This is a genomic window from Streptomyces thermocarboxydus, from assembly GCF_024760485.1.
In the GTDB taxonomy this organism is placed as follows: Bacteria; Actinomycetota; Actinomycetes; order Streptomycetales; family Streptomycetaceae; genus Streptomyces; species Streptomyces cellulosae.
Map to the genome: position 1 here is coordinate 564,699 of NZ_CP058273.1, position 85,679 is coordinate 650,377.

At 72.0% G+C, this 85,679-nt stretch carries 76 protein-coding genes and 3 pseudogenes (1 of these 79 only partly in view); 46 read left to right on the forward strand and 33 right to left on the reverse strand.

What is annotated here, in order from left to right; translation table 11 throughout:
* Positions 1–971 carry the 5' portion of an aromatic ring-hydroxylating dioxygenase subunit alpha gene (locus AY578_RS02595; protein WP_019526840.1) on the reverse strand. The gene continues 310 nt to the left of window position 1, outside the view, so 971 of the gene's 1,281 nt are visible here — the first part of the coding sequence; its start codon is at positions 969–971; its stop codon lies off the left edge, out of view.
* A gap of 40 nt (positions 972–1,011) precedes the next feature.
* Positions 1,012–1,335, reverse strand: a complete 324-nt coding sequence (locus AY578_RS02600; protein ID WP_258901925.1) for a 2Fe-2S iron-sulfur cluster-binding protein — start codon at positions 1,333–1,335, stop codon at positions 1,012–1,014.
* Between the two features lie 259 nt (positions 1,336–1,594).
* Between AY578_RS02600 and AY578_RS02605 the strand changes: the two genes are divergently transcribed.
* The 3 genes from AY578_RS02605 to AY578_RS02615 are packed head-to-tail and all read left to right on the forward strand — an operon-like array spanning position 1,595 to position 4,442.
* Positions 1,595–2,743, forward strand: coding sequence for a zinc-dependent alcohol dehydrogenase (locus AY578_RS02605; RefSeq protein ID WP_019526842.1), 1,149 nt, complete (start codon positions 1,595–1,597; stop codon positions 2,741–2,743).
* Entirely contained in the window at positions 2,743–3,450 is a 708-nt protein-coding gene (locus AY578_RS02610) for a 4-carboxy-4-hydroxy-2-oxoadipate aldolase/oxaloacetate decarboxylase (RefSeq protein WP_019526843.1), read from the forward strand. The genes AY578_RS02605 and AY578_RS02610 overlap by 1 nt, the downstream gene beginning before the upstream one ends.
* Positions 3,447–4,442: an amidohydrolase family protein gene (locus tag AY578_RS02615; RefSeq protein WP_161108552.1), complete on the forward strand. Its 996-nt coding sequence runs from the start codon at positions 3,447–3,449 to the stop codon at positions 4,440–4,442. The genes AY578_RS02610 and AY578_RS02615 overlap by 4 nt, the downstream gene beginning before the upstream one ends.
* Before the next feature lie 66 nt (positions 4,443–4,508).
* Here the strand turns inward: AY578_RS02615 and AY578_RS02620 are convergent, their stop codons facing one another.
* Positions 4,509–5,243 carry an FCD domain-containing protein gene (locus AY578_RS02620; protein ID WP_019526845.1) on the reverse strand — a complete coding sequence of 245 codons (735 nt, stop codon included), beginning with the start codon at positions 5,241–5,243 and terminating at the stop codon, positions 4,509–4,511.
* A 262-nt stretch (positions 5,244–5,505) separates the two neighbouring features.
* Between AY578_RS02620 and AY578_RS02625 the strand changes: the two genes are divergently transcribed.
* Both AY578_RS02625 and AY578_RS02630 read left to right on the forward strand, forming a co-directional pair.
* Positions 5,506–6,126, forward strand: coding sequence for a cupin domain-containing protein (locus tag AY578_RS02625; protein ID WP_019526846.1), 621 nt, complete (start codon positions 5,506–5,508; stop codon positions 6,124–6,126).
* Between the two features lies 1 nt (position 6,127).
* Complete coding sequence (locus AY578_RS02630) at positions 6,128–6,736, forward strand: cupin domain-containing protein (protein WP_019526847.1); 609 nt, start codon at positions 6,128–6,130, stop codon at positions 6,734–6,736.
* A 171-nt stretch (positions 6,737–6,907) separates the two neighbouring features.
* Here the strand turns inward: AY578_RS02630 and AY578_RS02635 are convergent, their stop codons facing one another.
* On the reverse strand, positions 6,908–8,176 hold the full coding sequence (locus AY578_RS02635) for an NAD(P)/FAD-dependent oxidoreductase (protein WP_258901932.1): 1,269 nt from the start codon (positions 8,174–8,176) through the stop codon (positions 6,908–6,910).
* A 142-nt stretch (positions 8,177–8,318) separates the two neighbouring features.
* Here AY578_RS02635 and AY578_RS02640 point away from each other — a divergent pair, with 142 nt between their 5' ends.
* From AY578_RS02640 to AY578_RS02660, 5 genes are all read left to right on the forward strand, one after another.
* Positions 8,319–9,242 (forward strand): substrate-binding domain-containing protein, encoded by a 924-nt coding sequence (locus tag AY578_RS02640; RefSeq protein ID WP_258901933.1) that lies wholly within the window; start codon positions 8,319–8,321, stop codon positions 9,240–9,242.
* Between the two features lie 32 nt (positions 9,243–9,274).
* On the forward strand, positions 9,275–9,727 hold the full coding sequence (locus tag AY578_RS02645) for an RpiB/LacA/LacB family sugar-phosphate isomerase (protein ID WP_258901934.1): 453 nt from the start codon (positions 9,275–9,277) through the stop codon (positions 9,725–9,727).
* A 900-nt stretch (positions 9,728–10,627) separates the two neighbouring features.
* Positions 10,628–11,743, forward strand: coding sequence for an ABC transporter substrate-binding protein (locus tag AY578_RS02650; protein WP_019526851.1), 1,116 nt, complete (start codon positions 10,628–10,630; stop codon positions 11,741–11,743).
* A 6-nt stretch (positions 11,744–11,749) separates the two neighbouring features.
* The gene (locus AY578_RS02655; RefSeq protein ID WP_258901936.1) at positions 11,750–13,555 is read left to right on the forward strand and encodes an ABC transporter permease; all 1,806 of its coding nucleotides are present in this window, start codon (positions 11,750–11,752) and stop codon (positions 13,553–13,555) included.
* Positions 13,556–13,573: 18 nt separating this feature from the next.
* Positions 13,574–14,710 carry an ABC transporter ATP-binding protein gene (locus tag AY578_RS02660; RefSeq protein ID WP_019526853.1) on the forward strand — a complete coding sequence of 379 codons (1,137 nt, stop codon included), beginning with the start codon at positions 13,574–13,576 and terminating at the stop codon, positions 14,708–14,710.
* Positions 14,711–14,885: 175 nt separating this feature from the next.
* Here AY578_RS02660 and AY578_RS02665 read toward each other — a convergent pair whose 3' ends face one another.
* On the reverse strand, positions 14,886–15,659 hold the full coding sequence (locus AY578_RS02665; protein WP_026244131.1) for a FadR/GntR family transcriptional regulator: 774 nt from the start codon (positions 15,657–15,659) through the stop codon (positions 14,886–14,888).
* 441 nt (positions 15,660–16,100) lie between these two features.
* On the opposite strand from AY578_RS02665, the gene dhaK reads away from it, so the two are divergent.
* From dhaK to AY578_RS02680, 3 genes are all read left to right on the forward strand, one after another.
* On the forward strand, positions 16,101–17,093 hold the full coding sequence (gene dhaK, locus AY578_RS02670) for a dihydroxyacetone kinase subunit DhaK (protein ID WP_028960324.1): 993 nt from the start codon (positions 16,101–16,103) through the stop codon (positions 17,091–17,093).
* Positions 17,094–17,157: 64 nt separating this feature from the next.
* Positions 17,158–17,781 carry a dihydroxyacetone kinase subunit DhaL gene (dhaL, locus tag AY578_RS02675; RefSeq protein ID WP_019526856.1) on the forward strand — a complete coding sequence of 208 codons (624 nt, stop codon included), beginning with the start codon at positions 17,158–17,160 and terminating at the stop codon, positions 17,779–17,781.
* Position 17,782: 1 nt separating this feature from the next.
* A complete protein-coding gene (locus AY578_RS02680; RefSeq protein WP_161230994.1) occupies positions 17,783–18,193 on the forward strand; it encodes a PTS-dependent dihydroxyacetone kinase phosphotransferase subunit DhaM in 411 nt (136 codons plus the stop codon).
* Positions 18,194–18,220: 27 nt separating this feature from the next.
* On the opposite strand, the gene AY578_RS02685 is transcribed toward AY578_RS02680, so the two are convergent.
* Positions 18,221–18,886, reverse strand: coding sequence for a glycoside hydrolase family 75 protein (locus tag AY578_RS02685; protein WP_205526754.1), 666 nt, complete (start codon positions 18,884–18,886; stop codon positions 18,221–18,223).
* 739 nt (positions 18,887–19,625) lie between these two features.
* Between AY578_RS02685 and AY578_RS02690 the strand changes: the two genes are divergently transcribed.
* Positions 19,626–20,633: a fibronectin type III domain-containing protein gene (locus tag AY578_RS02690; protein WP_026244133.1), complete on the forward strand. Its 1,008-nt coding sequence runs from the start codon at positions 19,626–19,628 to the stop codon at positions 20,631–20,633.
* Positions 20,634–20,805: 172 nt separating this feature from the next.
* Positions 20,806–21,342: a hypothetical protein gene (locus AY578_RS02695; RefSeq protein ID WP_215049388.1), complete on the forward strand. Its 537-nt coding sequence runs from the start codon at positions 20,806–20,808 to the stop codon at positions 21,340–21,342.
* Between the two features lie 281 nt (positions 21,343–21,623).
* Here AY578_RS02695 and AY578_RS02700 read toward each other — a convergent pair whose 3' ends face one another.
* The 3 genes from AY578_RS02700 to AY578_RS02710 all read right to left on the reverse strand — a co-directional run bounded on the left by AY578_RS02700 (position 21,624) and on the right by AY578_RS02710 (position 24,846).
* Positions 21,624–22,184 carry a PadR family transcriptional regulator gene (locus tag AY578_RS02700; protein ID WP_136237274.1) on the reverse strand — a complete coding sequence of 187 codons (561 nt, stop codon included), beginning with the start codon at positions 22,182–22,184 and terminating at the stop codon, positions 21,624–21,626.
* A gap of 132 nt (positions 22,185–22,316) precedes the next feature.
* Positions 22,317–24,332, reverse strand: coding sequence for an FAD-dependent oxidoreductase (locus tag AY578_RS02705; RefSeq protein ID WP_028960329.1), 2,016 nt, complete (start codon positions 24,330–24,332; stop codon positions 22,317–22,319).
* A gap of 142 nt (positions 24,333–24,474) precedes the next feature.
* Positions 24,475–24,846: a hypothetical protein gene (locus AY578_RS02710; protein WP_028960330.1), complete on the reverse strand. Its 372-nt coding sequence runs from the start codon at positions 24,844–24,846 to the stop codon at positions 24,475–24,477.
* Between the two features lie 263 nt (positions 24,847–25,109).
* On the opposite strand from AY578_RS02710, the gene AY578_RS02715 reads away from it, so the two are divergent.
* Positions 25,110–27,179 carry a SpoIIE family protein phosphatase gene (locus AY578_RS02715; protein ID WP_019526864.1) on the forward strand — a complete coding sequence of 690 codons (2,070 nt, stop codon included), beginning with the start codon at positions 25,110–25,112 and terminating at the stop codon, positions 27,177–27,179.
* 13 nt (positions 27,180–27,192) lie between these two features.
* Here the strand turns inward: AY578_RS02715 and AY578_RS02720 are convergent, their stop codons facing one another.
* A complete protein-coding gene (locus AY578_RS02720; RefSeq protein ID WP_019526865.1) occupies positions 27,193–27,990 on the reverse strand; it encodes a putative protein N(5)-glutamine methyltransferase in 798 nt (265 codons plus the stop codon).
* A 615-nt stretch (positions 27,991–28,605) separates the two neighbouring features.
* Between AY578_RS02720 and AY578_RS02725 the strand changes: the two genes are divergently transcribed.
* The 5 genes and pseudogenes from AY578_RS02725 to AY578_RS02745 all read left to right on the forward strand — a co-directional run bounded on the left by AY578_RS02725 (position 28,606) and on the right by AY578_RS02745 (position 32,786).
* Positions 28,606–29,211 carry a sulfite oxidase-like oxidoreductase gene (locus AY578_RS02725; protein WP_019526866.1) on the forward strand — a complete coding sequence of 202 codons (606 nt, stop codon included), beginning with the start codon at positions 28,606–28,608 and terminating at the stop codon, positions 29,209–29,211.
* Positions 29,212–29,227: 16 nt separating this feature from the next.
* The gene (locus AY578_RS02730) at positions 29,228–29,983 is read left to right on the forward strand and encodes a ferredoxin reductase (RefSeq protein ID WP_258901941.1); all 756 of its coding nucleotides are present in this window, start codon (positions 29,228–29,230) and stop codon (positions 29,981–29,983) included.
* Positions 29,984–30,159: 176 nt separating this feature from the next.
* Positions 30,160–30,741 (forward strand): Rv1733c family protein, encoded by a 582-nt coding sequence (locus AY578_RS02735; RefSeq protein WP_210637896.1) that lies wholly within the window; start codon positions 30,160–30,162, stop codon positions 30,739–30,741.
* A 138-nt stretch (positions 30,742–30,879) separates the two neighbouring features.
* Positions 30,880–31,848 (forward strand): acetylxylan esterase, encoded by a 969-nt coding sequence (locus AY578_RS02740; protein WP_258901942.1) that lies wholly within the window; start codon positions 30,880–30,882, stop codon positions 31,846–31,848.
* Between the two features lie 169 nt (positions 31,849–32,017).
* Positions 32,018–32,786, forward strand: a pseudogene (locus AY578_RS02745) (GntR family transcriptional regulator).
* On the opposite strand, the gene AY578_RS02750 reads toward AY578_RS02745, so the two are convergent.
* Positions 32,756–33,553, reverse strand: a complete 798-nt coding sequence (locus AY578_RS02750; protein WP_258901943.1) for an acyl-CoA thioesterase — start codon at positions 33,551–33,553, stop codon at positions 32,756–32,758. The pseudogene AY578_RS02745 and the gene AY578_RS02750 overlap by 31 nt on opposite strands.
* Positions 33,554–33,620: 67 nt before the next feature.
* Positions 33,621–34,367 (reverse strand): class I SAM-dependent methyltransferase, encoded by a 747-nt coding sequence (locus AY578_RS02755; RefSeq protein WP_258901944.1) that lies wholly within the window; start codon positions 34,365–34,367, stop codon positions 33,621–33,623.
* Positions 34,368–34,536: 169 nt separating this feature from the next.
* On the opposite strand from AY578_RS02755, the gene AY578_RS02760 reads away from it, so the two are divergent.
* The gene (locus AY578_RS02760) at positions 34,537–35,700 is read left to right on the forward strand and encodes a D-alanyl-D-alanine carboxypeptidase family protein (protein ID WP_106432541.1); all 1,164 of its coding nucleotides are present in this window, start codon (positions 34,537–34,539) and stop codon (positions 35,698–35,700) included.
* Between the two features lie 585 nt (positions 35,701–36,285).
* Here AY578_RS02760 and AY578_RS02765 read toward each other — a convergent pair.
* A complete protein-coding gene (locus AY578_RS02765) occupies positions 36,286–37,290 on the reverse strand; it encodes an asparaginase (RefSeq protein ID WP_136237280.1) in 1,005 nt (334 codons plus the stop codon).
* The gene (locus AY578_RS02770; RefSeq protein WP_051101716.1) at positions 37,290–38,045 is read right to left on the reverse strand and encodes a FadR/GntR family transcriptional regulator; all 756 of its coding nucleotides are present in this window, start codon (positions 38,043–38,045) and stop codon (positions 37,290–37,292) included. The genes AY578_RS02765 and AY578_RS02770 overlap by 1 nt, the downstream gene beginning before the upstream one ends.
* A 175-nt stretch (positions 38,046–38,220) precedes the next feature.
* Between AY578_RS02770 and AY578_RS02775 the strand changes: the two genes are divergently transcribed.
* A complete protein-coding gene (locus AY578_RS02775) occupies positions 38,221–39,327 on the forward strand; it encodes a fatty acid desaturase family protein (protein ID WP_258901945.1) in 1,107 nt (368 codons plus the stop codon).
* Positions 39,328–39,329: 2 nt separating this feature from the next.
* On the opposite strand, the gene crcB (AY578_RS02780) is transcribed toward AY578_RS02775, so the two are convergent.
* The 6 genes from crcB (AY578_RS02780) to AY578_RS02805 form a co-directional block, all read right to left on the reverse strand.
* Entirely contained in the window at positions 39,330–39,704 is a 375-nt protein-coding gene (gene crcB, locus AY578_RS02780; RefSeq protein ID WP_019526877.1) for a fluoride efflux transporter CrcB, read from the reverse strand.
* The gene (locus tag AY578_RS02785) at positions 39,701–40,063 is read right to left on the reverse strand and encodes a putative PII-like signaling protein (protein WP_019526878.1); all 363 of its coding nucleotides are present in this window, start codon (positions 40,061–40,063) and stop codon (positions 39,701–39,703) included. The genes crcB (AY578_RS02780) and AY578_RS02785 overlap by 4 nt, the downstream gene beginning before the upstream one ends.
* Complete coding sequence (gene crcB, locus AY578_RS02790) at positions 40,060–40,503, reverse strand: fluoride efflux transporter CrcB (protein ID WP_028960337.1); 444 nt, start codon at positions 40,501–40,503, stop codon at positions 40,060–40,062. The genes AY578_RS02785 and crcB (AY578_RS02790) overlap by 4 nt, the downstream gene beginning before the upstream one ends.
* Before the next feature lie 87 nt (positions 40,504–40,590).
* Positions 40,591–40,848 (reverse strand): helix-turn-helix domain-containing protein, encoded by a 258-nt coding sequence (locus AY578_RS02795; protein ID WP_202415592.1) that lies wholly within the window; start codon positions 40,846–40,848, stop codon positions 40,591–40,593.
* Positions 40,849–41,023: 175 nt separating this feature from the next.
* Positions 41,024–42,583: a glycosyl hydrolase 53 family protein gene (locus AY578_RS02800; RefSeq protein ID WP_258901946.1), complete on the reverse strand. Its 1,560-nt coding sequence runs from the start codon at positions 42,581–42,583 to the stop codon at positions 41,024–41,026.
* Between the two features lie 108 nt (positions 42,584–42,691).
* Positions 42,692–44,713 carry a beta-galactosidase gene (locus AY578_RS02805; RefSeq protein ID WP_258901947.1) on the reverse strand — a complete coding sequence of 674 codons (2,022 nt, stop codon included), beginning with the start codon at positions 44,711–44,713 and terminating at the stop codon, positions 42,692–42,694.
* A 207-nt stretch (positions 44,714–44,920) separates the two neighbouring features.
* Between AY578_RS02805 and AY578_RS02810 the strand changes: the two genes are divergently transcribed.
* The 5 genes from AY578_RS02810 (at position 44,921) to AY578_RS02830 (ending at position 49,600) form a co-directional block, all read left to right on the forward strand.
* The gene (locus tag AY578_RS02810) at positions 44,921–46,240 is read left to right on the forward strand and encodes an ABC transporter substrate-binding protein (RefSeq protein WP_215048633.1); all 1,320 of its coding nucleotides are present in this window, start codon (positions 44,921–44,923) and stop codon (positions 46,238–46,240) included.
* A complete protein-coding gene (locus tag AY578_RS02815) occupies positions 46,237–47,199 on the forward strand; it encodes a carbohydrate ABC transporter permease (protein ID WP_028960341.1) in 963 nt (320 codons plus the stop codon). Before AY578_RS02810 ends, AY578_RS02815 begins: the two co-directional genes overlap by 4 nt.
* The gene (locus tag AY578_RS02820) at positions 47,196–48,089 is read left to right on the forward strand and encodes a carbohydrate ABC transporter permease (RefSeq protein WP_258901948.1); all 894 of its coding nucleotides are present in this window, start codon (positions 47,196–47,198) and stop codon (positions 48,087–48,089) included. Before AY578_RS02815 ends, AY578_RS02820 begins: the two co-directional genes overlap by 4 nt.
* Positions 48,086–49,117 (forward strand): LacI family DNA-binding transcriptional regulator, encoded by a 1,032-nt coding sequence (locus AY578_RS02825; RefSeq protein ID WP_028960343.1) that lies wholly within the window; start codon positions 48,086–48,088, stop codon positions 49,115–49,117. Before AY578_RS02820 ends, AY578_RS02825 begins: the two co-directional genes overlap by 4 nt.
* A gap of 93 nt (positions 49,118–49,210) precedes the next feature.
* The gene (locus tag AY578_RS02830; RefSeq protein ID WP_136237288.1) at positions 49,211–49,600 is read left to right on the forward strand and encodes a MarR family winged helix-turn-helix transcriptional regulator; all 390 of its coding nucleotides are present in this window, start codon (positions 49,211–49,213) and stop codon (positions 49,598–49,600) included.
* A 57-nt stretch (positions 49,601–49,657) separates the two neighbouring features.
* Here AY578_RS02830 and AY578_RS02835 read toward each other — a convergent pair whose 3' ends face one another.
* Positions 49,658–50,062, reverse strand: coding sequence for an SseB family protein (locus tag AY578_RS02835; RefSeq protein WP_006134511.1), 405 nt, complete (start codon positions 50,060–50,062; stop codon positions 49,658–49,660).
* Positions 50,063–50,285: 223 nt separating this feature from the next.
* Between AY578_RS02835 and AY578_RS02840 the strand changes: the two genes are divergently transcribed.
* Both AY578_RS02840 and AY578_RS02845 read left to right on the forward strand, forming a co-directional pair.
* The gene (locus AY578_RS02840) at positions 50,286–51,731 is read left to right on the forward strand and encodes a glyceraldehyde-3-phosphate dehydrogenase (RefSeq protein WP_019526888.1); all 1,446 of its coding nucleotides are present in this window, start codon (positions 50,286–50,288) and stop codon (positions 51,729–51,731) included.
* Between the two features lie 144 nt (positions 51,732–51,875).
* Positions 51,876–52,841 carry a hypothetical protein gene (locus AY578_RS02845; RefSeq protein WP_136237290.1) on the forward strand — a complete coding sequence of 322 codons (966 nt, stop codon included), beginning with the start codon at positions 51,876–51,878 and terminating at the stop codon, positions 52,839–52,841.
* Positions 52,842–52,871: 30 nt separating this feature from the next.
* Here the strand turns inward: AY578_RS02845 and AY578_RS02850 are convergent, their stop codons facing one another.
* Positions 52,872–54,518: an FAD-dependent oxidoreductase gene (locus tag AY578_RS02850; RefSeq protein WP_019526890.1), complete on the reverse strand. Its 1,647-nt coding sequence runs from the start codon at positions 54,516–54,518 to the stop codon at positions 52,872–52,874.
* A 275-nt stretch (positions 54,519–54,793) separates the two neighbouring features.
* Here AY578_RS02850 and AY578_RS02855 point away from each other — a divergent pair, with 275 nt between their 5' ends.
* The 7 genes from AY578_RS02855 to AY578_RS02885 all read left to right on the forward strand — a co-directional run bounded on the left by AY578_RS02855 (position 54,794) and on the right by AY578_RS02885 (position 60,100).
* Positions 54,794–55,915, forward strand: coding sequence for a SchA/CurD-like domain-containing protein (locus AY578_RS02855; protein ID WP_136237291.1), 1,122 nt, complete (start codon positions 54,794–54,796; stop codon positions 55,913–55,915).
* Positions 55,916–55,984: 69 nt separating this feature from the next.
* Complete coding sequence (locus tag AY578_RS02860; protein WP_028960347.1) at positions 55,985–56,452, forward strand: cupin domain-containing protein; 468 nt, start codon at positions 55,985–55,987, stop codon at positions 56,450–56,452.
* Positions 56,449–57,717, forward strand: a complete 1,269-nt coding sequence (locus AY578_RS02865; RefSeq protein ID WP_019526893.1) for a beta-ketoacyl-[acyl-carrier-protein] synthase family protein — start codon at positions 56,449–56,451, stop codon at positions 57,715–57,717. The genes AY578_RS02860 and AY578_RS02865 overlap by 4 nt, the downstream gene beginning before the upstream one ends.
* Positions 57,714–58,958: a ketosynthase chain-length factor gene (locus tag AY578_RS02870; RefSeq protein WP_136237292.1), complete on the forward strand. Its 1,245-nt coding sequence runs from the start codon at positions 57,714–57,716 to the stop codon at positions 58,956–58,958. The genes AY578_RS02865 and AY578_RS02870 overlap by 4 nt, the downstream gene beginning before the upstream one ends.
* A 26-nt stretch (positions 58,959–58,984) precedes the next feature.
* Positions 58,985–59,245 carry an acyl carrier protein gene (locus tag AY578_RS02875; protein WP_019526895.1) on the forward strand — a complete coding sequence of 87 codons (261 nt, stop codon included), beginning with the start codon at positions 58,985–58,987 and terminating at the stop codon, positions 59,243–59,245.
* 2 nt (positions 59,246–59,247) lie between these two features.
* Positions 59,248–59,730, forward strand: coding sequence for an SRPBCC family protein (locus AY578_RS02880; RefSeq protein ID WP_019526896.1), 483 nt, complete (start codon positions 59,248–59,250; stop codon positions 59,728–59,730).
* 34 nt (positions 59,731–59,764) lie between these two features.
* Complete coding sequence (locus tag AY578_RS02885; protein WP_019526897.1) at positions 59,765–60,100, forward strand: TcmI family type II polyketide cyclase; 336 nt, start codon at positions 59,765–59,767, stop codon at positions 60,098–60,100.
* A 76-nt stretch (positions 60,101–60,176) separates the two neighbouring features.
* On the opposite strand, the gene AY578_RS02890 is transcribed toward AY578_RS02885, so the two are convergent.
* Both AY578_RS02890 and AY578_RS02895 read right to left on the reverse strand, forming a co-directional pair.
* On the reverse strand, positions 60,177–61,211 hold the full coding sequence (locus AY578_RS02890; protein WP_026244137.1) for a methyltransferase: 1,035 nt from the start codon (positions 61,209–61,211) through the stop codon (positions 60,177–60,179).
* Positions 61,212–61,262: 51 nt separating this feature from the next.
* Positions 61,263–62,330, reverse strand: coding sequence for a right-handed parallel beta-helix repeat-containing protein (locus AY578_RS02895; RefSeq protein ID WP_028960349.1), 1,068 nt, complete (start codon positions 62,328–62,330; stop codon positions 61,263–61,265).
* A gap of 223 nt (positions 62,331–62,553) precedes the next feature.
* Here AY578_RS02895 and AY578_RS02900 point away from each other — a divergent pair, with 223 nt between their 5' ends.
* Both AY578_RS02900 and AY578_RS02905 read left to right on the forward strand, forming a co-directional pair.
* Positions 62,554–63,300, forward strand: coding sequence for an SDR family oxidoreductase (locus tag AY578_RS02900; RefSeq protein WP_019526900.1), 747 nt, complete (start codon positions 62,554–62,556; stop codon positions 63,298–63,300).
* Positions 63,301–63,419: 119 nt separating this feature from the next.
* Complete coding sequence (locus AY578_RS02905) at positions 63,420–64,874, forward strand: dihydrolipoyl dehydrogenase family protein (RefSeq protein ID WP_019526901.1); 1,455 nt, start codon at positions 63,420–63,422, stop codon at positions 64,872–64,874.
* A gap of 23 nt (positions 64,875–64,897) precedes the next feature.
* On the opposite strand, the gene AY578_RS02910 is transcribed toward AY578_RS02905, so the two are convergent.
* The gene (locus AY578_RS02910; protein ID WP_210637873.1) at positions 64,898–65,920 is read right to left on the reverse strand and encodes an alcohol dehydrogenase; all 1,023 of its coding nucleotides are present in this window, start codon (positions 65,918–65,920) and stop codon (positions 64,898–64,900) included.
* Between the two features lie 182 nt (positions 65,921–66,102).
* Complete coding sequence (locus AY578_RS02915; protein WP_258901959.1) at positions 66,103–66,288, reverse strand: hypothetical protein; 186 nt, start codon at positions 66,286–66,288, stop codon at positions 66,103–66,105.
* A gap of 642 nt (positions 66,289–66,930) precedes the next feature.
* On the opposite strand from AY578_RS02915, the gene AY578_RS02920 reads away from it, so the two are divergent.
* Together AY578_RS02920 and poxB are read left to right on the forward strand one after the other, a co-directional pair.
* Positions 66,931–67,719 (forward strand): acetoacetate decarboxylase family protein, encoded by a 789-nt coding sequence (locus AY578_RS02920; protein ID WP_161108535.1) that lies wholly within the window; start codon positions 66,931–66,933, stop codon positions 67,717–67,719.
* A 55-nt stretch (positions 67,720–67,774) separates the two neighbouring features.
* On the forward strand, positions 67,775–69,523 hold the full coding sequence (poxB, locus tag AY578_RS02925) for a ubiquinone-dependent pyruvate dehydrogenase (RefSeq protein ID WP_215048808.1): 1,749 nt from the start codon (positions 67,775–67,777) through the stop codon (positions 69,521–69,523).
* Between the two features lie 39 nt (positions 69,524–69,562).
* Here poxB and AY578_RS02930 read toward each other — a convergent pair whose 3' ends face one another.
* Positions 69,563–69,808 (reverse strand): DUF5133 domain-containing protein, encoded by a 246-nt coding sequence (locus tag AY578_RS02930; RefSeq protein WP_028960355.1) that lies wholly within the window; start codon positions 69,806–69,808, stop codon positions 69,563–69,565.
* A gap of 137 nt (positions 69,809–69,945) precedes the next feature.
* Here AY578_RS02930 and AY578_RS02935 point away from each other — a divergent pair, with 137 nt between their 5' ends.
* Positions 69,946–71,868 carry an SMI1/KNR4 family protein gene (locus tag AY578_RS02935; RefSeq protein ID WP_019526907.1) on the forward strand — a complete coding sequence of 641 codons (1,923 nt, stop codon included), beginning with the start codon at positions 69,946–69,948 and terminating at the stop codon, positions 71,866–71,868.
* Positions 71,869–72,275: 407 nt separating this feature from the next.
* Positions 72,276–73,046, forward strand: coding sequence for a glycosyltransferase (locus AY578_RS02940; protein WP_258901965.1), 771 nt, complete (start codon positions 72,276–72,278; stop codon positions 73,044–73,046).
* Positions 73,047–73,260: 214 nt separating this feature from the next.
* On the opposite strand, the gene AY578_RS02945 is transcribed toward AY578_RS02940, so the two are convergent.
* Positions 73,261–75,993: an NB-ARC domain-containing protein gene (locus AY578_RS02945; protein WP_161232745.1), complete on the reverse strand. Its 2,733-nt coding sequence runs from the start codon at positions 75,991–75,993 to the stop codon at positions 73,261–73,263.
* A gap of 241 nt (positions 75,994–76,234) precedes the next feature.
* On the opposite strand from AY578_RS02945, the gene AY578_RS02950 reads away from it, so the two are divergent.
* Positions 76,235–76,852: a L,D-transpeptidase gene (locus AY578_RS02950; protein WP_019526910.1), complete on the forward strand. Its 618-nt coding sequence runs from the start codon at positions 76,235–76,237 to the stop codon at positions 76,850–76,852.
* A 128-nt stretch (positions 76,853–76,980) separates the two neighbouring features.
* Here AY578_RS02950 and AY578_RS02955 read toward each other — a convergent pair.
* Positions 76,981–78,344: pseudogene (locus tag AY578_RS02955) on the reverse strand (APC family permease).
* 236 nt (positions 78,345–78,580) lie between these two features.
* Between AY578_RS02955 and AY578_RS02960 the strand changes: the two are divergent.
* On the forward strand, positions 78,581–79,975 hold the full coding sequence (locus AY578_RS02960; protein WP_028960358.1) for an MFS transporter: 1,395 nt from the start codon (positions 78,581–78,583) through the stop codon (positions 79,973–79,975).
* A gap of 48 nt (positions 79,976–80,023) precedes the next feature.
* Here the strand turns inward: AY578_RS02960 and AY578_RS02965 are convergent, their stop codons facing one another.
* The 4 genes from AY578_RS02965 to lnt form a co-directional block, all read right to left on the reverse strand.
* Positions 80,024–82,015, reverse strand: coding sequence for a helix-turn-helix domain-containing protein (locus AY578_RS02965; protein WP_258901975.1), 1,992 nt, complete (start codon positions 82,013–82,015; stop codon positions 80,024–80,026).
* Positions 82,016–82,128: 113 nt separating this feature from the next.
* Complete coding sequence (locus AY578_RS02970; protein ID WP_258901977.1) at positions 82,129–82,938, reverse strand: 3-hydroxybutyrate dehydrogenase; 810 nt, start codon at positions 82,936–82,938, stop codon at positions 82,129–82,131.
* Between the two features lie 55 nt (positions 82,939–82,993).
* Positions 82,994–83,494, reverse strand: coding sequence for an NUDIX hydrolase (locus AY578_RS02975; protein ID WP_137211034.1), 501 nt, complete (start codon positions 83,492–83,494; stop codon positions 82,994–82,996).
* A gap of 82 nt (positions 83,495–83,576) precedes the next feature.
* Positions 83,577–85,187: an apolipoprotein N-acyltransferase gene (lnt, locus tag AY578_RS02980; RefSeq protein WP_136237301.1), complete on the reverse strand. Its 1,611-nt coding sequence runs from the start codon at positions 85,185–85,187 to the stop codon at positions 83,577–83,579.
* A gap of 238 nt (positions 85,188–85,425) precedes the next feature.
* On the opposite strand from lnt, the pseudogene AY578_RS33960 reads away from it, so the two are divergent.
* Positions 85,426–85,679 (forward strand): annotated as a pseudogene (locus AY578_RS33960) (O-antigen ligase family protein); the annotation flags it as partial.

The window sequence follows — 85,679 nt, forward strand, 5'->3', positions numbered from 1 at the left end:
CGTTGTGCCTCGCGGTCCATGAGGTAGTCGTTGTCCTTGTTGGCGAGCGGGCGGTACGCCTCGTCGTTCGCGCTGTGGACGCCGAAGCCGGCACGCATCGCGGCGATCTCGTCCTCGGTGAGCTTCCGGGTCGGGTGGTAGTCGAACGTCCAGGCCCAGCAGTTCTCGTCGTCGATCGGCACCCAGAAATGGCCGTGCACCGGGTGGTCGCCGCGCGGCGGGACCATGGTGAAGTTGGGAAGCACCCACGGGGTGACACGCCAGTAGTAGTACCCCTCCTCCGCGTTGCGGCGGGCGCCGATCAGCAGACCGCCTTCGTAGTCGACGACCTCGAAGTACGGCTTGAGATCACGCTTGTTGTACAGGTTGCCCTTCGACCCCTTGAAGAGCGGATCGGTGTCGATGTTGCCGCCGTGCAGGAAGGTGACGTGGCTGGAGTCGATGCCGCCCTCCAGGGCCTGGAGCCAGTTGCACTCCTGAAGCCGCTTGGAGGTGAAGACCTGTCCCTCGGGGACCGTGTAGGCCTCCCACTCCGGTTCCGGGGGCTGGGCCGCCGGGTCGCCGAGGTAGGCGAAGAGGACGTCACCACGTTTGACCACCGGGTACGACTTCAGCTTCACGTTGGCACAGAAGTTGCTGTTCTCGGGCTCGCTCGGGACCTCGACGGCCTGGCCCGTGACGTCGTACTTCCAACCGTGGTACGGGCAGCGAAGGCCGCCCTGCTCGTTGCGGCCGAACCACATCGAGACACCGCGGTGCGCGCAGAACTCGTCGACGAGGCCGTAACGGCCCTCGGTGTCACGGAAGGCGATGAGCCGCTCGGAGAGAACCTTCACGCGCACCGGCGGGCAGTCGTTCTCGGGCAACTCCTCCGCCAGCAGGACCGGTTGCCAGTAGCGGCGGAAGAGGTCACCCATGGGAGTGCCGGGGCCGGTCCGGCAGAGGAGGTCGTTGATCTCGGGGCGCAGCATGATGTTCCTTCCGGGCGAGCGCGGTGAACGTGCGGACGGATCAGGGCTGGGTGGGTGGCACGTCGACGACGAGGCCGTCGAGCTTGTCGCTGAGCGTGATCTGGCAGGCGAGGCGCGAGCAGTCACGTGGCTCGGAGACGCCCATGTCGATGAGGTCGGCCTCGAGATCGCCCGGCTTCCCGACAGCGTCGCGGTACTCGCCGCGGACCCAGACATGGCAGGTGGCGCACGAATTGTTTCCGCCGCACTCGCCGACGATGCCGGGGACCCCGTTCCGGAGCGCAGTGTTCATGACGTTCTCTCCGACAGCGGCGTCCACGGCGCGCTCGACGCCGTCGCTGCCCACATACACGACCTTCGGCACGGGAACCTCCTGAGGACCAATGGCATAACCATTATGCCTATAGAGCATCCGCCCCCGTCAACCGGCCACTTCGGCGGCCGCGGCCGACGGTCGCGAGCTCGCCGTGACCCGGAGTCACGGGCGAACTCCCGCGGGCGGTCTGGACGTCGGACGCGTCGGCGTGAACGGCCGCCCCACCGGGAGTGCACCCCTGACGCACCTCGCGGCGATGGTATACGTTTGGTCAGTCCATTGTGCCAAAGTGCCATCGGGAGACCCCATGACAGAGACCGTGCTGGCGGCCGTGCGGACGGCGCCGGCGACGACCGAGCTGCGCCAGTTCGTGATGCCGCAGCTCGACGCCGATTCGGCCCTCCTCAAGGTCGAGGTGGCGGGCATCTGCGGCACCGACGTGAAGCTCTACAAGAACCCGCCCACGACCAGGGCGACGCAGGGGCCCGTGATCATGGGCCACGAGAACGTGGGCGTGATCGCCGAGGCGGGGAAGAGGTTCAAGGCGCGCCACGCGCTGCAGGAGGGCGACCGGGTCTTCGTCGAGCACTATGTCGCGTGCTTCACGTGCGAGTGGTGCAGAATCGGCGAGTACCGCCACTGCGAGGCCACCGACTGGCGCACGAACGACGACGCCCGCCGCTTCGGCTACACCTCGGCCGACAACCCCGGCACTCTGTGGGGCGGTTTCTCCGAGTACATGTTCCTGCCGTGGAATGCCGTACTCCATAAGATCCCCGACACCCTCACCGCCGAAGAGGCCGGCCTCGTGATGCCGCTCTCCAACGGCATCGAGTGGGCACTCCTCACCGCGGGTGTCGGGTACAACGACACGGTCCTGATCCAGGGCCCGGGCCAGCAGGGCCTCGCGCAGCTGGTCGCGGCCAAGCAGGCCGGCGCGTCGCAGATCATCGTCTCCGGCACGACCCGCGACCGGGCGCGCTTCGAGCTCGCCAGGGAGCTCGGCGCGGACGACGTCGTCGACGTCCTCACCGAGAACCCCCGGGAGAAGATCATGGACCTGACCGGCGGACGCGGTGTCGACCACGTGCTCGACTGCACCTCGCGCGCCGGCACGGCGCCGGTCCTGCTCGGCGTCGACGTCCTGAAGCGCCGCGAGGGCTCGCTGCTCATCCAGGGGGAGCTGGCGGCATTCCCCGACTTTCCCGTCAAGCTGATCACCGAGAAGGCGATCACCATCAGGTCGGCGCGCGGCCATTCGTTCAACGCCTGCGAGCTCGCCGTCGCCCAGCTCGCCTCACATCGGTACCCGCTGGAGAAGCTGGCGACGCACCGTTACGGCATCGACCAGGTCGACCACGCGCTCCGCGTGCTGGCCGGCGAGACCGACGAGGACGCGATCCACGTCTCGATGATGCCCGAGCTGGTCGGCCGGCCCGGCGGGAGGGTCCGCTGATGGCCGGCCTTGTCGTCACCGGTACGCCCCGGGCCGACCTGGCCGTGGCCGACGCCCTCTCGGCGTGCGGAGTGGCCACGGTCCACGAGGCCCAGGGCCGCACGGGCCTGCTCGGCTCGCACCTCGGCCCGGTCTGGCCCGGCGCCCGCACCGCCGGTACCGCGGTCACCGTGACCGTCGCCCCCGGGGACAACACGACGATCGCCGTGGCGATGGAGCAGTGCCGGCCGGGCGACGTCCTCGTCGTCGTGCCGACCGCGCCGTGCGACATGGGCTACTTCGGCGACCTGCTGGCCACCTCGGCAATGGCGCGCGGCGTGCGGGGCCTCGTCATCGAGGCCGGGGTGCGTGATGTCGCCGACCTGAGGGAACTGGGCTTCCCCGTCTGGTCCAAGGCCGTCTCGGCGGAGGGCACCGTCAAGGGCACCCTCGGGGACGTCAATGTTCCGATCGCCATCGCCGGACAGATCGTCGAACCGGGTGACGTGATCGTCGCCGACGACGACGGCGTGGTCCGGGTCGGGCGGCTGAAGGCGGCCGAGGTGCTGGCAGCGTCGAAGGCCCGTGAGCAGAAGGAGGCCGGTTCGCGTGCCCGGTACGCGGCCGGCGAGATCGCCCTCGATGTCAACGACATGCGCCCGCTGTTGCGGAAGGCAGGCATCCGCTACGTCGACCACGCGACGTATCTGAAGGAGCAGCAGCGATGATCATCGACGTCCACGGCCACTACACGACGGCTCCGCACGAGCTGCGGGACTTCCGTGACGCCCAGTTGGCGGGTGAGCCGGCATCCATGGCCCCGATCAGCGACGACCGGCTTCGCCAGTCGGTCGAGGACAACCAACTCCGCGTCATGCGCGAGCGCGGCGGCGACCTGATGCTCTTCTCCCCGAAGGCCTCGGGCATGGAACACCACGTTCCCGACCCCTCCGTGGCCAATGCGTGGGCGCGGGTCTCCAACGACATGGTCCACCGGGTCGCGAAGCTCTTCCCGGGGCACTTCGCGCCGGTCGCCCAGCTTCCCCAGACACCGGACGGCAACCTCTCCGGCGTACTCGCGGAAGTGCGGCGTACCGTCGAGGATCTCGGTTTCGTCGGCGTGAACCTCAACCCCGACCCGTCCGGCACATGGGCCGGCAGGCCGATGACCGACGCCTCGTGGTTCCCGGTGTACGAGCTGCTCGAGGAGCTGGACGTCCCGGCCATGGTTCACGTCTCGACGGCGTGCAACCCCAACTTCCACACCCTCGGCGCGCATTACCTGAATGCCGACACCAGCGTGTTCACGCAACTGCTCCAGGGTGACGTCTTCCGGCGGTTCCCGGGGCTGCGGCTGGTGATCCCGCACGGGGGAGGTGCGGTGCCGTACCACTGGGGGCGCTACCGCGGTCTGGCCATGCGCAACGGCTGGCAGGATCCGTCGGCGCTGCTGTCGAACGTCTTCTTCGACACCTGTGTCTATCACCAGCCGGGCATCGACCTCCTGCTCGGCGTCCTGCCCCCCGGGAATGTGCTCTTCGCCTCGGAGATGCTCGGCGCTGTCCGTGGGGCCGACCCCTCCACGGGCGTGGCCTGGGACGACACGCTCGTCTACGTGAAGGACGCCGGCCTCGCCGACGAGGCGTTGACAGACGTCCTCACCGACAACGCCCTGCGTGTCTACCCTCGCCTGGCCTCCTGGGTTTCTCCGGCCGGGTGAGCCCCCGCGACGGGTGACGGGCGCACCCTCACCGCGCGCGGGCGCGGTGAGGGTGCGCCCGTTCAGTCAGCCGTCGACCCGCGAGGCGGTACGCCGCAGGTGGGCCTTCATGATCGCCTCGGCCGTGGCCAGGTCGCGGCTCTGGATGGCGAGCACGAGTTCGCGGTGTTCGTCGCTTCCTTGCCGCCCCATCAGCGGCGCGCTCACCTTCGCTTCGCGCAGCGACATCAGCATCGGCCCGTGAAAGCTGTGGATCAGCATGGTCAGGGCCGGGTTGTGCGCGCATTCGGCCAGCCGGACATGGAAGGCGGCGGACATACCCACGTCGTACGTGCCGGCGTCGAGGGCGGCCTGACCTTCGTCGGTGAGCCGCAGGAGGTCGGCGATGTCCTCGGCGGTGGCCCGTTCGATGATCAGGGGCAGGGCGCTCGTCTCCACGACCATCCGCGCCTCGGTGACATTGGCGGCGGTCAGGGCGGAGAGGCTCAGCAGGTCGGCGAGCCCCTCCCCGAGGCGCTCGGTGGACGGCGCGGTCACGAAGGCGCCGCCGCGGGCGCCGACCCGGACGGCGACGAGCCCGCTCGCCTCGAGGACTCGAAGGGCTTCACGGATCGTCACCCGGCTCACCCCGAACTGCTCGCAGAGATCACGCTCGCTCGGCAGACGGTCCCCCGGGGTGAGTTCGCCGTCACGAATGAGCAGTTTGACCCGATCGACGATCACCTGCGAAACGCGCGACATGCTGACGGGGCTGAACAGGCCGGTCTTCGGGCTGCGGTTCCCGTCGTCGGCAGTCGTCATGCGAAGTCCCTTTGTCGAAGTCATGCATCGAGCGTTGTCAAGTGTCATGCGAATCTACCACCCTAATGGTCTGACCTGCAGGCCTCCGACGCGGTGTGCGCGACCGCGAGAAGACCCCTCCCCGGTGGACCGCCGGCGAGGGCGTCACCGGGTCACGGGGCACGACCCCTTCACCTCCGGCCGAGACCCTCAGCACCGTTGACCGGCCGAAACCTCAAGACTACCCTCGCAATGATTAGACCATTAAGCCAAGGAGCGACGAGTGACTGACGACGCGTTGACCCATGAGCACGCTGAGGAGGGTGAGGCCGCGGAGGACGCACGCCTCGCCGGCCTCTACCACAGCAAGAAGGACCGCGTTTTCGTGCGCGGAATCCAGGGCGAGTACAACCTCGACGCGGAGCTCGCCCGACTGCGGTCGATGCCCCGGGTCCGCAAGGCCTCCGAGATCAAGTTCGTGGACGGGCCGCAGGCCTACAGCCGGCACTACGTCGAGCCGAAGGACGGCATCAGCCAGCTCTTCCACCTGCACCTGGAGGAGTACGGACCGGGAGGCAGGTCGCAGAAGCACGGACACGTGAACGAAGCCGCGTTCTACATTCTCGACGGCGTCGGTTACGAGATCCACGACGGAATCCGCTACGACTGGAAGGCCGGAGACGTCGCGATCGTGCACAACAACTGTGTGCACCAGCATTTCAACGCCTCGGCCGAGAAGCCCGCGCGCGCACTCGTCCTCAAGACCAAGCCCATGTACCTCTTCATGAACATGCTCTTCCAGAAGCAGGTCGAGCCGCGGCAGCTCGAGCCCACCCCTGAGGGCGTCGGCTTCGAGGTTCGCGAGGAAGAGGACGACTTCAACCACCCGGAAGGGGGCTACTGACATGGCGTGGGACGAGGCCGGGGCCTGGATCGCCGGCGCCGAGGGGGCGCCGCTCTACCAGAAGCTGCTCGACGACGCGACGGCGGCACCCGAACGGAACGCGGGGCGGCGCAAGATCCTTCACCCGGAGGACATGCCGTGGGAGATGTCTCGCCAGGGCCTGCTCAAGCACCTCCTGAACGACGACATGAACACCCGGATGGAGACCGTCGACGCCTACATGCAGATCATCCCGCCCGGGAGCCGGTCGGGCAGGCACCGCCACCTGGCCGAGGAGTGTCTGTACGTCGTGGAAGGGCGGGGGTACGACCTCCACCAGGACTGCGACGTCGAGATCACCGACACGTATCACTGGAAGCCGCAGGACGAGGTGCAGCGCTTCGAATGGGAAGCGGGCGACGTCATCTATGTGCCGCCGAACACGATCCACCAGCACTTCAACGCGGACCCGGAGCGTCCCGCGCGTCTCATCTCGGCGATCAACAGGATCTTCAAGCACTCGGGACTGAACGACCTGGAGCAGCTCGAGGACGCGCCCGAGTACGACCCGGACGTCGTGCTCGACGCCGACACCATCCGTGACTACCTCCGCCCCCGCGCACGGCCCTGAGGCGGGTCCGGCAGGCCGGCCGCCGAACGCCGGCGTTCGGCGACGTCGAGGGAAGGGCGCTCGGCCGGGGTTCTCCGGCCGAGCGCCCTTCGTGGGTCCGGCGTCCGTTCCACGGCTGGTCGCTCCACCGCCGCCCGGACCGGCTGCGGTGGAGCCGACCGCTTGCCCGCATCAAGCCACGCGGACCACAAGGTCCTTCAACGGGGTGTCCACGTCGCCGGCCCGGTCCATCGGGAGTGAGCCGCCGGTGTCGAGGATTCTCTTCACGAGCATGTAGTCGCGGGGGGCGTTGACGGCGTTCACCGCGACGACCTCGCCTTCGCGGAAGTAGAGGACGGAGAAACTCTCCGAGGCCGGCTCTCCACGGACCACCACGCTGTCATGGCCGGCGCTCAGGCCCGCGATCTGGAGCTTGACGTCGGCCTGGTCCGACCAGAACCACGGCACGGCCCCGAGCGGCGTGGGCGAGCCGGCGAGAGTGGCTGCCGCGGCACGTGCCTGGGCGATCGCGTTGGCCACCGACTCGATCCGGACCAGCCGGCCGTCGCCGGCGTCGAGGTCGGTGCAGTCACCCGCGGCCACGACGTCGGGGTTGCTGGTGCGGCCGTACGCGTCGATCACGATGCCGGCTTCGCAGCGGAGGCCGATCCGCTCGGCGATCTCGGTGCGGGGGACCAGCCCGATGCCGACGAGGACGAGGTCGGCGGGAACGCTCGTGCCGTCGGAAAGGGCCACGGAGGTGACCGAAGTCCCTTTGCCCTCGAAGCTGATGACGCCGCGTTCGAGAAGGATCCTGCTTCCACGGCGTTGGTGAGCGGCGAGACAGAAGTCCGACATCACGGGTGCGACGGCACGCGCGAGGAGCCTGTCGAGCGCCTCGACGACGACGACCTCCTTGCCCGACGCCCGCGCGACCGCTGCGGCCTCGAGGCCGATGAAGCCTCCGCCGACCACCACGACGTTGCGTGCGGCCTTGAGGGCGCCCCGGAGACGCACCGCGTCGTCGAGGTCACGCAGGTAGAGGACACCGTCGAGGTCGGCACCGGGGATCGACAGCCGTCGCGGTGTGCCGCCCGTGGTGAGCGCGAGCCGGCCGAAGTCGAAGGTGCGGCCCGAGCGCGTGACCGCGGTGCCCGAGCCGTCCCGGTCGAGGACGACGTCCGCGACCCACTCGTCGGTGACCACATCGATGTCGTTGCTGCGGTAGTACTCCGCGGAGCGGAGCAACAGGCTGTCCTCGGTCGCCTTGTCCGCGAGGAAAGCCTTCGACAGGGGCGGCCGCTGGTAGGGAAGGTGCGGCTCCGCGCCGACAAGCGTCACCGGGGCGGTGCTCCCCCTCTCGCGCAACGAGGTGGCGACCTGAGCGCCCGCCTGGCTGGCGCCGACGATGAGAATCCCGGGATGCGGCATGGGCCAACTCCTAGTCACGGTTTTGGTCATACCATTGAACCATGGCGAGTCGTGACGGAGAAGCACCTGTGCCGCCGTCCGGTCGCACCCAAGGCCTGCCCTTGCGACCCCTATGGACTTATGGACTGACCATGCTACCTTTCCGCGCATGGTCCTACCTCAGCTCACGACAATGACCCGCACTCAGGGCAACAACGAGGCGCTCAAGACGGGGGCGGTCACCCCCCGCGGCTTCCGCTTCGAGTTCGAGGAAGTTCCCGTACTCGTCCAGGCGTTCCGGCGCATGGTGCGGGGGCTGGAGTTCGACGTCAGCGAGATGGCGCTGACCACCTACCTGGTCGCCAAGGCGCACGGAGCGCGGTTCACCGCCGTCCCCGTCTTCCTGGTGCGCGGCTTCCACCACGGCGCGATCCACCACGACCCGGCATCGGACATCCGCACCCCCAAGGCACTGGAGGGCCGCAGGGTCGGAGTCAGCCGGGGCTACACGGTGACCACGGGGGTCTGGGCGCGAGCCGTGCTCCAGGAGGAGTACGGCGTCGACCTCGACAAGGTCACATGGGTGCTGTCGGGTGACGAACACGTGGCGTCCTACCGTCCCCCGGCCAACGTGGTCTCCATGAAGCCCGGCGGTTGCCTGGAGGACATGGTGCTCGCCGGCGAACTGGCCGCCGTCATCGGCCCCAAACCTGCCTCCCCCGCTCTGGCACCCCTGATCCCGGATGCCGAGGAGGCAGGCTTCACCGCCCTTCGGGAGCGTTCGCTGTACCCCGTCAACCACCTGATCGTCATCCGCGACGCGCTGTTGGAGGAACAGCCCGAGCTGGGGGCGCTGGTCTTCGACGCCTTCGCCCGCGCCAAGCAGCTCTACGTGGACCGGCTGCGCTACGGAGCCATCGATGCGCCGACCGCGACCGACCGCATGTACCGGCGGGTCCTGGAGACGACCGGCGCGGACCCGCTGCCGTACGGCGCGGAGCCGAACCGGGCCGTGCTGGAGCAGCTCATGCGGCATGCGGTGGACCAGCGCATCATCGACCGGCCGGTGCCGCTGGAGAGGCTGTTCGCGGAGAGCACGCTCGGCATGGTCGCCTGACCCCGCTCCTGTCCTCCGCCGAAGGGAACCGTATGCGTATCGCCATCGCCGCCGACCACAACGGACTCGCCCTCAAGGCCCGGCTCGTCGAACGGCTGTCGGCACAGGGACACACCGTCGACGACCACGGCAGTCACGCCGGGAAACCGGTCGACTATCCCCCGCTGTGCGCGGAGGTGTGCCGGCAGGTCACGGGGGGACACGCCGACCGGGGGATGGTTCTCGGCGGAAGCGGCCTCGGGGAGACCATCGCCTGCAACAAGGTCCACGGGATACGGGCGGGGCTCTGCCACGACCTGTGGAGCACCCGCGTCTCCCGCGGCAACAACGACTCCAACGTGCTCGTCCTCGCCGCGAAGCTCCTCTCGCTCCGGGAGGCGGTGGACATCGTGGAGACCTGGCTGACGACTCCCTTCAAGGGCGGTGTGCACGCCCGGCGGCTCGCGCAGATCGCCGCGCTCGAACGAGAGTCCGTGCGGCACTGAACGCCGGGCGCGGCCGCGACTCCCCGCCCGCGCGAGGGCCCGTTACCGGTTCCCCCGTGCGCCCTGGCCGTCGCCCACCCGGACCGGCTCGGCGCGAGGACGTGCCGGCCGTGAACATCCCGACTGTCATGCCGCTGCGGAACGACCTCACGAGGGCCGGTCCCGCACGTTCGCGGCGGCTGCCACCTGGCCCGAAGGCAGACTCGATGACCGTTGCGGACAGGGCCCCTGAGGGATTTCGATCTCCGCGTACGACTCGTTGACGCCCCCTCATGGTGGACTTATGGTTCTACCAATACCGTCGGCGCACGTCACGTCGCGCCGGCCGATCAGGAAGGGCCGGCACATGGCCGAGGACGCGCTCGCACGTGACTCCGCGACAGCGGAGTCCGCCACGGCGAGAGACGTTCTCCTGATCCGCGCAGGGTCGGCATGCGGCCGCGGCACGACCGTTCCACTCCGCGCCGCAACGACAGGGTAACGTTTTTGTCAGATGGTTAGACCATTATATCTAACCGCTGTTTCATACAGGGACCGGCCCCGGACGGACACGCACAAGCCACCGTCCCGCGCCGGGATCCCCCACCTCACCGTCAGCGCGACGGCAGCCCTTCCCCACCGTCCGAGTCCGCAGTCCCCCCCTCGGTCAACCACCTCGTCCAAGGAGCGTGCGATGCGTCAAGGTGCCCTCGTCGGCGGCGTCTTCGTCACGGTCCCGCCGACGGTGGGGCCATGGACAAGGCGTACAGCGGGGTGCGGGCCCCAGCGGGCGCCACCCACAGCCTCCCGAAGACCGTGAGCGACACCGTGAACGGAACACCGCCTACGACGCGCTGCCGCGCGGCGTCCCTACGGCGGGTTGACCGCAGTCCCCTACCCGCCCCTCTTCAGGAGCACTGCATGAGGACCACCCGTACCACCACGCTCGCCCTGGCAGGCCTGCTGATCGCCGCCACCGCCACCGGGTGCGGCAGCGCTGTCACCACCTCGTCCGCCGGGACGAAGGCCAACGACTTCTACGCGCAGATCGCCGGCCTCCCCAAGGACCAGCAGGTCGCCAAGGCCGAGGAAGTCGCCCGGCAGGAAGGCAACACCCTCTCGCTGTACACCTCGATGACCTCGGACGTCGCAACGCCGGTGACGCAGGCCTTCGAGAAGAAGTACGGCATCAAGGTCAACGTCTTCCGGGGCACCTCCGAGACGGTCCTGCAGCGGACCCTTCAGGAGGTCCAGGCAGGCAAGGCCGGCGCCGACGCTCTGGAAACCAACTTCGCGGAGCTGATGGCCCTGGCCGACAACAAGTTCCTCGCGGACTTCAACGGCGCGGCCCTCGACAAGGTGGACTCCACGGCCAAGTTCCCGCAGTGGACGGCGACCCGTCTCAACGTCTTCCAGCCCGCCTGGAACACCGACCTGATCAAGCCTGCCGACGAGCCCCACAGCTGGGAGGACCTGGCGCTGCCCAAGTACAAGGGCAAACTGACCCTGGAGATCAGCGACAGCGACTGGTACGCGAACGTCACCAAGTACTGGCTGGATCAAGGCAAGTCGCAGGCCGAAGTGGACTCGCTGTGGCAAGGCATCGCCGCCAACTCCAAGGTGGCCAAGGGTCACGTCACGATGATGCAGTTCCTCTCCGCCGGCCAGTCGGCGATGCAGGCGATGAACTACACCTACATCACCGACCATGCCATCGCGGCCGGCGCCCCCGTCACGCACCTGCCCAGGAGCCGCGTGTCGAAGATCCCCGCATTCCCCCGGCCCAACGGCGTCGCCATGGTGAAGAACGCACAGCGTCCGGCCTCCGCCTGGCTCTTCTATCACTTCATGCTCACCGACGGGCAGAAGGAGCTGGTCAAGCTCAAGCTCACCCCGTCGACGAAGGTGCCCGGCGACAAGAGCCTGCAGGGCATCACCCTCGTGCCCTTCGACGTAGAAGGTCTCATCAAAGATGCCGCCTACTGGGACAACAAGTACGACGCGCTGCTGCGCAGCGCGGGCAAGTCGGGGAAGTGACCGCCGATGAGCCTCACCTCCACGACCACGCCCACGCGGGACGACGGTCCCGCATCCAGCCCCGGACCTGAGCCTCGGTCCCGAAGGAAGGGACCGGCCCACCGGCTTCTGCGCCGGATCCGGCGTCCGCTGTCCCTCCAGGGCCTGCTGGTCGGCGCCACGGTGATCGTGGTCGGCTACCTCGCCCTGGTGCCGCTGGGCTACCTGATCCACGACACCTTCCTGAGCGCCGACGGCAGCGGCGTCTCCCTCGACGCCTTCGCGCGGGCCTACGGGGGCGACGCCCACGCCGGCGAGATGATGCTCAACTCTCTCTGGTTCGCCATAGGTTCAGCCGCTCTGGCGCTCCTCCTGGGCACCGTCCTGGCGTATGTACAGGTGCGGACGGACACCCCGTTCAAGGGGCTTTTCTTCGCCGCGTCGCTCGTACCGCTCATCGTGCCCGGCATTCTTTACACCACGTCGTGGATCTTCCTCGCGGATCCCACGACCGGACTGCTCAACTCGCTGCTCTTCACGCCCCTGTCCGGTTCCTCCCCCCTCAACATCTACAGCATCTGGGGCATGATCTGGGTGCAGGGACTGCACCTCGCCCCGGTGGCGTTCCTGCTGATGGTGGCCGCCTTCCGGGCGATGGACCCCTCCCTGGAGGAATCCGCCGCCATGTCGGGGGCCGGCCGGCTCACGGTCCTCCGGCGCATCACCGTGCCCCTGCTGCGGCCGGCGATGGTCTCCTCGGCCCTGCTGATGTTCATCCAGTCCCTGGAGAGTTTCGAGGTGCCGGGTCTGCTCGGGCTCCAGAACGGCATCTATGTCTTCACCAGCCGTATCTACTTCGTCCTGCGGTCCTACCCGATCGACTACGGGGCCGCCGGCGCCTACGCCATCGGCCTGCTGGTGATCGCGGTGATCGGGGTCCTGCTCTCCAGCTGGCTCCAGCGCTCCTCGCGCAACTACCAGACCGTCGGCGGCAAGGCGTTCCGCCCCCGTCCGGTCGAGCTGGGCCGGGCACGGGCGTTCGTGGGCGCCGGGGTGATCCTCTACTTCCTGGTCACCGTGGTCCTGCCGGTCGGCGTCCTCGTCTACGCGTCGCTGCTGAAGTACTACGCCGCGCCGACCGGCGAGACGCTGAGCCAGCTCACGCTGGACAACTACCGTGCCGTCCTCACCCAGCCCTTCGCGCTGACCGCGTTGAAGAACTCGCTCGTCCTGGGCGTCGGCGCGGCAACGGTCGTGATGCTCCTCGCCGCGATCGTCGCCTGGGTCGTGCTGCGCACCAAGGCCCCGGGCCGGCGGATCCTCGACCTCCTCGCCTTCACACCCATCGTGATCCCGGGTCTCGTCCTCGGTCTGGCGCTGGCCTTCGTCTACCTGCGCACGCCGCTGCCGATCTACGGCACGCTGCTGATCCTGCTGATCTCCTACTGCACGCGATACCTGCCGTACGGGATGCGGTACGCGTCGTCCGCCATGGCGCAGATGTCGCCCGAGCTGGAGGAGTCGGCGGCGGTGTCCGGCGCGTCCTGGTTCCAGACCTTCCGCCGGGTGCTGCTCCCGCTGATGAGCGGCGGCATCCTCGCGGGCTGGGTCTACATCCTGATCGTCTCGTTCCGTGAACTGTCCAGCACCATCCTGCTCTACAGCCCCGGCAAGGAGGTGCTGTCGGTGCTGATCTGGGAGCAGTTCGAGAACGGCCAGTTCACCACCCTTGCCGCCCTGGGCGTCTGCATGGTCACCCTGCTCGTCCTCCTCGTCGCCATTGCCTACCGCCTGGGCGCCCGCTTCGGGCTGCAGAGCGACTCCGCGAACTGATCGAAGGGACCTTCAGCGATGTTGACGGTCGAATCTCTCAAGAAGAGCTACGACGACACGACCAGGCGCTCCTCCAGGCGCTCGTCCGGCCAGGGCACACGCGTGTACGCCGTCGGCGGGGTCGACTTCGAGGTGCACGCGGGCGAGCTGTTCACCCTGCTCGGTCCCTCCGGCTGCGGAAAGACCACCACTCTGCGGGCCGTGGCAGGCCTGGAGCGCCCGACGGAGGGCCGGGTGACGCTCGGCGGTACCGTGCTCTTCGACTCCGCACACGGCATCAACGTCCATGCCAACCGGCGCGGGCTCGGCATGGTCTTCCAGTCGTACGCCATCTGGCCGCACCTGTCGGTCTTCAAGAACGTGTCGTTCCCGCTGGAAGTGATGCCCCGTGCCAAGCGCCCCGGCCGCAAGGAGATCCAGGAGCGGGTCGAGCACGCCCTGGACGTCACCGAGCTGGGCGCCTACACCTCCCGGCCGGCCACCAAGCTCTCCGGCGGCCAGCAGCAGCGGCTGGCGCTGGCCCGCGCCCTGGTGACCCGGCCCGAGCTGATGCTGCTGGACGAACCGCTGTCCAACCTGGACGCCAAGCTGCGCGAGACGATGCGGTTCGAGCTCAAGCGGCTCCAGCGTGAGCTGAACCTCACCGCGATCTACGTGACACACGACCAGGCCGAGGCTCTGGTGATGTCCAGCCGGATCGCGGTGATGAACAAGGGCCGTGTCGAGCAGATCGGCAAGCCCCGCGAGATCTACACCAAGCCCGCCACGCGTTTCGTCGCCGAGTTCATCGGCACGTCCAACTTCATGGAGGCCAAGGTCGTCTCGGTGTCGGGCAGTGAGGTGCGGGTCGACACGGCCCAGGGACGGCTCGTCGCCCGCGGTGTGGAGGTGGCTCCCGCGGTCGGCGCCACCGTGCTCATCTCCATCCGGCCCGAGTGCGTCGACCTGTCCCGCGAGCGACGGGGCAACGTCCCCAACGAGTGGGCGGGCACCGTCCTCACCCGCGCCTTCATGGGCGATGTCGTCGACCACATCGTGGGCGTCGGCGACCTGGAGATCCACAACCGCTCCAACCCCAATCTGTCGATAGCACCGGGCACCGAGGTGCACTTCTCGGTCGCCCCGGACAAGGTGATCCTCGTCCCGCTCGACTGACCGACGGCGAGGCCCAAGGCACGGCGCCGCCGGGACCGGAACCGCACCGACCTGCTGGGCCGGCGCCGCCGTGGTGCGACGCGAACGGCTTGCGCGAGACGTTCGCGCTGCTCACCCCCTCGCGCGAGCCGGCGTTCCTGGGCCTCGTCGCCGACGCCGCGGGGCCCGGTCCTCGCTACTTCCGGCCGCGCCGCACCCGGGACTGGGTCCGCTTCAGGTGGGTGCGCATGATCTCCGTCGCGGCTTCCGCGTCGCGGGCCGCGATGGCCTCGACGAAGCTGCGGTGCTCCTTCACCCCTTGCCGCCCCATCTTCGGTTCGACGCTCTGCGCCTCGCGCAGGCTCATGAGCAGCGGTCCGTGGAAGGACTGCACGAGCATCTCGATCCCGCCGTTGTGCGTGCAGGCGGCGACCCGGGTGTGGAAGTCCGCGGACATCTCCATGCTGTAGGTGCCCTTCTTGATCGCCTCGGCGTGCTGGTCACACAGCGCGCGGAGCTCGTCGAGGTCCTCCTCGGTGGCGCGTTCGACGATGAGCGGCACGATGCCGAGCTCGAACACGAGGCGGGCCTCGGTGACCTCCGCGGCGGTCACCGGCGACAGCGACAGCAGGTCGGCGAGCCCCTCTCCGACCTGGCGGGAGGACGGCGACGTCACGAACGCGCCGCCGCGGGCACCGAGCCGGATCTCGACCAGCCCGGCGGCCTCCAGGCTGCGCAGCGCCTCCCGTACGGTCACCCTGCTCACCCCGAACTGTGTGCACAGATCGCGCTCACTGGGCAGGCGGTCACCGGGCTGGAGTCGCTCCTCCCTCAGGAGCGTGCGGATCTGGTCGACGATCATCTGGGAAACACGGCTCGAGGTGACCGTCTTGAAAAGCCCCCCGGGGGCGGTCGGCCTGCCGCCGTTCTCTGCTTCCGTCTCAGCGCGCTGAGCCTGGCTGGATGGCATGCATGCATTCTTCCACGCGCTGCGGCCCGCGCGGCGCCCGCCGGCACCGCTGCCCGACGTCGGACCAACAGACCCGCGGATCGGTGCGTCGTCCGGCCGTCGCGCCCGCAGGGCACGGGGGAAGGCCTCCGGCCCCCCGAGACACCGGTACCCCCCGTCGCACGGTTCCTGACGGACCGAGGCGCGCCCGTGACGCCCTCGCGCGTGCCCTTCGCTGCCGCAAGGCCGATACTGCCCACAAGGGCACTTCGGCCGAGATCCGTCCGGCCGTCCGCTCTACCGGATGCCCGTCACGGAAGTCAGTATGAAGTCAGCATCAGTACCGCAGGAACCCGCTTCGGACCGCCGCAGGACGCCACCGTCATTGATCTCCCGAAACGAGCCGTGACCAGCGAAGACGCTGGCCCAGGAATCGACTGACGCCTTTCCCAGGAGGTACCCATGAAGATGCTGATCAACGTTCCGGAGACCGTGGTGACGGACGCGCTGCGCGGTATGGCGGCGGCCCATCCCGAGCTGACGGTGGACGTGGAGAACCGGGTGGTGGTCCGCAAGGACGCCCCGGTGGCGGGCAAGGTGGGCCTGGTGTCGGGCGGCGGTTCGGGGCACGAGCCGCTGCACGGCGGGTTCGTGGGCCCCGGCATGCTGTCGGCGGCCTGTCCCGGCGAGGTGTTCACCTCCCCCGTCCCCGACCAGATGGTGCGGGCCGCGGCGGCCGTGGACAGCGGGGCCGGGGTGCTGTTCATCGTGAAGAACTACACCGGCGACGTGCTCAACTTCGACATGGCGGCCGAGCTCGCCGAGGACGAGGGCGTGCAGGTCGCGAAGGTGCTGGTCAACGATGACGTGGCGGTGACCGACAGCCTGTACACGGCGGGCCGCCGCGGCACCGGTGCGACGCTGTTCGTGGAGAAGATCGCGGGCGCGGCGGCCGAGGAGGGGCAGCCGCTGGAGCGGGTGGCGGCGCTCGCGAAGCAGGTGAACGAGAACTCCCGCAGCTTCGGCGTGGCGCTCAGCGCGGTCACCACGCCCGCCAAGGGCACGCCGACCTTCGACCTGCCGGCCGGCGAGCTGGAGCTGGGCATCGGCATCCACGGCGAGCCGGGCCGCGAGCGGCGTCCGATGATGACGTCCGGCGAGATCGCCGACTTCGCCGTCGGCGCGGTCCTCGACGACCTCACCCCGCGCAACCCGGTGCTGGTACTGGTCAACGGCATGGGCGCCACGCCGTTGCTGGAGCTGTACGGCTTCAACGCCGAGGTGCAGCGGGTGCTCTCCGAGCGCGGCGTCCCGGTCGCGCGGGTCCTCGTCGGCAACTACGTCACGTCCCTGGACATGGCGGGCGCCTCGGTCACCCTCTGCCAGGTCGACGAGGAGCTGCTGCGCCTGTACGACGCGCCGGTGAGTACGCCCGGGCTGCGCTGGGGTATGTGATCCACACCGGGACAGATCAACACCGGGGCCGGCGCCCCGGACACCTACCACGCGAGGAGTTCCCGTGCTGGACGCCGACTTCTTCCGCCGTTGGATGACGGTCACCACCGCATCCGTGGACCGCGAGGCGGAGCGGCTCACCGCCCTCGACTCGGAGATCGGCGACGCCGATCACGGCAGCAATCTGCAGCGCGGATTCCGGGCGGTGAAGGACGCACTGGACAAGGAGCCGCCCGCCACGCCCGGCGCGGTGCTCACCCAGGCCGGACGCCTGCTGGTGTCCACGGTGGGCGGCGCGTCAGGGCCCCTGTACGGGACGCTGCTGCGCCGCACCGGCAAGACGCTGGGCGAGGCCGCCGAGGTGGACCGGCAGCAGCTGGCCGAGGCGCTGCGGGCCGGGGTGGACGCCGTGATGAAGCTGGGCGGGGCGGCGCCGGGCGACAAGACGATGATCGACGCGCTGCTCCCCGCGGTGGAGGCGCTCGGCGAGTCGTTCACGGCGGCGCGGGACGCCGCGCGGGACGGCGCGGTCGCGACGACGCCGATGCTGGCCCGCAAGGGCCGGGCGAGCTATCTGGGCGAGCGCAGCATCGGGCACCAGGACCCCGGGGCCACCTCCTCGGCGCTGCTGATCGCCGCGCTGCTGGACGCCGGGCCCGGCGACGCGGACGCGGGCGGCGGTGAGTGAGGTGAGCGACGAGAAGCTGGTCGGGATCGTCCTGGTGTCGCACAGCGCGGCGGTCGCGGCCTCCGTGGCGGAGCTGGCACAGGGGCTCTCCGGCGGGGGCGCGTCGGTGCCGGTGGCCCCCGCGGGCGGCACGGAGAGCGGCGAGCTGGGCACCAGCGCGGAGCTGATCGCCGCGGCGGCGGCGTCCGTGGACCGGGGCGTGGGCGTCGCGGTGCTGACCGACCTGGGCAGCGCGGTGCTCACCGTGAAGGCCCTGCTGGCCGAGGGCGACGAACTCCCGGAGAACACGCAACTGGTGGACGCGCCTTTCCTGGAAGGCGCCGTGGCCGCTGTGGTCACCGCCTCCACGGGCGCGGACCTCGCCGCGGTGGCGGCGGCGGCCTCGGAGGCGTACGGCTACCGGAAGGTGTGAGGGCGGCGGAGCACTCGGGTACGGGAGTCAGTCCTTGGAATCGACGAACTCCCGTGCCAGCCGCTCCCCCTGGGTCTGCGCGGCCTCCTTGTCCTCCAGCGGGGTGACCCGGCTGTCCTTGAACACGATGTACGTCACCCCGGAAGGTGCGCCGCCGGAGCGCGGGTCCGGGTCGACGCCCAGGGACTTGGCGGCCGCGTAGGACGCCTCGCCGATGATGTCGGTCGGGCCGGTGTCGCCGACGACCGCGTAGCTGACGCGGTCGCGGTAGACGACGGCCGCGACCGATCCGCCGCGCACGCCGTGGTCGCGGTAGTCCCAGATCGAACTGGGCGCGGGGACGACGACGTAGGGCAGCTTCTCGGAGCTGAGGGCGCGGCCGTCGGACTGCGCGAAAGCGGTGGACGAGGAGAAGCTCGGGTCGGTGGCGGCGTTGCAGTGGCGGCCAGGGCGGCCGTCGCAGTCGATGTCCATGTCCGCCTTCCAGTACACCGCCTCGCGCGTGCCGCACACCGGGACGGTGGCCGCACTGCCGCGGTCCTTGCGGTACTTGCCCCGCGAGACGGGGGTGCAGCCGCTCACCCTGGCCAGGAGGTCGGCCGCGGTGACGGGGGCGGGAGCGGAGGGCTCGGAGCCCCCTGACGGGGAGGGGCCGGAGTCCGTGGGGGCGGGGGTGGCGGGGCCTGTCGTCACGTCGCCCGCCGTGCCGTCCGAGGCTGTGGCGTCCGGGGTCGCGGGGCCGGAGCCGCCCGGCCCGGCAGTCTCCGGTCCCGGAGCCCCCGGGCCCGGAGCCGCGGAACCGCCCGAGCCCGCGACCGGCGTCAACACCTCGCGCGTGCCGTCCCGGGCGACCGGCTCGATGCGGCCCCGGTGCGGTACGGCGACGTGCGGCAGGGCGGCGGGGAGGGCGGAGCCGGCGGCGACGCGCCGGGCCTCGGTCCTGGACGGACGGAGGTGGACCGACTCCGCGGCGGAGGACGCCGAGGGGGCCAGCAGTGCCACGCCGGCCACGGCGACGGTGAGCGTCTGGACACGGGACACGGTCAGATGAGCCTCTCGTCGGGAACAGGGACGCACACCCAGGGCACTTTGCCCCATTTCGTCCCGGCGTGAGGAGGGTGACCGACCCGAAAGGGGCCGGACGGGGCACCCGGGGGCCGGCGGAGGCGGAGGGCGCCGGAGGCCCGGGCGCGCGTCGGCCCGGACCGTCCAGCCACCCGTGACGGCGCGGGTTCAGCGACGACAGCGGCCCGCGCCTCGAGCCCGAACACCCCGTCCTGCAGGGGCGGTTCGGCCCGTTCGGTGTTCAGGATACGTAACCCGCCGGCACGTTCGACCCGCACCGTCCTCTTGATATGAGCGCGTCAGCACCCTCATATTGGTACGGACCTTTGAACGGGCCGGTCCTCCGTGGACCCCGGGAGGCGAAGTCGTGCGTGGCGTTACCCCAACCGCGTCATCGCGCCGCCTGCTCGCGCTCTGCGCGGTCGTGCTGCTGACCGTCTCCTGCCGCTGGGGCGGCGGCCGGGACGACAGCGGCGGCGAACGGCCGCCCGGAGCGCCGACAGGCGTCACCGCGCAGGCGGGCAGCGCCACCAGCGTCCACGTCATGTGGAACCGGACCGCCCCGGCGGGATCCGCGGTGACCGGCTACGAGGTGTATCGAGGCCACACCAAGGTCAAGCAGGTACCCGCTTCCACGCACATGGTGGACGTCACCAGGCTCCGCCCGGCCACCACCTACGTCTTCACGGTGCGCGCCCGAGACGCGGAGGGGCGGCTCGGTCCGCCCAGCCGGGAGGTACGGGCCACGACCCCGGCGGCGGCCCGAGCGGACACCGCACCGCCCACGACTCCCGGGAACCTGAAGGGACGCGCGGTCGGCAGTCGGGCGGCCCAGCTCTCCTGGACGGCGGCACGGGACGACCGCGGTGTGGTGTCGTACACCATCTACCAGGCGGGGTCGAAGATCCACAGTGTGGGCGGGAACCAGACGGCCGCCGTGGTGACCGGGCTGCGCCCCGGAACCCGATACAGCTTCACCGTCCGCGCCCGTGACGCGGCGGACAACCTCTCGCAGCCCTCCCCTGCCGTCCGTCTCACCACCGCCGAGGGCACGGACGACGGCGCCACGGCCACCGCGCCCACCAACTTCCGAGCCGTGAGCCGGACTTCAGGCGGGTCGTACGACATCGTGCTCTCCTGGACACCGCCGCGCGTCGACGGGACGGTCACCGAGTACGAGGTGCGGCTGGACGGACGGCCCGTCACCTCGCTGGTGTACGGCGGCGAGGCGCCCCGCGACCGGGCCACGTACCGCTTCTACGCGGGCGAGGCGGCCGGCGTCACGCACCGGGTGCGGATCAGGGCGCTGCTGCCGGACGGCACGTGGGGCGCCTTCTCGGCCGAGCGGACGGTGACGACGGGTGCCGGCGGCTGACGCCGGCACACCCCGCTGAGCCGCCCGGAGGACGCCGTCACCTGCGTGGATGCAGCCGGAGTGCGCGGCGGGCGGGCTGCCCGTTGGCTGATCTTCGTGGCGGCACGGGCGCTCCCCGACCTCGGCGGCGCAAGGGATGTACCGCCGGCCGTGCCGCCGGAAGGCAGTCCACATGAGCATCTCGAAGCCCCTGCTCCGCCTCGGACCGACCGTGGCAGCCGCCGCCGCGCTCGCCGTGATGCCGGCCGGACCGGCGGCCGCGGACGGAATCTCCGTCAGCACCACCGGGAACACGGTCTCGGTGAGCACCACCGCGTGCACCCAGATCAACGGCCACTGGGGCACCGCCTCGCTGCTCAGCAGCGGTCAGGCGAACTTCTCACAGGGCCGCCAGGTGGCGCTGTCCGGGACGTCCCCGGGGCAGTCCGCGGCCTGGTCCAACGTCAGCGCGGGCACGTACACGGTGATCGTGGTGTGCTCCAACGGCAGCACCGCGGGCACCCAGTCCGTGGTCGTGTCCCCGGCGTCCAGCCCTTCGGCCTCCCCCACGGCGTCGCCGTCCCGCGGTGTGATGGGCGGCGTCGGCGGCGCGTCGAAGGACTACGGCACGGTCACCGCCGTGGCGGGCGGCGCGCTGGTCGGTGCCGGCGTCCTCGGCACCGTCTGGTACCTCCGCCGCCGCAACACGGCCCGCCCGACCCACCTCTAGACCCGGCGCCGGGCCGCCCTCGACCGAAGCGCTCCGGTCAGGCACCCGACGCCGCCCCCGCGCCCCGCAAGGGGCGCGGGGAAACCTCCTCAGGGTCCGCCACCCTCAAGGGGCGCGGGGAACTGCGCGACCGGCCACGGACAACCCGCACCCGGCGCTGCAGAGGTACCGCTGCGCCCACCCGTGCCGCCCTGCGGGACGACTGCCCGCAGCTGCGGAGGCGTCCCTCAAGGGGCGCGGGGAACTGCGCGACCGGCCCCCACCGGCCCGCACGCAGGCGACTACCCCTCCCCCTCCCCCCGCCCCTCGGAAATCTCCGCGAACTCCGCCAACGCATGGTCGAGCCACTGCGTCCAGAACGTCTCCAGATCGATCCCCGCCCGCAGCACAAGGTGCCGCAACCGGTCCTCGGCCTCACCCCTCCCCGGAGGGAAGTCCCTTCGCTCGATCTCCCGGTACGTCTCCAACTGCCGCGCGTGCAGCTCCCGATGACGCCGGAGATCGTCCTCCAGCCCCACCGTCCCCACCACCGCCGCCGCCCGCAGCCGCAGCAGCAGCGCGTCCCGGTGCGGCTTGGGGTCCTGGGACGCGGCCGTCCAGCGGGCCAGTTCCTCCCGCCCCGCCGGCAGCACCTCGTACGCCTTCTTCTGCCCGCGCGCCGGCTGCTCCGAGGGGAGGGCCCGGATCAGGCCCTCCGCCTCCAGCTTTCCCAGCTCCCGGTAGATCTGCTGATGCGTCGCGGACCAGAAGTAGCCGATCGACCGGTCGAAGCGGCGGGTCAGCTCCAGCCCCGACGACGGCTTCTCGAGCAGGGCGGTGAGGATCGCGTGCGGGAGTGACATGCGCTCATCCTAGGGACGGGCCGCGCCCGCCCTAGGCCTGTCCGGCGGATCAAGTCGGGGGAAAGGCGCAGCGTCTTGCAACCCAGGTGAGCGGGGTCTGGTGCCAGACCCCGCGTGATCCGCCGGACAGGCCTAGAGCGCCGCCGCGAGCTCGGTGCCCTGCTTGATGGCCCGCTTGGCGTCCAGCTCGGCGGCCACGTCGGCGCCGCCGATCAAGTGAACCGGGCTGCCCGCCGCGACCAGCTCCTCGTAGAGGTCCCGGCGCGGTTCCTGGCCGGTGCACAGCACGATGGTGTCGACCTCGAGCACGGTGCTTTCCTCACCCACGGTGACGTGCAGCCCGGCGTCGTCGATCCGGTCGTAGCGCACGCCCGGAACCATGGTGACGCCCCGGTGCCGCAGCTCCGTGCGGTGAATCCAGCCCGTGGTCTTGCCGAGCCCGGCGCCGACCTTGGACGTCTTGCGCTGGAGCAGATGCACCGTGCGCGGCGGGGCGGGCCGCTCGGGGGCGGCGAGGCCGCCGGGCGCGCGGTAGTCGAGGTCGACGCCCCACTGGCGGAAGTACGTCGCGGGGTCCTCGTGCGCCTTGTCGCCGCCGTCGGTGAGGTACTCGGCGACGTCGAAGCCGATGCCGCCGGCGCCGAGGATCGCGACGCGGTCGCCGACGCTCACGCCGTCGCGGAGCACGTCGAGGTAGCCGACGACGCTCGGGTGGTCGACGCCGGGGATGTCGGGGACGCGGGGGGTGACGCCGGTGGCGACGACGACCTCGTCGTAGCCGGTGACGTCGGCCGCGGTGACGCGCGTGTCGAGCCGGACGTCGACGGCGAGGTCGGCGAGGCGGGTGCGGAAGTAGCGCAGGGTCTCGTCGAACTCCTGCTTGCCGGGCACCTTGCGGGCGACGTTGAGCTGCCCGCCGATCTCGCTCGCGGCGTCGAACAGGGTGACGTCGTGGCCGCGTTCGGCGGCGGAGACCGCGCAGGCGAGGCCTGCGGGACCGGCGCCGACGACGGCGACGCGCTTGCGGCGGCGGGTCGGCGAGAGCACCAGCTCGGTCTCGTGGCAGGCGCGCGGGTTGACCAGGCAGGAGGTGATCTGGCCGCTGAAGGTGTGGTCGAGGCAGGCCTGGTTGCAGCCGATGCAGGTGTTGATCGCCTCGGGGCGGCCCTCGGCGGCCTTGGCGACGAAGTCGGGGTCGGCGAGCATCGGGCGGGCCATGGACACCATGTCGGCGGTGCCGTCGGCGAGCAGCTGCTCGGCCAGCTCCGGGGTGTTGATGCGGTTGGTGGTGACCAGCGGGACGGACACCTCGCCCATGAGCCGCTTGGTGACCCAGGTGTAGGCGCCGCGCGGGACGGAGGTGGCGATGGTGGGGATGCGGGCCTCGTGCCAGCCGATGCCGGTGTTGATGATGGTGGCGCCGGCCGCCTCGACGGCCTTGGCGAGGGTGATCACCTCGTCGAGGGTGGAGCCGCCGGGCACCAGGTCGAGCATGGAGAGCCGGTAGATCAGGATGAAGTCGTCGCCGACCGCCTCGCGGACGCGGCGGACGATCTCGACCGGGAAGCGCATCCGGTTCTCGTAGGAGCCGCCCCAGCGGTCGGTGCGCCGGTTGGTGTGGCGGGCGATGAACTCGTTGATGAGGTAGCCCTCGGAGCCCATGATCTCGACGCCGTCGTAGCCGGCCTGCCGGGCGAGGCGGGCGGCGCGGACGTAGTCGTCGATGGTCCGCTCGACGTCGGCGTCGGACAGCTCGCGCGGCACGAAGGGGCTGATGGGTGCCTGGACGGGGCTGGGGGCGACCAGGTCCTGGTGGTAGGCGTAGCGGCCGAAGTGCAGGATCTGCAGGGCGATGCGGCCGCCCTCGCGGTGGACGGCCGCGGTGACGACCCGGTGCTGCTCGGCCTCCTCGTCGGAGGTGAGCTTGGCGCCGCCCTCGTAGGGGCGCCCCTCGTCGTTGGGGGCGATGCCGCCGGTGACGATGAGGCCGACGCCACCGCGGGCGCGGGCGGCGTAGAACTCGGCCATACGGGAGAAGCCGCCCTCGGCCTCCTCGAGACCGACGTGCATGGAACCCATGAGGACCCGGTTGGGCAGCGTGGTGAAGCCCAGGTCCAAGGGGGTCAGCAGGTGGGGGTAACGGCTCATCTGGCCCTCCGTGCGCGGTGTGGTGCCTGTAGTTGTAGGGCACGCGCACCGGCTTATGCAACTAGTTGCATAATGGAGGTGACGGAGGGCACAGCGTTCCGGCCGGACTCATCTGACTACGTACTCACCTGTGACTGCGTACTCACCTGCTCTCGAGGCGGACGTGCAGTTCGCGCTCCTGGTCGCCCGAGGTCCTGGTCAGGTCGCTGACGCGGAACAGGTCCTCCAGCGTGATGCGGAAGCGGTCGATCGCCCAGTAGCCGCCCTGTACGTCGGCGTCGACCGAGGAGGACAGCCGCGCGGGGCGGGCCTCCCCCTCGCGTGGGTCGGCGACGTCGAACGTGCCGAGCCACACCGTGGGCCGGGTCTCGTGCAGTTCCTCGGGCACGTCGTCGGCGCACCGGTCCGACGAGAAGCAGGCGCACAGGGTGTCGAAGACGATCCGGGCGTCGTCCTTGCTGCATCCGCTGATCTCGACCGAGACGGATTCCGGGTGCGTGGGCTCGTTCACCATCGTGATCGCTCCTCTCGTATTCACACCGCCGTCCCCCGCCCTACCTCAGCAAAGCACCGCACACCGCAACGCACTACCCGCGCGCCTTTCACGATGACGCGGTGGCGGTCACCGGCCAGGATGAGAAGAGAGCACGACCAGGATGGGCACACAGCGGGAACGGGACGACAGGAGCGGCGGAAAATCGCCCTCGCGCGCGGTACAACAAAGGGACGGCGGCGCGGCGACGGCGTGCCGCGGACTCGGCGAAGGCGGGGCGTGGGATGAGCGCAGCGAGGTCACTCCCGGCCGGCGGGGACGGTCCGGCGCGTCCCAGCGGGCTGCTCGACGTCCTGCGCGTGGCTTCGGTCGTCCTGGACGCCGAGGGGCGGATCGTGCTGTGGAGTCCCCAGGCGGAGGAGCTGTTCGGCTACACCGCCCAGGAGGCGCTGGGCCGGTACGCCGCCCGGATCATGGTGCACGAGGAGCACCTGGACCTGGTGAAGAAGCTGTTCGCCGAGGTCATGCGGACCGGGCGGAGCTGGGCGGGGGCGTTCCCGATCCGGCGCAAGGACGGCGGGACCCGGCTGGTGGAGTTCCGCAACATGCGGCTGCTGGACGACCGGGGGCAGGTGTACGCCCTCGGGCTCGCGGTCGACCAGTCGACGGTGCGGCGGCTGGAGCAGGACGTGGCGCTGTCCACGCGGATCGTCGCCCAGTCCCCCATCGGTCTCGCCGTCCTGGACGCGGACCTGCGGTACGTGTCGGTGAACCCGGCGCTGGAGCAGATGAACGGCCTGACGGCCGACGAGCACCTGGGCCGCACGACGCGGGAGGTGCTGCCGCTGGTGGACGCGGCGGCCATCGAGGAGGCGGCCCGGGAGGTGCTGCGGACCGGGCGTCCGGTGGTGGACCGGTCGATGACCGGGCGCACCCCGGCCGACCCGGACGCCGACCACGCCTGGACGGTGTCCCTGTATCGCCTGGAGAACACCCTCGGCACGGTGCTGGGGGTCGCCGTGTCGGTCGTGGACATCACCGACCAGCACCGGGCGAACATCGAGGCGGAGACGGCCCGCCGGCGGATCGCGCTGATCGCCGACGCCTCGGCGCGGATCGGCACCACGCTGGACCTGGACCGCACGTCCGGCGAGCTGGCCGACGTGGCCGTCCCCGAGCTGGCCGACGCGGCCGCGGTGGACCTGCTCGACGCGGTCGTACGGGGCCGGCGCACCGTGCTCGGCCCGGCGGAGCCGGCGCTGATGCGGGCGCTGGCGGTGCGCTGGGTCGACGCGTCCGACGCGGTGCCGGCCGCCGACCCGCCGGGCGAGGTGATCCGGTACGCGCCGGACCGGCTGATCACCGAGTGCGTGCGCACGGGGCTGCCGGTGATGGTGCCGCAGGTGAAGGACGAGGACCTGCTGCGGATCGCCCGCTCTCCCGAGGCCGCGGAGATACTCGCCGGGGCGGGCGTCCACTCGTACCTGGCCGTGCCGCTGATCGCGCGCGGGGAGGTGCTGGGCGCGATCGACCTGATCCGTACGCGCACTCCACGGCCGTTCGACGAGGACGACCTGCTGCTCGCCCGGGAGCTGGCCTCGCGGGCGGCCGTGCAGATCGACAACGCGCGCTGGTACCAGAACGCCCGCGACACCGCGCTCACGCTCCAGCGCAGCCTGCTGCCCAGCCATCCGTCCGTGACGGGCGGTCTCGAGGTCGCCTCCCGCTACCAGCCGGCGGGCGCCACCAGCGAGGTCGGCGGCGACTGGTTCGACGTGATCCCGCTGGACGACGACCGTACGGCGCTCGTCGTGGGCGACGTGATGGGCAGCGGCATCCCGGCCGCCGCCACCATGGGACGGCTGCGGACCGCCACCCACACGCTGGCGTCCCTCGGCCTCGACCCGGCGGTCCTGCTGGAACACCTGAACCGGATCACCGTGGAGCTGGACGAGGCGATCGCCACCTGTGTCTACGCCGTCCACGACCCGCGCGAGCGGCGGTGCGTGATCTCCAACGCCGGCCACCTCCCGCCGGTCCGCATCCGCGCCGGCCAGGCGCCCGAGCTGCTGGACCTGCCCACGGGGGTGCCGCTGGGCGTTGGCGGGGTCGCCTTCTCCACGACCGAGGTCGACCTGGAGCCGGGCGACCGCCTCGTCCTCTACACCGACGGCCTGGTGGAGACCCGCCGCGACCCCCTGGACGCCCGCCTCGACCGCCTCCTCAGCCTCCTCGACACCCCGGCCCGTTCCCTGGACGAGGTCTGCGAACTCCTCCTGCGCACGCTGCACGAGCCGGACAACTTCGACGACGTCGCGCTGCTGATCGCGCGGGTGAGGGCGACGGGGGACTGAGGAGGCCCCGCCGTCACCGCCGTGTGCCGATCACCACCCGCGCCGGGCGCTCCTCGCAGATCGCGAGGCCGGCGTCGAGGCCTGCCTCGGTGAAGACGGAGAGGGCTGCGCGGGCCTGGTGCGGGCTTGTTTCCGTGAGGACGTGACCGCCCGGGGCCAGCCACGCGGGGGCCTCCGCGGCGACGCGGCGGAGGACGTCGAGGCCGTCCGTGCCGCCGTCGAGGGCGGCGCGGGGTTCGTGGTCGCGGGCCTCCGCCGGGAGGAGGGCGATCTCGTCGCTGGGCACGTACGGGACGTTCGCGGCGAGGATGTCGACGCGGCCCCGCAGCCGGGCGGGCAGCGCGTCGAACAGGTCGCCCTGGTGGACGTGGCCGCCGAGGGGCGCGACGTTGCGGCGGGCGCAGCGCACGGCGGCCGGGTCGACGTCGGCGGCGTGCAGGTCGACCGCGCCGAGGGCGGCCGCCAGCGCCGCGCCGACCGCGCCCGAGCCACAGCACAGGTCCACGACGGCGGAGGCGTCCGGCGCGAGAGCGAGTGCCTGCTCGACGAGGAATTCGGTGCGTCGGCGCGGTACGAACACGCCGGGTTCGACGAGGATGCGCCGGCCGCCGAACTCGGCCCAGCCGACGACGAGTTCGAGGGGCAGTCCGGCTGCGCGGCGGGTGACCATCCGGTCGACGGCACCCGGGTCGCCGTCCGCCGCGGCGAGGATCATGTCGGCCTCGTCCTCGGCGAAGACGCAGCCCGCCGCGCGCAGTGTGGCCGCGACGGCGTCACGGGACGAGGGGGAAGGGTCGGAACGGTGGGGCAAGAGCCTGGCCTTTCGGGAGCCGAAGGGCGCTCTCGGGGTCACCCGCTCCGGGTGGACCGTGTCGCTCCGAGGTGAGAGCACCCGACCTGACGAGCGGTAATGGGTCTCACCTCCTTGGCTGACGACCGGGTCGGTCCCCGGCCGGACGGCCACCTTACCGGACGATCACCGGGCCGGCAGGGTGCTTCACGGGGACGCGCGGCCTCACTCGGACGCGCCCACTGAAGCGCCCCTCCAGGGGCGCCGGGAACTGCGCGACCGGCAACGGACGGCCCGCAGCCGCCACTCGACGGCGTTGTAACGGCGCGTCTGCGGGGGAGGAGGCTGAGCACCGTGACAAGAGTGCGACGCCGCTGGGGCGCCGCTGTGCCCACCCTCCCAGGCCCTCAAGGCACTGGGGGAGGCGGAGCGCCCCGTCAGGGGCGCGGGGAACTGCGCGATCAACCCCCACCGGCCCGCAGCCGCCACTCGACCGCGTCGAAACGGCGAGGGTGCGCCCCCGTCGCAGCAGCCCGCGCACCGCACCACACCGCCCCGTGCCGAACCGACGCCCCACACCACGTACCGTGGAACACGGAAAACCCCCGCACCACCCGCAACGGAATCGCCGATCACGTGAACATCACAAGAGGCTTCACCGGCCGTCCCCGCGTGCACAACCCCGGGCTGCCGCCCGGTCAGTACGACGCGCGGGACGAGTGGCCCGTCCTGTCCGCCGAGGTCACCCCCGACCTCGCGCCCGAGGACTGGACCTTCCGGATCGACGGCCTGGTGGCCGAGCCCCGCACCTGGGACTGGGAGCAGGCCCACGCGCTGCCCGCCGACGCCTACGAGGGCGACATCCACTGTGTGACCGGCTGGTCGAAGTTCGGCGTGCGCTTCGGCGGCGTCTCGCTGGACGCCTTCCTGGAGCAGGTCCGCCCGCTGCCGTCGGCCACGCACGTGGTGGCGTACGCGCACACCGGGTACACCGCGAACCTCCCCCTCGCCGACGTGACCGGCGGTCGCGCCTGGATCGTGTGGGAGTACGACGGCGAACCGCTGCCCGCCGAGCACGGCGGCCCCGCGCGGCTGATCGTGCCGCACCTGTACTTCTGGAAGAGCGCCAAGTGGATCGCGGGCCTGCGGCTGCTGGACCGCGACGAGCCGGGCTTCTGGGAGGGCAACGGCTATCACGCGCGGGGCAACCCGTGGGAGGAGCAGCGGTACTCCGGTGACTGACCAGGTGACTGAGCAGATGACGCGGCCCACCGCGCCGGCCACACGGTTCGCCGTGCCCGGACGCATCGGCGTGAGCGAGCAGACCGCGTCGGTGTGGCGGACGGCCACGCTGACGGAGATCCGCCGGGAGACGCCCCGCGTGTCGACCTTCCGGTTCGCGGTGCCGGGCTGGCCGGGGCATCTGCCCGGGCAGCACCTGATGGTGCGGCTGGTCGCGGAGGACGGGTACACGGCGCAGCGCCACTACTCGATCGCCTCTCCGCCGGACGACTCCGGGCACATCGAGCTGACCCTCGACCATGTGCGGGACGGCGAGGTCTCCGGCTGGTTCCACACGGCGGCCCGCCCCGGCGACCGGATCGAGATGCGCGGCCCGCTCAGCGGCTTCTTCGCCTGGCCGGGCGACCGGCCCGCGCTGCTGCTGGGCGCCGGCTCGGGCGTGGTCCCGCTGATGTCGATGGTGCGCCACCACCGCGCCCGGAACCTGACGCTGCCCCTGCGTCTGCTGGTCTCGGCGCGTAGCCCCGAGGACCTGATCTACGCGGACGAGTACGGCCCGGAGACCACCCCGGTGTTCACCCGGACGGCCCCCGAGGGTATGGCCGTCGGCCGTATGGCGGCCGAACATGTGGCGCCGCTCCTGGCCGAGCAGCCTCCCGGTGGGTGGGAGGCCTATGTGTGCGGCTCCAACTCCTTCGCCGAGCACGCCTCCAGGCTGCTGGTGGCCGCAGGTCAGCCGGTGGAACGCATCCGCATCGAACGCTTCGGCTGACCCGGCCTCACCCACCCCACGCCGGACAGGCGTCGTTTCGCGCGCCCGTCGCTGGGGCACCCGCACCGCACTTGTTCCGCGCGCGTGCCGTGAGACGCGCCCCGGAGCCGCTGGGTCCGCCGCCCCGCTCGGCCTGTCACCCCTCGGCTGCGGTGGACGGCGAGGGGAGGCGAAGGATGCGAACACGGGTGCTGTCCCGGCGCCGGCGCGGCCCGCTGTGCCGCCGGTCGGACGTCGTCGAGGCGTGGACGGCGGTGGCCGTGGCCGTGCTGCTGTGCCTGACGGTGCCGCTGGCGGGCGTGCTCACCACCCGGTGGGCGTACGAGGACGCGCGGGCGGCGGCCGACGAGCAGCGCGCCGATCGCCATCGCGTACGCGCCGAAGTCCTGGAGCGCCCCTCGAAGGCGCACTCCCCCACCGAGTCCGAGCGGCGCCACGCGTCCCGGGCGACCGTCCGCTGGACGGACCCGGACGACGGCACGCGAACGGCCCTGGCGCGGGTCCCGGCGGATGTCCGCCCCGGCGACCCGGTGCACGTCTGGCTGGACTCCCGGGGCCGCGAGGTGCTGCCGCCGGTCGACGACGCGTCGGTGTGGCAGTACGGGGTCGGCATGGGCACCCTGGCCGCCGGCTCCACGGCGGCCGTGCTGCTGCTGGCGCACCGCGCGACGCGGCGGGTGGCGCTGCGGCGGCGGCTCGAGGAGTGGGAGCGGGACTGGGCCCGCACCGGGCCGCTGTGGACGCACCGCGGCGTCTGACACCCTGGGGCGCCGTCGGCACGGCAACCGCTTTCTGTCCCGCCACCTGGACCTTCTCCCCCGCACCCTGGCGTGCCGCCGCATGATCCACGTACCGTGTCCTCGCTTCGCACGGTCCCTTCACGAAGGCGGTCCCAGATGGCCCTGTTCGACCTTTCCCTCGACAAGCTGCGCGCGTACCGCAGCAAGTCCACGGAGCCCGAGGACTTCGACGCGTTCTGGTCCGGGACGCTGGAGGAGGCGCGCCGGCACGACCTTGACGCGCGGTTCGAGCCGGTCGACACGGGACTGACGACCGTGGAGGTCTTCGACGTGACGTTCGCCGGGTTCGGCGGCCACCTCGTCAAGGCCTGGCTGATCCTGCCCGCCGGCGCCTCCGAACCGCTGCCGCTGGTGGTGGAGTTCGTCGGGTACGGCGGCGGCCGCGGCCTGCCGCACGAGCACCTGCTGTGGGCGTCCACCGGCCGGGCGCACTTCGTGATGGACACCCGCGGCCAGGGCAGCGCGTGGGGCGGGGGCGGCGGCACCGAGGACCCGGTCGGGTCCGGACCGGCGTTCCCCGGCTACATGACGCGTGGCATCGACGCGCCGGAGAACTACTACTACCGGCGGGTGTTCACGGACGCGGTGCGCGCGGTGGAGGCGGCGCGGTCGCACCCGCTGGCCGACGCGAGCCGCACCGTGGTCACGGGCGGGAGCCAGGGCGGCGGCATCACGATCGCGGTGGGTGGTCTCGTCCCGGACCTGGCGGGCGTCGCGCCGGACGTGCCGTTCCTGTGCGACTTCCCGCGCGCCACGACCCTCACCGACCGCAACCCGTACCGGGAGATCGGCAACTTCCTCAAGACACACCGCGGCCGCGCGGCGGACGTGCGGCGCACCCTGTCGTACTTCGACGGCGTGCACTTCGCCGCCCGCGGCACCGCGCCCGCGCTGTTCTCGGCGGCGCTGGAGGACCAGACATGCCCGCCCTCCACGGTGTTCGCCGCCTTCAACGCCTGGGCGCACGAGGACAAGACGATCGAGGTGTACGACTTCAACGACCATGAGGGCGGCGGCCCGTACCAGGAGGCGGCGCAGCTGCGCTGGATGCGGGACCGCGTCTGACGACCACGTGCTACGGGCCGCACGGACCGACGGCTCGCACTGTTCGACGGACCGAACGGTTCCGGCCGAACTGCCGGGCCGGGCTTCCCTGCTGGTGTAGACCAATGCTAGATGTGGTGGCCCAACGAGCCCGCACGGCCACGGAACGTCACCAACAGGAGGGCGCGGCATGGCCCGCACCACCCCGCACCAGCATGTCCACACCCGCAGGACCCTCACCGACGGGGAGCCGCTCTACCGGAGGGTCGCCTCCGAACTGCTCGGCGAACTGCGCACCGGCACCGTCCCGCCCGGCGAACGGCTGCCCGGCGAGCGCCAGTTGGCCGGGCACTTCGGAGTCAGCCGGGAGACCGTACGGCAGGCGCTGGAGGTGCTGCGGCGGGAGGGGCTGGTCGCCACCGACCGGCGGGGCAGTCATGCCGCGCTGCCGGGCATGCCGGTGGAGGCGCCGGCCGCCGCCGGTTTCCCGCTCGGCGCGCGGCAGGCGGGTCGGGACACGGTGGCGCGGGGGGCCGCGGGCCGCCGTCGCCTGGGAGGTTCCGCCGCCGGGCCACGCGGAGCCCCTGGGGCTCGCACCCGGCCGGCCCACACTCGTGCACCGCTACTGGTCCGCGTCGCCCGGCGTACGGGAGCAGCGCACGGCGGTGACATCGTTCTCCGCGGTGGCGCTCGCGGAGGTGGAGGAGCTGGCCCGCTACCGCGACCGGGCCGACGGCACCGGCGCGGCCGAGTTGCGCCGGACGTACGACTGGATGCGGCGGGCTGGCCTGTCGCTGCACCACCGGGACACGATCACCCGTGTCGAGGGCGCGCCGTCGGTGCGGGTCACCCGACAGGTGCGCGACCAGCACCACCGGCCGCTGGAGCTGACGGAACTGGTGATGGACGCCCAGCAGGACGTGCTGGTCTACGAGTTCATGGTGCCGGCGGCGGTCTGAGGGACCATAGGCTCGCGCACCACGCGGGCCTGCCGGGCGGCAGCGAGGAGACGGCAGTCCGCCGACCACACCGCGCTGTCGTCGACCGCCCAGCCGCCGCCCGCGTGGTCGGCGCGGATGCGGACCAGGTTCCAGCCGTGCGCGGGGCCGTCGTCGAGGGCGTCGGTGAAGTGCACGGTCATCTCGGCGGTCGGGACCGGGCGCGGGGTGCGCCAGCGGGCGTAGAGGGCGGGTGGCAGGACGTCCGCGAGGGTGGCGACGGCGGCCGCGTCCACCGGCCGGTCGTCCCGGAAGCGCACCCACGCGACGAGCACGGCCCGGGGTCCGCCGGCCAGCGGGAGGTCGGCGGTGGCGGGGCGTATCTCCAGCTGGCGGGCGAACAGCGCCAGGTCGGCGGGGAGCTCGAGGGGGAGGCAGTCGCCCGGGCCGGGCACCTCGGGGGCGCTGAGGCCGGCGTGCGCGGGGCCGCCGCGGGCGTGCCCGAACAGCGCGGAGCCGAGGACGACGGGCTCGCCGTCCTGATGCCCGGTGAACAGGCAGGTGGCGGTGCGCCGGCCGGTCGCGGGCGCGGTCCCGGAGAAGCGCAGCGGGCCGGTCCCGACCGGGGCCAGATAGTGGGTGGTCAGCGAACGCACCGGCCGGTCCCCGCCTACGAAGGAGTCGCGTACGGCGGTCAGCGCCGCACCGGCGACCCAGCCGCCGTGCATGCCCTCCCAGGACCACCAGCGGGGGTCGATCTGCGTCGCGTCATGGGCAGTCGTCGTCACGCGAGCCACTCTAGGCGGGTGGGTTGGAAAATCCAACGGATTCCCAGGTGGAGTTTGAAAAACAGACTCAGGAGGTGAGCGGCGCCCGTCGCGCCCCCTTCTCCGCCACGACGAGCCGCACCCTGGGGCTGCCGTCACGGCGGCGGCCGAACTCGGGGAGGGGCCAGAACGCCACGCGGAACCCCGCGTTCTCCAGCCCGTGCCAGAGGTCGCCGAAACGCACGGCCAGGTAGTACATGACGAACGGCGGGCGCCACACGGCGTTGCGCACGCGCATGACGGCGTCGAAGCCGAGCAGCATCGCGTGGGTGAGGGAGCCGGGCCGGGGCGGGGCGACGACCGGGAGGACGAAGCGGCCGCCGGGCCGCAGTACCTTGTGGACCTGCGCGAACAGTCCCGGCAGCTCGGACGGCAGGAAGTGCCCGAGCGCCCCGAAGCTGACCACGAGGTCGAACTCCGGTCCGAACGGCAGCACCCGTGCGTCCGCCCGTACCCAGGACGTGTCGGGCCCCTCGGGCCGCCTGCGCGAGCGGGCCACCTCCAGCATCCCGGTGCTGAAGTCGGCTCCGGTGACGGAGTCCCGGCACACCTGGCGCAGCACGTCGACGCCCGCGCCGGTGCCGCAGCACAGGTCGAGCCCGGTGCCGTAGGGGCCGGACTCCAGCAACGCGGCGACGGTGGCGTCCAGCACGGAGTCGGAGGTGCGGAAGGGGGTGTGGTCGAACTTCGGGGCGAGGAGGTCGTAGCCGCGCTCGACGGACGACAGCGCCTGGACGGCCAGTTCGCTCAGTCGGGGGCCTTCGGGGCTGAACATCCGCCCAGCGTAGAGCGCGGCGGCCGGGGCCGCCTCGGAACTGCCGGGCGCCACGACCGAACCCCCCGGCGGCGGGCCTTCGCAAGCCGGGAAGGGCATCCGAGTGCTCGCGCGCGGCGCCCGGCCGGGGCAGCGCGGTGATCGGGACGGCCCTTCCTACGTTTGCGATATGACTATCGGACTTGCTTCGCGGACGGCCGTGTCGGGGTGCGTGCTCTGTGCGGCGGGCCTGCTGGCGCTCGCGCCCGCGGCCGCGGCCACCGGACCCGGCGTCGACCCGGCGCCGCGGACGACGGACGCGCCCGCGTCCTTGCTGTACCGGCCCGGCACGCATGTCCGTCCGCGCGCGGGGGCGCCCGAGGTCCCGGACCTGTCCGCCCGTGCCTGGCTGGTCGCCGACGCGGACACCGGCGCGGTGCTCGCGGCGCACGACGCGCACCGCAAGCTGCCGCCCGCGAGCACCCTCAAGACGCTGTTCGCGCTGACCGTGATGCCGGCCCTGCCGTCGGGCATCCGGCACCGCGTCGACCCGGAGGAGCTGGAGGACATCGGCCCGGGGAGCAGTCTCGTCGGGGTCGCCGAGTACCGGACGTACCGCGTCTCCGACCTCTGGAACGGGGTGTTCCTGAACTCCGGCAACGACGCCGTGCGGGTGCTGGCGGCCCTCAGCGGCGGCTGGCGGACGACCGCCGAGCGGATGGAGGAGAAGGCGCGGGCCCTGGGCGCCCGCGACACCCACGTGAAGTCGCCCGACGGCTACGACGCGCCCGGTCAGGTGTCGTCGGCGTTCGACCTGGCCGTGTTCGGCCGGGCGGGGCTGCGGAGTCCCGAGTTCGCGGAGTACTGCGCGCGGGCGGAGGCGAGTTTTCCCGCCCGTGACGGCGGGAGTTATCCGATCGTCAACACCAACCGGCTGCTCACGGGGGCGGACGGGGTCGCGCCGTACCGGGGGCTGGTCGGGGTGAAGAACGGCTACACGAGCCATGCGGGCAACACCTTGGTCGCCGCCGCCCGCCGCGACGGGCGGACCCTGGTGGCTACGGTCATGAACCCCCGCTCGGGCGACGGCCACGCCGTCTACGAGGAGGCGCGGGCCCTCCTCGACTGGGGCTTCGACGCGGCCGGCCGCGTCAATCCGGTGGGCTCCCTGGACGCCCTCCGCAGCGCCCCGCCGGGCGGCCCGGAGGCGGACGCGGTGGCGGTGTCCGCCTCGCGCGGGGGCGACACGGAGGGCCCTCCGGTGTGGTGGACGATCACGGGGGCGGGGCTGCTGGGCGGGGTCGGGGTGGCGGTGTATCTGCGGCTGCGGTGGGGGCCGGTGCCGAAGGATTGAGGGGCGGTTGGTCTGCCGCCCGCTCAGCGGGGTGGGCCCGCCTGAAACACCCCGCCCGTGCGGGTAGTCCGTGGCTGGTCGCGCAGTTCCCCGCGCCCCTGAGGTGTGCTGCCGCCCCGCCCGCTTGCGGCGACCCGCGCCCCGCCGCCGCGGGCAGTCGTGCCTCCCGCAGTGGGCGCAGCGGCACCCCCTCCAACGCCGGTGCGGGCAGTCCGTGGCTGAGCGCGCAGTTCCCCGCGCCCCTGAGGGACCCCGCAGCTGCGGGCGCCCCTGAGGGACCCCGCCGCCGCGGGCAGTCGTGCCTCCCGCAGTGGGCGCAGCGGCACCCCCTCCAACGCCGGTGCGGGCAGTCCGTGGCTGAGCGCGCAGTTCCCCGCGCCCCTTGAGGCGCCGCAGCTGCGGGCAGTCGTGCATCCCCCAGTGCCTCAAGCGCCTGGGAGGTACCCCCAGGGCGATGGGGGTACCTCCCGCTCGAGCGAAGCCGAGAGTGGGTGAGGGTGGGCGCAGCGGCACCCTTTCAGCGGGCAGCGGCTGTCCTACCCCCGGGCACTCGTGCCCAGGCCCGCCTACCAGCTCACCCCCGTCTCAGACGCACACCGCCCCCAGCTCCTCCACCGGCCTGACCCCGCCCACCGGGCGCCCCCCGCCCAGCACAGCCTCTCCCGCGAACGCGGTCAGCAGGGACGGGTCCACGCCCGCCTGGGTGAGGGCCGCCGCCGTGACCGGGATGCGGGCGCGGCCCGCGCCGTCGGCTATCTTCACGGCCACCGCTCGGCCGTCCGGCAGCGCCGCGACCTGGACGCCTTCGAAGCCGTCCTTGGCGAGCAGCCCCGGCACCGCGCGCATCAGCGCGGCCACGTCGCGGCCGGCCCCGGACGCCATCTCGGCGTGGGTGCGCATCGCGTCGGCGACGCGGCCCTCGGGGGTGCCAGGGGCGCCGCCCGCGATCCGGGCGGCCGCGCGGGCCAGGCCCTCCAGGGACACCGCGAACAGCGGCGCGCCGCAGCCGTCGACGGTGACCGTGGCGACGCGTCGCCCGGTGAGGTCCTCGACGGTCTCGGCGACCGCCTGCTGGAGGGGGTGGGCCGGGTCGAGGTAGTCGTCGAGCGACCAGCCGTTCAGCTTGGCCGTGTACAGCATGGCCGCGTGCTTGCCGGAGCAGTTCTGGGCGAGCCGGGAGGGGCCGCGGCCCGCGCGCACCCAGGTGTCCCGGACGGCGGGGTCGAAGGGCAGGTCGGGGACGTTGCGCAGATCGCCCTCGGTCAGGCCCGCCCGTGCCAGGATGCGGCGGGCGCCGTCCAGGTGCCGTTCCTCGCCGGAGTGGCTGGCCGCCGCGAGGGACAGCAGGTCGCCGTCGAGCGGGAGGCCGGCGCGGACCATGGCCACCGCCTGGAGGGGCTTGAGCGCGGAGCGCGGGTAGAACGCCGCCTCGGGGTCGCCGAGTCGGAAGCCCACCGTGCCGTCGGCGTCGAGGACGACGACGGAGCCGTAGTGGACGCCTTCGACGACCCCGCCGCGTACGAGGTGGGCGACGGGGGCGTGGCGGGGTGCGCGGACCGGGGGTGCGGCCGCGGGGAGACTGCTGTGCATCACACTGCCTGCGGGTTGTCGGGGCGGGCCGGCGCGGGGGTGGTGCGCGGGCCCGGTGTGCGCGCGGAGCGCACGATGTCGGTGAGGGTGGTCTCGACACGGTCGAGGTGGTGGGTCATGGCGCGCACGGCGTCGGGTTCGGAGCCGGCGGCCAGGGCCTCCACGAGGGCCCGGTGCTCGCGGTCGGAGTGGGCGCGGCGGCCGCCGAGCTCGTTGAGGAAGGCGGACTGGCGGGCCAGCGCGTCCCGGATCTCCTCGATGACTCGCCGGAACACGGGGTTCTGGGCCGCCTCGGCAAGGGCGAGGTGGAACAGGGTGTCCATCGCCGCCCAGGCGGTGGTGTCGGTCTCCCCCTCCATCCGCGCCAGCAGGCCCCGCAGCCGGTCCAGATCCTCCGTCGTGCGGCGGAGGGCGGCGTACCCGGCGACGGGGATCTCGACGTGCCGGCGGACCTCCATGAGGTGTGCGGCCGTGTAGTCGCCGAAGGTGGGGTCCTGCACGGCGTCGGCGACCACGAAGGTGCCCTTGCCGGTGCGGGACACCGTCAGGCCCATGGTCTGGAGTGCCCGCAGCGCCTCGCGGAGGACCGGGCGGGACACCTGGAGTTCGCGGCACAGCTCCGCCTCGGAGGGCAGCTTGTCGCCGATGGCCCAGTCGCCGCGCTCGATGGCGTCGCGGAGGTGGGCGAGCACCGCCTCCGTCGCGCTGACGCGCCGCGGTCCCGCACCACCTGTCTGGCTGTCTGACAGGTTCACGGGCCGATCGTGCGGCCCGCCCGCGCGCAGTGTCAAGCGAGGGCGGGCCGGGGGTGGCGCCGGCCACACCCCCGTCCTGGGGCCACCACCCCTCTCCCCCTGGGGGTGACCGTCCCGCCGTATGCGGGGGCCACCGTCCTTCTTCGCCGGGGAAATGAACCCCCATACTGAGCGCATGGCACATTCGACGGCGTTGGCCGGCATTCATTCCTCCGACGAGGGCGAAAAGCAGACAAACCCTCAGGGGGACGGACGAAAAAGGGAACGGGAGAAAACCTCCGGAAGGGGAAGTGATTTCTCCGAGTTGTCCCGGCGAATAGCCGACGCGGGCCTGCTGCGCCGCCGCCCGGTGTACTACACGGCGCGTTTCACCGCCGTGGGTGTGGCGCTGGCCGGAAGCGTCGCCGCGTTCCTGGCGCTGGGCGACAGCTGGGGCCAGCTGTTCGTCGCCGCCGTGCTGGCCGTCGTGTTCGGGCAGCTCGGGCTGGCCGCGCACGACCTGGCGCACCGCCAGGTGTTCTCCCGTCGCCGCCCGAGCGAGGCCGGCGGTCTCATGGTGGCGAACGTGCTGCTCGGCATGAGCTACGGCTGGTGGATGAACAAGCACACCCGCCACCACGCGAACCCGAATCATGAGAACAAGGACCCGGACGTCGCGCCCGACATCATCGTCTGGTCACGCCGTCAGGCGCGGCAGGCCAAGGGTCCCGCCCGGTTCATCGGAAAACACCAGGCGGCCCTTTTCTTCCCGCTGCTGACCCTCGAGGGCCTGAATCTGAGTTTCAGCAGTTTCCGGGCGCTGCGCAGCCCGTCGATGAAACGGCCCGTCCTGGAGGGCACCCTTCTCGTCGCGCATTTCGCCGTCTATTTCGGCGGAATTTTCACACTACTGTCCCCCGGTAAGGCGCTCGCGTTCATCGCCGTGCACCAGGGGCTGTTCGGCCTGTACCTGGGTTCCGTGTTCGCGCCGAACCACAAGGGCATGCCGATGGTCGAGGAGGGCAGCGAACTCGACTTCCTGCGCCGTCAGGTGCTGACCTCCCGCAACGTGGACGGCGGGGCGCTGACCGATGTGTTCATGGGCGGTCTCAACTACCAGATCGAGCACCACCTCTTCCCCAGCATGCCGACGCCGGCCCTGGCGAAGGCCCAGGTGATCACCGAGCGGTACTGCGCGGAGCTGGGCATCCCGTACTGCCGGTCGGGTCTCCTCGCCTCGCACCGCACGGCGCTGCGCCATCTGCGGGAGGTCGGCGCGCCCCTGCGCGAGGCCGGGCGCTGACTCTACGGCCACACCGCCCCGGCCAGGGCCGCCCCCGCGAAGGCTGCGCCCAGGCCGGCCGCCGTGCTCACCAGGACGTTGGCGGCCGCGTACCCGAGGGCGCCGCCCTCGGCGAGGCGGAGGGTCTCGTAGGAGAAGGTCGAGTAGGTGGTGAGGGCGCCGCACAGTCCGGTGCCGAGCAGCAACTGCACGTCGGTCCCGGCGACGCCCGCGGCCGCGGCGCCGGCCAGCAGCCCGAGGATCAGACTCCCGACGACGTTGACGGTGAACGTGCCCCAGGGAAGGTCGGAGCCGGTCCGGGACTGCACGGCCCGGTCGGTGAGGTATCGCAACGGCGCCCCGACCATCGCGCCGAGCACCACGTACAGCCAGGTCACGCCCGGCCCTCCCGCGCGGCGTCGTCGCTGCCGGGCCGGGGGACGATCTCGCACCGTTCGAGGAACACGAGCCCTTCCGGGACGAGCGCGTCGACCTCCGGCAGGAAGGCCCGCACCCGTTCCTCGGTGTCGACCATGACGACCGCCACCGGCAGGTCCTCGCTCAGTGACAGCAGCCGGGAGGTGTGCACGAGCGACGAGGAGCCGAAGCCCTCGATGCCGCGGAACACGCTGGCTCCGGCGAGCCCCGCCGCATGCGCGCGGTGGACGATCTCCGAGTACAGCGGCCGGTGACGGCAGGTGTCGCACTCGCCGACCAGCACCGTGAGGCGCAGCCCGTCGGTCGTCGGAGTGGTCATGACTGCCTCCTGATCAGGGCCCGGCGGGTGGCCGCGGTGGCCGCCCAGACGGCGGTCAGGGCCACGACGGGAGTGGCGGCCAGGTAGAGGAGCGCGCTTCCGGGGCGGCCGGCCTCGAACAGGCCGCGGACGTCCACCGCGTAGGTCGAGAAGGTCGTGAAGCCGCCCAGGACGCCGGTGCCGAAGAACGGACGGAGCAGGCGATGGGCGGTGCGCGCCTCGGTGACGGCGACCATGAACGCGCCGATCACGGCACAGCCGAGGACATTGACCCACAGGATCGTCCAGGGGAAGGAACCCGCCGGGGCGGGCCACCACACGACGGCCGCGTACCGGGCCGCCGCTCCCACTCCGCCGCCCACAGCGACCGCCGCGACGACAGGCGCCTGGGCCCGTACGGCGGAGCGGCCCCGGGCTCGTCCGGTGTCCGCCGCGGTCACGGTCGTACGTCCTCCCACTCGCACGGGATCAGCCTAGTCCAGGCGTCGGAGGCGGGGCGTCCGGACCTGCTCGCGGCGCCGGCGGGGCTACCAGCCCTTCTCGAACAGCTCGGTCACCTCGGCGAGGCGGATCTCGTCTCGGCGGTAGCGGGGGCCGTCGTCCTGGCCGGTGGGGTGGAGCAGGCCGAGGGCGGTGAGCAGGTGGAGGTGGGTGAGGGCCGCGGGGCGGGGCACACCGAGGCGGGCGGCGACGTCGTCCGCGCTGAGGCCGCGTTCGGCGGTGTCCGGGTCGCCCAGCCAGGCGAGGATGCGCAGTCGTGTCCCGTCGGCGGGAGTTCTCGGCATGTCGTCCACCTCCCCGCCGGGCTTCCTGGTCTCCGGCGCCCTCCCACTGTGCCGCGCCCGGGGTCCCCGTGTCCCGTACCGCGGGCAGCTTGTCCGGAGTCAACGCCCTTGTGGGTCAGGGATGTTGAACCGGACGGCGGTGACCGGGGGCCGGCCCCGGTCACCGCGGCGGGGGTCAGCGGTGACGGAACCACTCCATGGCGGGCAGTGCGCGGTCGTCGTAGTCGAACAGCGCCTGGTTCTCCCAGCCGTTGCCGGAGGACGGGTCGGCCGGGTCCCAGCCGTTGCCGGGGCGGGCGGTCCAGGTGGCCTCCCAGTAGAAGACGCCGAGGCCGCGTCCGCCGGGGACGGCCTCCACGATGCTCGCCACGTCGTTCATCCAGCGGGTCTGCCCGGCGGGGGTGGCCGGGTAGCCGGGGACGAGCTCGCTCGCGCTGTCGATGATGTTCTCCAGCGCGTCCTCGCTGTCCAGCCGGAACGGGTAGGCCGTCTCGGCGACGTACACGGGCCTGCCGTAGCGGGCGGCCGTGTCGTCGAGGGTGGTCTGCACGTCGTGCAGGGTGCCGTGCCAGTAGCCGTAGTAGGACAGGCCGATGACGTCGAAGCGCACCCCGTGGGCGACCGCCTGGTCGAACCACCAGCGGGTGCCGTCGAGGTCGCCGCCCTCGGCGAGGTGCAGTGCGACGGACGTGGACGGGCTGACCGCCTTCACCGCGGCGTAGCCGGAGTTGAGCAGTCCGGCGAGCTGGGACCAGTTCGAGACGGTGCCCTCGTTCCAGAGCATGCCGCCGTTGATCTCGTTGCCGACCTGCACCATGTCGGCCGTAGTGCCCTGCGCCTTCAGGGCGTTCAGCACGTCGTGGGTGTGGTCGTGGACGTCCTTCTTGAGCTGCTCGTAGCCGTGTCCGGCCCAGGCGGCGGGCTTGGTCTGCTTGCCGGGGTCGGCCCAGGCGTCCGAGTAGTGGAAGTCGATCAGCAGCTTCATGCCCCGTGCCTTGACGCGCTTGGCGAGGGCCAGGACGTGCGCCTTGTCGTTGTAGCCGTCGGCCGGGTTCACCCACACCTTGACGCGGGCGTAGTTCATGCCGGAGGAGCGGAGGATGGCGAGGGGGTCGCCGGCCGTTCCGGAGGCCGTGCGGTACACCCCGCCGCGGTCCTCGCTCTTGGGCAGGGAGGAGATGTCGGCGCCCTTGACGCCCAGGCCCGCGGTGCCGCGTTCGAAGGTGAGGTCGTCGACGTTGATCCAGTTGCCGGCGTTGGCGTCGCTGACGACGGCGACCGTGCACCGGCCGCCGCTCACCGTGACGGGCACGACGATCCGCAGCCAGCCCGAGTCGGACACCGGCAGGCCGGTGCGCTGTTCGGCGCCCCCGCAGTCGCGCAGGGCGAGGTACGCGGCGTTCTGCCCGCCGCCGGAACGAACCCAGGCGGTGAGCCGGTAGTCACCGGCGGCCAGCCCGGTGAGCTGCTGGTAGGTCTCGACCCGGTAGGCGGAGGAGGACCAGTGGGCGAGACGGTGGCCGCCGTCGCGTCCGCCCGCCTCGGTGTAGGACGCCGCCGTGTCGCCGGACTCGGACCATCCTGCCGGGGTCGCGGCGCCGGTGCCGCCGGACTCGAAGCCCGCATTGGTGAGGGCGGGCGCGGCGGTCGCGGCGGGGGCGGGCAGGGCGGTGAGGGTGAGTCCCGCCACGAGCGGCGGCAGCAGGGCCCGGAGTGTGCGTCTGGGATGGAACATCGGCGTTCGTCGTCCCTTCGACGTGGGGGGAAGGAGCGCCCGCACCCGGTGGGTGAGGGCCCCCTCCGCCCGCGGCCGTACGCCCGCGCGGGCGGAGGGGAGTCGGGTTCAGCCGTCGAGCCGGACGACCCGGACGGCCCCGGCGGGCACCGCGAGCCGTCCGGCCGCGCGCTCGCCGGTCAGCAGCTCGGTGCCGGGAGTCTCCAGCGGGACCTTGGCATCGGCGCCGGAGTGGTTGATCGCGAAGAGGAAGCGGCCGGAGTCGCCGCTGCGGCGGACCACTTCGACGTCGTGCGGCAGGTCGTCGCGCGGGGAGATGCCCGCGTCCTCGGCGGCGCGGGCGAGGACGGTGGCGAGGCCGTCGGTCCCGAGCCGGGTGGAGACGTACCAGACGGTGCCCTCGCCGAGGCGGTGCCGGGTGACCGCGGGGCGGCCGGCGGCCGGTCCGTCGGCGTACGTCCACACGGTCTCGGCGCCGCGCGGCACCACGAACTCGGTCCACACGTCGGCCTGCAGCTCCGCGCCGCCGGGGCCGGTCAGGCGCACCCGCTCGCCCTCCAGCAGCGGGGAGAACTCCTCGACGGTGAGGCCCAGGACGTCCCGCAGGGCGCCCGGGTAGGGGCCCTCGTGCACGGCGTCGTGCTCGTCGACGATCCCCGAGAAGTACGACACCACGAGCGTGCCGCCGCCCTCGGCGTACCGGCGCAGGCTGTCGCCGGCCGCCTCGGTCATCAGATACAGGGCGGGAACGACGACAAGGGGATACCTCGACAAGTCGCCCTCCGGGCGGGCGAAGTCGACGGTGAGGTGGTGGTCGTAGAGGGCCTCGTAGAAGGCGTCGGCGCGTTCGCGGGCGTCGTGGTCCTGGCTGGGGCGCCAGTCGAGGTTCTGCGCCCACCAGGACTGCCAGTCCCACAGCACGGCGGCGTCCGCCTCGGTGCGGGTGCCCCGCACGGACGCCAACGACTGTACGGCCGCGCCGAGTTCGGTGACCTCGCGGAAGACGCGGGTCTCGGTGCCGCCGTGCGGCAGCATCGCCGAGTGGAACTTCTCCGCGCCGCGCCGGGACTGGCGCCACTGGAAGAACATGGCGCCGTCGGAGCCGCGCGCGACGTGGGCGAGGGAGTTGCGGGCCATCTGGCCGGGAGCCTTGGCGGGGTTGCGGGGCTGCCAGTTGACGCCCGAGGTGGAGTGTTCGAGCAGCAGCCAGGGGGCGCCGCCGGCGACTGAGCGGGTGAGGTCGGCGGCCATGGCGAGGTTGACGTGGGTGCGGCGGCCGTCGGTGATCAGGTAGTGGTCGTTGGTGACCAGGTCCACCTCGCGGCCCCAGGCCCAGTAGTCGACGGAGTCGCACTGACTGAGGGCGGTCATGAAGTTGGTGGTGACGGGGACGCCGGGTGACAGGCGGTGCAGGATGTCCCGCTCGGCCGTGAAGTTCTCCCGCATGGTGGCGTCGGCGAACCGCCGGTAGTCCAGCGCCTGGGCCGGGTTGCCGACCGTGGGGGTGGCGCGGGGCGGGTCGATCTCGGCGAGCGAGGCGTAGCGCTGGCCCCAGAAGGCGGTCCCCCAGGCCTCGTTGACCGCGTCGACACCGCCGTACGTCCGCTCCAGCCAGCGGCGGAAGTGGGCGGCGCAGGTGTCGCAGTAGCAGGCGGAGACGGGCACGCCGTACTCGTTGTGGACGTGCCACATCGCCAGCGCCGGGTGGTCGCCGTAGCGCTCGGCGAGGCGGGTGGTGATGTCCGCGGCGGCGGCCCGGTAGGCGGGGTTGCTGTGGCAGATGGCGCCACGGGAGCCGAACGCCAGGCGCACGCCCTCGGCGGTGACGGGCAGCGCGTCCGGGTGGGCGCGGTAGAACCATGCGGGCGGCACCACGGTGGGGGTGCCCAGGTCGACGCGGATCCCCGCGTCGTGCAGCAGGTCGAGGCTGCGGTCGAGCCAGCCGAAGTCGTGGGCGCCGGGGGCGGGTTCGAGCAGGGCCCAGGAGAAGATGCCGACGCTCACCAGGGTGACGCCGGCCTCGCGCATCAGCCGCACGTCCTCCTCCCAGACGGCCTCCGGCCACTGCTCGGGGTTGTAGTCCCCGCCGAAGGCGAGCCCGGTGAGGCCCCTGCGGGTGATCTCCGGCATCGATGGTCTCCCGTTGTGATCGATCGCTTGGGAACGTGCACACACATTCTCGACGGTGTGGAGCCCACATAACCGCACAGCATCAACCATTGACAAGTGTCCGATGTGTTTCTCTACTGTGAACGCTCACAGACGCCGGCGCGAGCCGCGCACCGCACGCATCCGGTCCCCGCAGTCGGCGGGGGCCCCGGGTCAGGGGAGACTTCCATGCCGTACACGAAGCGCCGTCGCCTCGTGAGTTCCGCCGTCGCCGTGGCCCTCGGGGCCACCGCGCTCGCCGCCTGCGGCTCGTCGTCCGAGGACGACGGCGCCGCGTCGGGTCCGGTCACGCTGACGTACTGGAGCTGGGCCCCCGGCATGGACAAGGTCGTGGACCTGTGGAACAAGGGGCCCGGCAAGGAGCGGCAGATCACCGTCACGGTGAAGAAGCAGGCGTCCGGCGACACCCTCGTCACCAAGATCCTCACCGCGCACAAGGCCGGCAAGGCGCCCGACCTGGTGCAGGCGGAGTACCAGGCGCTGCCCACTCTGGTCAGCAACGACGCGCTGGCCGACATATCCGGCGAGGCCGGCGACGCGAAGAAGGAGTTCGCCGACGGCGTCTGGCAGCAGACCACGCTGGGCACGGACGCGGTGTACGCGGTGCCGCAGGACATCGGGCCGATGATGTTCTTCTACCGCGAGGACCTGTTCAAGAAGTACGGGCTGACCGTCCCCACCACCTGGGACGAGTTCGCCGGCACCGCGCGCGAGCTGAAGAAGGCAGCCCCCGACAAGGACCTGACCACCTTCTCCGCCAACGACTCCGGGCTGTTCGCGGGCCTCGCCCAGCAGGCCGGCGCGCAGTGGTGGACCACCTCCGGCGACAAGTGGAAGGTCGGCATCAACGACGCGGCGACGAAGAAGGTCGCTTCGTTCTGGGGCGGCCTGGTCGAGGAGGGCGCGATCGACAACCAGCCGATGTACACGCCCGCCTGGAACAAGGCGCTGGACACCGGGCAGCAGATCGCGTGGGTGAGCGCCGTGTGGGCGCCCGGCACGCTCACCACCGCCGCGCCCGCCACCAAGGGCAAGTGGGCCATGGCCCCGCTCCCCCAGTGGACCAAGGGCGAGAACCGCACGGGCAGTTGGGGCGGCTCCTCCACCGCAGTCACCACCGACTCGAAGCACAAGGACGCCGCCGCCACGTTCGCGGCCTGGCTGAACACCGACCCGCAGGCGCTCAACGCGCTGGCGAAGGAGAGCGGCATCTACCCCGCCTCCACGGCCGCGCAGACCAGTGGCGCCTTCGCCACGCCGCCGGAGTTCTTCGCCAACCAGCCCGACTTCTACACGAAGGCCGCCGAGATCGCGGAGACGACCGCGCCGTCCGCCTGGGGACCGAACGTCAACGTCGCCTACACGACGTTCAAGAACGCGTTCGGCGCCGCCGCGAAGAACAGGTCGGACTTCACCGCCGCCCTGGACGCCATGCAGGAGGACACGGTCGCGGACCTGAAGAAGCAGGGCTTCGGAGTCGCGGAGTGAAGTCCCCCGCCCGCCGGCCGCACGGGGCGCGGACAGCCCCGTACGGCCGCCCCTCCCGGAGCCGTACGCGCCAGGCTCCCTATCTGTTCCTGGTACCGGCGATCGTGCTGTTCCTGCTGTTCTTCGCGCTGCCGATCGGCTACGCGGTGTGGCTCAGCTTCCGCAAGGTGCGGGTCTCCGGGCTCGGTCTGGGGGCCGGTGCCCGCCAGGAGGTCTGGGCAGGGCTGGAGAACTACACCGGAGCGCTGTCCGACAGCGAACTCCTGCACGGCGCGCTGCGCGTGCTCGGCTACGGCTGCCTCGTGGTGCCGGTGATGCTGGGGCTCGCCCTGCTGTTCGCGCTGATGCTGGACGCCGAGCGGGCCCGGCTCACGCCCTTCACCCGTCTCGCGATCTTCCTGCCCTACGCGGTGCCGGGCGTGGTGGCGGCGCTGCTGTGGGGCTTCCTGTATCTGCCGAGCGTCAGCCCGTTCTCCTTCGTGCTGGACGCGCTGGGGCTGCCTCAGCCGGACCTGCTGGACGGCGGTCCGCTGTACGCGGCGCTGTCCAACATCGCGGTGTGGGGCGGCACCGGCTTCAACATGATCGTCATCTACACCGCGCTGCGGGCCGTTCCGGCCGAGGTGTACGAGGCGGCGAAGCTGGACGGGGCGACGCCGCTGCAGATCGCGCTGCGGATCAAGATCCCGATGGTGGCGCCGTCGCTGGTGCTGACCTTCTTCTTCTCGATCATCGCGACGCTGCAGGTGTTCAGCGAGCCCACCACCCTCAAGCCGCTCACCAACTCCGTGTCCACCACCTGGAGTCCGCTGATGAAGGTCTACCAGGACGCCTTCGGCAACGGCGACATCCATGCCGCCGCCGCACAGGCCACGCTGATCGCGGTCGCCACCCTGGTGCTGTCCTTCGGGTTCCTGCGCACCGCCAACCGACGCACGAAGCAGGAGGCGGGCCGATGAGCTCCCTCGTCATCCCCCGCCCCGAGGCCGCGGACGGCACGGTGCCGAGCCCGAGACCGAGCCGCCGGATCGCGCTGATTCCGACGGTGACGCTGCTGCTCGGGGCGGTGTACTGCCTGCTGCCGGTGATGTGGGTGGTGATCGCGTCCACCAAGTCCGGCCGCGAGCTGTTCTCCACGTTCACCTTCTGGCCCGGCACCGGCTTCGCCGAGAACCTCACGGACCTCAACTCCTACCGTGAGGGCGTCTACTGGCAGTGGATGGCCAACTCCGCCGTGTACGCGGGGCTGGGCGCGCTGCTGTCGACGTGCGTGTCCGCCGTCAGCGGCTACGCGCTCGCCACGTACCGCTTCCGGGGCCGCGAGACGGTGTTCAACGTCCTGCTCGCGGGGGTGCTGATGCCGCCGGTGATCCTGGCGATCCCGCAGTACCTGCTGATGGCGGAGGCGGACCTCACGGACTCGTACCTCTCCGTGCTGCTGCCGCAGATCCTCTCCCCGTACGGCGTCTACCTCGCGCGGATCTACGCCGCCGCGGCGGTGCCGTCGGACGTGGTGGAGGCCGCCCGGATGGACGGGGCGGGCGAGTGGCGGATCCTCACCCGGGTCGCGCTGCCGATGATGCTGCCGGGTCTGGTGACGGTGTTCCTGTTCCAGTTCGTGGCCGTGTGGAACAACTTCCTGCTGCCGTTCGTGATGCTCAGCGACGACGAGAAGTTCCCGGTCACCCTGGGTCTGTACACGCTCCTGGAGCAGGGTTCGAGCCAGCCCGCGCTCTACACGCTGGTGATCACGGGCGCGTTCCTCGCGGTGGTGCCGCTGGTGGCGCTGTTCCTGGTCGTGCAGCGGTTCTGGAGTCTGGATCTGCTGTCCGGGGCCGTAAAGTCGTGACCATGGGCAACACGGGGGGCAGGCGCAGGCCGCCGACGATCCACGACGTGGCGCGCGAGGCCGGGGTCTCGCGCGGCACCGTGTCACGCGTGCTCAACGGCGGTCACTACGTCAGTCCCGCCGCGGCGGAGGCGGTCAACGCCGCGATCCGCCGCACCGGGTACGTGGTGAACCGGCACGCCCGCTCCCTGATCACCGGCCGCTCAGACTCGGTGGGCTTCCTGCTGACCGAGCCGCAGGAGCGGTTCTTCGAGGACCCCAACTTCAACGTGCTGCTGCGCGGGTGCACCCAGGCACTGGCCGCGCACGACATCCCGCTGCTGCTGATGCTGGCCGGCACGGACGACGAGCGGCGGCGGATCACGCGGTACATCACCGCCGGGCACGTGGACGGGGTGCTGCTGGTGTCCAGCCACTCCGGCGACCCGGTCGCGGAGGAACTGCGCGCGGCGGGCGTCCCGCTGGTCGCGTGCGGCAAGCCGATCGGGCTGGGCTCGAAGGTCAGTTACGTCGCGGCCGACGACCGGGACGGCGCCCGCGACATGGTGCGGCACCTGCTGGGCCTGGGGCGGCGGCGGATCGGCGTGGTGACGGGCCCGCTGGACACCCCGGGCGGGGTGGAGCGGCTGGCCGGCTACCGGGAGGTGCTCGCGGAGGCGGGCGTCGAGGAGGACGAGCGGCTGATCGTGTCCGGCGACTACAGCCGGGCGAGCGGCGAGGCGGCCGCGGAGCGGCTGCTCGCGCAGGCGCCGGACGTGGACGCGGTGTTCGTGGCGTCCGACCTGATGGCGCAGGGCGTGCTGGCCGCGTTGCAGCGGGCGGGCCGCCGGGTGCCCGAGGACGTGGCGGTGGGCGGCTTCGACGACAGCCCCGCGGCGGTCGCGGTGAGCCCGGCGCTGACCACGATCCGCCAGCCCTGGGACCGGATCAGCGCCGAGATGGTGCGGGTGCTGCTGGCGCAGATCGGCGGCGAGGACACGGCGGCGGTCATCCTGCCCACCGAGTTGGTGAAACGGGCGTCTGCCTGACCCTTCCGGGGCATTCGGTCGGGCTCGCCAGGCCGCTCGTTCCGCTCCCGCCAGGCCATTCATTGAATTTCGAACAAATGTTACGGTTCCCGTATGGCAGGGACGACCGACAAGGCACGGCTCGAGGAACGGTGGCGTGACATCCTCGCCGTGCACGCCCGCACCCAGGGCGAGATCGACCGCGCCCTCCACCCCTACGGCCTGGGCGCCTCCGACTTCGAGGTCCTCGACCTGCTCGCGTCCGCCACTCCCCCGCCCGGCGAACTGTGCCGGGTGCAGAACCTGGTCGGCCGGGTGCATCTGAGCCAGAGCGCGCTGTCCCGGCTGATCGCCCGTCTGGAGAGGCACGGCCTGGTCGAGCGCAGCACCTGCCCGACGGACCGGCGCGGCGTCTACGTGCAGCTCACCGCGCGCGGCCGCGAACTGCACACCGAGACCCTCCCGCTCCAGCGCGCCGCCCTGGCCCGGGCGCTCGGCGACTGACACGGAAATCGGCCCGCGCCTGACGCACGGACACGGGCCGACGGGTCACCGCCCGCGTCAGGGGCGGGCCAGCAGGGTGCGGACCCCCTCCGAGGTCAGCGTCAGACGGTGCTCGGAGCTGCCGTCGATGGTGAGGGACAGGTCGTCGGCCGGCCACTGCGCGGCGAGGGCGCCGAGCGGGACCAGGCGGTAGCGGGAGACGAACGGGAGCAGCCCGGCCATCTCCAGCTCGGACGTGAACACGGGCACCACCTGGGTGCCTCCCGGCTGCTCCAGCACGGGCAGCGCGACGGCGCCGGGGTCGGCGGCCTCCTCGTCGCCCGCGTCGTCGGGGACCGGGATCAGCACGTCGCTGTTGGCCAGCGCGTCCAGCGCGGCGGTGTCCTCGGTGTTCTCCGACAGTGCGTCCAGGGCCCGCTGCGCGGGCGTGGGGGCGTTGTTCTCGTGCGCGGGTGTTTCCATGACGAATTCCCTGGTAGCGGCGGTTGTCGGCCCGCCCGGGACGCACTTCGGCCCCGGGCACAGTAGGGGACGCGTACCCGTTCGCATGTCGCGCAACCCTGCGATTCACGAGGCTCCCGCGCGGCTCCCCGAGCCTCTTCGCACGTCAGGGGGCGGACCCCCTCCGACCCCTCCGAGCGGCACGGCTATCATATGAGCACCCTCTAGCTCGAAAGATGATGCTGTGACTGTCAACGAAGACTCGTTCACCAACTGGAAGCACCGCGAGGAGATCGCGGAGTCGATGATCCCGATCATCGGGAAGCTGCACCGGGAGCGGGACGTCACCGTCCTGCTGCACAGCCGCTCCCTGGTGAACAAGTCGGTGGTCAGCATCCTCAAGACGCACCGCTTCGCCCGGCAGATCGCGGGCGAGGAGCTCTCGGTCACCGAGACCCTGCCGTTCCTCCAGGCGCTCACCACGCTGGACCTCGGCCCCTCGCAGATCGACATCGGCCTGCTGGCGGAGGCCTACCGCGCGGACGACCAGGGCAAGTCCGTCGCCGAGTTCACCGCCGAGGCCGTCGCCGGCGCCACCGGAGGCAACAAGATCGAGCGCCGCGAGCCGCGCGACGTCGTCCTCTACGGCTTCGGCCGCATCGGCCGGCTCCTCGCCCGGCTGCTGATCGAGAAGTCCGGCTCCGGCAACGGCCTGCGGCTGCGCGCCGTCGTCGTCCGCCGGGGCGGCGAGCAGGACATCGTCAAGCGCGCCTCGCTGCTGCGCCGCGACTCCGTGCACGGCCAGTTCCAGGGCACGATCACCGTCGACGAGGCGAACAGCACCATCGTCGCCAACGGCAACGTCATCAAGGTCATCTACGCCAACGACCCGGCCGAGATCGACTACACCGCGTACGGCATCGACAACGCGATCCTGATCGACAACACCGGCAAGTGGCGCGACCGCGAGGGCCTTTCGCAGCACCTGCGACCCGGCGTCGACAAGGTGGTGCTGACCGCCCCCGGCAAGGGCGACGTGCCGAACATCGTGCACGGGGTCAACCACGACACCCTCAAGCCCGACGAGCGCATCCTGTCCTGCGCCTCCTGCACCACCAACGCGATCGTGCCGCCGCTGAAGGCGATGGCGGACGAGTACGGCGTGCTGCGCGGCCACGTGGAGACCGTCCACTCGTTCACCAACGACCAGAACCTGCTGGACAATTACCACAAGTCCGAGCGCCGCGGCCGGTCCGCGCCGCTCAACATGGTGATCACCGAGACCGGCGCCGCGTCGGCCGTCGCCAAGGCGCTGCCCGAGCTCAAGGCCCCCATCACCGGCAGCTCGATCCGCGTGCCCGTGCCGGACGTGTCGATCGCCATCCTCAACCTCCAGCTGGGCCGCGCCACCAACCGCGAGGAGGTCCTCGACCACCTGCGCAACGTGTCGCTGACCTCCCCGCTGAAGCGCCAGATCGACTTCATCAGCGCGCCCGACGCGGTCTCCAGCGACTTCATCGGCTCGCGGCACGCGTCGATCGTCGACGCCGGCGCGCTGAAGGTCGACGGCGACAACGCGATCCTCTACCTCTGGTACGACAACGAGTTCGGCTACTCCTGCCAGGTCGTCCGCGTCGTCCAGTACGTGTCCGGCGTGGAGTACCCGACGTACCCGGCCCCCGCGGCCTGAGCCACGCGCGACGACGGGCGGGGCGGGGCCGGCGAGTTGTCCGGCCCCGCCCCGGTCTGCCCGGCTGACCGGCGGTAAGGGCCAGATCGATAACGATCACCCCGTACCGGTTGAACGGGCCGATCCGCTTCCTAGTCTTCGCACATGCCCCTCTTCAGTACGCGCCCCGGCCGACGTCCCCGTCTCTCCCGCTCCCTGGGGGACACCCAACTGGACCGAGTTCTCGGCAAGGTGAGCAAGCGGGGCAGCGGGAAGGCCGCCGACGTCGAACTGATCGGCGAACTGCTGGAGGAGACCGGGGACGACTGGGACCTGCGCGGCCACCGGGTGTCCGTGCTGGCCGGGGCCGCCGCCGGCACCGGTGTCGCCGAGACCTGGCTGGAGCGGGCCCCGGACGACGTGGACGCGCTGGTGTTCCACTGCTGGACCACCCTGGTGCGCGCCCTGGAGGAACGGCGCCTCGACGACACCGACACGCTGATCACCCGGTGCCACCGGGCCGCCGAGCTGTCGCCGGACGACCCGCTGCCGTGGGTGGTGCTGCTCGGCACGGCGCGCGTGGTGCGCTTCGACCCCAAGGACGTCGACGCCCTGTGGCGACAGGCCACCGGCCGCGACCCCTGGAACCGCGAGGCGTTCCTGCAGATGCTCGCCCTGCTGTCGCCCGAGGAGGGCGGCTCCAGCGCCTCGGTGCTCGACTTCGTCGACGCGGTCCGCACCCGCATCCCCGCCAACGCCCCGTGCGCCGCCGTCGAACTCACCGCCGCCGTACGGCAGTACCAGGGGCTGCTCGCGCAGGGCGGGATGCGGGCGATGACCGCGGGCCAGCTCTTCGAGAGCGGGCAGCTGCCGGCGGCGCTGGACCAGGCCGCGGCGCTGTGGCCGAAGCCGGGATTCTTCCAGCACGCCGCGGCGCCGGCCGATCTCAACGTCCTTGCGTACGCGCTGTGCGCGGCGGGGCGCGCGGCGGACGCCCACCCGGTGTTCGAGGCGCTCCAGGGCATGGTCACCCCGTGGCCCTGGGACGTCGACGGAGACGCGGTCCAGCGGTACGAGCAGTACCTGGCCAAGTCCGAGCGCGGCCGCCAGGGCGGCATCGGCGGCGGGTGACCCGCACCGCGCCCCGGCGGCCGCGCCCGGTCAGGCGCGGGACAGCAAGGTGGCGACGGCGTCCCGCAGCGTGGTGGCCGGGTTCCCGGCCGCGCCCTCGTGGCGCCAGGCGACGAAACCGTCCGGGCGCACCAGCACCGCGCCGTCCGGCGTGATCCCGTGGGCCTCGGCCCAGTCGGCGCCGGGCTCGGGCACCAGGTCGGCGCCCTCGCCCACCCCGTACGCGTCCAGCGGCGCCGGGAGCCCGGCCGCCACCTCGGCGGCCGCGGCGAGCCACGGGCTGTGCGGGGACGCGAGCAGGACGAGGGAGCGCTCGTAGAGGTCGAGCGTGGAGATGCGGGCGCCCGCCCGGTCCAGCCACAGGTGCGGCGCGCGGCTGCCGGGCTCGCCGGTCAGCTTGAGCGCGTCCGGCACCACCGGCGTCGCCGGGTCCGCCCCCAGGACGGCGCCCCGGGGGTAGCGGTAGCCGAGGGCCACGTTGAGGATGCCGCGCTTGCGGCCGACGAGCGCCGCCGCCTCGGCGTCCGGGGTGTAGCCGGGGTGGCTGTGCTCCACCGAGCGGGAGGAGGCGCGGGCGCTGGTCGCCTCGGCGACGGGCCGGCGCTCGGCGTCGTAGCTCTCCAGCAGGCCGGCGCCGGCCCAGCCGCCCAGGACGGCGGCCAGTTTCCAGGCGAGGTTGTGGGCGTCCTGGATGCCGGTGTTGGAGCCGAACGCGCCGGTGGGTGACATCTCGTGCGCCGAGTCGCCGGCCAGGAACACCCGCCCCGCTCCGTACCGCTCGGCGACCCGCTCGGCCGCGTGCCAGGCCGCACGACCGGTGATGGTGACGTCCAGGTCCGGCACGCCCACCGCGCGACGGATGTGCTCGGCGCACCGCTCGTCGGTGAACTCCTCGAGCGTCTCGCCGTGTTCGGGGTGCCAGGGAGCGTGGAACACCCAGTGCTCGCGGTTGTCCACCGGCAGCAGCGCCCCGTCGGCGTCGGGGCTGGTGAGGTAGCAGACGATGAAGCGGCGGTCGCCGACCACGCCGGCGAGGCGGCGGGAGGTGAAGGTGACGCTGACGTTGTGGAACAGGTCGCCGGGGCCGTTGTGGCCGATGCCGAGCTGCTCCCGGACGGGGCTGCGGGGGCCGTCCGCGGCGACCAGGTAGTCCGCCCTGATGGTGGTGTGCTCGCCGGTCTCCCGGCTCTTGACCAGCGCCGTCACGCCGTCGCCGTCGTCGTCGAACGACATCATCTCGGTGCTGTAGCGCAGGTCGCCGCCCAGCTCGCGGGCGCTGCGCAGCAGCACCGGCTCGAGGTCGTTCTGGCTGCACAGGCACCAGGCGGCGGGGCTGAAGCGGGCCAGGCCGCCGCCGGGGTCGATCTCCCGGAACAGCCACTCGCCCGCGTCCCCCACGAGGGTCGGCGTCTGCAGGATGCCGTGGTTGTCCTGCAGGACCGACGCGGCCTCGACGATGCGCTCCTGCACGCCGGCGGTGCGGAACAGCTCCATCGTGCGGACGTTGTTGCCGCGCCCGCGCGGATGGATCGAGGTGCCCGCGTGCCGCTCGACGAGCGTGTGCGGCACGCCGAGCCGCCCCAGGAACAGAGACGTCGACAGGCCCACCAGGGAGCCCCCGACGATGAGGACGGGCGTGCGGTGGACCGCCTCGCCGGTCGTGCCCGATCGGTTCATTGAAACGCCTCCAGCGTTCGCCCGGGTCGTGGTTGAGGACGGGACGCTGTTGTCATCCCCGGTGCGGGGCCCTTCGCGTCCGCGCGGCACCCGGATGGCGCGCGGTTCACCCGCCTGCGCCGTGTCGCTCGCGCGCTCCCGGGGCCGACCCGACCATCGACACATGGCGACCCCCTGCCCATCGGACACGGCGGTCGTTCCCTGACCTTCCGTGAAGAGCTTCCGGAAGAGGCCCCGCCGCAGGGGTTTCCCCAACAAGAGGAGAGGTGCGCCGGATGACCACGTCGGGACGCATATCGCAGTCGGCCTTCGACGGCTCCAGGCTGCGGGTGATCCTGCTGCTGGACCTGTACGAGGGAGCGCAGGAGCAGTTCCTCGAGGCGTACGAGCACATGCGGAACAAGGTCGCGTCCGTGCCCGGTCACATCAGCGACCAGCTGTGCCAGTCGATCGAGAACCCGTCGCAGTGGCTGATCACCAGCGAGTGGGAGAGCGCCCCGCCGTTCCTCGCGTGGGTGAACAGCGAGGAGCATGTGGAGACCGTCCGGCCGATGCACAGCTGCGTGCGGGACACCCGGTCGATGCGCTACAGCGTCGTGCGCGAGACCACCCCCGACCGGCCGCTGAGCGACACGGCGACGGCGGGCCTGCAGTCGGCCGTGCGGGTCGGCGACGGTGTGGCGCGCCACGCGCTCACCTTCACCGTCAAGCCGGGCTCCGAGTCCAAGGTGGCGGAGCTGCTGGCCGGGTACGAGTCGCCCAAGGCCCAGGTGGACGACACCACTCGATTGCGCCGCACGTCGCTGTTCATGCACGGCAACCGGGTCGTGCGCGCCGTCGAGGTGGAGGGCGACCTGCTCGCCGCGCTGCGCCACGTGGCGCGCCAGCCGGAGGTGCGGGCGGTCGAGGAGGCCATCAACCCGTATCTGGAGCAGGACCGGGATCTGACCGACCCCGAGTCCGCGCGGCTGTTCTTCACCCGGGCCGCGCTGCCCGCCGTGCACCACGTCACGGCCGGCCGGCCGGAGCCCGAGGGGCTGCGGCGGCACGCGCTGTACTACCCGGCCGTCCGCGGCCGCGGCATGGACCTGGCCCGGTTCCTCGCCCACCAGGACGAGGCCGCGGCGGACGACCCGGACAGCCCGGTGTACGCGAGCACCGTGTTCCAGCGGGACGACATCGTGGTGCGTCTCGTCGACGTCACCGGCGACCTCGACCTGGACCCGCCCGCCGCGCTGGGCATCAAGGGCCCGGGCAGGGCGGCGGAGCTCCGGGGGCTCCTGGACGGCGCCGCGATCGGCGTCGAGGGCGACCTGGACTCGGAACGCAACCTCAACCGGCTGCTGTCGCACGCCGACATGCTGCCCGTCACCGACCGCAGCGCGGCGGCTTCCTGACGGTCGACCACGGTGACGTCCGCGGCCGTCGCGCCGGGGACGTCACCGGAACACCCGGAGGTATCAACCATGTCCAAGCAGCATCCACGCATCGTGGACCTGAGCGAGACGGAACCCAACCGCCGGCGCGGGGGTGACCTCAGGACCCTGCTCACCCCCGCCACCGTGGGCTCCACAAGCGGTTTCATGGGGCTGGCCGTCATCAAGCCCGGTGAGCGGATCGCCGAGCACTACCACCCGTACTCCGAGGAGTTCGTGTACGTCATCGACGGCTCGCTCGAGGTGGACCTGGACGGCGAGCCGTTCGCGCTCCGCGCCGAGCAGGGGCTGATGATCCCGATCGACATGCGGCACCGCTTCCGCAACGTCGGCGGCGAGGAGGCCCGCATGGTGTTCCACCTGGGTCCCCTCGCCCCCCACCCGAGCCTCGGGCACGTCGACACCGAGGAGACCGAAAGCGCGCTGTCCGGGCCGCAGTTGACGGTGGGCGGGCCGGAGGCGGGCCGTCCGGCCGAGCCGAGCGAGGCCATAAAATGACCCGGCGGGTGGCCGTCACCGGTATAGGTGTGGTCGCTCCCGGCGGCATCGGGGCGACGGCGTTCTGGGACCTGCTGTCCGCAGGCCGCACCGCGACCCGCGGCATCACCCTGTTCGACCCGGCGGGCCTGCGCTCGCGCATCGCCGCCGAGTGCGACTTCGACCCGTTCGAGCACGGCCTGGACGCGGACCTGTGCCAGCACGCCGACCGCTACATCCAGTTCGCCGTGGTCGCGGCCCGGGAGGCGGTCCGGCAGTCCGGGCTCGACACCGGGGCCCTCGATCCGTGGCGCACCGCGGTGTCGCTGGGCAGCGCGGTCGGCGGGACCACCCGGCTGGAGCACGACTACGTGCTGGTCAGCGAGCGCGGCCGGCACTGGGACGTGGACCACACCAAGGCGGACCCGAAGCTGCACCTGGCGTTCTCGCCGAGCACCCTCGCCTCCACGGTGGCCGAGGAGTTCGGCGCGCGCGGCCCGGTGCAGACGGTGTCCACCGGCTGCACCTCCGGACTCGACGCGGTCGGCTACGCCTTCCACACCGTGGCCGAGGGCCGGGCGGACGTGTGCATCGCGGGGGCGTCGGACTCACCGATCTCCCCCATCACGATGGCCTGCTTCGACGCCATCAAGGCGACGTCGCCCAACAACGACGACCCCGAGCACGCGTCGCGTCCGTTCGACGCCCGCCGCGACGGGTTCGTCATGGGCGAGGGCGCGGCGGTCCTGGTCCTCGAGGACCACGAGCACGCGCGGGCGCGCGGCGCGGACATCCTCTGCGAGATCAGCGGCTACGCCACCTACGGCAACGCCTACCACATGACGGGCCTGACCAGTGAGGGCCTGGAGATGGCCCGCGCCATCCAGAGCACCCTCGACCAGGCCCGGCTCGATCCGACCCGGATCGACTACGTCAACGCGCACGGTTCCGGTACCCGGCAGAACGACCGGCACGAGACGGCCGCGGTGAAGCGGTCGCTGGGGGCGCACGCGTACGAGACGCCCATGAGCTCCATCAAGTCGATGGTGGGGCACTCGCTCGGCGCCATCGGCGCGATCGAGGTGGCCGCCTGCGTACTCGCGCTGCGGCACCAGGTCGTGCCGCCGACGGCGAACTACGAGACCCCCGACCCGGAGTGCGACCTGGACTACGTGCCGCGCACCGCCCGCCCGCGGAAGCTGGAGCACGTGCTCTCCGTCGGCAGCGGGTTCGGCGGTTTCCAGTCCGCGGTACTGCTGTCCGGTACGGGCGGGAGGACACGATGAGCAAGCGGCGTTCCGGGCGTGCGGCCGTCACCGGCATCGGTGTGGTCGCGCCCAACGGACTGACGGCCGAAGCCTACTGGAAGTCGGTGAGCGAGGGTCTCGGCGTCCTTGACCTGATCACCCGTGAGGGCTGCGAGCATCTGCCGCTGCGAGTGGCGGGCGAGGTGCGGTCGTTCGACCCGGCGGCCCTCGTCGAGGACCGTTTCCTGGTGCAGACCGACCGGTTCAGCCATTTCGCGATGGCCGCGGCGGCGCTCGCTCTCGACGACGCCGGGCTGGGCGGTGAGCCCGCCGACCCGTACTCGGTCGGCGTGGTCACCGCGGCCGGCTCCGGCGGCGGCGAGTTCGGCCAGCGCGAGCTGCAGAAGCTGTGGGGCCAGGGCTCGAAGTTCGTCGGCCCGTACCAGTCGATCGCCTGGTTCTACGCGGCGAGCACCGGCCAGATCTCCATCCGCGGCGGTCTCAAGGGGCCGTGCGGGGTGGTGGCGAGCGACGAGGCGGGCGGTCTGGACTCCCTCGCGCACGCGGCCCGGGCGGTGGGGCGCGGCACCGACGTGATGGTGGTGGGGGCGGCGGAGGCGCCGCTGGCCCCGTACTCGATGGTGTGCCAGCTCGGCTACCCCGAGCTCAGCACCCTCGACGACCCCGACCGCGCCTACCGCCCGTTCACCGAGAAGGCGTGCGGGTTCGTGCCGGCCGAGGGCGGCGCCCTGCTCGTCGTCGAGGACGAGGAACGGGCGCGTGAGCGCGGGGTTCCCGTACGGGGTGTCGTGGCCGGCCACGCGGCGACGTTCACGGGGGCGTCCCGCTGGGCGGAGTCCCGGGAGGGCCTCGCCCACGCGATCACCGGTGCCCTCGACGAGGCGGGCGTCGCACCGGAGGAGATCGACGTCGTGTTCGCCGACGCCCTGGGCGTGCCCGAGGCGGACCGCGCGGAGGCGCTGGCGCTGGCCGACGCCCTCGGCGCGCACGGCACACGGGTGCCGGTGACGGCGCCCAAGACCGGCTTCGGCCGGGCGTACTGCGGTGCGCCCGTGCTGGACACGGTGGCGGCGCTGCTGGCCATGGAGCACGGCCTGGTGCCGCCCACGCCGGGCGTGTTCGACATCTGCCACGAACTCGATCTGGTGACGCAGCACGCCCGCCCCGCCGAGCTGCACACCGCCCTCGTCCTCAGCCGGGGACTGATGGGCTCCAACGCGGCGCTGGTCGTGCGCCGCGGTGACGATTCCGCCCGGTGATCCGGGCGGGGAAGGAGCAGTCACCCATGATCACCACCGAAGTGACCTTCGACGAACTGGCCGCCCTGATGAAGCAGGCGGCCGGCATCACCGTCGACCCCAAGGAACTCAAGGAAGCCGCGGAGTCCCCCTTCGACTCCTTCGGTCTGGACTCGCTCGGCCTGCTCGGCATCGTCGGCGAGCTGGAGAACCGGTACGGCGCGTCCCTGCCGCCCGACTCGGAGCGGTGCAGGACGCCCCGGGAGTTCCTCGACCTCGTCAACAGCACCCTCACGGCTGGAGCCTGAAAGTGGCAGGACACACCGAGAACAGCATCACCGTCGACGCTCCCTTCGAGCTCGTCTGGGAGATGACGAACGACCTCGAGAACTGGCCGCGGCTGTTCAGCGAGTACGCGTCGGTGGACATCCTCTCCCGGGAGGGCGACACGACGACGTTCCGGCTGACCATGCACCCGGACGAGAACGGCAAGGTGTGGAGCTGGGTGTCGGAGCGCACCCCGGACCGCGGGAAGCGGATCGTGCGCGCCCGCCGCGTGGAGACCGGCCCGTTCGCCCACATGGACATCCTGTGGGAGTACGAGGAGGTGCCGGGCGGGGTCGAGATGCGCTGGACGCAGGACTTCGCGATGAAGCCCGACGCCCCGGTCGACGACGACTGGATGACGGACAACATCAACCGCAACTCCCGCACCCAGATGGCGCTCATCCGGGACAAGATCGAGCAGGCCGCCCGCGAGAACGAGACGGCGTCCGTCGCGTCCTCGCGCTGAGCACCGGTCCCGCCGGGGACCCGGAAGGAATCTCATGCACCACGCCCTGATCGTCGCCCGGATGAAGCCCGGTTCGGCGCCGGACATCGCCGACGTGTTCGCCGCGTCGGACCGGGGTGAGCTCCCCCACCTGGTCGGCGTCAGCCGGCGCAGTCTCTTCCAGTTCGGGGACGACGTGTACCTGCACCTCATCGAGTCGGAGCAGGACCCGTCGCCCGCCATCGCGAAGGTGGCCTCGCACCCGGAGTTCCGCCGCATCAGCCAGGAGCTGGAGGCGTACGTCAGCCCGTACGACCCGGCCACCTGGCGCAGCCCCAAGGACGCCATGGCGCAGTGCTTCTACCGCTGGGAGCGCGGCGCCGGCTCCTGAGCCGCCGCACGGCAAACCCCGAGGCCGCCGGTTCCGCGTCAGTCGCGGAGCCGGCGGCCTCGGGGTGTTCACGGCCCTACGGTGTGGCGGGGACGGTGCACTCGAAGGCGTGCAGATACGCGTTGACCGGACGGATCTCGCCGATGACGAGGCCCGCCGCGGTGAGCCGGTCCACCATGCTCTGCCGGGTGTGCTTGGCACCGCCGACGTTCAGGAGCAGCAGCAGGTCCATGGCGGTGGTGAAGCGCATCGACGGGGTGTCGTCGACGAGGTTCTCGATCACCACGACCCGGGCCTGCGGGCGGGCCGAGCGGCGGATGGCGGCGAGCACGCGGCGGGTGCTGTCGTCGTCCCACTCCAGCACGTTCTTGATGATGTAGACGTCCGCCTCGACGGGCACGTCCTCGCGGCAGTCGCCGGCCACGATGCGGGCCCGGTCCGCGAGGGCGCCGCCGTCACGCAGCCGGGGGTCGGCGTTCTCGACGACGCCCGGCAGGTCGAGCAGCGTGCCCCGCAGGCGGGGGTGCTTCTCCAGGAGGCTGGCCAGGACGTGGCCCTGGCCGCCGCCGATGTCCACCACGGAGTCGGCGTCGTCCAGGTCGAGCAGCTTGGCCACGTCACGCGCGGACTGCTCGCTGGAGGTGGTCATGGCCCGGTTGAAGACGTGGGCGGACTCGGGCGCCGACTCGTTGAGGTAGGTGAAGAACTCCTCCTCGTACACCTCCTCGAAGACGTTGCCGCCGGTGCGCACCGCCTCGTCCAGCCGCGGCCAGACGTTCCAGGTCCAGGGCTCGGTGCACCACAGGGCGATGTACCGCAGGCTGTGCGGGTCGTCCTCGCGCAGCAGCCGGGACATGTCGGTGTGCTCGAAGGTGCCGTCGGGGTTCTCGGCGAAGACCCCCTGGCACGACAGCGCGCGCAGCAGCCGCCGCAGGGTGTGCGGCTGGGTCTTCACCGCCGTCGCCAGGTCGTCGACGGTCATGGGGCTGTCGTCCAGCGCGTCGGGCACGCCCAGACGGACGGCGGCGCGTACGGCGGCCGCGCAGGCCGCTCCGAATACGAGCTCCCTCAGCCGCATGGGCGGCGGGGGAGCCGGATCAACGGTGGTCATCCGTTGCCTCGCTTCTGCTGTTGTGCCAGGGGTTGGGGGGGAAGGGGTCGGTCAGCACATTCCGGTGGGTTCGGAGAGCGTGCAGGTGTTGCGGCCGAAGGTGTTGCTGGTGGCGGTGTCGCGGTTGGCGAGGTCGGCGGGGCTGTTGCCGGTCACCAGGTTGTCGCGGATGTCGTTGCGCTCGCTGGGCGTGCCGACGAGGCTCTTGAACAGCACGATGCCGCCGGACAGCGGGGAGGTGCCCCTGTTGTTCTCGACCCGGTTGAACGCCACCCGGCTCTCTTCGACGCCGGTCAGGACGATGCCGGAGCCCTGGAGGAAGGGCAGGCGGGGCGTCGCGGCGCAGTGCTTGTTGTTGTCGTGGACGTTGTTGAAGGTCACGCTCAGGTGGCCGGCCCTCGGCGTGGACTCGTCGCCGACGAGGAACACCGCGGCGCAGTTCCCGGTGGCCTCGTTGTGGTCGACGCTGAGGTTCCGCAGCCGCCGTACGGTGACGCCGACCCGGTTCTCCGCCGTCTCGTTGTAACGGACGACCGTCTTCTCGGCGTCGCGCGCGCCTTCCTCGGTGGCGACGGTGTTGGCGACGAACAGCCCTGCGTCGCCGTTCTCGCGGGTGACGTTGTGGCTGATCACGCTGCGCGTGGAACGTTCGGTGGCGATGCCCCACTGGCCGTTCTTCTCGGAGATCACGTACCGCACCTTGAGGTTCTCGGTGCCGGTCGCCCACACGCCGTTCTTCTCGAACCCGCGCACCGTCAGGGACCGTACGGAGACGCCCTTCAGCGGCTTCTTGTCGGTGCCGGTGACGCAGATGCCGTTGCCCGCCTTGGCGCAGGCGGACGTGCCCGCGCTCGCGGGGGGTTCCAGGACGGTGCGGCCGGCGGCGTCGCCGCGCAGGGTGATGCCCGAGCGGGTGATGTCGACGCTCTGCTTGTAGGTGCCGGCGGCGAGCAGGACCGTGTCCCCGGACTTGGCGGCGTCCACGGCCTTCTGGATGGACTGCCCGGGCTGTACGCGGTGCACGGCCGACTGATGGGTCGAGGTGGAGGGCGCTGCGCCGATTCCCGCCGCCACGACGGCGGTGGTGCAAGCGAGATACGCGATGTGACGTTTGTTCATGAGGCCGAAGCTATGAGCGGCCCTGGTGGCCCGCCACCGGTGATCGCCCAGCCGGGCGCGGGGCCGGAGCGGCGTTTTTTCCCCGCCCGCGCGCAGCCGCTCCCCGACCGCTCGCCCGTTCGACTGGTGGGCGGGTGGCCCCCGCAGTAGCGTCGGGAACGCGGCCGCGGTGTCGCACCGCCCGGCCGCCCATCCCCCCGCGCATCCACGTCGGGAGGCGCCCATGGCGACCGGCACCCCTTACCCCCAGGACCTCGCGGACCAGTCCGTGGTGGTGATCGGCGCGAGCTCCGGCATCGGACTCGCGACGGCACGTCAGGTACGCCGGCGCGGCGGCCGGGTCGTGATGGCGGGACGCGACCCGCAGCGGCTGGAGCGCGCGGCGGAGGAGGTCGGCGCCGAACGGTCCGCGCCCCTCGACGCCGCCGACACGGGCCGCCTCCGGGAGTTCTTCGGCGCCCTGCCGGGACCCGTCGACCACGTGGTGTCGACCGCCGGGTCCCCCTTCTACGCGACGCTCGCCGACCTCGACGTGGACGAGGCGCGCTCCCACGTCGGTGAGCGGCTGGCCCTCACCCTCGGGATCGCCAAGTACGGCGGCGCGGTGACGCGGGACGGCGGGACGCTGGTGTTCGTCGGCGGCACCGGGGGCCGCCGTCCCGGGATCGGCACGTCCGTGACCTCGGCGCTGACGGCCGCCCTGCCGGCGCTCACCGCGAGCCTGGCGGTGGAGCTGGCGCCGGTCCGGGTCAACCTCGTCGCGCCCGGCTTCGTCGACACCCCCCTGTCCGCGTCGCTCCTCGGCGACCGGCTCGAGGAACGCCGCGAGCGACTGCGCGCGACGCTCCCGATACGGCGGGTCGTCGGCCCGGACGACGTGGCCGCGGTGATCCTGCACCTCATGGTCAACGAGGCCGTGACGGGAGCGACGTACGACGTCGACGGCGGCCAGCAGCTGGTGCCGCCCTGACACGCGGCGGCGCCGCTGAGGAGGGCGGAGCCTCCGCCGTACGCCGGGCGATGTCGTGGCCGGAGGCGGACACTGGAAGGACGCTGCCCAGTCGACCATCCGAGTGCACGGAGGCGGGCATGAACGGCACTCCCTCGGCCTACGACGTGGTGGTTCTCGGAGCGGGACCGACGGGGGAGAACCTCGCCGACCGCACCAGCGCCGCCGGACTCAGCACGGTGATCGTGGAGAACGAACTGCTCGGCGGCGAATGCTCGTTCTGGGCGTGCGAACCGAGCAAGGCGCTGCTGCGCCCCGTGCTGGCGCGCGCCGACGCCCGGCGCGTCCCGGGTCTGCGCCGGGCGGTCGAGGGCCCGCTCGACGTGCCCGCCGTGTTCGAGCACCGGGACGCGATGGCCGCGCACTGGCAGGACGCGGACCAGGAGGAGTGGCTGGAGTCGGTCTCCGTGGACCTGGTGCGCGGGCACGGCCGGCTGAACGGCCCTCGCCAGGTCGCCGTGGACACGCCGGACGGGGAGCGGGTGAAGCTGACCGCGCGGCACGCGGTCGGAGTGTGCACGGGCACGGTCACCGCGTTGCCGGACCTGCCGGGGCTGGCGGACGTCCGCCCGTGGACCAACCGGCAGGCGACGGCGGCGCGGCAGGTGCCGGACCGGCTCGCGGTGGTCGGCGGCGGGGTGGTCGCCGTGGAGATGGCCACGGCGTTCCGGGCGCTCGGATCCACGGTGACGATGCTGGTGCGGGGCGGGCTGCTGGGCCGGATGGAGCCGTTCGCCGGTGAGATGGTGACGGACGCGCTGCGCGAGGCCGGGGTGGACGTGCGGTTCGGCAGGTCGGTGGCCGCGGTGGAGCGCGAGGACGGCGGGGACGGGCCCGTGCGGGTCACGACGGACGACGGGGACACCGTGGTCGCGGACGAGATCCTGTTGGCCACGGGCCGCGCTCCGCACACCGGCGACATCGGTCTGGAGACGGTGGGTCTCACCCCGGGCGACTGGCTGCCGGTGGACGACTCCTACCGCGTGCCCGGGATCACCGAGGGCTGGCTCTACGCCGTCGGGGACGTCAACCACCGTGCCCTGATGACTCATCAGGGCAAGTACCAGGCGCGGATCGCGGGCGCGGTGATCGGGGCGCGCGCCAAGGGCGAGCCGCTCGACGACGGCAGGTGGGGACGGCACGCCCCGACCGCCGACAGCGCCGCGGTGCCGCAGGTCGTGTTCACCGAGCCGGAGGTGGCGTCGGTGGGCCCGACCGCGCGGGAGGCGGAGCGGGCGGGACGGAAGGTCGACGTCGTGGACTACGACATCGGGAAGATCGCCGGCGCGGTGCAGTACGCGGAGGGCTACCGGGGCCGGGCGCGGGTGATCGTCGACAGCGAGCGGCGGAACGTCGTCGGTGCGACGTTCGTGGGGCCGGGCGTCCAGGAGCTGCTGTACTCGGCGACGGTCGCCGTCACGAGTGAGGTGCCGGTGGACCGGCTGTGGCACGCCGTCCCGGCGTTCCCCACAATCAGCGAGGTGTGGCTGCGGATCCTGGAGACGTACCGGGACGGCGACGGGTCGGCGGGCTGACGCTTCTTGGGAGGGGCCGGGGGTCAGCCGGGGGTGAGCACCATGCGGAAGCGGGCGCTGCCGTCCATCATCTTCTGGAAGGCGGTGTTCGCCTCGCTGAGCGGCAGGACCTCCGTCATGGGGCGGATGCCGTGCCGGGCGGCGAAGGTCATGGTGTCCTGCACGTCCTGGGCGGTCCCCGAGGGGTGGCCACGCACCAGCCGTCCCTTGAGGATCAGCTGGAAGGGGCTGATGGGCATCGGGGCGGGGGTCGCGCCGATGACGACCAGCTCACCGCGCGGGCCGAGACCGTCCACGGTCTCCGCGATGGCCGCGGAGTTGCCCGCGGTCGCCAGCACCACCTTCGCCCCGCCGAGCGCCTGCAGGGCCTCCGCGACGGGGCCCGCCGTGCTGTCGACGTAGTGGTGGGCGCCCAGTTGCTTGGCGAGGTCGGCCTTGTCCGCGCCGCGCGCGATCGCCACCGTCTCGTAGCCCATGGCCGCCGCGAACCGCACGGCCAGGTGTCCGAGGCCGCCGATGCCCTGGACCGCCACCATGTCGTCCGGCCGCGCGCTGCTGCGCCGCAGCCCGTTGTACACGGTGACGCCCGCGCAGGCCATGGGTCCCGCGTCGGCCGCGGAGAGCACGTCGGGGATGCGGGCGAGGGCGTCGACGGGCGCGACGATCGCCTCGGCGAAGCCGCCGTCGTAGGCGTAGCCGGGGATCTTGAGGTTGTCGCAGACGATGAAGTCGCCCCGGCGGCACGGGACGCAGTGACGGCAACTGCCGCCGAACCAGCCGACGGTGACCCGGTCCCCCACCTGCCAGCCCATCTCCTCGGCGCCGTCACCGAGTTCGTCGATACGGCCGGCGGTCTCGTGTCCCGTCACCAGCGGGAAGGGAGTGCCGGGCATCCCGGCGGAGACGAACATGGCGTCGCTGCGGCACACCCCGCAGGCCTCGACGGCGATCCGCACGTGACGCGGGCCCGGCCGGGGCACCTCGCGTTCCACGATCTCGAACATCCCGTTGGGGGCGGGCACTTGGGCGACTCGGTACGTGTTCATGGTGTCACTCCGGGGCCGGCGGCGACCGTGAGAGGGATCGGGATTCGGGACTCGGAATGCGGGGCGCGGGGTCGCCCGCTGTCACCTCCTCCCGCGTCGCACGCGAGAGTGTCCAGTCCACCACCGGTGCACGGGGGCGGCAACACGGGACGGCCGGGCCCCGGAGGGCTCCCCCAGGGGGTTCAGTCGCCGCGCCAGATGTTGTCGAAGGCTGCGGCCTCGATGGTGCGGCGCTGCCGCTCGCCCGCCAGTTCCGTGACCGCCTGGAGCACCGCCGCCAGCACCGTCGTCTGCTCGTCGTCGAGCCCGTCGGACGCCTCGCCGCCCTGCCCCGTCAGCCCTACGGCGGCCGCGAGGGCGCCGAGCACGGGCTCGCCCGACGAGCGGCGCTCCCCCGCCGCCCGGGCGCCCGGCCGCCGTCGGGTCGGGCGGCGCGCGCGCTGCCGCCGCAGCGGTTGCGGCTCCGCCGCTCGGCTCGACGAGCCCTTCCTCCTCGAGGACCGGTGCGGTAGCGCCCGGCGAGGTCGCGGCCCCGTCGCCAGAGCCAGTCGTCCACGGTCTCGCCGGTCCGCCGTCCCGCCAGCCACTGCGCGGCCTCGGACAGCAGGGGGTCGCGGCCGGCGCGGGCCCGGCGGGACCAGGAGGGTGCCGTCGAGGGTGAGGGCCTCGGCGTCGAGGAGTCGATCAGCTCCGCCCCGCGAGGGCGAGCGACAGATCGCCTGCTCCACCACGGTCCTGTCCTGCGGGTCCGCGCGACGAGGGCCAGGTCGCGCGCTGTGCTCATGGTCAACTCCGGTCCTGGCGGGAGGCCGTCACCTCCACGGTCGCACACCCGGGCCCGCCCGGCGCGTCCCGCCCTTCCCCTTTCCGAGCTGCGAAGCTCCCCCGGCCGGGTGATGCTGGACATCTGGCGGCGAAGTGCTTCCACACGCCTCGCCCCCCGGGCCCCCCCCCCCCCCCCCCCCCCGCACCCGGGAGGACCGTGCCTTCTCCCGCCCCGAGGAGTCCTCATGCTGAAGGGTTACACCGTCCCGCTGTCCCCGAAGGGCGAGGCCAACATCGCGCCCACACCGCCGTGGCACTACGCCGGCGACATCGTCGGCGTCGAGTTCTTCACGGAACCGTCCGCCGCCGAGGCGACGCTTCCCGAAGGACTGGATCCTGATCCGGACACCTCGGGCAGGGTGGTCGCGTTCTTCGTGGACTGGCAGTTCAACGGCGAGCAGGACGAGTACCTGGACCCGGTGCGCAGCCAGTACCGGGAGTTCTTCGTCCTGGTCGACGCCCGCCACCGGGGCCAACCCGTGTCGTGGTGCCCGTACATCTACGTGGACAACCATCACGCGCTGGCCCGGGGCTGGATCCAGGGGTTCCCGAAGAAGGCGGGCAACGTGCACCAGACGCGGGTGTTCGCCTCGCCCGGCAAGGCCTCGCCGACGCTCTCGCCCGGGGCCCGCTTCGGCGCGACCGTCTCGTCCGACGAGCGGACCCTCGCGGAGGCGCGGGTCACGCTGGAGGCGCCGATGGAGGACCCGACGCCCCTGCTCGCCCGGGACACGATCAATCTGCGGCACTTCCCCACGCTGGAGCCCGGCAAGTACGACAAGCCGGCCGTGCACGAACTGGTCCGCATGGACTACGCCGACCAGCAGGTGGCGGACGTGTGGACGGGCACGAGCGAGATCACGCTGTTCCCGGCCGTGGGCGAGGAACTCGCCGACCTCGCGCCGGTACGGCCCGGCATGGGCTTCCGTGCGTCGATGTCCTACAACGTCACGCAGGTCGAGCCGCTGGGCTAGGTGTGCTGATCGGGCACTTCCCGGACCCGCATCCCCGAGGACAGGGACCATCACCATGAGCACGACCGTCGCGGACCGCATGGTCGAGGCACTGGCGGCGTCCGGTGTCCGCCGCGTGTACGGCCTCCCCGGCGACTCCCTGAACGGCTTCACGGACGCGCTGCGCCGCAACGGCTCCGTGGAGTGGACACACGTCCGGCACGAGGAGACGGCCGCCTTCGCCGCCGCCGGCGAGGCCTCCCTGACCGGGGAGCTCGCCGTCGCGGCGGGCAGCTGCGGCCCGGGCAACCTGCATCTGATCAACGGCCTGTACGAGGCGCAGCGCAGCCGGGTGCCGGTGCTGGCGATCGCCGCCCACATCCCGAGCGACGAGATCGGCGGCCAGTACTTCCAGGAGACGCACCCGCAGGAGGTGTTCCGCGAGTGCAGCGAGTTCTGCGAACTGGCCGGCACGGCCGAGCAGGTGCCGCGGCTGCTGCACACGGCCATGCGGACCGCCGTCGAGCGCGGCGGGGTGTCCGTGCTGGTGATCCCCGGCGACATGCTGCTCGCCGCGCTCGCCGGCCCGGGTCCGTACACGCATCCGGTACGCAGGACGCGGTCGCAGGTGACGCCCGCCCGCGAGGCCCTCTCCGAGGCGGCCGACGTGCTGAACAGCGCGGAGCGGGTGACGATCCTCGGCGGCGCGGGCTGCCAGGGCTGCCACGACGAGGTCATGGCGCTGGCCCGCACTCTGAAGTCACCGGTCGTGCACTCGCTGCGCGGCAAGGAACACCTGGAGTACGACAACCCCTACGACGTCGGCCTGACCGGCCTGATCGGGTACAGCTCGGGCTACCGGGCGATGGAGCACTGCGACGCCCTGCTGATGCTGGGCACGGACTTCCCGTACCGGCCGTTCTACCCGCCGGCCGAGGTGCCCGTGGTGCAGGCCGACATCCGCGGCGAGCACATCGGGCGGCGCACCGGGGTGCGGGTGCCGCTGGTGGGGACGGTCGAGGACACGGCCGGCGCGCTGCTGCCGCTGCTCCGCGAGAAGCAGGACACCGGCTTCGCCGACAAGCTGACCCGGCACTACCGGCGGGTGCGGGCGCATCTGGACGACCTCGCGGAGGCACGGCCGTACGACGCGCCGATGCATCCGCAGCACGTGGCCGCTGCGGTGGACCGGCTGGCGGCGGACGACACGATTTTCACGGCGGACGTCGGCACACCCACGGTGTGGGCGGCGCGGTACCTCACCATGAACGGACGCCGGCGGCTGATCGGCTCCTTCAACCACGGCAGCATGGCCAACGCGCTGCCGCAGGCCATCGGCGCGCAGGCGGCCGCGGGCAGGAGGCGGCAGGTGGTGGCGCTGTGCGGGGACGGCGGGCTCAGCATGCTGCTGGGCGACCTGATCACACTGCGGCATCTGCGGCTGCCGGTGAAGGTGGTCGTCCTCAACAACGGCACGCTGTCGTTCGTCGAGCTGGAGATGAAGGCGGGCGGCATCGTCAACTACGGCACCGACCTGGACAACCTCGACTTCGCGGCCGTCGCCCGCGCCGCCGGCATCGTCGGCGTCCGGGCCGACCGGGCGGGCGAGCTCGACGACGCGCTGCGGGAGGCGTTCGTCCACGACGGCCCGGCCGTGGTCGACGCCCGCACGGCGAGCCAGGAACTGTCCCTGCCGCCGCACCTCACCTACGAGCAGGTGAAGGGCTTCTCGCTGTTCGCCACGCGCACGGTGCTGTCGGGCGAGGGGGACCAACTGCTGGAGCTGGCAAGGACGAACCTGCACGACCTGCCGCTGCTGCACTGAGAGCTGTTGCCTGCGTCACGGCATCACGGCGTCACAGCGTCACGCGGCGAGCGTCTCGTCCTCCCGGCGGAGTCCGGCGTGGCCGGCCGTGTACTGGTCGAGCAGGGCGTCGGCGGCGCGCAGGGCCTGCTCTGCCGTACGGGAGCCGGTGATCACGCACAGCGTGTAGGTGGCGTCCTCGAGCGCACGGCTGGTGCGGCCGGTGGGCAGCACGTCGTGCTCGATCCGCGCCTGCGCGAACCGCGCCAGCACCGCCCGAAGCTCCTTCTCCGCCGGCATGATCATGATCGCTCCGTCTCCCCTCGTCGAAACGGCACCCCGGTGGGGCGCCGGACTTCCGAATGCCCCGGCAGGAAAGGTCTATGCCTGTCGGGCTGTCGACGGCTGGGGTGACTGTCAGTGGCCGGTGACAGCATCGGCGCATGCTGACGGAGAACACGGCCCCGAAGAACGCGGACTTCGACTGGCGGACCTTCCTGCTGCGCTGGAGCGGCGAGTGGGCGGACGCCCTGCCGGACGACGAGGTGCGGGACGCCGACGACGAGGCGGCACGGCAGTCACGATGGCTGGGCCTCCCGCCCGCGTCCGAGGAGCGGATCGCGGCGATGGAGAAGCGCCTCGGCCGGCGGATGCCGCCGTCGTACCGCTCCTTCCTCCAGGTCACCGACGGCTGGCGGCACGCGGGCGGCTTCGTGTGGCTGCTGGCAGGCACGGCGGACGCCCGCTGGCACGACAACGAGTCGGGTCTCGCGGACGTGTTCGAGGAGTACCTGGAGGAGGACGCCGAACCGGAGGAGCGGCGGGAGGCGGGTGTCTGGCGGCGCGGTCTCCAGCTCGACGTGGAGTCCGACGCCTCGTACGTCCTGCTGGATCCGGAGGACGTGGACGAGGACGGCGAGTGGGCCGTGTACACGTGGGCGGGCTGGCGCGCCGACGCGCCGGAGCGCCACCGGAGCTTCCGGGCGTTCATGGAGGCGATGTTCCGCGAGTTCCACAGCCTCCGCGCCCACCGCACCGACGGCGTGCCGGAGTTCGTCAACGCCACGACGCGGGAGCTGGACGCCCGGGTGGAGGAGGCCCGCGGGGACGCCCTGCGCGGTGACTGGGAAAGGGCGTTGAAGAAGCTGGACGAGGCCAAGGGGTACGGCAGGCCACGCGCCGAGGGCCTGGGGGACCAGATCCGCCGCCTGCTCGGTCTGACGTACATGGTGTACTTCCGGGAGCTGGTGACCGACCCGACGTACGCCTCCGAACTCCTGCCGCTTCTGGTCGCCGAGCACGCGAGCAGCTCCCACGACGACAACGGCCTGGCGTTCCACCTGCGGGGCGCCGACGAGACCCTGCTGTCCCGGGCCAGGGCGACACTGGAGCAGGTACGCGCCGGCACGTACCGGTACACGGCTCCGGGCCCCTTCGGCGAGGCGGTCGGGCGGGCACGTGAACTGGCCGGCCGGGGCGACACCGACCAGGCGTGGCGCGCCCTGACCGATGCCCTGCCCTTGTGGGAGCCCCTGGGCCCGGACCACATCGCTCCCCTCGGCTGGGTGGCCGACCCGCTCCTCGGCCCCTTGCTCACCCCGGAACGCAGTCGCGAATTCCTGTCCACGCCCCGAGGCGGCCGGCCGGGCGAGACGCCTTCCCCGGCGCCCGGCCTCGACCCGCCCGGCCTGGACTGGCTCGCGCACCGCGAGACGGGCATCGGACGCAGGGGGTACCGCTTCGTCCTGGTGGAGGGGGTGCCGCCGGAGGACCTGCCCGGACGTCTCGGCGACGAGGACGAGCGGGACGCTGGGCTCGGCGCGCCCATGACCATCGGGGAGGCGCGGCAGCAGCGGTTGCGCGGCACGGGAGGCGTATGGTCCTCCGTCTCCTCCGACCGGCCCGTCATGATGGTGGGCCGGGCGGGCGCGGGCTGGAGCTTCGCCTTCGACGGACACCCGAACCCGTTCGACCCGGAGCGCTTCGTCTCCCCCGCCGCGTCCGCCTCCTCGGGCACCCGCGCGGTGGCGGTGTGGGCCGACCTGTCGGGCCGTCACGACGAACTGTTCTTCCATCTCTCCGTGGCGCGGGACGGCGTCGAGGAGTACGCGTTCACCTACGCGGAGGGCGAGCTGCGACGCACCGGTGAGATCCCGCCGGCCCTGGCCCCGGACGGCTTCTTCACGTCGGCCGAGGCCGCCACCGAGGCGGAACGTCCCCTCCTGCGCGCCGTTGCCGAGCACTTCGACGTCCGCCTCCCCCGCCACGCCCTCCTCAACGGCCGCCTGTACTCCTTCACCAGCCGCTCGTGGACGCGGCCGCCGAAGGAGGGTGAGGCGGTCTTCATATGGGGGGCCATGGGGTGAGGTCCACAAGCCGGCGGAGCGATACCGACGGTCTTGCCCCGCCCTCCGGAGCCGATGCAAGATTTCATGACTGCCGCCGCTGGTGAGGGAGTTGGGCTTGTCCCCCACGAGGAACGCGTTACGCCCTTGACCGTCCTCATCGCACCGGAGAGCGCGTACGGGCCGACGAACAACTGCGTGGGGATCGGGGACGTGCTGAGCCGCCGGGGGCACCGTGTGGTGTTCGCCGCGGAGGCGTCCTGGAAGGGGCGTCTGGAGCCGCTCGGGTTCGAGGAGGAGCTGGTCGATCTGGCCCCGCCGCCCGAACAGCCGCAGGCGCCGGCCAGTTCTGGAAGGACTTCGTACGCGACACCGCGCCCGAGTTCCGTAAGCCGGCCATCGAGCAACTGGAGACCTGGATCAAGCCGGTGTGGGAGGAGCTGATTTCCGGGGCCCGGTACTGCGAGCCGCGGCTGAAGGAGATCGTCGACCGGGTCCGCCCGGACGTGATCGTCGAGGACAACGTCGTGTGCTTCCCGGCGCTGACCACGGCGGGCGTTCCGTTTGTGCGGATCGTCTCGCGCAACCCGCTGGAGATGAAGGGCGAGCACGTTCCGCCGACGTTCTCCGGGTTACCGGCCGCGGACCGAAGCGGGTGGGACGCGTTCCGCGCCGAGTACGACCGCACGCACCAGGGCCTGTGGAGCGAGTTCAACGCCTGGGTGACCGAGCAGGGCGCACGGCCGCTGTCCGACCTGGAGTTCATCCACGAGGGCGATCTGAACCTGTGCGTGTATCCCGAAGCGGCCGACTACTCGGACGCCCGTCCGCTGAACCCGGCCTGGCACCGGCTGGACTCCTCGGTCCGTGAGACGGATGAGCCGTTCACGTTGCCGCCCGCCCTGGCCGACAGCGACGGCGCGCTGATCTACTTCAGCCTCGGCTTGCTCGGCTCGGCCGACGTGGACCTGATGCGCAGCGTCATCGCCTCACTCGCCCGGACCCCGCACCGCTACATCGTCTCCAAGGGCCCGGTGCACGAGGAGATCGAACTGGCTCCGAACATGTGGGGCGAGGAGTACCTGCCGCAGACCCGGATCCTTCCGCTGGTCGATCTCGTCATCACCCACGGCGGCAACAACACGACCACCGAGGCCCTCCACTTCGGCAAGCCCATGATCCTGCTGCCGCTGTTCTGAGACCAGCACGACAACGCCCAGCGCATGGCCGAACTGGGCTACGGCATCCGCCTCGATCCGTACCGCTTCACCGACGCCCAACTCCACGGCGCGATCGACGGTCTTCTGGGCGACACGTCCCCGCGACACAAGCTCACCGACATCGGCGAGACGATCCGCTCGTGCGACGGGCTGCACACGGCGGCGGACCTGATCGAGGGGTGGCGGGCTGACCTCACGCGCGGGCTCGTGGTGACGACACACTGCTGCGGGAACCCTTGTCGGCCCGTCGGCTGTGGCGCTCGTCACGTATCTCGAATCCGGCGAAGGCGATTCTCAGCACCTCGCGCAGGGCGAGACGTTGACCTTCCCCGTAGGCATGCGCGTAGGCCGTCTCCCCGAGCGTCCGACGCACTTGTTCCATTGCTCGTCGACGGTGGGCGGCCATATGAGCGAATCCGAAATGCCGGGGAACGCCGGAGGGTTTCCACACGCGGTCCACAGCTCCGAGCACGAGTGTTGCCGCGCGGGCGTCCCCCTGAGAGGCAAGCAGCCACGCAAGGGTGTCACTCAGTACTGCCTCTCCCATGCGCTCCTCAATTTCCTCCACGAGCCGGAGGGCACACCGTAGACGATCGAGAGCTTCTGAGATCTCCCCGGCCTCTCCGTGGACGATGGCAAGGATCCACAACAAGTAGCACCGATGCCACGTGTCACCGCGGGTCTCGGAAATGGCGAGGGCTTGTTCCAGCAGGGACAGGGCTCGCGTGCGTTCGCCTCGCATCACCGCGGCGAGACCGAGTTGAGCAAGAGACTGTGGCTGCGTCAGCAGCGGCGTCGACCACCGCCCGACGGCAAGTGAGGACAGCGCATACGTGGAAGCCTGCGGGAGGTCCTGCTTCATGAGGGCCGCCAGCCCCCGCAGCTGAAGGAAGGCGGCTGCAAGCTCGGCCCGCTCGTCCTCCTCCGCCGTCGCATATGCGGGGCCGGGGGAGGCGGACAGGTCTGTCAGCGACCGGTGAGCCATGCCGATCACATGTTCGGCGTTGTCGTGGTCGCCATGCATCAGGAGCAGGAAGCCGGCGACCCATGCGGCGCGGCACCAGGAGAACAACGCTCCCGGTGACTCGGACGGACATGGATGACGGTCGATGATCACCCGCATCCAGTGAGCTCCTTCGCCCACCCTGCCCGACGTCAGACAGTGCAGCCACAAGCCCTGAGCCGCACGCAGGACCGCTTCGGCGGGCTCCCCGGCCGGCGGAGCCGCAGTGACGATCTGTCGCAGGTTGGAGTGCTCGGGACGCAACCGCCGCAACCAGTCGGCCTGCTCGGCGGATCCGTAGGCGGCTCCCGCCCGCGCCGCGAGATCGAGGAAGTAGGCGCGGTGGCGGCGCACGAAACTCTGCCCGTGGCTGTTCTCCCTGAGACGCTCCAGCCCGTAGGCACGAACTGTCTCCAGCATGTGGAGCCGGGTGTGACCGCCAACGTCCGCCCTGTCGACAAGGGACTTGTCCACAAGTCCGGACAGGGCTGCGAAGGCGACGACAGCACGGTTCCCGCCCGGGGTCTGCGTTCCATGCGCGGGGGTGGCCCCGCAGAGCTGCTCGGCATCGGTCAGCAGCACTCCCCCGGCACACAACGACAGCTGCTGCCAGGCAGCCCGTTCGCCATCGGTGCACAGGTCCCAACTCCAGTCGAACAGCGCACGCAGTGCACGGTGTCGCGGATGTGCGGTGCGCTCACCGCCCCCGGGGCCGAGCAGACGGAATCGGTACTCGATCCGCTGCGCGAGTTCCTCCAGGGTCAGCGTACGCAGCCGGCGTGCGGCGATCTCCAGAGCCAGGGGCAGGCCGTCCAGCATGCGGCAGACCCGAATGACCGCGTCCTGGTTGGTGCTGGTCACGCGGAATCCGGGACAAGCGGCTTCGGCTCGGTCTGCGAAGAGGGCGAGGGCTGAGGATTCCGGACAGATCCGCCCTGTGGCATCCTCCTGCCTCGCTCGTCCGTCGCCCACACGGGGAACGTCGAGGGGCATCACCCGCAGCACGTGCTCTTCGCCGATGTCCAGGGGCTGACGGCTGGTGGCGATGACACGGAGTCGCGGCAGCAGGGCCAGCAGCGCTCGAACGGTCCTGGCACACTCATCCAGCAGATGTTCGCAGTTGTCGAGGAGCAGGAGCACCCTGCGTCCCTGCAACGCACTGGCAAGCTCACACAACGGCGCGTGTTCGGCCGACCCTTGGAGACCGAATGCGGCGCCGACCGCCGCGGCCACGGAATGGCCGTGGTGGAGATCGGCCAACTCCACCCAGTGGACGCCGTGTTCGAAGCGATGTGCCACGTCTCGGGTCAGACGTTGGGCCAGCCTGGTCTTACCCACGCCGCCGACTCCGACGAGTGTGAGAAGGCGGCAGCGTTCGATCAGCGCGCTGCCCTCGACGAGCTCGAGTGTCCGGCCGACGAAGCTCGTCGCCTGCTCCATGCGGTGTCCAGCGGGCACATGAGGAGCAGGCACATGCACGGCCCCGTCACCGTGCACATCTCGCCGCCCCTCAGCGCGCTGTAGCGGCAGGGCGTCCGTTCCGCCCGTCTGCACGAAGCTGCTCTCGCCGATCCGACGGCGCCACCCGCGTCCGGCGGTCTCCTGGAGCATGGCCACCAGCTCGGAGATCTCCCGGCCGATGGCCTGCAACCGCTCGGCGTCAGCGGGTGCCTGCGCTTTCAGCGCCCGAGCGACGGCCGCACTGTCCTCGGTCCCGGGGAGCCGGTTGTGTTTCGTGCCAGGAAGCAACTGCCCACGTCCGCGGAGCCAGTAGGACAGCAGGGGCCCATCGATAGGGGCGCGGGAAGCCCACATGGGCGTGTTCCGCTCCTGCTCCAACACCCTGACCAGCACCTTGCGCGTCGGCCGGCCCGTCGATACCACACCGCCCACGCACTCGGACCATGCGTCGAGCGCCCGCACGAGACTGTGCGCGAAGCTCTCGAAGCAGTCCTCCCCCGTCGCCAACTCCCGCTACCGCCTGTCCTTTGTTGCAGTGCAACCGAGAGACAGCAGGTTACGGAAATGCATATTGCACCGCAAATGCATGAATTGCTTGCACTGGTGCTCTCTTCGCCCCACTGCGGAACAGTCGTCCTCGAAGGCACGGAAAGTCCGGCCGAACGCCCAGCGGTATGGGCGCATACGTGAGGAGATAATTACCATGAACATGACAACAAAGGCACTGGTAGGCATCGCCGCCACGGCCGTGCTCTCCGCGGGAGCGGTCACCGCCACTGCCCAACCGACCGCCGGTGCACCGTCGGCTCGCCACGCCCCCACCGCGTCCCCGGTGGCGCTGGTATTCGTGAAGAATGCGAAGGACCCCTCCAACTCGGTCCTTCAGGTCTGGAACGGCAAGACCCACGTCACCAGCTACCGCGCCGGGTCGGGCCTGGGAACCGCGGCCAACGACGGGACGCCGGCGGGCAAGAGCTATCGGGACGAGTGCGCGAAGAACGTCGGCTGGCTCCCCAACGGCACGTACCGACCGTCTTCGTTCGAGACCAGCCGGAACAGCACGATCAAGGGGTACGCCATCGGCCTGCCCGCCAAGAAGTGCCACCCGCACAAGACCGAGCGCAACGCGTTGTTCATCCACAGCGAGATGACCAAGGACAGGAAGCAGGGGCCACGCAACGGGGCCGACAGCCCGCAGCGCTGGGACGGGGTGTCGGACTATAAGTCGAACGGCTGCATCAAGCTCCACCCCGACCACATCGCCCACCTGTTCAGCTACATGAACAAGCACGGGCGCGCCGCCCTCCTTACGGTGCGCTGATCCACACGTAGCCTGCAGCACGGTTCGTCCGTCGTTCCGCCCCGGAAGCCGATGCTTCCGGGGCGGAACGTCTTACCGACGTCAGCCCGAGGGCCCGGGAGGCGACGGTCGCCTGGGGCTGGGCGGGCTCACAGCTCCCCGCGCGCCCTCATCACCGCCTTGTTGAGGCCCCACAGTCCGATGCCGATGGCCAGCAGTACGCCCGCCCGGATGTACACGTTCGCGGGCCGGTCGGACAGCGGGCTGGCCAGGACGAGAGCGGTGACCGCACCGAGCACCGGCAGAGCGGTCGGGGTGCGGAAGTGTTCGTGCGCGACGCGATCGCGGCGCAGGACGAGCACGGCGATGTTGACGACGGCGAAGACGCACAGCAGCAGGAAGGCCGTGGTGTCACCGAGGCCGGCGATCTCCCCCGTGGAGACCAGGCCGACGGCCAGGACGGCGACGAAAACGATGCCGACGACAGGGGTGCGGCGGCTGGGCAGTACACGGCCCAGGGCGCGCGGCAGAATGCGTTCGTTCGCCATGCCGTAGCACAGACGGGACGCCATCATGATGTTGATCAGCACCGAGTTGGTGACCGCGAACAGAGCGATCAAAGCGAAGAGTTCGGGCGGGAAGTCGAGTCCGCCGGCCTTGACGACCTCCAGCAGCGGGCCGCTGGACTCCCCGAGCACGCGGTGGTCGACGAGGAGCGAGGAGACCAAGGGGACCAGGACGTAGAGGGTGCCCGTGACGGCGACGCCGATGAAGACGGCGCGCGGGAACGTGCGGGCCGGGTCCTTGGTCTCCTCGGCCATGTTGACGGAGTCCTCGAAGCCGACGAAGGCGAAGAAGGCGAGCGCGGTGGCGCCGAGCACGCTGGTGATCAGCTCGATGCCCCCGCCCTCCGCCTGGAACTCGCCGAGCCGGCTGGGTTCGCCCTCACCGTTCAGGACCGCCCAGGCGCCGATCGCGAGAATGACGACCAGTCCGGTCAGTTCGACCAGGGTGAGGACCACGTTGGTCTTCACGAACTCCGACACGCCCCGCAAGTTCAGCGCCGCCAGCGCGAGGATGAACAGGATCGCGACGAAGGTGGGCGGGAAGAAGTCCGTGAACTCGGCCAGATAGTCGCCGCCGAAGGCGCGGGCCGCCGCGCTCGCCGAGGACAGGCCCGAGCACATGACCACGTAGGCGATGATGAAGGTCAGGAACGGGACCCGGAACGCCTTCTGCGCGTAGAGCGCGGCCCCCGCCGCCTTCGGGTACTTGCCGACGAGTTCGATGTACGAGCCCGCGGTCAGGAGGGCGACGGCGAACCCGATGACGAACGGCAGCCACAGGCCCCGCCGACCTTGCCGGCGACCTCCCCTGTCGTGGCGTAGATGCCGGTGCCGAGGACGTCGCCGACCACGAACAGAACTAGCAAACGCGGGCCGATGACGCGCCGCAGCGCCGGTTCCTGCCCTCCGCCCGGCGAACCGGCCGCGTCCTCTCGGGGTGTGGCCATGAAAAGGCTCCCGCTGAGGCGTTGCACTGACCACGGTGTGCCTGCCCGGCGGGCCCGGGGGTGATGCCTGGGTGTAGCGCATTCGGAGCATGCCGTGCTGCGGCATACGCGGGCATGGTGGCCCCACGCATAACCACCCCCCGAACTATGGTGTCCCACCACATGTGCGCCTGACCTGCGGATTCCTACGGTGTGGCGACACGCAAACGTCCCCGCAACGCCAGGAAGTGGTGCCGATGTCGTCGCCCTCTGCCGCTCCACCAGCAGCACCGAACAACCTCAAGCGCATCGTCGCCGCGTCCCTCATCGGCACCACCATCGAGTGGTACGACTTCTTCCTCTACGGGTCGGCCGCCGCGCTGGTCTTCAACAAGCTGTTCTTCCCGGAGTCCGATCCGCTGGTGGGCACGCTGCTGTCCTTCCTGACGTACGCCGTCGGGTTCGCCGCGCGGCCGATCGGCGCGCTGGTGTTCGGGCACTACGGCGACCGGCTCGGGCGCAAGAAGCTGCTGGTGCTGAGCCTGCTGATGATGGGCGGGGCGACCTTCGCCATCGGTCTGCTGCCCACGCACGCCACCGTCGGCAGCATGGCGCCGGTCATGCTGACCGTGCTGCGGCTGGTGCAGGGCTTCGCGCTCGGCGGTGAGTGGGGCGGCGCCGTCCTGCTGGTGTCGGAGCACGGTGACGCACGCCGGCGCGGGTTCTGGGCGTCGTGGCCGCAGACCGGCGCGCCGGCAGGGCAGTTGCTGGCGACCGGTGTGCTGGCGCTGCTGACCGCCGTGCTGTCGGAGTCGTCGTTCGGCGCCTGGGGCTGGCGGATCCCGTTCCTGCTGTCCGGTGTGCTGGTGATCGTCGGCCTGTGGATCCGGCTCTCCGTCGACGAGTCGCCGGTGTTCAAGGAGGCGCTGAAGCGTGCCGAGGAGCGCAAGGCGGACGCCCCCGCCGAGCGCATGCCGCTCGTCGCCGTGCTCAAGCACCACTGGCGAGACGTGCTGGTGGCGATGGGCGCGCGGATGGCCGAGAACATCAGCTACTACGTCATCACCGCGTTCATCCTGGTGTACGCCACCACCTCGGCCGGGGTGTCGAAGCAGACCGCCCTCAACGCCGTGCTCATCGCCTCCGCGCTGCACTTCGCCGTGATCCCCGCCTGGGGCGCCCTGTCCGACCGGTGGGGCCGGCGGCCCGTGTATCTCATCGGCGCGGTCGGCGTGGGCCTGTGGATGTTCCCGTTCTTCGCGCTCATCGACACCGGCGGCTTCGGCGCCCTGCTGCTCGCCGTGACCGTGGGTCTCGTCATGCACGGGGCGATGTACGCGCCGCAGGCGGCCTTCTTCTCCGAGATGTTCGCGACCCGGATGCGCTACTCCGGCGCCTCCATCGGCGCCCAGTTCGCCTCGGTCGCAGCCGGCGCCCCTGCCCCGCTGATCGCCACCGCGCTGCTGTCGAGCTACGGCAGCTCGACCCCGATCGCCCTCTACGTCATCGCCGCGAGCCTGCTCACGGTCGTCGCGATCCTGGCGGCCAAGGAGACCAGGCACCGGGATCTCACCGAGGTCTCCCCGGAGATGGAGGACGGGACGGACACCCCCGTCTCGGTCGACAAGGCAGAGGGCGCGCGCGCCCTCTGATGCGCGATCCACAGCCCCGGCCCCCGTGTCCGCCCCGCGGCGCGGGGGTCAGTGCTGTGCGGGCGGCGGCTGTGTGACGCCGGACAGGCGGTGCAGGCGCAGGGCCAGCTGTATCTCCAGGGCGCGCTCGGGGCTCTGCCAGTCCTCGCCCAGGAGCCGGCCGACCCGGTCGAGGCGCTGCGCCACCGTGTTGACGTGGACGTGCAGCTCGTCCTTGGTGCGGGCCGGGCTCATCCCGCACGCGAAATAGGCGTCCAGCGTGCGCAGCAGCTCGGTCCCACGCCGTTCGTCGTACGCCACGACCCGGCCGATGGTGCGGTCGACGAAGCCGGCGATGTCCCGCTCCCCCGCGAGCAGCAGCCCGAGGAAGCCGAAGTCCTCGGCGGCGGAGCCGTCGCCCGCGCGGCCGAGCAGCCGCAGCGTGTCGAGGCAGCGCCGGGCCTCCGCGTACGCCGTGGCGACCGTGTGGGGGCCGGCGAGGAGCCGGCCGACCGGGGCGGACGCGCCGACCGTGACCGGTTCGTGGACGGCGGTGCCCAGCTCGCGGGCGGTGCGGCGGGCCAGGTCGGTGGCCGTGTCCCGGGGGCAGCGGCAGCAGCAGGACCGTGCCGCCGTCGCGGGCGGCAGCGAGGCCGTGCCGGGTCGCGGCGAGATGGGAGGCGCGGCCCACAGGCGCCGGCGGGCGTCGGCCTCCTGGTCGGCGTCGGCGGTGCCGCCCTCCAGCCGGGCGGCCAGTACGGCGTGCGTGGCGTCGAGGTCGGCGCGCAGCCGGGTGGCGCGGTCGCGCAGCAGCCGGGGGTCGCGGTCGCGGGCGTCGAGCAGGTCGTCGAGCAGCTCACCGCGGACGCGCTGCTCGGCCTCGGCGGCGGAGCGGCGGGCGAGGAGCAGCAGCGAGGTGACCATGGCGGCGCGCTCCAGGGTGCGCTGATCGACGGGGTCGAGGCCGGGATGGCCGCGCAGCACGAGCGCGCCGAGCAGTTCGTCCCCGGCGGCGACCGCGGCGATCCAGTCGTCCCCGTGCCGCACGGCGTGGCCCTCGGCGCGGGAGGATTCCAGGGCGCCGGCGGGCGCCGCCGGGGCCTCGGTGAACTCGACGGTGCCGTCCAGCACCTCGGAGACGGCGGCCGCCACGTCGTGCACCCCGCCGCCGCGCAGGACCAGCTCGGCGAGCCGGTCGTGGACGTCGGAGGCGCGCTCGATGACCGCGCTGCGGTCCTGGATGATCTCGTTGGCCCGCTCCAGGCCGCTCAGGGCCTCGCGGGTCTCGGCGAGCAGGTTGGCCGTGTCGATGGCGGCCGCGGCGAGCGCGGCGAACGAGCCGAGCAGGGCGATCTGCTCCCGCTCGAACACCCGGGTGCGGCGGTCGGCGGCGAACAGCACCCCGATGACGTGCTCCCCGAGCGTCAGGGGCACCCCGAGGATCGCGACGAGCCCCTCGTCGCGCACCCCGCTGTCGATGGAGTGGGTGTGCTGGAAGCGGCCGTCGCGGAAGTAGTCGTCCGTTACGTACGGCCGGGCGGTCTGGGCGACGAGGCCGCCGAGGCCCTCACCCATGCCGAGGCGCAGCTGCTGGAAGCGGGCCGCCACCGAGCCCTCGGTGACCCGCATGTAGGTGTCGCCGCGCTCCGGGTCGTTCAGGCTCAGGTAGGCGACGTCGGTGCCGAGCAGGGAGCGGGCGCGCTGCACGATCGCGCGCAGCACGGCGTCCAGGTCCCGCAGCCCGGCCAGGTCGTGGGCGGTCTCGAACAGGGCGGACAGCTCGGCCTCCCTGCGGCGGCGCCCCTCTATCTCCGAGCGCACGCGCAGGGCGAGCAGCTTGGCCCGCTCCAGGGCCGCGACCCGCTCGGCGGGGCGGCCCTCGGCGCGGGCCAGCAGCACCGGCTGCTCGTACGCCTCGGCGGGGGCGCCGCGGGCGAGCAGCTCCAGGAACGGCGCCTCGGCGCCGTCGGCGGCGGGCCGGGCGGCGTCGGGGCGGGTCCGGTCCGGCGCGGGGGCGGCGGAGGCGGACCGTTCGGCGGACTGCAGATGATCGCGGGGCATGGGTCTCAGGATTCCTCATCCGGCGGCCGCCCCGTCAGCCCTGTGGAAAACTCCGCCGCCCGACGTCCGGCCGCGGTCGGTGTCAGGTCCGTGCCTGTCCGGACGCGTCCGTCCTAGTGCGCGGTCCAGCCGCCGTCCAGGATCAGCGACGTGCCGGTGACGAAGGACGCCGCGGGGCCGCACAGGTAGGCCACCGCCTGGGCGACGTCCTCCGGTTCGATCAGGCGCTTGACCGCGCTGTCCTGGAGCAGCACCTCGGCCACGACGCGCTCCTCGGGGATGCCGTGGGCGCGCGCCTGGTCGGCGATCTGCTTCTCGACCAGTGCGGTGCGCACATAGCCGGGGTTCACACAGTTCGAGGTCACGCCGTGGGACGCGCCCTCCAGGGCGGTGGTCTTGGACAGCCCCTCCAGACCGTGCTTGGCGGCCACGTACGCCGATTTGTAGGCGGAGGCGCGCAGGCCGTGCACGGAGGAGATGTTGACGACGCGGCCCCAGCCCTGCCCGTACATGTGCGGCAGGGCGCCCCGGATGAGGCGGAAGGGGGCCTCCAGCATCACGGTGAGGACCGTGTGGAAGACGTCCGGCGGGAACTCCTCGATGGGCCGCACCAGCTGGAGCCCCGCGTTGTTGACCAGGACGTCCGTCCCGGCGGCGGCGGCCTCGGCGGCGTCCAGGTCGGTGAGGTCCAGGACGTGCGGCTCGACGGCGCCGCCGAGGTCCGCGGCCGCCGCGGCGATGGCCGCCCTCGCCTCCAGCCCCTCGGCGTCCCGGTCGACGGCTCTGACCTTGGCGCCTGCGGCCGCGAGGCGCAGCGCGCAGGCGCGGCCGATGCCGCCGGCGGCGCCGGTGACGAGCGCGGTGCGGCCGCCGAGGTCGAGGGGGGTGTCGTGGGGAGCCGGGAGGGCACGGGGCGCGGTCATGGGGTCGACCCTAGGCAGCACGCCCCGGTCGACCCATGTGGTCGCGCCCCACAGTTCAGCCGTTTCCAGTGGGGTTGAGCCATGTGGGTGCGGGCTCGAACCAGGTGGGTGCGTCGGCGAGGGCCTGCTTGATGCGGAAGCTCGCGAACTCGTTCAGCTCGGGCAGCGCGTCCATCGCGAACCAGGCGACGTCCAGCGACTCGTCGTCGTTCACCCGCGCCTCGCCGCCGAGGGCACGGCAGCGGAAGGTGATGTCCATGTACTGGCAGATGTCGCCGTTGCCGTACGTCACCGGCTGCAGGGCCTGGACCAGCACCACCCGCTCCACCGCGCAGCGCACGGCGGTCTCCTCCTCGACCTCCCGTACGGCGCAGGCCGCGGGCTGCTCCCCCGGGTCGGGGATGCCGCCGATCACCGACCACTTGCGGGTGTCCGCCCGGCGGTTGAGCAGCACGCGGCCCTCGTCGTCGAAGACGAGGGCCGTGACGCCGGGCAGCCACAGCAGCTGGTGGCCGGCCGAGGCGCGCAGGGTGCGGATGAAGTCAGGAGTAGCCATGCCCCGACCCTAACCGGCGCCCCGGGGCGCATCCGGGCACGTCGGGGGCGTTCTCCTGCTGTTCGCCGGTGTCCGCAGGCCCCTACTGCTCGCCGGTGCGCCGGGCGCGTACCGCGGTGGCCACGCCCCAGCCGAGACCGCCCCCGGCGAGGAGAACGAGGAGGCCCTCCGGGAGGGTGCCGAGACGGGTCGCGGGGGTCTGCGAGGTGCGCAGCGGCACCTCCTGCACCAGGTGGCCGGCGACGAACATGCCGGTCTTCTGCGTGACCTTCCCGTCCGGCATGATGACGGCGCTGACACCGCTGGTGACCGGCACGGTGACCGCGCGGCTGTGCTCGACGGCGCGCACCCGGGACATGGCGAGCTGCTGGTAGGTCATCTCACTGCGCCCGAAGGTGGCGTTGTTGCTGGGCACGGAGATCATCTTGGCGCCGTCGGTGACGGTGTCGCGCACGGCCCAGTCGAAGGCGGCCTCGTAGCAGGTGACCAGGCCGACGGCGGCGCCGTCCCGGTCGAACACGCCTGGCTCGGAGCCGCGGCTGAAGTCCTGGCGGACCATGGAGGTCCACTCGTCGTTGATCGCGCCGACCAGGGAGCGCAGCGGGAGGTACTCGCCGAACGGCTGGATCTGCCGCTTGTCGTACACGTCGACGGGTCCCTTCACCGGGTCCCAGAGGATCTGCTCGTTGAGGAGCTTCCCGTCCCGGGTGATGACCGCGCCGACCGAGATGGGCGCACCGACGGCCTTCGCGGCGCGGTCGACGACCTCGCGCGCGTCGTCGTTGGCGAAGGGGTCGATGTCGGAGGAGTTCTCCGGCCACAGCACGATGTCCGGCCGCTCGACGCGGCCCGCCGCGATCTCGGCGGCCAGCCGCTCCGTCTCGCGCGCGTGGTAGTCCAGGACGGCCCGGCGCTGGGAGTTGAAGTCGAGGCCGAGACGGGGCACGTTCCCCTGGATCACCGCGACGGTGACCGAGCCGCTCTCCGCCTTGTCGCTCACCAGGGTGCGCGCCGCGAACGCCCCGGCCACCGGCACGGCGACGCTCAGCACGCCGACGACCGCGGCGGCCTTCCGCAGCCCGCCGGTGCGCCGCGCGGTCACGGCGAGCCGCACCACCTCGTACAGGCCGAGGCCGCACAGCACCACGGCGAAGCCGAGCACCGGGGTGCCACCGAGCGCGGCGAGCGGCAGGAACACGCCGTCCGCCTGGCCGAAGGCGATCTTGCCCCAGGGGAAGCCGCTGAACGGCACGCGCGCGCGTGCCGCCTCGCCGGCGATCCACAGCGCCGCCGCCCACACCGGCCACCCGGGCAGCCGTGACACCAGGGTGATGCCCGCGCCGACCAGCGCGACGTACACCGCCTCGATGACCACCAGCGCGAGCCACGGGCCGGGGCCGACCTCCACGCCGGTCCACACCAGCAGCGGCAGCAGGAAGCCGAGGCCGAAGAGGTAGCCGAGGCCCAGGCCCGCCTTCCAGCTCCGGCCGCGCAGCACCCAGCCGAAGAGGGCGAAGGCGGGCAGGGCCAGCCACCACAGGGTGCGCGGCGGGAAGCTGACGTACAGGAGGAGGCCCGCGAGCGCGGCGGCGCCGGCCGGGAGGAGGCGCGCGCGCCACTTCCGCCAGGCCGAGGGCGTGGTCTGCGGCGGCATGGGGTCCGACGCGCCGACGGAGGTTGCGGTGACGGTCACCCGGGGAGTCTACGGCGCGTGACCTGGGGCCGGACAGCACGGTCGTACGGCGGCGGGGGCGGCTGGACGGTGCGCGGCCCCGCGTCCGACACCGTTTCCCCTCAAGTCGTCACCGGACGTCCCCAAACGGGCCACCAGCCGTTACCGTGTGCCGGTGCCTTGTCCGCGCGGCCCGACGGGGGGTCCGCGGGCGGGGTCCTTCACAGGGGTCGGGGGCACGACGTGGGCGGGGTGCGGGGTGGGTTCAGGTTCGACGGACAGGGCGTCCGCCGGTGCGGACGCGGACGGTGAGAGACGGACAGGGCCGGACGCGGCGGGTGTGGTGGTGCTGGGCTCGTGCGCGGCCTGGCCCCTGATCACCGCGGCGGCCGGTGACGGGCGTCCGGAGGGGATGCTGCTCGCGGTGCTGGCCGTCGCCGCGGGGTACGCGGCGGGCCGCATCGGCGGGGCGCTGCTGCCGGTGGCCGCGCCCTGCGCGGGCGCGCTGGCCGG

Coding starts and splice junctions, on each gene's coding strand:
- AY578_RS02785 (WP_019526878.1), bottom strand. CDS start 40,063: ATGACCACTCCGACGACCGACGGGCTGCGCCTCACGGTGCTGGTCGGC.
- dhaK (WP_028960324.1), top strand. CDS start 16,101: ATGAAGATGCTGATCAACGTTCCGGAGACCGTGGTGACGGACGCGCTG.
- AY578_RS02610 (WP_019526843.1), top strand. CDS start 2,743: ATGGCCGGCCTTGTCGTCACCGGTACGCCCCGGGCCGACCTGGCCGTG.
- AY578_RS02695 (WP_215049388.1), top strand. CDS start 20,806: ATGAGCATCTCGAAGCCCCTGCTCCGCCTCGGACCGACCGTGGCAGCC.
- AY578_RS02795 (WP_202415592.1), bottom strand. CDS start 40,848: ATGCCGAGAACTCCCGCCGACGGGACACGACTGCGCATCCTCGCCTGG.
- AY578_RS02820 (WP_258901948.1), top strand. CDS start 47,196: ATGAGCTCCCTCGTCATCCCCCGCCCCGAGGCCGCGGACGGCACGGTG.
- AY578_RS02710 (WP_028960330.1), bottom strand. CDS start 24,846: ATGGTGAACGAGCCCACGCACCCGGAATCCGTCTCGGTCGAGATCAGC.
- AY578_RS02830 (WP_136237288.1), top strand. CDS start 49,211: ATGGCAGGGACGACCGACAAGGCACGGCTCGAGGAACGGTGGCGTGAC.
- AY578_RS02870 (WP_136237292.1), top strand. CDS start 57,714: ATGAGCAAGCGGCGTTCCGGGCGTGCGGCCGTCACCGGCATCGGTGTG.
- AY578_RS02965 (WP_258901975.1), bottom strand. CDS start 82,015: ATGCCCCGCGATCATCTGCAGTCCGCCGAACGGTCCGCCTCCGCCGCC.
- AY578_RS02975 (WP_137211034.1), bottom strand. CDS start 83,494: ATGGCTACTCCTGACTTCATCCGCACCCTGCGCGCCTCGGCCGGCCAC.
- AY578_RS02775 (WP_258901945.1), top strand. CDS start 38,221: ATGGCACATTCGACGGCGTTGGCCGGCATTCATTCCTCCGACGAGGGC.
- AY578_RS02730 (WP_258901941.1), top strand. CDS start 29,228: ATGACGCGGCCCACCGCGCCGGCCACACGGTTCGCCGTGCCCGGACGC.
- AY578_RS02755 (WP_258901944.1), bottom strand. CDS start 34,367: ATGTTCAGCCCCGAAGGCCCCCGACTGAGCGAACTGGCCGTCCAGGCG.
- AY578_RS02760 (WP_106432541.1), top strand. CDS start 34,537: ATGACTATCGGACTTGCTTCGCGGACGGCCGTGTCGGGGTGCGTGCTC.
- AY578_RS02640 (WP_258901933.1), top strand. CDS start 8,319: ATGACCCGCACTCAGGGCAACAACGAGGCGCTCAAGACGGGGGCGGTC.
- AY578_RS02765 (WP_136237280.1), bottom strand. CDS start 37,290: ATGCACAGCAGTCTCCCCGCGGCCGCACCCCCGGTCCGCGCACCCCGC.
- AY578_RS02800 (WP_258901946.1), bottom strand. CDS start 42,583: ATGTTCCATCCCAGACGCACACTCCGGGCCCTGCTGCCGCCGCTCGTG.
- AY578_RS02960 (WP_028960358.1), top strand. CDS start 78,581: ATGTCGTCGCCCTCTGCCGCTCCACCAGCAGCACCGAACAACCTCAAG.
- AY578_RS02950 (WP_019526910.1), top strand. CDS start 76,235: ATGAACATGACAACAAAGGCACTGGTAGGCATCGCCGCCACGGCCGTG.
- AY578_RS02910 (WP_210637873.1), bottom strand. CDS start 65,920: ATGAACACGTACCGAGTCGCCCAAGTGCCCGCCCCCAACGGGATGTTC.
- AY578_RS02620 (WP_019526845.1), bottom strand. CDS start 5,243: ATGACGACTGCCGACGACGGGAACCGCAGCCCGAAGACCGGCCTGTTC.
- AY578_RS02865 (WP_019526893.1), top strand. CDS start 56,449: ATGACCCGGCGGGTGGCCGTCACCGGTATAGGTGTGGTCGCTCCCGGC.
- AY578_RS02810 (WP_215048633.1), top strand. CDS start 44,921: ATGCCGTACACGAAGCGCCGTCGCCTCGTGAGTTCCGCCGTCGCCGTG.
- AY578_RS02895 (WP_028960349.1), bottom strand. CDS start 62,330: ATGAACAAACGTCACATCGCGTATCTCGCTTGCACCACCGCCGTCGTG.
- AY578_RS02635 (WP_258901932.1), bottom strand. CDS start 8,176: ATGACCAAAACCGTGACTAGGAGTTGGCCCATGCCGCATCCCGGGATT.
- AY578_RS02855 (WP_136237291.1), top strand. CDS start 54,794: ATGACCACGTCGGGACGCATATCGCAGTCGGCCTTCGACGGCTCCAGG.
- AY578_RS02890 (WP_026244137.1), bottom strand. CDS start 61,211: ATGACCACCGTTGATCCGGCTCCCCCGCCGCCCATGCGGCTGAGGGAG.
- AY578_RS02655 (WP_258901936.1), top strand. CDS start 11,750: ATGAGCCTCACCTCCACGACCACGCCCACGCGGGACGACGGTCCCGCA.
- AY578_RS02645 (WP_258901934.1), top strand. CDS start 9,275: ATGCGTATCGCCATCGCCGCCGACCACAACGGACTCGCCCTCAAGGCC.
- AY578_RS02740 (WP_258901942.1), top strand. CDS start 30,880: ATGGCCCTGTTCGACCTTTCCCTCGACAAGCTGCGCGCGTACCGCAGC.
- AY578_RS02935 (WP_019526907.1), top strand. CDS start 69,946: ATGCTGACGGAGAACACGGCCCCGAAGAACGCGGACTTCGACTGGCGG.
- AY578_RS02715 (WP_019526864.1), top strand. CDS start 25,110: ATGAGCGCAGCGAGGTCACTCCCGGCCGGCGGGGACGGTCCGGCGCGT.
- AY578_RS02705 (WP_028960329.1), bottom strand. CDS start 24,332: ATGAGCCGTTACCCCCACCTGCTGACCCCCTTGGACCTGGGCTTCACC.
- AY578_RS02850 (WP_019526890.1), bottom strand. CDS start 54,518: ATGAACCGATCGGGCACGACCGGCGAGGCGGTCCACCGCACGCCCGTC.
- poxB (WP_215048808.1), top strand. CDS start 67,775: ATGAGCACGACCGTCGCGGACCGCATGGTCGAGGCACTGGCGGCGTCC.
- AY578_RS02860 (WP_028960347.1), top strand. CDS start 55,985: ATGTCCAAGCAGCATCCACGCATCGTGGACCTGAGCGAGACGGAACCC.
- AY578_RS02660 (WP_019526853.1), top strand. CDS start 13,574: ATGTTGACGGTCGAATCTCTCAAGAAGAGCTACGACGACACGACCAGG.
- AY578_RS02700 (WP_136237274.1), bottom strand. CDS start 22,184: ATGTCACTCCCGCACGCGATCCTCACCGCCCTGCTCGAGAAGCCGTCG.
- AY578_RS02630 (WP_019526847.1), top strand. CDS start 6,128: ATGGCGTGGGACGAGGCCGGGGCCTGGATCGCCGGCGCCGAGGGGGCG.
- AY578_RS02930 (WP_028960355.1), bottom strand. CDS start 69,808: ATGATCATGCCGGCGGAGAAGGAGCTTCGGGCGGTGCTGGCGCGGTTC.
- AY578_RS02650 (WP_019526851.1), top strand. CDS start 10,628: ATGAGGACCACCCGTACCACCACGCTCGCCCTGGCAGGCCTGCTGATC.
- AY578_RS02970 (WP_258901977.1), bottom strand. CDS start 82,938: ATGACCGCGCCCCGTGCCCTCCCGGCTCCCCACGACACCCCCCTCGAC.
- AY578_RS02735 (WP_210637896.1), top strand. CDS start 30,160: ATGCGAACACGGGTGCTGTCCCGGCGCCGGCGCGGCCCGCTGTGCCGC.
- AY578_RS02835 (WP_006134511.1), bottom strand. CDS start 50,062: ATGGAAACACCCGCGCACGAGAACAACGCCCCCACGCCCGCGCAGCGG.
- AY578_RS02905 (WP_019526901.1), top strand. CDS start 63,420: ATGAACGGCACTCCCTCGGCCTACGACGTGGTGGTTCTCGGAGCGGGA.
- AY578_RS02885 (WP_019526897.1), top strand. CDS start 59,765: ATGCACCACGCCCTGATCGTCGCCCGGATGAAGCCCGGTTCGGCGCCG.
- AY578_RS02875 (WP_019526895.1), top strand. CDS start 58,985: ATGATCACCACCGAAGTGACCTTCGACGAACTGGCCGCCCTGATGAAG.
- AY578_RS02615 (WP_161108552.1), top strand. CDS start 3,447: ATGATCATCGACGTCCACGGCCACTACACGACGGCTCCGCACGAGCTG.
- AY578_RS02665 (WP_026244131.1), bottom strand. CDS start 15,659: ATGCCATCCAGCCAGGCTCAGCGCGCTGAGACGGAAGCAGAGAACGGC.
- AY578_RS02845 (WP_136237290.1), top strand. CDS start 51,876: ATGCCCCTCTTCAGTACGCGCCCCGGCCGACGTCCCCGTCTCTCCCGC.
- AY578_RS02900 (WP_019526900.1), top strand. CDS start 62,554: ATGGCGACCGGCACCCCTTACCCCCAGGACCTCGCGGACCAGTCCGTG.
- AY578_RS02920 (WP_161108535.1), top strand. CDS start 66,931: ATGCTGAAGGGTTACACCGTCCCGCTGTCCCCGAAGGGCGAGGCCAAC.
- AY578_RS02605 (WP_019526842.1), top strand. CDS start 1,595: ATGACAGAGACCGTGCTGGCGGCCGTGCGGACGGCGCCGGCGACGACC.
- AY578_RS02805 (WP_258901947.1), bottom strand. CDS start 44,713: ATGCCGGAGATCACCCGCAGGGGCCTCACCGGGCTCGCCTTCGGCGGG.